Origin of the sequence: Janthinobacterium rivuli (assembly GCF_009208735.1) — a bacterium.
Taxonomy (GTDB): domain Bacteria; phylum Pseudomonadota; class Gammaproteobacteria; order Burkholderiales; family Burkholderiaceae_D; genus Janthinobacterium.
Window position 1 is genome coordinate 1 of the sequence record NZ_WFLJ01000013.1, and the last position, 115,343, is coordinate 115,343.

The following is a 115,343-nucleotide window of genomic DNA, read 5'->3' on the forward strand; positions in this document are numbered from 1 at the left end:
CCCGAGCCAGGGCGTTAACCATAAAGCGTTGAGCATCACCGTGCTCTACCGGATCATCCAGATCAACGGTGGATGAAATAACATCAAAAGGATCACGGTGAGACATGCTGACTTTCTGAGTAAAGCTATATTGGTCAATTGCCGACTGTCCGCTTCTGGCCGATTGCCGTCGTTCATGCGCGGCAGCTTCCGCCCCCAAGCTGCCATTCGGAGAATCGAGGATTATGGCGAGGGTTTGGTCTGCACAGCAGGAGGTTAGAGGGAAGGACCGCTACTGGCAGAAATCGCTTTAAGATCTTCTTCGGCAATTCGCTAGCCGGCATTATAAAAAACACCATAAGCGGAGCGCTTACACAAATGCTGGTTAAAACCGGTGTTTTCAATAGAAATTTGACGTGAGCAATTAAACGTATCAATTTTTCTCTTGTTAATCATATTTTCATTCCAATTGCTATATATCAACAACCCTTCGATTTTGTCTATAGTTAATTCATCTGGATTTTCAATTCCGTTGTCAAATCTAGGAGTGCCGAGCGTTAGATGAAAAACACGACCCGGATAATTTCTTTGCAACTCCTGTAAGCGTGCTATATGGTCTGCGGCACGATGTCTTCGAGAAGAACTTTGTGCATACACTTTACCGATATAATGGGTGCGCCATATTTTCTTATCCAAAGAAACAATCGCATAAAAATATGCAGTAGCATCTGCTTCAATAAGACCTGAAAAAAGAACATCATGAGTTGACGGAATCGTCCACTCAATGTTAGCCTGCACTTCGACTGCTTCAGGCCAAGCGAAGTAAAAATCAATATTTTCTAAACTCATAAATCTCCGAAAATTCGTTCTTAATACATTAACTCACCCCAAGTTCGAGGTCCGCTCTTGGCTGAATCCAGCCAATCGCCTACGAACTATATCGGGTCTAAATCCTTGGGAAATTGGCCGGCGCGCTGCCACTGCTCTTGACCGAGTTCTTCCGTCAAGTCACGCAGATGCCAAGCCCTGTTCAAGTGCGCAAACACATGACCTAGGTCAATGCGAAGATTTACCTCATCGTAGTCAGCCTCGCTACTCATCTTCGATATGAGCATGGTCAAGTGTTCTTGCGCATCTTCAAGCTCGTACATCAGTGTGGCCCATGCTGCCGGAGCGTTATCTTTACTAATCATAGGACAACCTTTAACTACACTTCAATAACGTCGTGACCTTGCACTTATGGGCGATTGCTGTCGTTCCTCAATACTGCTCGCCCTCATCGCCCAACACTTGGGCATCGAGCTTTACCGCTAATTCCTTCATTTTCTTGATCGCATTCTCACTCGGATTCTTTACCGAAATCTCACCACGATGATAGTAGAAATAGTGCTTGTCGTTCGTCTTTGGATCAATCCATGCCGCCATCAATGGATTGCTGACCTGAATTATTTCACGTGTTTGAGGGTTCGCAGCCGTAGCAGTTGTATCCATTTTCAGCAATCCGTCGGCGGCGACAGCACTCTTCCATTCCACCTCGGAAATTGGCGTTTGCGAGCTCTGCGACCACTCCCCGGCTTTCGTAATGTGTAGATCGTAACCCATAGCTATAGTTGGAAAAACAAAGAAAATGAGAGCCTCATATTGACTAGAGCGTATCTTCATAGTTTTTGTAAGGTGATATTTAAAGGTTCTTGCCGCTTCTCGCCGATAGCGGCACCAGAGCATAGCGGATTGCCAAGCAGAAAAACTCACACATTGTCACGCTGTCGCGAATGACCGCTTGTTGGCCGTAAGCGGCTCTTCATTATGTCCGCTCTTGGCCGGTTGCCGTCGTTGCCAGGTTCCGCCATAAAGCGGCCTCTCGAACCTACTAGCGAGCTATGCAATCATCAGCGTTGCGTTATCAAACGACTCATCGTCCAATGCTAAAATCACGGCATGCATCAGTTCTGAATGCGTAGGCGGCAATTCGTGGCCTTTGTGCGATGTATTCCAGTGTTTGTAAAGCAGCTCCAACTCCACCTTAAAAGCAGTAAGCGTGGTACCCGAAATGCAGAATCCCGCCTCGGAATCAGCTCGTTCCGTAATTGCACTAATCGTTGGCAGTCCGATATCGATGCCGGCGGCTTCCCAATAGAGATTCACGGTGCGAGCGGAACCTAAGTACAGATCGATGGTTGGCTCAATCGCTGTAGACTGTTTAAATATCACCAGATGATAGGCCACTTAGTTCCTTTAAGTTGCTAGTTGGGCGTCCGCTGCTTGCCGGCCGGTTGCCGTCGTTGCGAGGTTCCGCCCCATTGCAGACATTGGCGCAGTGATTGAAATCTACAAATTAACCCAGTCGCCCTTCCTGCTCACTGCATTGCGCAGCGCTTAACAAATTCCTCTCGGTGCTCGAAGTAGCGCAAATTTCTCATTCCAGAAATAGCGCCACACACTTGGCATGTACAGACGCTTATTTCAGTAAATGTGCTTTTATCGCTAATTGCGTCGCATTCTTGGCAAATCCAGACCCATGGGAATTTCTCGGGATGAGGCATCGCACAAAGGGAAATGAACTGTTGCGCAACTTTGCGAATGCAGCCATCGGGGTTCTTAAGGTCCAATGCGTCATTGAATCGAACGTACCCCTGTCCTCTCCTTTCGATCGGCTCAAGGTCACTTGATAGGTCTATCCATATCCAATGAATATATGGTTCGTTATGATCCTCCGCAAGAGCCAGCATTTCGCTCAAGCAGTCCCATGGTTGAGTAACTCCACTTAACATTTTTTCACATAAGCTACTGGAATATGCGCATAGCGCAGCGTACCAGTCGTTCGGCAATTCGAAACCTAACTCTATTACGGAAGAAATAAATAGCCGTTCAACTTGATCCGGGTCGACATAGGCATCCCAACGGCAAGCCGCAAGCTCCCAAATGCTCGGGGCGTCACAACCACATTCGAGTAATTCATTTGCCCAATCCACATAGTCATCGGCTTTTATCCAACGATCATCAACTCTCCTAAAAGCTAATTCCGTGAAATCCACTTACGCTCCTTGCAAGGTTTCGGTCTCCGGGGCTAAGAACTGAACGTCTGCTGCTGGCTGCAGATTCAATCGATCAACGCAACACTTTAACTGAAATATATCGTTGCAGAAAAGAAATGATGCGATAAAGAACGCGAATCGATTGCGCCGCGCACCGTGAACCCCGGGATTAACGTTGCAAGAGGTTTGGCCACGGAAGCGTGCATGGTGAATTTCACCGAAGCTCAAGCATCTTTTACTTGAGCGCGGTAGAAGTGGCTGCAGGGCAGGGGACATAGACAGGCCAGACCCGATCTCGGCGTTGGATCAGACAGCTACTAGATCGCACACTTGGCGTCTGGCAGGGCGCCCAGGTGCTCAATACGATCCATGGTGCTCTCATTTCCCAAGAAATATAGATCCAGTGTAGCCAAGGTGCCCCACGTCATTCACGTGACACTTCAAAAACGGCAATATTTCCAAGTATATTTTTGCACTGGATAACATTTTTTTGTTATAGTTATTGCACTATTTCCGCTTGCTGGAGCCATTATGAAACATCAACAATATGATGTCGACTTGCTGATAGCAGTCGTAACATCAACATTTCCAAACGCCACCCAAAGAGTACTCGCAGAAGTCGTGAATGCCCTGAATGCACTCGCAGCACCCACTGAAAGTGATGCTTGGAAAGAACTAGGTAATCGTTTCTTCGAAAGTGCGAAGGAAGCACGGGAAAACTCTGAGGCGTTCACCTATTGCCTGTTTGGTGGAGTCTGCCTGGGACGCTCTGTTGACTTGGCCCGTGCAAAAAATGTGGCAGCGGGTGGTCAATATTAAGGCCAAGACACCATTATCGATAGGCTGTACCGGTTATGCAGAGGCAAAGTCACAGGTTAAAGGCGGTCCTTAGGTCGCTGACCAGCCCAATAGAAATCCCAATCTGCTACACTGGTTGCACCAACAAATTTGATCAAGGGAGGCCCGCATGAGCGCCAAACTAAATATTGACCAACACGTGTCAGCATCGATCATTCGGCCCCCTGGCACACCTGAAGAGCAGAAGCGTCTGCGCGCTGAAGCGCTACGCGCGGCTGAGGGGATGTGGAGAAACCGCACCGACATTCCACTCGACGGCGTTGAGTACCAGGAGCAAATCCGGAGTGAATAGCGGTGATTCTCTTCGACACAAATATATTTATCGACATGCTCGGCGGGTGTCACCAGGCCTCGATTGAACTCAATTCCTACGACGAACCAGCTATCAGTGCGATTACCTACATGGAACTGCGGGCGGGAGAAATCGCTCGCCCGCAGGACAAATCGCGCCTTGACGCGCTGCTTACTACGTTTACGTTACTCCCAATAGACTGGGAAATAACAAATGTTGCAATCGCCATTAGAGGCAACAGCCTTGTCATTCCGCCCAAGATCAAGCTACCCGACGCCATCATCGGCGCGACGGCAGTCCGCTGGGGCCTAGCTTTGGTAACACGTAACACGATGGACTTTGCCGCGCTTTCGATCCCGCTCCATATGCCGTACAACTATGATTCCAAGACGGGTATTGTATCGAACGTGCGTAAGCCTTATGGCAGCCCGCTAGTACCACCTATTAAGCGCCTCAAGTAGCCCTTTCCTGCTGCAGTTCATCGGTGCCCTCTGTGCCAACTTCGGTTGGGTCTTTTCATCGGTTCCGAGGTCTTGTCGGAAACCGTTGGCAATCTTTTGAATCAAATGATTTGATCACTCACAGCAATGAGGCGAGTAGGCTAAATCAAGACCAGCTCGAAGGGTAGAAACAGATCAGCATCAACACTCCGTCGACGTCCTGCACTTAACTCGAGTAGCGCTAAGGGCTCATACATGCCCGGACAGGCCCTGGCGACGAAGGCCAAACCGCCGACACGGTGCCGCTCCGAGTCAATGTCGGAGTTCCGCGAAACTTCAGCAACAACATCGCAAGGAGTTTAACCATGGAAGAGATCCTGCCGGAGACTGCCGAAGCTCAATTGGCCTTTGTTTGAGCGCGGCAGGAGTCCCTGCAGGGCAGGGGAGATTGAATCGCCATGGGTTCGCTAGACGCTTCAGATGCTCAAAATACTGCTTTTCGCAATTGGGCGGGCTGGGAGGCTCATGATGACCAGCCACCACCATCGCGCAAAGCCTTCTATCTGGCCGAGCGCACAAAGCAGATGACGGGCTAGTTTATCGTAGCCAACTGTGCCGCTATAGCGCGCAAAAGCAGGCGCTCTGCTGCTGCCTCGACTGGATAAACCATACTTCGCCGGCAGTCATATGAAGGTCAGCTTTTGCTAGAGCGCGGGAGGAGTCCGTGCAGGGCAGGGGAGATAGTCCGGCCAGAACCGACCTCGCCGGTGGATTAGACAGCCATAAGATCGCATACCAGGCGCCTGGCAGGACATCCAGACCCCTAACACGCTCCATCGGTTTCTCATCAGCCAAGAACGATGGATCAGGAGAGTCTAAGCGACAGGTGGCGATTCATATCAAGTGAGTGACCAAGCCGCCACTCAACTTCAAATCGTTCCACTCCGCCGGCTCCGTGACTGCTGGCATCGAACTCATGCACATGATCCGCAAGAGCCAGTTCGCAATGGATCGCATAGCGATGACATCGTTCGCCGACCAATTTTATGTGCAGGCCAGGACAGATCCGCCCATTTTGAGGGAAGAAGTGCCATGCCGGGAACACATAGCCCTCTGATCAACACCGCGACAGATCTGCGGTCGCGTCTAGATGGGAGAGAAGCCGAGGCCAAATACCGGAGGTGCTGGTTCGAGCCGCCCCAGTTCTGCCGCCAGTGCCTGCAGCCGCTCGACATAGTGCCCCGTTCTTACTTCTTGTTCGCGCAGGCATAGCCGGGCAATGGGGGCCTTGTGGCATAGGGCTGCCATTTCGTCGAGTGCCTTGTCGCCACCCCGTCCACCCATGGTGCAGAGCAGGCTCACCCGATGGAAGTGCTGCCGCTGCTGCATGATATAGGTGCGCATGGGGGCGCTCATGTGGCCCGCCCAGACTGGCGTACCCAGCACGATGAAAGGGTAGTCGGATGGTCGTCGTTGTACAGTGGCAATCGGTGCCGGAATGCGGCGTGCGGCTTCCCACCCGGCACGCAAGAAGCCGCCGATGTTGCCGTAGGGGCGTAGCGGTTTCAGCGCTTCGAGGTCGGCGCCGCATTCTTTTGCCAGGGCATGGACTGCCTGGTCAGTGACGCCGGTGCGCGAATAGTAGACGATCAGGCAGTTTTTCATGGTTTCCCTTCAACGGACAGGCACTGGCGACATAGTTTGTTGTGCGGGTGCAGTGGGGCCGCGTCAGCTGGCCCCGCCGTCTGCGCGCCCATCCTGAGGTGGTGCCGCGTGCGTCGCGCGACCGGGAAAGCCCACCGTCTGGGCCAGAATGATGCGCTGGGTTTCCCTGAGCCCCAGCGTTTGCGCCAGAGCCGGGCGGTCTACCCAGGCGCGCGCGACTGTCGCCAAGCCTTGGGCGGCGCAGAACAGGTACACGTTTTGGCTGATGTAGCCGGTATCGAGCGCGGCAAAGAATTTTTGCTCCCAGCGCTGTGCCTGATCCATTTTGGCAAGATCGGCAACATAGATCAGGTTGACCGGAGCACTGGCAACGAAGTCTTGCCAGCCGGTTTCAGCACGGACATCACTCTGCGCCAATTGGCGCAGCGCGCCGGCAGCGGGTTCGAACAGAAACAGCCCATCTTGCTGGGCCACGTAGATGTCGATCTCCTGCCAGTTCTTTGCCGACGGCGCCGTGCGTTGTCCCGTCTCCTGCCGGTTCACGCCACACGCTGCCCATAGCAGGTGCGCCAGCATTGGCATCGGCACGGCGCGGGCCGAGAAAATGCGATTGCTGCGCCGCTGCCCTAGCACCTGGAGCAGCGACTGACTCAGTGGCGTCAATGCAGCATGGTCGCTGTCAAGTGGCAGATTGTGCAGCAGCGGATCGCTGGTCAGGAGGGTGGTTTCAGGGTTCATGGCATGCTCTTTCAGGTATGGCTGGCAAGTTGCCGGGCTGGATAGCGCTCGAGCGGCCAGGTGAATCCGTAGTGGGTTCGCTCGCGCGGCCTACCGCAGTGGCAGCCAGCTACCGTTCCGCGGCATTCGACAGTGAAGGACCACTAGCATGCCGGTGGTGCTTTGCCGAAGGCGCGGGGGCGAACCATGCGCTTTACCTTACCTTGGATGTGGCAATGCTGCACGGGTAAACCTTGATCGATATCATGCCAAATTAATACTTTAGAGCCAGGTGGCCGAGCCTGGGAACTTCTGTAAGGCGTGGCCCAGTTCTATCGAACACGTCATCCTAGGGCCGGCACGAGGCTGTTCCGTTGCTTAAGTTCAAGAGCGCAAGAACACGTAGCACGACACCCGGTTTCTTGGTTCCAATCGAACACGACTATTGGAGAGTGGTGCATGCTGTGATGGCTATCAAGTTCGTAATAACTAGGGCCGGCCTTCGTCGAGGTGCAACAGCCTGACCATGCCGCTACTGCACCTGGCGGAAATTCGCAAATTGACGACGTATTTGTGCCAATCGGTACGAATGAGAATTGATCCGCCAAAATTGTCACATTCCATGCCCATGGTAAGAGTTAGTTTGAATAAAAAATTGCCTGTTGGAATCGGAAAATATTAAGATATTGGCATTGCAAGCATGTCCTCGGCACTGAGCCAGAAAGCTGAGGCGCGCGTCACCCGTTCGTCGATCGAATACGATCCGAGTTCACCAAGAGACTTCCTATATGCGCATGAACCTTCCGATTACCGATCACGAGATCGAACTCAGTGATACCAGTACGATCGTTTCGGCGACGGACTTGCAGGGTAATATTACTTACGCGAATCCCTATTTCATCCAGATCAGCGGTTATAGCGCGCAAGAACTGATGGGGGCACCGCAAAATATTCTTCGGCATCCGGATATGCCTGCAGAGGCGTTTGCCGATTTTTGGCAAACGATTCGTTCCGGTCGTTCCTGGAGTGGCATGGTGAAAAATCGTTGCAAGAATGGCGACTATTACTGGGTGCTGGCGAATGTCACGCCAGTGATCGAAAGTGGCAGTACCGTCGGCTACATGTCCGTGCGTACCAAACCGAACCGGGCGCAAGTTGCGCAGGCGATCACGTTGTACGCTCGCATGAAGGCAGGCAAAGCGCACGGCATTGCGCTGAGTCAGGGCGCTGTCGTACGGACTGGCTGGCTGGCAACCCTGCGCCGTTTGAGCAACATGCCATTAGGCAGACGCATTGCCTGGAATTTCAGTTTCCTGATGGTCGCGCTGTTGTTGCAATTGTGCTGGAGTACAGATGTTTTGCCGGCAGATGCCGGCAAATGGCGAACAGGAATGTTGATCGTCTTGATCGGCACCATGGGATTCTTCTGGCATGCGTTGCATGCAGCGGTGTTGCAGCCCTTGCAGCAGGCAAGGGCTGCTTGCGATGTCATGGCCGGTGGCGATTTGACCCAGCAGGACGATACGGACCGTACCGACGAAATGGGGCAATTGCTGCGTTCCCTGCGTCAGTTGCGCGTGAATTTGCATTCCATCGTGGGCGATGTGCGGGATAATTTCTTGCAGATCAGTACTGTGACGCGTGAAATTGCGTCCGGCAATATGGACTTGTCGCAGCGCACTGACGCGCAAGCCCTGGCACTGCAGAAAACAGCGTCGAGCATGGGGCAGTTGGCCGTGACTGTGCAGCAAAATAGCGGCAATGCGGACCAGGCCAGTGACATGGCTGGAATAACCCGTGGACTGGCAGGCAAGGTCGGAGAAAATGTTGAGCAAGTGGTGCGCATGATGTCCGACATCAACGCCTCGTCGAGAAAGATTGGCGACATCACTGGCATGATTGAAGCGATCGCATTCCAGACCAATATCCTGGCCCTGAATGCCGCAGTGGAGGCCGCCCGCGCAGGTGAACAAGGTCGTGGATTTGCCGTCGTCGCCGGTGAGGTGCGCAGCCTCGCACAGCGATGCTCCTCGGCCGCCAATGAAATCAAGCAATTGATTGCGGAGTCTTTGCGGCAAGTGGACGCAGGCACCGAACTGGCCGGGCATGCAGGTAGCAGCAGCCAAGAAATGCTCGAGGCGGTGGAAAAGGTGTATGGCCTGATGAGCCAGATCGCCCTGGCATCGAGCGAGCAAAGCCATGGTATTGGCACCGTGCAGCAGGCGATTACGCAGATGGACGAAGTGACACAGCGGAACGCGGCATTGGTCGAACAGTCCGCCAGTGCCTCGGCCGCCTTGCAGGATCAGGCCATCAAACTGGAGCAGGCCATGGCCCTGTTCAAGTTGGGACGGCGCTGACAGGCATCGCTTTGCCAGAAAGCGCGTACAGACACCGACAGGCAGCGACTGTCGCTTGCCGCAGTTAATATGCAGTCAATACCTAGGCATTTATCGGTTCAGCGCGTAGGTTGCCACGATTGTGGGACTGGCGATGATGTCGACGGTGCCACATTCGTTTCTTGCGTGACTTGCCAGCCGGTATTGCACCTTGACAGTAGGGGGCCTGGCCAATGCGACAGCGACGACGTCATGAGCGTGGCCGCTGCCGACGTGGCACATGGCGGAGATGGCTAGGGGGATCGAAGCTTTGAATTCGATGGCCATTGCCCGCTTACCGTTACATGCGCTGATGCGGTCCGGCGTGGCCTGTCGCGCTGATGCGCCATTCTTACATCGCGCGATCTGATCCTTTTGATCCACCAGCCGTAATCGCGCAGCTTGTTGGCGGCCTCAACCTGCAGGACGGAGGAACCGTCGTTGTCTTCGGCAACCTCCACTGGCGGAAGGATGTGCTGAGACCGGCAATAGGCCTGTACGGCCTCCAAGGGTTCGCCGTCTGAATCGCCATGGGTTCGCTAGACGCTCTTCAGAAGCTCAAAATATTGCTTTTCTCAATTGGGCGGGCTGGGAGTTAGGTGATGACCAGTCCGCCACCAGAGCGTGGCCGAGCGCACGAAGCAGATGACGGGCTAGTTTATCGTAGCCAACTGTGCCGCTATCGCGCGCAAAAGCAGGCGCACTGCTGCTGCCTCGATCGGATAAACCATCCTTCGCAGCCCGTCATGGCAAGGGAAGGCCAGCTTTTGCTTCAACGCGGCATGACTCTCTGCAGGGCAGGGGGGATAGACAGGCCAGACCCGATCTCGTTGATGGATCAGGCAGTGACGATTTCGCGCACCAGGTGGCTGGCGGGACCCCATGCCTCGGATACGATCCATCGGCTCTTCATCTTTCAAGAACCACGGATCATGGATAGTCTAAGCTACTGGTGGCGATCCAATTTTTTGCTTATCGTTTGACCATTATCAAGGATGTCATTACCCTGATGTAATTATCTAATCTTGCATGAGTATCGTGGGCCTATAAGATCGTATGTATAGGGTAGCAGTACCTAATCTATCCCGCCACACGGAAAGGACGCAGTATGAAGCATTCATTTGGTGGCCCCTGGACCCAGATTAAGCTCGACATGCTGCGCAGGTATTTAGGTGCTTTCAACACTGCATTACAGAATAAACCTTCGCCAACGAACCGATTCCGCCGAATTTACATTGACGCGTTTGCAGGCTCCGGCGAATGCGAAGTCAAAACCAGCGATATGGCCGTTGAAACCATCGCAGGCTCCGCAAAGCTCGCCATCGAGACGGCGCCAGCGTTCGATGAAATACATCTGATTGATCATAATGAAGCGCACGTCGTTGAATTGAATGCACTGATAAAGGGATGCCCAGGTGGCCAGGTGCATCAGCAAGACGCCAATGCCGCACTTCAGCAGCTCATGTGCGAGATTGACTGGAAAAGCAGCCGTGGTGTCCTGTTTCTCGATCCTTACGGCATGACAGTACCCTGGCGCACGCTCGAGCTGGCCGCATCCACCAAGGCGCTTGACGTCTGGTACTTATTCCCACTAAGTGCAATCTATCGCCAGGCAGCCCATGACTTCAACAAGATCGACAAAGGAAAGCTGACAGCGCTGGATTCGGTATTAGGCACAACCGTATGGCGGGAGCACTTTTATCAATCAGATGGCCAAGCAGGCCTGATCGACCACAACGAGGCGATGCGGCGTGTCGTTGATTCTGAGCAGATTGCTGCGTTCGTACAAGCGCGACTGGCAGAAGTATTCAAAGGATGGGTCAGTCAGCCACTCGTCCTGCGCGGCAGCAAAAACGCGCCGCTATTCGCTCTATTTTGCTGCATTTCCAATCCTTCGCCGAATGCGATAGATTTGTCGCGTCGGATGGCACAACACATCCTGGGAAAATTCGACACGCAGCCGAAAACACACAAGCAAACGTGCAGCAAGCCCAGCGCGGACCAGGGAAACCTATTCGAATAGCGATCAGAATAGCTTCCGCTGCGGCGCTGGAACAATCCGGTCACCAGGTTTGATTTGGCGTGCCGCCCGGCGCCGCTCGCCGGCGGGGCCCACCACCTGCACTTCGCCGTAAGCGACAAGCTGGCCGATCGCATCCTGATAAATTTCACCAGTTGCAGGCGACTCGTTGCATGTCGACACATACAGCGACTCATATGTCAGCCCTTCGTCGTGGGCATAGACAATCTTGGGAATCTGGTCCATCAGTGCGCTAATGCTCTTTTCGCGCGCCGGCGTATCGAATTCGAACCCCAGCAACTGCTGGCCGGAATGCCGGTGATCGAAGCGCGGATCGTAACCCAGCATGTTGAACATATTGAGGCCCGCACCGGCATAGTGAATGAAGTAATTCTGGTTCTGCCAGTGGACTTGAGTCATCACATCGCGCGCCTTATGGTGCTGCGATAAATGGATCAGCCAGTAGTCACCATGCCCGTTTTTGTTACGAATAAAGAATGGCGTGAAATGTTTGGCACCGCATCGCTGAACCAGCGACTGATACAGCGACGATTGAATGAACAAGCGCCAGTCACGATCAGAGGACTTGATATCCTTGATGCTTTTGCCTGACAACAGTGTAGGAATACCGAGCTTGCGCAGTCCACTGGCGAGATTATTCTCGTTTGCATAGTTAAGCAGGGAGTCAACCCCGAAGGTGAGGATCACTTCCGCGCCAGGCAACGAATTCAGAATGAGCCGGATGACCTCAGTAGGGACTGCGTTGTAGCCAAATTGGTCTAATGCAAAAATGGATCGACCGTTGCGCGGGCTTTTCTTGGCGATGAAGTCGATGATCGCCTGCGCCTCGGTGAGAAATGAAGAGTGTTTAACGAAGATGTCCTTGTCCAGCCGTGATCTGTGGCCATCCTCCTGCAGTACCTTCATCAAGTGCTGGTAAGCGTCTTTCTTGGCCTCAATGAAGAAGTAAGACAAGTCGAACTTTACCGGATGGGTACGATCGCGATTGACAAGAAATTCCGCCTCTCGCGCGGCATCTAGAAAAATCAGCGGGGAACCACGCACTACCTCACGTGTATCCTCGTGATAATAAAGCCCGCCACCGGCAAAGCCATCCACCAGCGTGAGCTTGAACTCATCGCGGCGGCCGCCAATCAGAACTTTGAAATATTCTGCCAGGTACGCCTGCAAAATACGGTGCTTGGCGACGCTATGCTGAGCGATGGCCTCCGGGCCATTCTTCCACGTGTACTGACTGAGCATGCAGACCTTTATAAAGTCGTAGGCATTTCGTCGTATGTGCGTCCGTTGATAAGACGTCCGTTCGTTTTTTTTGCGCGACGTTTTCCGTCGGCCCCCCAGCCACCCCACTGTTTGAAGAAGAACGCGGACGATTGCTCTTCGCACTGTACCTGAATAGCCTCCACCCATTCCTGGCGCATAGGTCGCGCCTTAGGACCAGATTCTCCCCCGACAATCACCCAATGGATATCCGTTAAATCAATATCGCCCAGATCTTCCAGCAAGGGCTCTACCGATAAGAAGCGCACTGCGGCAGGTACCTTGCGCAAGTGGTCGATCCTGGGGATACCATACTTCTTGTCTTCTACCGACACGCCTATCCAAGCATTGGCAGGCGCCATGCGGGTGCCGAAGTACTCCGCTAGGCGTTCCGCGCGTTTGGTCAATATCTGAAAGGTATGCCAATGTGCTTTCGTGATGACATCGAAAACTGAGTCGATGTATTCAAAAGGTACATTCTCATGAAATAAGTCAGACATCGAATTGACGAAGTAGATGGTCGGCTTCTTGCGCCCCAACGGATCCTCCAGGCGGTTGGACAGCAGGGTCAACTCGAAACCGTTCTCGTATCCGGGAGTGCGCATTGCCTTCAAACGCTCGGCCATCTTCTCTGCGTAGCAGTTTTTGCAGCCAGGCGAAATCTTCGTGCAACCGACCGTAGGGTTCCACGTCATCTCAGTCCATTCGATCTTCGTGCCAGTCGTCATAGGTCCTCCGTTTTTTCGCGAGCTGTCGATTCCAATGTAACGACCTAGGCGATCACCTTGCCTTGCGCAATATCTTGGCGTTGGAGAATATTTTTCAACGCCACAATGCGTACGCTCGGAGATCCATTCCTGCAAACACTTATAACTATTATCTCGCATCCTCCCACGCCCCACCTGTTGTGCCCGCTATTCCGAAGTCGAGTTTCTTTTTTGCCACAGTTGTGCCGGTATCGATGATTGCAGTGAAGTCGTTTCACAGCTCCACGTGTCCTTCATCGATGCGTAATCAGAGTACAAGTGAAAATTCGATGTCAAATCAAGCGAGTAAATCGGCAGCTTACCCTACGGTCCTAGCTGCTTGAAATTCGCTAAGCCATGGATAGTGTCATACAGGAATCCACCGAAGCTCAGGCAGCTCTTGGATGAGCGCGGCATGAGTCTCTGCAGGGCAGGGGCGATAGACCCAGCCCCGATCTCGTCGTTGGATCAGGCGGCTACGAGATCGCACACCAGGTGCTTGGCAACACCCCAGCCCCTAACACGAACATCGGCTCTTTTTCTTTCGACAACCATGGATCAGGAGAGTCTAAGCTACTGGTGGCGATTCACCCGCAGGCATCTAAGGCAGCGAGCCGCATTTTGCACCACTGCTGGCGACACCGATGACCCGCTGGTGTTTATCGAGTAAGAAGATGACCCGGCAGCCCCATAATTCGTTTCCATAGTTGAGTTGCAGGTTCTCGCCCTGATATTGATAGCTTGTGGGTGTTCCGTAGCGCGCGGCGATGACAAAGCTATCTTGGCCGAGCAGTGGTAAGACCATAGGGGATTCATGTGGCGCTATCGCGCAACCAGGCAACAGGCATAGCAATGCGTATGCTTTTCTATACCCCATCTCGACTCTCCTGATAGTACTCTTTTACTGGAATGTAGCCGAGTGCGGCGCATCTGGTTTACGCTATCGCATAGATTTTGACTTGCTTAGAACAAAGGACTTCATCTCTGGCAGCATGCTATCCCAATGACCTTTTGCAAAAGCCGTCATTGTGCGCGCATCATCACCTCCCTTTAAAAATCCAGTCAAGGAGATGCCAAGCAGCGGAAAAACGATTGATCCAAATCCTGTTTTAGCTGTCGAATCAAGCTTGCAAAGTTCGGCAATAACCTGTTGAGCGCTCTGTTCAAAGAAGTAAATCGCTCCGAGGCAAACATTAGTCGCACGATGCCCAAAACCAACTTCACAGAGCTGGTCTGTATCACTTCGCACTTGCGCCAAGAGGTCAAAACGCGTGCAGTACAGCTCCACAATGGCGTCGTCAGCGAGGACAGTTTGATCAATCACTCCCAAAACTGCGGTAACTTCGTGCTGCCCCATGCCAAAGGTGAGCGGGCCAACGCTTCTGTATATGTCGATATCGAAATTCATTGTTCCCCCTATGGCAGCAGCTTATTTTTTTCCAGACACTTAAAATATTCCAACATTTCTAGCATCGCCTCATTGTACTTTCTCGGGTTCTTGTTATTCCGCGCAATCCGTCGGACATCTTGGACTTCCTTCAACATTGCTTCTCGCCATTTTCTACTTTGTAGAAGCCGCTCGATGTCAGCCCTATACTTGGCGCCTCGAACCCCCTTGTTCCCATTGCTTGACGTATTTGCATGATCAAGCGGGTCCATTTGTATGGCCGGCCCGTCTTTGTGCTTTAATGGACTGACCACGTCAGGCAGCATGTGGTGAGAATACTTGCCGTCATTGCTTGGCTTGCTATGGGCGCCGCTACGATAGGGGCCGGTTCCATGAACCTGGCACAGATGATCACATGGTCTTTTTTCTGCTCCTGAGGGGCGTATTTTTCTCGTCTTGCCCGCTCGGTTTTCCTGAATCGGCCGCCTTGTCTGCCTCTTTAGCCAACTTGCCAGACTCGGCTGTCTTTCTGACCAATGATTGTCGTGTAATCGCTCTAGCATTAGGTGAGGTCAAAATTTGTCTAGTGAACTGGTGGGAGTCCACTCTTTGCCACGTAATCGCTCAAGCATTAGCTCTCGTCAACACACTTCCAACAGCCAGGAGAAATCAATTTAACCCGCAGTATCCTATTGAGGACATTGCTGTACAGCACATGTAACGTGTAATCTGGGAAATGCCACACGGCGTACCCCGTCAGTGAAGAATCTGCGTGCTGCGCTGGAGAGTCTTTTATCTTCAGGAACAAAATTTCAGGGCTGTCGCCGAACAACAGCTGCATCGGCAAGGTGCCTGGCCACTCAACCGCATCGCTGTCTCGATTGCTGTGGAAAGTGATCGAGCGGCACACCGAAGTAGGTTGACTAACACTTATCCCTATCGTGATCCCTACCTTTTCCGCGAGGTCAATTATCCCTTCGTCGACAGCAGACTTCCACTGAGCGGCACCAATATAGCGCGACCACACTGTCCGAAATACTGGCGAATCCACGGGTTCGCCAAGTGACGCAACAACAGAATCGAGCGAAGGTGTGTCTGACGCTGCCGGCAACTGCAGCGGACGCGCAGGCAAGTACCAGGCGATGCGATCAATCTTGTCCTCGGTCTCGCTATACATGACGTTCAATGTCAGCGCATCGATGTCCCATGTATCGTTCAAATAAGAACGTCGCTTTGCATCGAATTTCTGCAGTTTCTTGCGTACTTGGGGTCGGCTATCGGTGAATGTCACGGCGTAAGGTAGCGTCCCTTCAAATCCGGCAATATCGTCGTGTGCCGAGTAGAAATACGCTTGGACCAATAGTGGTTCACCGTGTCCCCAAGTACTTTTTGCGGCGCCCGCATGGTAATTTGAGTCAACAAATCCGAGCTCGAGGCCGTGGCGCCGCACGAGTACCCAGTCGTAAAACGCAGAGTCTTCTGTCCCATCTGTGACCGGCCGGCGTAAGGTATTTAACTGATCGAATAGCGCACGCACCTGAGGAGCATGCACTTCTTGACCAAACAGACCAGCAATCAATGTGGCGTCCATTGTCATAACTTCCATTTCCGATTAATCGATCATCATGGTGTCAAGCGATCCACGATTGGGTACCCATTTTCCTTCAGGCGCCGGAGATTGTTAGGATACTGTCCCTTTGAGGGTCGCCTTTCTGGCCGCCTGGACACCCACAATCGCGATGTGCCCGGAATCATCCGTTTGCACAGAGACGAAATATTGCGGCCGATCAAACCGCATCAGCGTTCCGTCCAAGCCCACGATGTCCGGCTCGCCAAGGCATGATATCAGTTCTGTTTTATCAAAACTAAAGGAAAGGTTCAAGGGAAGATCGCCTTCATACGCCCCATGCTGATCCGTTTTCATGGCATGGAAGAAGATATTGGTCAAGACAAGTGCACCGTCTGGATAGGATCTGAATTGAACATCTAGGGCACGTTCATCTGTAAAGGTAAGTTCAATTCCCATCTCAGGTAAAGCAATTGACGTTTTGAGTTCATCTCGGGGAATTCGAGGGTGTTGTTTTAAACCCCAACATTCCAAGGCTGCGGCCAACGGGCCCTCTCCATAGTATTGACCCAAAAGAGAAATATGATCGATGCGGTCCATGTCGTCCTCATTTAACAGTGTTCAAGATTTTTCTTAAGGCATCATCAAAATCTTGATTGGTCATTTTCAAAATGTGCTTGGCAGCTTTTTTGTACGCCTTCTTACAGCCGCCATCAGCGTCATACTCATCAATTTCTTTCAGCATGGCATCGACATCGCGTTGCGCAGCAGCGGCCAGATCGTCAGCGTCTAGTGGTGCTAATTTTATATTTTTTGTTCCATAGGTGGGGCTGATATCGATATGCGCCTGGCGCGGCACGGCAATCGAATTGCCCCATTCTTCAATTGCTTTTTGTTGCGCTACAGTCAATTCTGCGCCATTTTTTAGCTTCTCCGCGCGTTGCTTCAAGGCCGCTTTGGAGGGAATGTGGTCGCGGTGGAATTTGCCTCCTCCCGTTTTGGTTTTTAAATCCGCATACGAACCCTGCTCGCCACACTTGAGCTTTTTTCGACCTTTTACCGTCGTATTTTTCTTCGCTTTGCCTGGCGTGGCTTTGCCTGCCGCGCGCCGTGAATTTACTGCAGACTCGGTTTTTTTCAGCGGCGCGCTCTTTTGTAGCCGGCTGGCGGCCTTGGCCATCTCCCTGGTTTCATGCACGCCCTTGGTGACCTTTGCCACAGTACCTGCATTTTGCGCAAGGCCAACTGCGCGTTTGGCAACCTTGCCGGCTGTGGTGACCACCTTGCCACCCGGGACCATACTGGCCACCGATAAACCAGCTTCGACATAATTGCCTTCTGCTGCATAGATCGCGGCATCGGCGGCACCGGTAACGATCGACAGTCCGGGAATAAAGCTCGCGACACCCAGGATGCCATGCACCCAAGGGCTGGCCTGTTGCCAAGCCGACTCCTCTTCCGGCGTTTCCGGACCCGTCGGTGGATTGGCTCCGATTGCATCGACGCCAAAAGACGTCGCTGAAGCGGCTGCCTTTTCGATAAACTGGCCCTTGGTCGTCATTTTGGTGCCTTCCCACCATCGCTGACCGATTTGCAACGGTCCAGAGACAAGAATTGCGTCGCCAGCTGTACCTCTGACATGGACATGAGGCAGCGCATACAATCAGCTCGCCAGGTTCATTTCGCATTCGTCGCCATGCCGCACGACGAACTTTTTCTCCACGCGCACCGACTGCGAACTGCTTGTAGCGCGTACTTTGCCCTTGTTGACGCCCGACTTCATGCCGCCACCCGTGCCCGCTTCATTGCCGGTGACGGTGGTCACGACACTGTCGTTGAGCAGGAACACCGGGTTGCCATTGAAACGGACGTTCCTGGCCACCTCCACGCTGTTGCCCAGATCACCGACGATAGGGTAGGGAACTGGGACCATGCTTGATCCCATCGGAGTTTTACACACGTCAGGCACCAGGCTGACGACCATGAAGATGCTATTTTTGCGTGCACCTGTAGGCATGATGGTTTCCTCAGTGAACTGGGATTGATATATTTGTCGCGCCAGTCGATGCAGCGCGCATGGACACGACATCGCGGTTTGAAATCATGCGGGCTTCCAATACCCGTACTGCGGGCGTAGACGCCACCGTCGCGCGCCAGATACAGACAACCTGCACGGCAAACTCAGATGAGGAGGGCGCCGACTCTGCCTCAATCGTCAAGGTATCGAGATCGGCCGCCAGTTCGCCAAGCTGGCCATCGGCAAAACGCACCAGCACGAACGGCAAATGGCCCGGCAACCTAAAAGTGAGATGCGTATTGCCATTGGCATCGTGTATCGCGCCCGGCGTTTTTGGTGGGCACATGTTGAACAAGGTGACCGTTTCGTCGCCTGCCAAGTGGGGATGTACCTGCTGGTCCTCGGGTGCACCGTTCCAATAGCGAAAATCGAAATCTGCCGGCAGATACGGATGGCGCTCATCGAGCCATTGCTGTTCATAGGTGCCAGCGAAAGCCAATCGTGGCTGCCAGGCGCGACCCACCACACCAAAACCGGCCGGCCGGCAGCGATGCACAGGTTCGTGGGCGTGAACCTGGTCTTGCGGGTAAGTCAGCTGCGGCGCGCTAATGCGTTTGCAGCGCACAGTCTTGAGGTACCAGGGTTCGATCCAGCCGATGCCAACCGGATTGCCGACGTGCACACTATGCGCGATGACGGTGTGAGCCTCTGACGCACCAGAGTCCTTCGCAGGCAGGCGATGCTGCTTCGGTACCCGCCTCGCATGAGCACTGTCGGCGGCCACCTTGTTTTCACCGCCGTAACTGACCTCATAACGCAGCGGTAGGGCCATGATTGGCCGCGCACGCGATAGATCCCACGCGTGCAGCGAGAAAGCGGTCAAAGTTCGCAGCAGGCGGGGCCGGTACCGCCAGAGACGCGGTCCGCTGACCAGCAGGATTTTAGACAGGACTACAGCTTCTGACTGCGCCTGCTGCTGCGCGACCTTGCATTGTTTAGCCCATGCGGAAAGTTGAGCAGCAGACGGCGGCGTAAACTGATTCATGCCATGCGGCCGCGGCGGCAGATTCGGGACGATGGAGGCGCGTTTAATTTCGATCCCGGTCAGGAACTGTTCCAATGCATGGCCTCCTGGTACATGGGCATGCGCATTGACGAGCACATCAGTGAAGGGCTTGTACGGCGCGAAGTCTGACTCCTGGCGCACGCTCGAAAGATTGGGCTCGCCGTAATACAGGTCGCTGGCAAGCAGCGGCGTTTGCTCTTCTGCGAACGCCAGCGTTCCGTCCGGCTGTACATTGAAGGTGATACGCATCACCACCGTATGGAACCGGATATCGCGCTGATCGAGCGCTTCGAAGGAAATGGCCGGGAAAGGGGTCAGGTTGCGAAATTCCATGACGGACCTGTTTTAGTTGACATCCACGTCATGACCAAGGATCTGGAGTGGCCCGCTCGCCTCGATACTGATCTGGGAGCCATTCAGGAAGATCGAACCATCCGATTTCATGAGCAGTGTCGCCTTGCCGACGGTAATACCGAGTTCATCGCCTGCGCTGATGTAAATCTTTTTACCTACGCGGGTGGTTTGATTCACGCCGATGACTGTGTGCATGCCCAGACCGATGTTCAGGCTGTAGCCGAGCCCAACGTTTTCCAGACGCGCCATGCCCACGTTCTGCATGTAAGCCATGTCGATGGTTTCGGTCTTGGTCTTGTTGACCCGGACAGACCAGTTCTTCTGGATGTGGTCCTTTTCGTTCTTGAACACAGTCTTGCTGCGATTGCCACCAATACTGACCGTCTCATGCTGATCGACCCGCTCCGTCCTGTTGTTATGTACGGTGATGTCTTCATCGTGGCCCACCGTTTCCGTGCGGTCGCGCTTGACGTGGACGGTTTCATCGCGGTCGACGGTTTTGCGGCGGTCGTTGCCGACCCAGTGCGACTCGTCATGCTCGACTTCGATGCGCTGGTCCTTTTCCGCATGCAGCCACAGTTCTTCCGCGTCCTTGCGGTCCTCGAAACGCAGGGCATTGGCGTGCACGGCGGAACCTTTTTTTGAGGACCGGCTCAGCATGCCGCTCTGCGTCTTGTTGGCCGGCAGCTCCCACGGCGGCATGTTGCGCGCGTTGTAGACGCAGCCGATGATGAGGGGCATGGCGACGTTCCCATCGAGAAATTGCACGGCCACTTCCATGCCCACCCTGGGCAGGCTGATGTGGCCGAAATTCGGGCCGGCCCAGGTCGATATCACCCGTATCCACGGCGAACTCTTGTCGTCGAAGGTGCCCAGGCGGTCCCAGTGGAATTGCACTTTTACCCGTCCGTAACCGTCCGTGTGGATTTCCTCGCCAGGCGGGCCGACGACGGTGGCCGTCTGCACGCCATAGATCTTCGGCTCGCGGCTGTAGAAATTGCGGCCGGGGCGCCAGGGGATGGCGCGCTCGATGCAGGTAAACGTGTTGCTGTAGTGGGAAGTGGCGTGGTTGCCTTGCTGGTAGTTATTGCTGGCTCGGTGGCGCACTGAGAGGATCAGGTACTCGGTAGCAGGCTTGCGTGGGATGGTCAAAGCTGTGTCGAAATGACCGCTCAGGGTGAACCAGCGTCCTGGTTGCGCCGTGCGGTCGTTGCCCTGCGCCTCGAACAGCTGGCTCTGGGCATCGCGCTCCTCCATGCGGCGCTGCGCCAGCAGCTCTCCATCGTCGAGGTTTTTAAAACCATAACTGCCCGTGTTTTCATACACTTCCAGAGACGGCACGGCGCCTTGCCGGTTCAACGAGTCGCGGCTGGCGCGGGCGCTGCGCGGATTCTTGAAGTTGAAACTGGCCACCGTCATCTGGCTTGGCGCCATGCGCCGCACCGCGCTCCATTGATGCACGCCATCGTCCTCCAGGGAACCGGCTTGGTGCTGGAAGGGCATGGCGTTCGATTCTCCATCGATGGGCTTGCCGGTAGTGCTGTCGTCGTCCAGCCACAAGGTGTGGCCGTCAAGGCGGTGTTCGTAGCGGTAGTGCCAGCCCAGCTGTTCCCAATGCCGGTGCAGCAGGTTGTGGTCGCTCTCGTTGTGCTGGCACGTGTAGGTGATGGCGGGGTCCAGGCCGCTGGCGGCCAGCTTGTAGTCGCGCATCAGGTAGTCATCGAAGACCTTGTCCGTCAGCGCTGCCACCGTCAAGCCGTGGAAGGCGACATTGTTTTGCCGCAAGTGCAGGTGCGACAGCCACGGTTCCAGCACCATTTCATAAAATGCGAAACCGCCGTCCGTGCGAAGGAAACGGAACTCGAACACGTAACCATTGAAGTAGCGCAAGGTACCGTCTTCACGCACCAGTTCGATGGTCACCATCTTGCCCATCACGTTGTCGAGCGCGATGCTGGCATTATCGGACAGCACTTCCACCACATAGGAAAAGTCGCGCGAAAGGCTTTCGCTGGCGTCGAGGCTGTTGGCTAGCAAGGTGCTGGCGGGTGCATCTCCCTCCGGGAAGCGCAGGCGCAACAGGCGTTCACTTTGCATGCCATCGGCCAGGGCCTCCAGTGCGATGGTGTCGCCGTCAAAGAAGTTCATTGCTGTCCCGTTGCCTTTGCATTGAATTAGCAACGACTTTAACGGGCACAGCAAGAAAGGTATTGCGAAGTCGCAATACCTTTTAATGGATGATTACTGTTAGACCAAGGTTTGACATACATCATCGTGAGGTCATTAGGTCAAGCCTGACGGTCGCGATTCATCAAGCGGGTCCGGGCAAACGTCTTTTTTGTTGCAGTGCCGCCAAGTGCCATGCCGCGCCAATCGTGACGGCAACGCCATTGCCACAGTACGAAATCCCAGATATCAAAGAGCGCTCTCAGCAAAAAGATGGACCAGGCTGTCGTAGCCAAAGGTGCCGCTATAGAGCGTAGAAGCAGCCGGTCTGCGCGGTTTCCTGGGCCGCATCAACGTCGGACACAGTCCATTATGGACGGGGAAGACCAAGAGACGCCACAATCAGCAACCCCGTCACCATCTAAACAGTAGGCTGTTCCGAGTCATCTTAGAAAAACAGCATCGCGAGCGGTTCACGACCCTGTAAACCATGTAGACGTTGAAGACATCATCGTTATCAACCTCCAAAACGTGAACCTGCAACACAAGCTCACTGCGGCTGCATCAGTCGGATATGACATTTTCGCCATCGTTTATGGCCGAATAAGGCTAATCCGTACCGGTGGAAAAAAGAAGCCCGCTGGAACTTTCTACAAGGATAGAAGTCTAATAAAATCTACTAAAATATAAACATGTATAACGTGAGGAGCTTATACTCTACTAGAATTTCCTATCAATGAAGGTTGCATGGACCCCGTAAGAAACCCTTTCGCACCCGGCGCAGGTATGTTCGTCTGACGTCGAAAGCGGATCAACCATACTTCGTTCTTAAAGCTGGCAACGGCGAGATCATTGGCAACAGCCAAATGTATGCATCTTCTGCGGGGCGAAGCAATCGCATTGCCTTCTGCAAAACCAATGGCCCGACATCTAAAATAGTTGACGAAGCCTGATCGTAGCGAGTTAATGTTGGAAGTGGGCCGGATGCTTCTCTAATGAAAATTCCTGCTCTTCGTGTCAAGCTGTCCAAGCAGATGCGAGCAATCGACGAGCCGCTTGGCAATCAGGTTGCGCACACCGCTCTTCGATTGCCAGATTCCGTACACCCCCAGGAGTGAGGCATTCATCAGTTCCGCGCGTTGCTTTTCCACCAGCGTGGGCCAGACAATAATATTGATGGTGCCAAATTCGTCTTCCAGGGTGAGGAAGATCACCCCCTTGGCCGTTTCCGGTCGCTGTCTTACCGTGACGATGCCGCAGCCCCTGGCCAGCTGGCCATCGCTGAAGGTGTTCAGGATATCCGACGGCACAAAGCGCATTTTATTGAGGCGCTCGCGCAGGAGAGCGAGTGGATGACGGCCCAGCGTCAGGCCGACATGACGGTAGTCCGCCAAGATGTCATCGGCTTCCGTCGGTGGCGCCAGCTCCAGCACGGGTTCGGCAATGGTCGTCGCGCGCATCAAATCCCGCTCCGGCACGCTCGCCGCGGCATCCCACATGGCCATGCGCCGGTTGCCTGTCAGCGTTACCAGGGCATTGGCCGATGCCAGCGCCTTCATATCCCCCGCATCGAGTTGCGCGCGCATGGCAACATCGCGTGTATTCTTAAATGGTGCTGCAGCGCGGGCTTCCTCAATCCGCCAGGCCGCCTCTTTCACCATCCCGTTGATATTATTTAAACCAAGGCGTACCGCCAGTTTGCCGTCCGCCATTGGCTCCAGGGATGCTTCCCATCCGCTCGTACAGACATCGACGGGTCTTACCTTGACGTCATGCCGGCGCGCATCTTGCACCAGCGAGGAGCGGCTGTAAAAACCCATGGGCTGGCTGTTGAGCAGGGCGGCCAGGAACTCGGCAGGATGATGGCACTTGAGCCAGCTGCTGGCATAGGCCAGCAGGGCAAAGCTATGCGCATGGGATTCCGGAAAACCATATTCGGCAAAGCCGCGTATCTGGCCAACAATCGACGTGGCAAACTCGGTGCTGTAGCCGCGCTCGGCCATGCCGCTCATGAGCTGGTCTTCGAACTGTTCCAGGCCCCCCTTTCTTTTCCATGCAGCCATGGCGCGGCGCAGGCGGTCGGCTTCACCGGCCGTAAAACCGGCTGCTGTCATGGCGATCGACATGACCTGCTCCTGAAAGATGGGCACCCCGAGCGTGCGCCGCAGCACGGCTTCGATCTCGGGACTCGGATATGTCACTGCTTCCAGGCCCTGGCGCCGGCGCAGGTACGGATTGATCATGCCGCCCTGGATGGGCCCTGGCCGGATGATCGCCACCTCGATGACGAGGTCATAGAACTCGCGCGGCTGCATGCGCGGCAGCATCGACATCTGCGCCCGCGATTCGATCTGAAACACGCCGACGGTGTCCGCTTGAGAGATCATCTGGTAGGTGGCGGCATCCTCATGGGGAATATCGCCCAGTTCAAAACGCTCTCCACGCTGCTCCGAGATCAACGTCAGGGTGCGGGCGATGCACGACAGCATGCCGAGCGCCAAGATGTCGATTTTTAGGAGGCCCAGTTCATCGATGTCATCCTTGTCCCATTGAATCACGGTACGCTCCGGCATGGCCGCGTTTTCAATCGGCACCAGGCGGGAGAGGGGGCCGCGCGAAATGACGAAACCGCCCGGATGTTGGGAAAGATGACGCGGAAAACGCATCAGGCGCTCGGCAATCGCCGCCCATTTCTCGGCGATGGGGGAGTGCGGATCGAGTCCACAGGTAATAAGGCGCTGCTGCAGGTCGGCCCGCCCACCCCAGCTATGCGAGGCCTTGGCCACCTTGTCGACCACGGATAAATCCACGCCCAGCGCGCGCCCCACATCGCGCAAGACACTGCGCGGACGGTAGGAAATGATGACAGCGGTCAGGGCGGCCCGCATGCGGCCATACTTGCGATAGATGTATTGAATCACCTCCTCGCGGCGCTGGTGCTCGAAGTCGACATCGATGTCGGGCGGCTCATCGCGCTCGCGCGAGATAAAGCGCTCGAAGAGCAGGGTGCCGCGCGAGGGATCGACTTCGGTGATGCCGAGGCAGTAGCACACAGCCGAATTCGCGGCCGATCCGCGCCCCTGGCAGAGGATTTTTTGCGAGCGGGCGAAGCGCACGATGTCGAATACCGTCAAAAAATAAGGTTCATATTGCATGTCGCCGATCAGTTCCAGCTCATATTCCAGCTGGGCCTGCACGTTGTCCGGAATGGCGTGCGGGTAGCGCCAGTGTGCCCCGATATACGCCTGCTCGCGCAGGTAGCTGGCCGGGGTCTGTCCCTCTGGCACAATCTCGCCTGGATATTCATAGCGCAGCTCATCGAGCGAAAAAGTGCAGCGCTGGGCCACCCGAAGGGTTTCATCCAGGGCTTCGCGCGGATACAGATTGCCCAGCCGTAGACGCGAGCGCAGATGCGCTTCGGCATTCGACGCCAGCTGATAGCCGCACTGCGCCACCGGCGTATTCAGACGAATCGCGGTCATGGTGTCCTGGATGATTTTCATCGAGCGCAGATGCATGACGACGTCGCCGGTGGCCACCACCGGCAGGCTGAATTCGGCGCCGATGGCTTCGACCATCGCGCGGTGCCGGTCATCTTGGGCACGGTGGTGCAACGTCAAAGCGACGCGCGCGCGGCCCGGTGCGCTGCGCACCAGCCATTCGGCTTGCCGCTCGATCTCTTCATAGGGGGCGTTATATTTGGGGCACAGGATGAGCTGGCAGCCCGGCAGCCCTTTTAAGTGGGCGAGATGGGCGGTGGGGTTGGCGATGTCGCGCGGCCACACCAGGTAACTTCCCTTGTCGGCGCGCGTGCGCGCAGCGGTAATGAGTTCGCTCAGGTTGCCGTAGCCGTCGCGATCCATGGCCAGGACCAGCACAGTGAAGGGCGGGGTGCCGTCCTCCGGTGTCACCCTCATCTGGCTGCCAATGATGAGATGAATGTTCCACTCCCGCGCGGCCACATGCGCCTTGACCACGCCGGCCAGGGAACATTCGTCGGCCATGGCGACGGCCTGGTAGCCCAGCTGCGCCGCGCGCGCCACCAATTGATCGGGCGGAGAGGCGCCGTGCAGAAAGGAGTAATGACTCATGCACTGCAGCTCGGCATAGTCCGGCAGGGTGGAAACTGGCGGCTGGTCCATGATCAGCCGAACATCCCGTGCAGATACCAGCGGCCGTCAACGACGCGCTCCAGGTAGATCCAGTAGCAGGTCGCATCGCTTCCTTGCGCGATGTAATAGTCGCGGGCCGCGATTTGATCGTTCCACCAGCCGGCCTCAATGCGTTCCGGCCCCTTGAGCATTTTTAGGGGGGAACCATAGAAGGGACGTTCGCCGCGCAGCAGCAGCGGGATGGGTTTAGGTAGCAGCCAGAACGGGCGCTCAAAAGCCTCGTCCTCGGAGCTGGCCGCCTTGTGTTTTCCGGTGGCGGCAGCCCAGGCATTGCTTTCCTCCGGCCGATGGTCGTGATGCTCGACAGGGCAGAGGACGTTGTCGCTGCCAAGACGGGCACTGAGTAATTCCAGCAGACGTTTGTAGTCGGCTGGGTTGCCGCCTGGTTCTGGAAACAGATCTTGCGTCGGTGGCGCCATCGCGGTCAGCAGGCGCGCTTCCAGGCGCAGGGCGATGACCGGGGCAACCAGTTCCGTGCGCGCCAGGCGCTCCTTCAGTAGCCGAATCAGATGTTCATCGCGCCAGGTCGGCTCTGCCAATCCGATCTCGATCGGCGTGGGCGGGATCGCAGTCTTGCCGCGCTCGTGCTCCAGCAGCAGAACAAAAACACTCACGGCCTGCTGACGCGCGACCAGCCATCCGACAAATTGCTGTAGCAGGCCAGTGGCGCCGTCCAGCAGGGCATCGGCGTGTTCGATCCGGTCAAATGTTTCGATGCGCGCCGAAAACACCTCGGGAATAGCGATCCATTCAAACAGTTCAGGAGCAAGCCCATAGGCACGGTCGAGCTCATCGAGCACTTGCTTGTTCATCCTGCGTTGAATGCCAGGGCGGGGCAGGCGCCGTAGCGCCGCCAGATGATCTGCCCCAATGTCTGTTAGCCATTCGAGGTGGTTCGCCGTGCTGGGCAGATAGGCGCAGGGCATGCGGTCGAGCTGGCGCTCCAGAGAGCGCATGTGCACCGTGCGCCGCAAAATGATCTGGCGTTTTGCCGGCTGCCAGCGCGACAGCAGCCAGGCCCCCATGGCCGTCGGCGCCGTGCCGAGCTGCGAGGTCACCCCAAGGGCTTGCAGGGCAGCGCGAATGCGCCGGCTGATGGCGGCTCGCCCGTTAAATAGGCGCAAGCTGGCGGTCACATCCAGCAGCAGGCTGAAGTCGCCGGCATGCGCCACTTCCGGGGTGAACTGGAGGAGGGCGAGCGCGACGGCATTGCTCATGATCAGTTCGCGCTCAAGGCTGCGCTCTAGGATGACGGTATCCGGCGAGACAGCCGCCACGCCGCCAAGGCGCATACCGATACGTATCCCTTCGGCATAGGCATGCTGCGAGACCGCAATGATGCGGCCCTTCTCGACCACCGCATAGGGCCCCGGTTCACACCAGCGCGGCCTGAGGCATTCGAGAGGCAACAGTGGGAGGTGTACGCTGAACCAGAACCGCATTTTGATCGTCCAAAAATCGTTGACGTGCCGGCATGTCAGCCAGCGGAATAAAGAGTGGCGCCTCATGATGTGGGCCACGCCGTTTAATGATGTGAGTGGAAATGCCACCTGCGGCGGGGCGCAAAGCCAGGCGCAATGGCGCCGGTGAGGCATCGGCCGCTGCGCTCATCGGCCGGACCAGCCAGAAGAACGTTTCGGTTGTCTGCGCCGCCAGATTGAGGCGCCGCAATGCTTCGTCGCGGATATTCGTCTGCCACAACAATACCGCACCGCAACTGCCATTGCGCAGGATCTGCTCGGTGGACCAGAGAGCATCGGCGGTGCTGGGCGCACGTATCCAGAGCAGGTTTGGGCAGCTCAGGTCCATGAATTTGCAGGCGGCGGAGTTGGGCAAGTACGGCGGCTGCACCAGGGCGATCCGGCGATGTTGCGACAGTTGTGCCAGCATTGGCCGCAATAAGTGCATTTCCCCGATACCTGCTTGCTGAACTAGCAACTCCGTGAAGGTCGATAGTGGCCAACCGTTGCCAGGAAGCTCACGATCCAAGATGCTATGACCGGTAGTAACCGTGCTGGTTGTTCCTCGGCTCAATTCACTTGCGCGCCAGACGTCACGCAGCATGGGGCTGTTAGCCAATGCGGTAGAGCTGGTGCGTTGAAGGGAAGGTGAAAGCATGGCGTCTGGCTAGAGGTTGTTGATCGTTCTCAAAACTACTGTACATAAACACAGTATATGCTGAGGGCGTCAAAAACTGCAAGGTCCATGAATTTCTTGAATTGTTAAAACTAACAGTTGCGATGGCACGAAGGAGCCTAGATGGCCCGCCGATGTCCAAGCAGCTTTTTCTTGAGCGCGCGAGGTTCTCTGTAGGGCAGGGGTGGTCAGCCCCGATTTTGTCGTTGGATCAAACAGCTACGAGATCGCATATCAGGTGCTTCGCAGGACACCCAGGCCGCTTTGACGATCCATCAAGTTCTCATTGGCCAAGAACCAGGGACCTAGCAGCCGGTGGCTATTTGCGTGGTGATTCAGAGTACCGGTACTCGCTAGATCCGATATTCAGTCATCTTGCGTTAGAAGCACTAGCAGTCAATAACGCATCAACAACTTTATCCTTCGATGTGAAGCCTAGGCCGACAAGCCCTTGACGATCGCGTCCAAAAATCTTCGTATCATCTTCTCCCTTGCCGAACCACCGCCACCTCATTTCTTGGCGCAAAGGCTGGGAGAGCTTGCTGACGATAACGCGGGACTGTTCACGCCATACCTCTCCCACAATCTTGTCGTCGATTTCGACTTGCTGATGTGCGAACCGTGTGCTTCCCTTTACGGGCTTGAATCTGATGATAGACATTCCAATTTCCTTGGGACGGATGTTCTGCACAGTAGACGCGCTCGATCCATGTCATTCTCAACGATGGTATGGAACTGATCTGGCGGAAGTTCATCGATCATGGCTGCATCCCACATCGCGCCGATTTACTATTTCAAAAACTTCTCGTCGAACGCTTTTTGCCTTTGTTTCTCCACATGCTTGTCGTATCTGTCCATCGCCAACAATCCTGCGATACTCGCGAGCAGGATGACGACGACGATCATGATCATGATCATGATCATTTTACGCATTTGGCACCTCGATACAGTCCACTATGTTTGTTGGCTGGCCAGCCCGGCATCCCGAAGTTTCTGAAAAAAGATGTGCCCATCCTCTTCCTCGGTAAAGATCTCCTCACCGTCGAGCATGTACGCCTTGAGCAACTCCGCGATGCCAGCCTCTTCATTTTTCAAGGCCAGTTCCGCCTGCCCGAGGCGATAATGCACAAACGGGTTCTCTTGGCCGTCAGGACCATTCAGCGCATCGAACAATACTTCGCGCGCCGCAGAAAAATCAGCAAGATGGTATAGCGCATCTCCAATCGAGGCTTTCAGCCAGGTGTACGCTTCCCATTCAGCCTGCGGTGCAGGGAGCAGTTCAAGGGCCTGCGTCCATCTCTCCGCTGCTTGGGTGAATTCGCCTTGATCGGCCAAGTCATTGCCCATTTCTGATAGCAAATCGATCTGCTTGCTTACATTGGAAGGTAAGTCCATGCATTTTTCCGTTTGCTGCGTGTTCTCTATAAAACGCCAGATATTTGGGATCTTCATCTAAAAAATATATACCTTGGACATCGTAAACGAGCATTGGAAGTGTTCAAACGCCCGGTCCGGGTCACCGAGTTCACAATACGCGATCCCTTGGAGAAAGTCAGGACCTGGATCAAGGTCAGATACCGGTAAATTTTTGAGTTCATTGATCCATCGCAGTGCGATTGAACGCTTGTCAGAAAGAATGGTTAGTAATATTGCATCACGCACAAGCGATACGTTGTCATGACATGCCGCACGTGGAAGAGGGATCAATTGCCATGCTGTCGTGCCTTACATTTTAAAGGGGGCCATTCCTGGAAAAACGCTGTCCCAATAACCTTCTACAAAAGCCGTCATGGTTCTTGCGTTGTCATCGCCAGTCTGAAATCCTGTCAAAGAGATGCCAAGCACTGGAAAAGCGATAGAGCCGGAGCCAGCCTTGGCCGTCGAATCCCGCGCCAAGAGGTTCTGAATAACCTGAACAGGGGGATGTTCGAAGAAATGGATTCCATCGAGCATCACATTGGATGCGCGGTGCCCGAATCCGACCTCACAAAGCTGATCAGTGTCTCGTCGGATATGTGCCAGGAGAGAATAGGGCGGACAGTGTATTTTTACAATGTCTGGATCGGAATTATTTGTTCGCTCAACATGCCCTAGTACTTGAATGACCTGCTGTTGGTTCATCCCAAAAAAATCGGCCCCACATTTCTGTAAATTTCAATATTGAATTCCATGCTTCCCTCTATGGTAGGAGACGGTTTTTTTCCAGACATTTGAAATATTCCAGCATTTCAAGCAACGCCTCATTGTACTTTCGGGCCGTCGCGATACGGAAAGTGTAGGGGCAGCTGCCGCTCACCTTGCATATCGTTGGCAATGAGAGCCGCCAGAGCGATGGGCTCGCCGTCAAAGAAGTTCATGATTCTTCCGTCGCCTTTGTATTGCCAGATATTTTAGCGGCAATCATTGTAAATGTTATTGCGAAGTATCAATTTTTATATGGAAGACGTTTTATATGGCGTATTGAATATTTTTTGTCATCATGGTGCGATACCTTTTAAAATATTTCAGGGAAATTCATTGGGGTGTTGTTCAGGAAATTAAGTCTTCGCTGAATAGGTGGGGTATTGTGACATCGCAATTGAATTCATTGATGCTAATATTTTTTGAGAATTTTGGAACTCTTCTGAAGTGCCTATGTCTAAAAGGGATTCATGAAAATTAGAGAAATTTAGATTGTTAAGAGAGTTGCATTTATACCGGCGAGATTTTTTTTAAACTATGTATTTATTGAGTGAAACTTATAGGAGGTCACGATGAAGACGTTTGTATCCGTCCTGGTTTTTTTGTTTATTGTTTTTGTCGGGACTGCAGCGTGGGTGTGGCATGCAGTCACTTTTCCATATTTCGGGAGGCATTGGTTCCTTACTTTCCTCATGTGGGTATTTACGATGTGGGGGTTCGCGTATCCAGCTTGGCTAGTAATGTGTGACAACATAAAAAAGCGATGAGTATCGTATGCACAGTAATATGATTAGGTTTAGGAGGGTGTTAAAATGTAATTTTCAAAAAATTTGTCTATTGTTATTTTGTGGCGTAACGAAGTTTTATGTTGGTTGTTGCTATTTCAAGTTTTCGCATTCCTGTATGTATTCGCAATGATGACAGTGGGATGCTGATTCCGAAAAACAAGCGGATGAAGCGTCGGATAATATTCTTAAGCGCCGGAGATAGAGCGCTTTGATTTGATCAATTCCTAACAAGAAAACCTTGATCGCTTTGCGGCCTGATTTGTCGGGGCGCTCCACAACGACAAATCCATAATTGTTCACCTTGGCTCCGTTTGCCAATTCCAGAATCATCTTTTGGACTGAGAGTTCGATCACGTCGGACATGAAAACACGCTCCACACGTCGAATTTTGTATTCCATCAATGTGAGTCTTCCTTTGTGGCGATAGACTCGATCAACACGCGCGATCAGTTTAATGGGGGAGTCAAGCGTAAAGGTTTGTTCTGCGTAAGCCAGGCTGGCGTATCGTAGTTCCTCCGGGAACCAGCACGGTCGCGTTCGAGACATCGCATGTCTTCTTACTCCCCGTACCAGACAGAGCAGCAGAAGTACCCCACCTATATGCAAAAGCGCCGATAGAAAAGTCGACATGCTCATCTTTTTTCGGTGGTACGAGATACAAGGTGAAGACGCCGACGACGCCTCGTCTCCACTTTTTTCCGTCGCGACCGGTACAGTCGATCGCATAATTTTACAAACCTTGCTCGGACAGATTGCGCTACTTGGCAGTTCGTCTTATGCATCCCCGCTAGCCATCTTGGTAGCATCCTGTATAACCATTTTGGGCGTTTGGTCGTTCGTTGCGATGATGCGTTGGCTTGGATGGACGACTGTTCTCGCAAACTTGTGGCCCCTAACGGCACGGCATTCACCTCCAACGTTTCGATGAAGAATTTCACGTGCTGCAGCTCTCCATAGGCTCGTGCCTGTTCGCGCGTGGGCGAACAGCGTGGGCCAAACCTGTCGGCCAGAACGATCTTGCGTTCGCAGTACCCCATTTCGGCCAGTTGGCTAGCACTGAGTCGAGGTAGCTCTTCGTTTTCCATGTTCGACTCCTATTCGCTTCTTGACGGGCCAAAAAGCTCCATCGATGCCAAGGCGACGACGGCATCCTGCCCCGGCGTGTTTGGTCCAGTACTTGGCTTGGTAATCCACTGCGCCTCCATGACTGATGTGGTTTGTCCGCATTGCTGTACTACCAGTCCGGCATAGGCCAGTGTGCGTAGGCGATTCACGCGGCGTGGCCCTTTTGGGAACTTGACGAGATCGTCATACAGGGGAGGGTTGTCCGCGCGTTCCAGTTCTACGCTTAAGCGGATGGTAAGAGGTGTGCCCATGGTTTAAGGCGCCATGTTTAGCCGGTCGGTCCCATCTGTCCGAGCTGATGAAGTATCGGCCTGCTTGGCTAGCTCCGTGCCGGCATACTGAAAACCTTTAACGTTGGCAAAGATCGGATCCTTCAGTTCCTGCAGCTCGTGATGCGGGAATGCGGTTTTCAATGCTTTGCGATAGAAGAAGGCGCCACCGCCGACCAGAATAATATTTTTGATGTCGGCAGCGTCGCCCACGTAGTGCAGCATTTCGGCGACAGCCTGCTCCGGGATCTTCTGCGCGAGTGGCAGGTGTTGAGCAATGTCGTATTCTTTTTGAAAGATGACCGGCTTTTTTCCCGTTCGCAGCGCCAAATCGATCGCGTCGTATTCGCGGTAGTGAGAGCCGGTGGCTCGGCTGATGCCTTCGATGATCGTGTGGAGCACATCAAACATGCCACGCGGTACCGAATGGCTGCGCTTGTCAATTTGCTGCATGCCTTGCGTCACAAGCCAGTCAAACGTCCGCCGACCCGGATCGATGATCAGATTGCGTTCCTTGCGCATCTGAGCAAGGCGCCCATGGGTCAGCCCGCAGTACATCAGGGCCCCGGATGGCTGCGCAATTGCTTTGACGCGCGCGATCGTGATTTTTCTGCCTTCCGCCAGGATGTGTTCACCGGTCACGCGGCGCTCCAACGCCGCCACCTGTTTCTTGAGCTTATACGTGGCCACCGGGAGACCAAGTACCAGTAGATCGATCCGGTCGAGACGCATGTAATGCAGTGCACCCAGTAACAAAGCCAGATATTCAGGCGTTGCACTGTAGCTGTCATGCTGCAATACATTGGCATTGAAGATGTCGGAGGCCAGGTGAGCATCCGGCCCGACCTCATAGTTCAGATCGTCGACCGGAACGCAGACGGTCCGACGTTTCATTCCCCAGGCCTCCTGCTCATAGACCGTTTCACATGGGTGGGCCTGCGACGGGAACATCGCGCAGCGCACATCACCATCGCTGACCCCTGCAATGAATTTGGTATTTCCCCGGCCAATGTCCACGGCTCGCACGATGGGTTCCACTTCGTCCTCCTGATTGCTGCAAGTGATCAACAGTAATAGTGGGGTGGTACATATTCCATGGGAAAAGCCCTGCTTTTTTAGCAGAATTTGTAGCAAGTACGATTCCAGACGTGCTGGGGACCGACTGGAGTCGCGCTGTGGCGCGGCTATAGTGGTACATGCTGGCAGGAGATCGCATCGCATCTGCGCTGGAATTGCGCCGCACCGCGGACGTATTTTGATTGCGCATCTGTGTACCTGGCTCAGTCCGTTCCCATGTTCAAAACCATTTACAATCAGAGGAATGGCCGCGCGGCGTTCTTCATAGGGAGAAATCCTCGCCAGATGCGATTACCAAATAAATTCGACCTCAATCACAAATTTTCAGTGCCGAAAATCGGCTTGACATTCGAAAAAACTGATCATATTCTGTGACGACTGTCTGGACCCACTTCCAGGAACATCGCGTTCCGAATGTGGCGCTGGCAAGCGTGGTATGCCGTTGCAGTCGTAACCTGTCTATCGAAGCGAAGTTAATCGGCCGCGCCCTGCGGTCGAATTGAGTGGTATGTCAGTGAAGAAGTATGTCGGGCTGCCCCTGCGGGGGTAACTGCTCGCGCGTGATTTCTCGTCAAGAGACGCTTGTCAAATCGGAGAGGGCCTTGCGGCGCTCCGTCGCTAATTTACGATCCTGGTAGTGTCGATGTATCGCCTGCGGCCGCGAACCGCAGGAGAGTGATTTATCACCTATTCAATCTTCCTGCTGTACGAAGAGCCTATCGCGGTGCCTTGTTGTGACGTTGCCGAAGAAGCTTCGATCAACCTGGTTAGTGCGCAATCACGAAGCGGCCTGGTGGTAGGGCTGAGGGGATGACCGTGAGGGAAGAGGGGGCAAGGTCCTGGTTCAATTGAGAGTGGCCGGGGCACCTAAATGTCTTTGTGGCGCAAGCGCCGCACTGCTCGCGCAAGACGCGGGGACTAACACAGAAGGAGAAATTCGCTGGTTATTCGCATGAGCATTTTTAAGACACCGCGCCTTCGGGCAAATAGAGAATCCGCCATCGACGCTGAGATAGGGGCAGCGCGTTGGAATAGATAGAACATATCTCCCTCGTCGGCGCAGCAGGCCAGGCGCCGATGCCAGTTGAAGGCCACACCGGGGGCATGCGCGCCAGACAGTGCAGCATGCCAATTCGACAATCCTTGAGTATCAGGAGGGAGAAGTCATGTCTCATAACACGCAATGGAGGGAGCAGCTTGACGCGTTGCTGGACGCATTTAATGAACGGCATGCCAGCGTAGGAAAAGGGGTTTCGCATAGCACCAGGGAGGCGCGCAGCCAGGGCTTGTACCGGATATTCGCGTTACTGCGCAAATTGGGATTCAAGCCAGTACCTGAAAACCTGGCGGAGCGGCATGTGCGCGCGTTGATGGCGTATTGGACGGCGCAGCCGTTACCGGCGGATGTGTTGCTTGATATACCGATGACGATACCGCGCCGTGCATATCCCTGCAGCGCAGCTTACATTCAACAGCAAATGAGCTTTATCCGAGTCTTCGCCAGCTGGATTGGCAAGCCGGGACTGGTGCGCAGCGCGGTCAGCTATGTGAGCGAGCCGCGTCTGGTGCGCCGATCATATGGTGCGCTCATCGACAAGGGGTGGGAAAGCCACGGTCTTGCTGTCGATGAGGTCATCGCAGCCGTCGATGCGGTTGACAGCCACGTGGGAGGGCAGCTGGCGATGATGATTGCCTTTGGCCTGCGCCGCAAGGAGGCTGTGATGTTCTGCCCGCGCGCCGCCGAGATACCGGCGTATGCCTTGCCGGTGCAGCATCCTCGATCCGATCATTACATCAGTTTCTTGCGCATCAAGCGCGGGACGAAGGGCGGCCGGCTGCGCTATGCGGCAGTGCGCACGCCTCAGCAGCGGCAAGCACTGGCGCGGGCGCATTGTCTCGCCCGGCAGGACTGGGGGCATATCGGACATCCTGGGCTGTCCTTGAAACAGTCGCTGGACCTGTTTTCGAATGTGGTGCGTTCAGTCGGACTGACCAAGAATGACCTAGGTGTTACGCCACATGGGTTGCGGCACCAGTTCGCCGGTGATCTGTACTTTGATATCACGCAGGTGCAGCCGCCGGTACGGGGCGGTGAGCTGTTAATCGATCGTGAGGTCATGGCGGATGCCTATCGGCAGGTGGCCGAACAGCTGGGCCATCATCGAAGGCAGATCAGCAATGCATATCTGGGTTCGCCGGCGGGCCGGCGCAGTGACGAAGTGAAATTAATGGGAGCGGCATCATGAAACGGGGACATTGGCAGCGTTGGTCGTCGGGAGATTCGCGTACGCGGTGGGTCAAGCGCGCAGTGGCCGGCGATGATGGCGGTGAGAGCGTCAAGTATAGAAAACCTGGCGCCGTCCGCGCTCCGCGTCCACCGCGCGAGCGCTATGAAACCGTTCTGGCCCGTTCGCGCGGCGTGAGCGGCGTGCTGGTTCGATGTGCTTCGCAGTTGTTCAATGCGATGCGCATGCGCCGGCTGCCTGACCATCGCAGGCGTATTGGTCAATCGCGCGCGGTGTTGCGGGCTGTGCGGCAGTTCCGGGGGGACGGATATGCGGCGCGGTGCCTGGCCTATCTGCGTAACGTGGATCCGCTGGTGTTCGAAGAGGTCGTTCTCTCGGCCCTGGAAGACGCCGGGCTATTTGTGCTGCGCAACCCGAGGTACTCTGGGGATGGTGGGATTGACGGCAAGGTGTGGCTGCCTGGGTATGGCTGGTGCGCGGTGCAGTCGAAGCGCTACGGCGGCCATGTGAATCACCACCACGTGGCGGCCTTCGGTGAGGCCATTTGTCATCATGGTTTTGGGGCGGGGCTGTTCCTGCATACCGGACGCAGCGGCGCGGCCGTGTATCCCCACCTGACCACAAGCAAAGTGGTGCTGGTCAGCGGAGCTAGCCTCGTACAACTGGTGCTGGGAAGGTCCGCAGGGGAGGTCGTATGGAACTGAATGCGAAGAGCCGGCAGTTGCTGCGAGCATGCCGGACGGCCGGATCAACCTATACGGTCATCGAGAAAAGCGGGCGCAAGGGCATCGAAATGGCCGATGCCCGCTCCGCTGCGCAAGTTTATTTTGATGCACCAATGGAGGGGCGGCCGTTTGTTATATGCAACTTTAGTCACACATCGTGCGTGATTGCTGACACGCGGCGCGTCTCGCGATGTGGTCGTCTGGAAAAGCATGTGATCGTTTCGTGTGACGATGGGGGAGAATTCATGCGCTGTTTTAATCAATTGGTTCATGAGCGTTACCAGAGACTGGGAGCGACACATGACGATCTATTTCCGCAAGGACATTGAATTTACAGTACCGGTCGATGGTGCCAGCAGCGATACGCACATGAATGTTGAACGGTTAATTTTTTATGTTCTTTTATGAAAAAGGCGACCATGAAATAACCCATACCAAGCTAAAATTGGCCAGCTAGGTTGATTTCATGCTCAATGATACGCAGGTTGAATTTGTGTGTAAGGGGAGGGCTTAGCCTGGTGCACTCGATTTTCATGAATACGGTCGGCCAAAGCAAGGACACGATGAGGCAGGGATTAGTGATCGTCGGCCGCAATGGCATCTAAGTTGCACCCTGGCAATCTGCGCATTCCGCTCAAAAAGGCAGGCGCCTTTGTCGTTCGTCTTCCTGCCCCACTGCTAGAAGAAAAACCCTTGAAGTATCGATTTTTTCTTTCGGCTTGATGACACCGGTACCGTTGCGTCAATCCAGGTCGTCGTCCAGCAGAAAAAAATCTCGTGCGGATTTGCCGACATATTGCGACATGGCGTAGCCAGCCGAGCTGGCCAGGACGACACCTACCCCGAACGGAATGGCCTTGAGCGTGGCCGATTTGGTGAAGGTGATGCCGACCTTGCTAAACAGTTGCTTGATGAAGACCAACGCGGTACCTTTCAGATACTGGTCGACCATTTTGACGCCAGCCCGCGACGCAATCTTTGTCCCACCTGCCACACCTGCTTTCTCAAGACTTCCGCACAAGGCGATGATGAACGACATGTGCTTGGCATCTTCGTTGGCCAGGTTGTCCTTCAGCGCCATCGCAAGGCACATCGTCATATCAATCTGAAACTTCATGCTCAAGGAAACGTCTGCGAGTCCGCCACCCACCATGCTGATCGCTGTGCCGACACCTGGTATGACACCAGCAAGTGAGGTAGCCCCGCCCGATGTCGCTGCCAGTTTCGCGTAACGCTTGATGATTTTGTTAGCGACCAGCTTTTTGATCTTGTCGTCGCTGGCGTCAGCATGTTTGGCCCGCGCCTGGATTTCGTACTGGCACACGATTGCGCGTGCATCCTCGGGCGTGATGGCAATCGTCTCGACGACTTTCATGATGGTCGAACCCGCCGCTTTGCTGTCTTTTTCTGCCTTGCCTTGTGCCATACATTGTTCCGTTTCTATCGTGATTATTGGGCCATCGTTACCACCGCGCCACCTGACGCAGCGGCTGGTCGACTATGGCGCTGGTTTCAGGGAAAGGTGGATATCCAGGGCATGCAGGAACAGCCGTTCCGATGTCAGGTGTGGCGTGAGCAGGCGGTCCCGGAGCCAGTCGTATTGCATCATGTGGTCACGGAAGCGATCGCCACTGATGACATAAGAGTGAGGATCGAGGTCAACGGTTGCCAGGATGCTTTCGTCGGCCTTTTCGCCCGGCGCTGCAATGTGGACATCATCTGTCCATGGTGCAAAACGCCGGCGCAGTTCTGCCGGTGTCTTGCGCAACAAATTGGGCGCACCATGGTCGAAGTACACAATCACTTTTTTGTCCTTGGCGACCAGTTCCGGCACCAAAGCGTCGAGGGCCGATAGTCCGAGCAGGCTCCTCTCGCCGTTCGACTTGTTTGCATACAGAAGATTGCTGCCATCGATGACCAGCGTTTGCACGTTCATGCTGTGCCGGCGCGCCACCAGTTCGAGGCGCTCCTTTACCTTCGCCATCGTCGCGCGCACGCCCTTCAATTTTCTCTCACGCATCGCGGCAGCAGCACGCGGCTTTGCGTTGCCAAGCATCCGGTCGCATTGCTCGTGAATGACACGGCGTGCCCTGCCATCGCTTTCCCTGCTCAGGGCCTCGTCAAATGCGTTGGCCTGACCGATCTGATGAATCAGACTAGTTTCTTCCTGATCGAGCTGATACAACTGCGCCAGCATCGGCGCCAGATCCGCTGCCACCTTCTGCTCCTTGACTGTCAAATCCGCGATCACGCTCATCAAATGCGCCTGCTCTGCCGGAATCAGCGCGAGCTTGGCCTGCGCCTGCAATGGATCGAAGGACCGGTAGCGCACCAGTTCCCGCTCTTGCTCCCGTATTTTCTGGACAGTGCTTTCCTGCACTAATGCGAGACGGTCTGCGGTTGCCACGAGCTGACCCCGCTGGTTCACCGCCTCATCATGCATGCGCACCGCGACTTTTCGCTCAGTTGACAACAGGTGCCAGATCGACGGAATGGCTTGCTTGAGCTGCGTGATGTTGAGGTCGTGTTCGCTCAGCGTCGTACGCGATGCCTGCAGCGAGATGCCGACACCAGTCAGTACTCGTTTGTCGCACTGCAGGCTAGCGTGTAACGCGTCGGGGGAGGCGGCCTCGTACCAGGCAAGCGTAGAATGCGCGTAATCGTATTCGGTCGTATTGCGTGCGAATTGCGCGCTGGCTGCCGCCAGGGGCATCGTGAATGGGTTGTAATTAGAATGTTCCATGATGTTTTTGATTCAGTTGACCGCTGATCAGCGGCTGGCTCCTACGTTGATATTGCCTTGCACGTCGCTGGCTGCACGCTGCGCCTTGCGGCGAACATAAAGGCCATACACTTGGCCGGAGATGACAACGATGGCGCCTGCCGCAAAGGCGATCGCATGCGCTGCCAGGTGATCGAGTGGTGAATTGAGTTGGTTCGACATGTCTGTTCCAGGTCAGGTGAATGAAAGGGGAGCGTTAGTTGACGGCGCCGGTAGGCTGACCGCATGCGCTACAGAATTTCGCGTTTGATGCCAGCGTCGCACCGCAGCGGTTACACGCGTGGCCCAGTGCCAGTGGTTTGTTGCGCATGTATGCCAGTTGGATCACGCATGGCACCGTCACACGGTATGCGGGACTGGCCAGATCATAGACCGTCCACATGCCGGCAATAGCCCACCCGAGCGGCCCGAGTACGGCGGCCACGCCTCGTCCGGTCGCGCCGGATGCGCTAAAGATCAGGCCCCGGCCAAGCAGGGCCTTGACGGAAGCATCGGCAACCATGGCGCCCAGCTGATAGCGCAGAGCAGCGGAGGCGAGAATCGCGGCGGTCATTCCGGCCAGGCCGGCAGCGCCCATCGGCATCCCGGATTGACCAAAGTCTTTCAGTACGTCTTCGCGCTCCGCAGCCGACATTTTTTCCATCGACTGCACCAGCAAGCGGGTGAGGATGGCGGTTTCGATCCGGCCGCAATCATCCGTCTTGCGGAATTCCGCCTTGAGGTGTTCCGCGACATCGCACAGCACCTCCTTGTAGCTCACGCCCGCTCCGCCGCGGAACAGATTCATGAGGGAATTGCCGCCAAATCGCTGCAGTTCCTCAGCGATGTATGCGCGGGACGCCTGCGGAAAGTCGTTTTTGGTACGGGCTTGGTGCAGGACGTTGCAGACCTCGCTCGACAGGGAAATGCGGCCCGTGCCCTTGTCTGTAATGTAGTCGGCCAGAATGCCCAGGTCGTCGTTGGCGGCGTCGGACAATAACTGGTTCAGGTCGGGATCGGTAATTAGTGGCATGGCAACTCCTCGGTCAAGTAATATTGTTCAGGTAACGGGATTTGTCGTTGTTTGCATACGCTGCGGCCAGAAGCGTCAGGGGCTTTAGCATGTCGGCATCCGACCCGGCGGCTTGCACCAGGGCCGCGGTGACGAGCGTGGCGCGGCGAAACGCCTCGTTTTGTCGTTCAAGCCGGGCCACTTCGGGGCTGTCGTCTGCATCGGCAAACTTGGGAACTGGCAGCGGATAGACATCGGCGTCGCGCAGGATCTGCAGCGCGGCCTGCGGACCACGCAGCCCATTGCCAAAGTCTCGTTTCGCGGCGGCATGATGCATGTCCCCCGTCGCCATGTCGGAAAACGTGCTCAGCAACGTGCGCCATTCACGTGGGCCCATCAACAGAAAAGCCACAGGAATGTGCAGTTCATTTGCCAGACGGCACAGCGTACGTAGGTCGGGGTTGGCATCGCCATCGGCGCATGCCTTCAGAAGATCGTTCAGCGTGCTGCGGGCGATGCCAGTAGCGCGCTGCACGGCGACCTGCTTGAGGCGTGTGGGATTGCCATCCTCGTTCTCCGGGCCGGCGACCTTAAGTGCGTTGATGAGATTTGTTAGCAATACCTGACTGACATTGCGCTCGGGTAGATAAGTCGTTTGCATATTGCTCTTTTCCAATAAGATGAACGCAGCTTATCGATTGAGAAACACCTATTCAAGATGTTTTGTAGCGTAGTCACTACGATATTGGAAGAACTGTAGTTCCTGCGCTACATTTTTAGGTGGTCGTGGGTATTCATGTATCGCTATGCAGAGAGTCGAAAAAAAGATGTGGATCGAGGTGCCGAAACACCGGAACTGGCAGCATTCCTAGTGCAAAAATACGGTTATGGTTCTGCTGATAGAGCAAGCCTCGCGGCCAATCTTCTTGAGTGCCCAAAACCGGACCTGATGAGGGATTTGGACCAGGTAGCTACGAGCATTGACCCCGATTGGCGGACTAATCAACAACGTCGCTTTGATGCAAGGCCCGCTGCACTTGATTTTTCTGGCAAATGAGTCGGTGTGTATCAGTCAGCTAAAATTCGGCGAACTTGTCGCTTCCGCTTGCTTGAAGATTTCACTGTTTTGTACAAAATGAGAATGCTTTCTGTGAGAATCGCTCTCACATTGCTCCTGCATCATCCATCGCGGATGTCTTGCAGGATCTTGCCACTCGCGTGGTGAGCGTTGCGGTCGTTACCCGTCATTCATCGGTCGAGTAGGACTTCGACACGTTGCTTCGGCAACCGATCTTCGCCTGGCCACTTACCAGGCTGATTTGCGCAAGCAGAGGATCGTTTGCGTCATGGAAGTACCGTCTTTTAGATACTTCTCAGGTTAGGCCCCTGTTCTCAGGAATGGTGGGCCTTTTTCGCTTGCCTATCGGCTTTTGACGATAGCCAGGCATATCTACTCGTGTATGGGGCATCGCGGTCCCATACGGGACCATGGTGCCTTCTTTTTTTGGAGAGCTATCATGTCCCAACGACAATTTTTACAGGATCAGCAATACCCGCTTTGCGTATTGCTCGGCGGTACCGGATTGCATGAGGTGGACGGGGAGGTAGATGTCCGGTGTGCATTACTGCTCCCGCGCTCAGGTAGTCCCATGCTGCCGCACGCTTCAAATGACGCGCTGCAGTTCTATCGGTCTCATCTTGGCAGTGGGCTTCAGTACCAGAGGTCGAGCATAGGCGCGGTGTTTGCTCGTGTTGTCCGTCTCACGACTGAGTTCTGGTTGCGGCGATCTTGGCTGACGCGGCTGATTGCCCAGTTTCATTCATCGTATGGACCTAGGGCTTGCTAAGGAGCTCAACATGGTAACCAGGGTATTTGGAAAGGGCGTCGAACCTGGTGGGATGGACCTCGACGATGAGCGCTTTGAGGCGGAGTGTCCGGCATGTTCGCATGAACGCGCCAGGTACCACAGCTGGGAAAGTGCCGAATCTGGCGCGATCAATCAACACTGGAGCATTGATTGCCCCGCATGCGGTTATTCGTTACCAGATGAGTGGGAGTGCTAAACAGATTGTCTCGCTTGCTTTTTATTGGGGCGAGGCGTGTGTCGATGAGGGAGCACCAGCATCCAATGGGATGCCGGCGTTCCCTTTTGTTTTTGGTGGAGGACATCATGCAAAACGATGGAGAGATGAGGGCCGGAAAGCGTCGGCGCTCCTTGGTCGAAGTTGAAGAAGAACGGGTTTGGGCGAGTCTATATCGGCGCGCGGCAGATCCGATAATTGCCGCGGAGTTGGTGGCACATCTGGAGAAGAGCGGTGAATTGCGATTACAGCATAGTGGCCTGTATCTGCGCTGCAGACATGTACTTCGAAGTGAAAAAGCGCGTCAGGTACGCCTGCGCAAGATTGGCGCTGGTATCCGTTGGACTGCTCATGTGGTGATCGGCGTTCCCCTCGGCATGGTGGGAAGGCTATTCAGAATGATGGGAGCGATCGTGATGGTCTGTTTGCCGGAGCGCGAGGACAGGGCTGCCGCTCAGGTACGCAGGCTGACATCTGCGGACGCTAGTCAGGTGGATGTCGGCAAAGGGTTATCGCCGGCAGAGATTGCTCGTCCATTGCATGACCAGGCTGCGACTAAACCTGGGCAACAGGCGGGTATCGATGCGTCTCAGCGGCCGACAAGGCGCACTGGCGGCAGGGCGCGTTGATTGGCGATCGAGTTAGGCGTGGCGGCGTCGACGTCGCGCCTCAAACAAGTCTATCGGTGAAGCATGACGCTGGCCGATGTGCGGCACGATGCCACCGTCTCGTCGATGAGCCTATGCAGTAACCGCGTCTCGTCAGCCCGACCCTGTAGATGCTGTTTGCATTGTTCGATGTAGGCGTCGAGATCGGCGAGCCTTTTGATACCCACTGGTTCGAAGCCGGTGACGTAGCGCAGGCGCTCGACGTCTCTCGACGTCAGTCGGATATGTACGCCAAGTTGCAACATGTTTTTGCCAATGGTGGCCCTCATCAGATCCGTCATCCAGCACAGATCGTTTTCCGTATATGCATCCGTTGCTCAGGATAGGCATCCATCGAGCAGATTTCAAGTCGCCAGCATGGATAAGGCTGGCATGGTCCAGGGTCGTGCAGTGTGCAGGCATCCATTGCCCAGGATTATTCAATTCCCTCAAGTATGGAGGACATCATGAAACATCAATATTCACACTGGAAGAGGAGTGGGGCAACACGCGCCAACGCAGCTGGAGAGGTCGATCCGCTCATTGAGCAGTTAGAGGCGTTGTCTCCGGGTACACGCGTTGTGACCCGGGACGGCGCGCAGTTTATTCGAACAAACAGGACGTGCATTTGCTTTTGCGACCTGACGACCGGACACCTGTGCTCAGCAAAGGATCTTTGCTATGCACATGGAGGTTCGATGGACGGTGACGTGGGGCATTTGCACTAAGGAGCATTGTCATGAACGAAGTGATCAATATAACGATTGGTTTGATTTATTACGAGTATTGCCGCGCGCTGGACATCCGTGACGATGAACGGCGGCGGCACGAGCTGATGAGCGTGATGTTATATCGCGCTGAGGAGATGGGGTATGACGACTATAAGCGCGGCATTGAGCAAGTACCGCGCTTGTTTAATAGGGAGGTCGGCTTGCGGGATGCCTGGCTGATGGGTTTTGCGCACGCAGCGATACGCGACAGTGTTGAACAGTTGATGGAATTGCGCAGGAAGCGTCAGCAGGACCCTGCCGAAACGGTTGAACACCATGGAGGCGATGATGGACGGTGCTGATGAGGTACACGGCCTGGCCGTAGTTCAGCAATATATCGAAGCAACTGAAAAGTGGCGACCCGGTAGCGGCGAGCTTGTGCACCTGGAAGCATTTCGGGCAGCTCTGCACTTAGGCTACGAAGACTACTTCGACGGAAGGGAGGAAATGCCGCTGGTGTTTCTATTCAATGAGTCGCTGCAGGAACTGTGGCTGGAAGGTAATCGTCTCGCCAAGACGGCAGCCGAAATGCGCTTGTGTCGTGCTCACGGTGCCTGGAGATGTTCATGTGCTCAAAGGGTTGATGGGGTTTGTTGGAGAAATGGGCGACGTCAATGCATCGTGAGCGAAAGGCAAAGCAGGGCGGCCAGCCTTGTTGCGCTTGGTGAAGGCCGTGCTTAATGCCTGTCTGGAAACAGTTAGCGCCTCTACCAGAGGCGCTTTTTTTTGCGAGTGGGGTGATCGCGTCGCAATTGAGCATTTCAGTCACTGAGCGCTGGCCCGGCGCAGGTGAACCTGGCACAGGGACTTACTCCCACCCTGTGGTTCACTTCACATGAGGTTGAGCGTAGCGTCAGCCAAATCACATAATTCCGGCGTATGGGAAATAAAAAACTCTTGTTGATAGCCACCCAGTTGCATGACCTGACGCTTCATCGCCAGGAACATGCGTTTGTGCTCGGCATCAAAAGCTCCGTCGGCCTCGTCCGAGAAAAGCGTCTCGCTGCGTCGGTTACTTGACTGGGCCAGGTACAAGGCCATGGCCCGCGTGAGGCATTCGTTGATCCAGACGCGTTCACCCCCGCTCATTTTGGATACGCTCTTGGCGAAGCCGGTATGGGCGTCGTGGACGATGATGTCAAACCCTTCCTTGGATTGCCCTTTATTCGAGTCGAGCAGCGTGCGAATGGATACCGTAAAGCGTGGCCCATAGCACGCCATCAATAAATCGTTGGTGAGCATCGACAGGGCGGGGCCCGCGTCGTCAATGGCCAATGCGATCACGCCGTCATTGCCCAGGCATGTGGCGAACAAAGACCAGGTTGCAGTTTGTTCTTCAATATGAGCAATGCGGGCATCCAGGGCGGTTAGCGTTTGACGTTGACCCAGTAGCTGGCGTTGAAGCTCAGTCAGGCGGTGCTGGCGCCCGATCGCTTCGTGCAGTTGTGCTTCGCACGCCGCGAGCTTGTCCGTGCAGTGAGCGATTTCCTGATGAGCATGCGCGAGACGAGTCGGATCGAACGGCACAGGAAGCGCGGAGAGTTGCTGTTCAATACGCTCGCGTTCCACGCGCGCATCCTGTGTGGCCCGGGCGCGCTCACCTGCAATGGCTGCCAGTTCCCTGTCGATGCGTACTTTTTCCTGCTTTTCGGTATCCGTTTCATGGTCGGCCGCCTGTGCGAACAGGGGAATGCGGCGGGCGATATCGTCGATGCTGGCGCGTGCCTGCTCGATCTCGCCGGTGCGTGCGGCAAGCTGCTGATTGACTGAGCATTTAGCCCGAGTTCTATCCAGGCGGTGTAGCGCGCGCGCCAAGCGCTCTGCCGTGTTCGGCAGTGTTGCGATTTGCGCGTCCAGTTGCGATAGCAGCTCGGTTTGTTGGTGCCGCGTTTGTTCCAGGCGCCGCAGGGACAGTTCGTACTGCGGAATGATGGGGCGGGCTGCGCGGGCGTGTTCAAGAAGCTGGCATTGTCCTTGTAGTTCGGTTCCCGCGCACGGAACGAGTGAGGTGAGCGAGAGGCGCTGGTGCAATGCTCTGGTTTGACATACCGTTTCACCGATTTCCCTGTTGATCGCATCGATCTTTTGCATGGCGAGCGCACGCTGGGAGGCTGCTTCGGTATGCCGATCATGCAACTGACGGCAGGCTGCGGCATGATTGCTGCGGCATTCCAGGAGGCGGGTCAGGATCGACAGTCGCCGAGTTGCCTGGGCCACGCGCCAGTGATCGGCGGTTAGCAACAGCAGCCTCGCGTGCCTGCTGGTTAGCGCCTGATATTCCTGTGCATGCGCCTGCCGCCGTTGCAGGATCCGTTGTGCCAATGCCTGGCCTACCTCAATGAGGTCGTGTTCGCGCTCGTCCATCCGCTGATTGACCGTCCGCACGCGATCGCGTAGCTGCTGGAGCGTTTGTTGGAGCTGCTGGCGCTGGTTCAGGTAGGTTGCGTCAACGGCTTGTTCGGCTTTGATGTTCGCCAGGGTATTTTTTTGGGCATCCAGCGCTTCCAGGGCTGTCTTCCTGCAGCGCTGTAGCGCCTCCAGCGCGTCGTCCGGCGTGGTGAATTGCCGTGAAAGCGCGTGATTGTCATCGATCTGTCGCTGTAGCAGCCGCCGTTCCTGCTGTAAGCCAGAAAGCCCGTAGCGCAGCAGCTTGGCCGTCTCCGCAGCCTGTAGACCCTTGGTACGCACGCGCTCCAGTCCGAGCAGGTCACTCAATAGTATTTTGATTTCCGCATTGCGGTAGTGAGCCAGTTGGCGCCTGTTCTGCGCCGAAAATGCCGTGGTAAAGAAAGTGGCGGCCGGACCGACGATGTCCTCGACGCAGCGTTGATACGACTCCATTCGACCATCGGAAAGGGTACCGTCTGGCAGTTGCACGGGCTGCCAAGTGCCAGCGCAGAGCTGATGAAGGTAGGCCTCGCTCCTGCGCTTGCCGTTGAGGCGAATGATGATCTGGGTGCGGTATCTTTGTTTCCCCATTTCCCACACGAGTTCCTTGCGGTTGACCGGCAAATATACCTCGTCATAGTAGGAAAAGCTGCCAAGGCCGTCAGCCCCTGCCTTGGACGGCATGGTTGCATAGGGAGTCATGTTGTCTAAAACGGTCGTTTTGCCTCGTCCATTAGGGCCGACGATGGCCACCAGCTGGGCGCCGGCTGTCATACGCTCGAAGTCGAGCGTCAATGTTTCTTTGTTCATCCCGTCGCGAATGCCGATGAAGCCCGTCAAGGTGAGGGAAAGAGGGCGCATGGTGATCTCTCCTGTTCAGAGTGTTTTCTGATGTTTAGTATGAAGCGGAGCATGCGCACCTCAAGGCTGCACAGGCCCGTTTCGCGAAGCATTGCCTCCGCCTGTCTAAGCTTCGCCCGCGACCGTTTCTCCTGACAGGGCGGCCATGGCGATGTCGGCGGGTGAGTGGGTGGCTAACTGGGCCAGACAGGTCAATAGGGGCGCCGCTGGCGTGTCTACCTGGCGTGCCCAGGTATCGATTTGCTCTTCGAGTTGAAGGCAGCGTGCCATTCCCTCCGCTCTTGCACGGACAATGGGAATCACACGGCCTTCGAGCTTGATGCCTGCCGCGCCACGAAACAATGCCGTGATCGCTTCGCGGTCGATGGCGGTGCGTTCCTCTTCAAGGCACTGCCAGCGGATACGCACCCAGGCACCTTCGATGGAGTGGCTAGCGACGTATTGGTGCAGTGCATCCATATCCGGCGGCCCGGCAAACGCCAGTTCCAGCGTGCGGCGCGCCGGCGTCGCGACGAGTTCGCAGCAAGCGCCCTCTGCTGTGATCTCCCACATCAAAAAGCCCTTACTACCTTGTTCACCGTAATGCAACCGTCCAATGGAACCAGGGTAGGCGATCATCTGCCCATGCTGCTCCCACGCCTGATGCAGGTGAATATGCCCCAACATGACGGCATTGGCTCGTGCCTGAAACAGCGCGCCTGCGGTAAATTCATGGTCCATTCCCGCCATCGGCACCCCATGTTCTGTCATGCAGCCGATCACGGTACCGTGGGAGAGCGCGATGGTGGGTATGCCCCGCTGGCGCGCCAGCAGATTGCCCGGCGCGTAACCGGCCAGTAGGTCCGCAAGATAGTGGCCCATCGCCTGTCCCGCTTGTTCCGCGCCGGCACCGGCGGCCAAATTCGCCTTATTCATGGTCGGAACGCACGAGCAGAGCAGGGCGCACTCCACATTGCACCATTCTTTGGTATCGAAACGGGCGTGTGTCGAAGCCGTCCATTCACGCCGGCTATTGAGGATGACCTGCTGCAGACGGTTGGCCACATGAATGGGATACCGTCCGCCGAGCAGTGAAAACAGATCCAGCGTACCGGGTGGCTCGTGTGAGAAGGTCCCTTGTAACATCAGCACTGGGCAATGGTCGGCCAGGCGCCGGATCTGGCGCGCAAGCGCCATCAACGCCGGCGAATGGGCATCGAGGGCATGATCGGTGGTATCGCCCGTAATGACGGCGACCTCGGCCTGTCTTGCGATCGCCTGGTCCACGGCATAGGTGAAGCACGTATCGACCTCGGGCAAGGTCGATACTGCATAGTGCAGATCGGAAAAATGAGCGATGCGCATGATTATTTGTCCTTGGCTGGCGCTGTTGGAGTGCGTGGCCTGGATAAAGGCGTGTCGGACGCGCGCAGGCGGGCGTTGACCTTGTCACAAAAGCCCTCCGGATCATTTTGATAGCGTTCCAGTTCCGCCAGCACGCGTTGGCGGCCATTTACATTGCGCCGCCAGCCGGCGCCCCACTGGCGATCAGCAAAGAGGCCGAAGCGCTCCCGATCTACGCCATAGGCTGCGGCGAGGTCGAACAGGGTGTTGATCGCTTCATCTTCGGTAGATGGGGCGTCCTGCGCAGGTAACGCAGACTGCATGGATTCGGGGGCCGGCTTCTGCTCTATAGATGCTCGGGTCTCCGCAGGCTGTTCCGATGTTGCGACATATCCATCATCGGGACTGCCACAGGCTACGGGCGCGTCTTGCTGTTCATTGCGACCCTGCAAAATATTGGCAGCCTGATCCGCCAGGTGTAAAGCGCTTTCATCGTCGTGCTGGATCAAGAGCGAGGAGACATCGATCGGTGCTTCCAGTTCGATGATCCAGTGTGCGCTGCGCACGGATTGCCCGGTTTTGGGATCGATATGCGAGACGTCGCGCAGCTTTTTGCTGAAATAAAAGGGCGTGCGGTGTTGATCCAGGAAGCCGGCAAGACGGCCACCGCGCATGAACGAGATGGTTTCAAAGCGTTCGATGGCGCGGCTCATGGCATAAAAACTGTTCGTGTGCAGCACGAAAGCATCGATCGAGGGAATGCCAGGAATATAAAAAATGAACTTTCCGGTCAGGTTGCATTGCCGGTTCTGAAATTCCGGGCAGTTTTCAGGATCGCAGACGCCATTGTTTTCTGGCCGCAGTTGGAGTGGCCGCCCACCGAAGGTACGTACAACGCGCTGGCTGCGCTCATCAAAGCGGACCGGGGCGTACATTTTGCAGTAACGCGTATGGCCATCCGACGCATATTCGCTCCAGTAGCGCTTGTCGTTGCGTGCCCAGGCGGCCAGTTCGTGTGGCATGACCAGTTGCCAGGTATCGGCAGGAAAGATGACTGGAAAACGATACAGCCGGATGACGCCGTCACCCCGATCCTCGCCAAAGGCCGCCAAAATCTGCGCTGCCAGGGCCGGATTGGGAAAGTCATTCGGACGTACGGTGAACCAGGCCACATTTTTGGGAACAAGCGGTGCCTTGATGTCTGGAAAAGCTTCGGCAATTTTTTGTCCGATCTCTTCAAATGAACAGTTTGAGGCGAGCCCTTGCTCGTAGATCGCCTTGGCTTGCGGATTGCTCGCGGCCGCCTTGGTCAGCACTTTGATGCCCGCCCGAATCGTGCCGCCGGTGGGAATGCGGGCTGGCCGTTCGCCAAGGACCGTTGGCGGAGCGCCTTGCGCAAGCGAGCGATTGACGATTTCCTTGTCCATGATGGTCTCCTTTACGTGAAAATGAGCGATGAACCATCCTCTCATTGGTCTGTAGTGAGTCAACCCGGCTATCGTGTCCCGACTTTTTCCCGTGGCGCGAACGCACGGAGTTGGTCCAGGCAACGGCAAGACTGAATGCGTTCAGGGGCGGGAAGGTAAGGACTACATACGCGGATGTGGTGGTTTCTGGGTACTCTTCGACAACAGGCGGCGCACCGTACCGGCTCGCGTTCCAAGATAAAACGCGATCTCCTCGGCTGTGCAGCCGTCGGCGAGCAGGCGATGCGCGACGGAGCGCCGCGCGCCCAGCACACCAAGGCCAGGCAGATTGGCGTAGCGGAAGATACGTTGCAGGACATCATGTAAACCCTTTTCGGAGGAGGCTTTCGCGCATGGCGAGGTGAACGACTCACCGGTCCGGCTGAGAAATAGGCTACTGTCGCCCTGCAGTCCTCGATATGCGCTCGGATCGCTGACACCGTATCCAGCGGCCACGCGCCACGCCAAATACGCGTCAAGCCAGTACAACGCTGTTGCGTCGCAAAGCAGAAGCGGGCGTGCTATGCCATTCGACGCGGCATGCGCTGGCAGCCATGGTGGCGAGCGGTACCGGCCCGGCGCATCGATGTAGTCGGCAACGGTCATCCTGGCGATCTCATTCGGGCGTGCGCCGGTATGGATAAGCATGAGGAGAAGGGCGATATCGCGCTGTTTGCAGCGACTATGCCGTGCCGTGTGCAGCACTAGTTGCTCAATCTGCGTATGGGCAATGATCGGCGGTGAGGTTGTGGCCGCAGGTTTCGCCAGCGGCACGAAATGTTCCAATGCCTCCAGATAATCTTTCCCATGCGCGCGGATGACCTGAGCAGTGGGAGCACTGTCTTCGTCGATGCCGATCACACCTACGACGGATTGTAGATCTCGCGCTAAATCAGCAACCGATTTGGACACCGTCGACTTCGTGACACGAAACCGCGCTGCGATCTGGTCATAGGTCTGTCCTTGGAGCATGGCCAGAAGCCAGGTCGATGCGAAAGAAGGGGGTCGTGGTTCCATATTTCGGCTTTCGTGGCAACGGTGATTTCCGCTATTGTTGTCGGGCCAGTTGCATGGCTCCAGCCGAAATTGCCCCCTATCGCTAGGTATTTCGATGGCACAATGAGAAATAAGGGGGCTAAAGCACGTGCGAATTGTCTTAGAATGGCGTTGACTTGGCATGCGTGCTCAAGTCACATACAGGTGTCATCGAAAATTTGTACTACTTTCAAGGAGTTCGTATGGATATCTCATCATTGTCACTGGTCGAGTTAAAAAAGTTGGAAGCGCAAGCAATTCAAGAAATCAAGGCCCGACAAAAAGACGAGCTGGAAAGAGCCCGTGCGGAAATGCAGGCGATTGCACAGCGGGTCGGCGTGCCGCTGACCCAGTTGATCGCAGGCGTACCAAAAAATGCAGCGAAGGGAGAGAAAAAAGTTGTGGCTGCTTTGTATCGCAACCCTGACAACCAAGAACAGCAGTGGAGCGGTCGCGGCCGTCAACCTTTGTGGGTCAAGTCGTGGATGGATAAGCACCAGTCGCTCGACGGAATCCGTATCTAATTAAGAAATTTCCAGAGTAAAACCACGCAATTGTTGTGGTAATGACCTCGTCTTGACTATTTCATAGTTATGGGACCGTTGACGCGTTAGATGGGGGCGAAAATCTTCCCCCTATTCTCTTGATGTGATTCTTTGCTAAGTATTCATATATCGACATATACTACCTTGTCTCGAGGGCATCAGCTGTTCATTGATCCGAAGAGCATAGAGAAATCAAATGCTTAGCCGGCTCATTGACCATCGAGTGGAATAAGTTTCGATTATAAAATGTCATGTTCTTACTGATTAGGTAAGCCAAAGCCCTGTTTTTACAGGGCTTTTTTTATGGCCTCGATGCTGGGGTGCCCATTGCCTGCTTTGACGCCACGAGGTCGCGCATCTATTTACTAGTGGTAATTGGATAGTTGAAAGACAGTTACCAAGGAGGTAAAGTTCTCAATAAATAAATTAAGTTGCCCTATAGAAATAATTAATTTATAATTTCCTTACGTAAATAATTACTTAAGGCAACATATGCACCTGCGCTTGACGCCATGGTGCGGTGTATTTTTGTTTAGCGGCACCCTGTGTGCCGCCGTGTCCGCGCAGACCCGTCCTGAAATTGCACCGCCCCTTCCCAATCCGCCTGGCGCCAGCCAGCGCGACGATGCCAGCCAAGAACTTATCCGCCAGCAAGAACGTGAGCGCCTCCTGCGCCAGCAGCAGGAACGCACTCCCGACGTGCGCCTGCTCGATGCGCCCGCGGCCGCGTCCGCCAACCGCCTGCCTGCGGGCGAATCGCCATGCTTTACGATTGACCAGCTGGTGTTGCGAGGCGAGGGCGCCGCGCAATTCCAGTGGGCGCTGGCTGCCGCCGGGCGCGACGACCTGGGTGCGCCGGACTCTGCGCTGGGACGCTGCCTGGGCACGCAGGCCATCAATGTGGTGATGGGCCGCATGCAGAACGCCATCATCGCGCGCGGCTATGTCACCACGCGCGTGCTGGCCGAACCGCAGGACTTGAGCAAGGGGACGCTGGCCTTGACCTTGATACCGGGGCGCATCCGCCAGATCGGCTTTGCGCCCGGCACGAATCCCCGCGCCACGTGGTGGAATGCCGTGCCGGCGCGCCCTGGCGACTTGCTCAATGTGCGCGATACGGAACAGGCGCTGGAAAACTTCAAGCGCGTGCCGACGGCCGAAGCCGATATCCAGATCATGCCGGCCGAGGGCGGCAATGCGAAGCCGGGCGAGAGCGACCTGCAGATCCAGTGGAAGCAGGGCTTGCCATTCCGCCTGGCGCTGGGCCTCGACGATGGCGGTTCGCGCTCGACGGGCAAGCTGCAGGGCAGCGTGACCCTGTCGTATGACCATTGGCTGACCCTGAACGACCTGTTTTACCTGAGCCTGAACCAGAACGTCGACGGTGACCGCGACGGCCCGCGCGGCACGGCCGGCATGGTGGCCCACTATTCGATTCCCTACGCCTACTGGCTGCTGGCCTTCACGGTCAGCGACAGCCATTACCACCAGTCCGTGGCCGGCATCAGCCAGGACTACAACTACAGCGGCGCCAGCCAGAATCGCGAAGTCAAGTTGTCGCGCCTGGTGTACCGCGACGCCTCGCGCAAGACGACGGTGTCGCTACGGGGCTGGCAACGTTCCGCGCAAAACTTCATCGACGACACGGAAGTGGAAGTGCAGCGCCGCCGCATGGCCGGCTGGGAAATCGGTATCGGCCACCGCGAATTCATGGGCCAGGCGACCCTGGACGTGAACCTGCAATACCGGCGCGGCACGGGCGCGATGGAGGCGCTGGCCGCGCCCGAGGAAGCGTTTGGCGAGGGTACCTCGCGCATGCGCTTGCTGCTGGCCGACGCGGCCGTGTCGGCGCCGTTCACGCTGGCTGGCCAGCCGCTGCACTACACGGGCAGCTGGCGCACGCAGCACAACCGTACGCCGCTGGTGCCGCAAGACCGCTTCGCCATCGGCGGGCGCTACACGGTGCGCGGCTATGACGGCGAAAGCAGCCTGTCGGCCGAACGGGGCTGGCTGCTGCGCAACGAGGTCGGCGTGCCGCTGGGCAGCAGCGGCCAGCAAGCGTATGCGGGACTCGATCATGGCGAGGTATCCGGGCCGTCCGCGGAATGGCTGATCGCGCGCCGCCTGACGGGCGGCTTCGTCGGCTTGCGGGGGCAATGGCTGGGCGTGCAGTACGACGCCTTTGTCGGCTGGCCCGTGCATAAACCTGAACTCTTCCGCACGGCCAGTCATACGGCAGGTTTCAGCCTGAACGCCAGTTATTGATATTTAGCAATGTAGTTACGTAGTTTTAAAGAATTAAGTCACTAAACGCAGCCATCCGCCAGACGTTTTCCTTTCCCTGTATTTGGCCGCTATTAGGACTTTCATGAACAAGAACCTGTACCGCATCATCTTCAACAAACGCCGTGGCCAATTGATGGTCGTCGCCGAAAATGCTTCGTCGCAAGGCAAGGCTGCCAAGGGGGAGGGAGGCCTGGACAGTGGTGTCTTTGGCGGTGATGGCGGTGGCGGGGTCAATGCCAAATTGCGGCCCCTGGCCTTGGCGATATTTGGCGCGCTGGGCATGGTGAGTTTTGTCGCTGGCCCGGCCATGGGACAGATCGTGGCGGATCCGAACGCGCCGGGCCGCCAGCGTCCGACCGTGGTGCAAAGCGCGAACGGCGTGACGCAGGTCAACATCCAGACGCCGAGCGCAGCGGGCGTGTCGCGCAATACCTACAGCCAGTTCGACGTGACGGCGAATGGTGCCATCCTGAACAATAGCCGCGGCAATGTGCAGACGCAGACGGGCGGCTGGGTGCAAGGCAATCCATGGCTGGCCGGCGGCAGCGCGCGCGTGATATTGAACGAAGTCAACTCGGCCAACCCGAGCCAGCTGCGCGGTTATGTCGAGGTGGCCGGGCAGCGGGCCGAGGTCGTCATCGCCAACCCGGCCGGCGTGGCCATCGACGGCGGCGGTTTCATCAATGCCAGCCGGGTCACGCTGACGACGGGCACGCCTATCCTCAACGGCGGCAGCCTGGACGGTTACATGGTGCAGCGCGGCGTGGTCAGCATCAACGGACGGGGACTGGACACGTCGCTGAGCGACTACACGGCCATCCTGGCGCGCGCCGCACAGATCAACGGCGGCATCTGGGCGCAGGAATTGAAAGTGGTGACGGGGACGAACCAGATCGATGCGGCGCATGGCGTAGCGGGCGGTATTGCTGGCGTGGGGCCGGCACCGGCCTACGCGCTGGACGTGGCACAGCTGGGCGGCATGTACGCGGGCAAGATCACCCTGATCGGCACGGAAGCGGGCCTGGGCGTGCGCAATGCGGGTGTCTTAGCGGCCACGGCGGGTAATCTGGTGCTGCAATCGAATGGCTGGCTGAGCAACAGCGGCAATATCCAGTCCGCCGGCAGCGGCAGCCAGACGAGCATTGCCGTCACGGGCGACGTGGCCAACAGCGGCACCGTGTATGCGGGCGGCGACAGCCAGGTGCAGGCGCAGGGCAACATTGCCAACAGCGGCGTGATCGCGGCCCAGGGCAATGCCAAGGTGCATGCCACGGGGGCGGCGGCGCGCATCGATGCCACTGCCGGCTCGGTGCTGGCGGCTGGCTTGAATCTGGACAATACCTTGGCCGCCAGCGGCAAGCTGAGCGTTTCTGCTGGGGACATCATTGCCGTGCACGGCACGGCCGTGGCTGGCGGCGACAGCAGCCTGGCGGCGCGCCAGCTGGACCTTGCTGGCGCGCAAGTTTCGGGTGGGAATGTCAGTCTGGGTGCCAGCGCGGGCGACCTCGATGCCAGCCGCGCGCAGGTCACTGCCCGTGACCGCCTGCAACTGGACGCGGCGCACACCGTGCGCAGCGATGCGGCGCAGTTGACTGGCCAGCAGCTGGGCGTGAACGCGCACGACTTGTCGAACGTGGGCGGCCAGATCATGCAACTGGGCAACGGTGATCTGGCCATCCGCTTGCCGGGTGCACTGGACAATACGCGCGGCGTCATCGCCACGAATAGCCAGGCCCTGCGTCTGCATGCTGCCAGCCTGAGCAATCAGGATGGGCAAATCCAGCATGCGGGTACGGGCGCGCTGGAGATCGGCGCAGCGCAAGTCAACTTGCAGCGCGGCAGCATCCTCAGCAATGGCGCCATGGCGCTCACGGGCGAGCACATCGACCACCGCGCTGCGCGCACGGTGGCGGGGCAGCTCAGCATCGACGCCGCTACCCTGGATAACCGGGGGGGCAGCCTGGCGCAGAGCGGCCAGGGCGCGACCGGCGTGCACGTGCGCGGCGGATTGGACAACCGCGGTGGCGCGCTGGAAAGCAATGGCGCTTTGAGCGTGCAGGCGGGGAATGTACAAAATCAGAAGGGCCGTATCGTCTCGGGCACGGATGTGGCGCTGTCGACAGGCGCGCTGGACAATACCGAGGCGACCCTGGCGGCGGGTCGCACATTGCGCCTCGACAGCGGCGACGTCGACAATACGCGCGGCCAGATCCAGGCAGTGGCGGGCGATGCGGCCTTGACGGTGGCAAAGCTGAACAATACGGCCGGCAGCGTGTTTGCCGGTGGCAACCTTGCCACCCGGGCCAGTGAAGTGCTCAATAGCGGCAACCTGTATGCGGCCGGCAGCCAGGCGCTGCAGGTGAGCGGCGCCGTCAGCAACAGCGGCGTCATTGCCGCGCAAGGCGATAACCGCATCGACGCCAACCGCATCGACAGCACGGCCGGCAGCTTGCTGGGCGCCGGCATCCGCGCCGACGGCAGCCTGGCCGGCAGCGGCCAGTTGCAACTGACGGCCACGCAAGCGATCGCGGCCCACGGCCAGAACCTGGCCGCCGGCAAGACCAGCATGCACGCAGCGGCCATCGACCTGAGCGGCAGCCAGACGGGCGGCGCGGCCATCGAGTTGCATGCTGGTACTGGCAATATCGTCACCGATAACGCACTGGTGACGACCACGGGCCTGCTGTCCGTGGCGGCGGCCGGCAGCGGCCAGGCCCTGTCGAACGTGCGCGGCACCCTGAGCGCGGGCCAGTTGGATATCACAACGGGATCGCTCGACAACCGCGGCGGCACCTTGATCCAGACGGGCACTGGCGACACGGTATTAACAGGCAGCACCCTGGACAACACGGGCGGACGCATCGCCGTCAACAGCGCCAAGCTGGCGCTGACTGCGGAAACTGTGACTAACCGCGACGGCAGCATCGAACACGCGGGCACGGGCAGCCTGAGCATCGACGCGGTGCGTTTCGATGACGAGCGCGGCAAGGTGACGGGCAATGGCCTGGTTGATATCCAGGCGGAAACGATCGATCACCGTCATGCCGTCACGTCCGGGCAGCAGGTAACAGTGCAGGCCGACAATCTGGACAACCGCGACGGCACCCTGCAGCAGACGGGACCAGGACAGATGCGCGTGGACGTGGCGCAGACCCTGGACAATACGCGTGGCAACATCGCCGGCAATGGCGGCGTGCAAGTGCAAGCTAGTGTGCTGGACAACAGCAAGGGCCGTATCACGTCCGCTGCCTCGGCAGATATCACCAGCAAGGGCGCGCTGACCAATACGGACGGCGTGATTGCTGCGACTGCCGACTTGCATGTGGCAGGTGTAAATATTGACAACACGCATGGCGTATTGCAGGCGGACAATTTACGTCTGGACGCGGCGACCTTGCTGAACCAGCAAGGCACGGTCAGCGCCGGTTCGGACCTGACGGCGCGCCTCAGCGCAGACTTGAGCAACACCGGTCTGCTGTACGCGGGCCGCAACCAGCAACTGACGGTGGGCGGTGTGCTGAACAACAGCGGTTCCATCGCCTCCGTTGGTAGCACCACTATATCTGCTGCAAAGGTCACCAGCAGCGGCTTGCTCGGCGCCGGCGTGAAAGCGGACGGCAGCTTGGGCGTGGCGGGCGATCTCAGCATCAACGCCGATGGCCTCTTGCAAGCAAGCGGCCAGAACCTGGCGGCGGGCAGCGCCGTGCTGGCGGGCGACAATGTGGACTTGTCGGGCAGCCAGACGGGGGCAAGCAACATCGCCATCACCGCGCGCAGCGGCGACGTATTGACGAACAAGGCCGTGATTTCCGCCAGCAATCTGCTGGCTATTACCGCCAATGCGGCCAATGGCCAAGCCCTGGTGAACAGCCAGGGCCAGCTGGTAGGTGGGCAGTTGCAGCTGAACGTGGCGAATGTGAACAACGCCAGCGGCGAGATCGTGCAGACGGGCACTGGCGACACCGTCATCACCACCGGCAAGCTGGACAGCACGGCCGGACGCATCGCCGTGAACAGCGCCAACCTGGCTTTGAACGCGACGGTCTTGACGAACATCAATGGCAAACTGGAACACGCGGGTGCGGGCGTTCTGGCCATTAACGCAGGTCAGTTCAACAACCAGTACGGCAAGATCACGGGCAATGGCAAGCTTGACATCACTGCCGCCGCCATCGACCACCGCAATGCGACGACGGTGGCCAATCAGCTGACCGTCAACGCCGGCAGCCTGGACAACCGCGCCGGCAGCCTGGCGCAAACGGGTACAGGTTTGATGAGCCTCAATGCCGCCGGCTCGCTGGACAACACGGGCGGCAAGATCGAGGGCAATGGCGATGCGCTGGTGAAGGCAAACACTTTGCTGAACAACACTGGCCGCATCGTGACGGCGCAGGATGCCACGTTGAATGTAGATCGTCTGGACAATACGGAAGGGATCGTGGCCGCCGGGCGCAACCTGGCATTGAGCGGTGCTGACATCGACAATACCAAGGGCCAGTTGCAAGCCGTGGCCGGTAACGCTACCTTGACCGTGGCGAACTTGAATAATGCGGCAGGCAACGTGTTTGCCGGCGGCAATCTGACCACCACGCTCGACACTTTGAGCAACACGGGCAGCCTGTATGCGGCCGGAAATCAATCCCTGACCTCAACAGGCGCCATCGTCAACACGGGCGTCATCGCGGCGCAGGGCAACACCAGTCTGACAGCCAATCTCCTCGACAGCAGTGCAAGCAGTCTGATCGGCGCCGGTATCCAGGCCGATGGCAAGCTGGGCACGTCTGGCGACCTGGCGATCAGCACCGCGCAAGCGCTGAATGCACACGGCCAAGTGCTGGCGGCAGGCAATGCCAATCTGACAGGTGCCACGCTCGACATCAGTGGCAGCCAGGCCAGCGCGGCCAACATCGGCCTGACGGCAACCCAGGGCGAGGTCAGCACGAACAAGGCCGTGGTGACGACGCCGGGCACGTTGAACGTGACGACCAGCGCCACGTTGCACAACACGGACGGTACTTTGCAGGCGGCCCAGCTCGACCTGCATGTGGCAAACCTGGACAACGCCAAAGGTACGTTGCTGCAAACGGGTACGGGTAACGCCGTCATCCAGACCGGCAATCTGGACAACACGGCTGGCCGCATCGCCGTCAACAGCGACAAGCTGGCCCTCGATGCGACTACGCTGACGAACCGCGATGGCAAGATCGAGCATGCGGGAACCGGCATCCTGTCTGTGCAGGCAGGTGTGCTGGACAACAGCAAGGGCCGTATCACATCCGCCGCGGCGGCCGGCATCGTCAGCAAAGGTGTACTGAACAATACCGATGGCGTGATGGCAGCGATTGCCGACTTGCAGGTGGGCGGTATTGCACTGGATAACACCCGAGGTATATTGCAAGCGGACAATTTACGTCTGGATGCCGCTACCTTGCTGAACCAGCAAGGCACGCTCAGCGCCGGCACGGACTTGACGGCGAAAGTGAGCGGTGACCTGAACAACGCTGGCCTGCTGTACGCGGGCCGCAACCAGCAATGGACGGTGGGCGGCGTGCTGAATAACACGGGGTCGATCGCCTCCGTCAACAACACCCATATTACCGCTGGCAAAGTGACCAGCAGCGGCTTGCTGGGTGCTGGCATCAAGGCGGACGGTAGCTTGGGCACGGCAGGCGATCTGACCATCCATGCCGATGGCGTGTTGCAAGCGAGCGGGCAGAACCTGGCGGCGGGCAGCGCTCAGTTGAAAGGTGGATCGGTCGATTTGTCGGGTAGCCAGACTGGCGCGGTGAATATCGCCATCATGGTAAATATTGGCGATGTAGTGACGAACAAGGCGGTGATTTCCGCCAGCAACGTGCTGGCCATCACGGCCAACGCGCATAACGCGCAGTCACTGGTAAATACGCAGGGCCAGCTGGTGGCCGGCCAGTTGCAACTGAACGTGGCCAACCTGAACAACGCCAGCGGCGACATCGTGCAAACGGGCACCGGCGATACAACCATTACCACAGGAAAACTCGACAACACGGCGGGTCGTATCGCCGTCAACAGCGCGAACCTGGCTTTGAACGCCACGGTATTGACGAACATCAATGGCAAGCTGGAGCACGCAGGCGCCGGCATCCTGGCCATCAACGCGGGCCAGTTCAACAATCAGTTCAGCAAGATTACGGGTAATGGCAAGCTCGACATCACGGCGACTAGCTTGGATCACCGCAATGCCACGACCATCGCGAACCAGCTGACGGTCAATGCGGGCACGCTGGACAACCGCAGCGGCAGCCTGGCGCAAACGGGTACAGGTTTGATGAACGTCAATGCGACTGGTTTGTTGGACAATACGGGCGGCAAGATCGAAGGCAATGGCGATGCGCTGGTAAAGGCCACTACCTTGCTGAACAACAAGGGCCGCATCGTGGCGGCGCAGGATGCCGCGTTGAACGTCGGTAGCCTGGACAATACGGATGGTACGGTGGCTGCCGGCCGCAACCTGGCATTGAGCGGTGCTGACATCGACAATACCAAGGGCCAGTTACAGGCCGTGGCGGGCGATGCGACCTTGAATGTTGCGACCTTGAATAATACGACAGGCAGCGTGTTCGCTGGCGGTAACCTCAGCGCTACGCTCGATACCTTGAATAACAGCGGAAGCCTGTATGCGGCTGGTAACCAGACCTTGACCGCCAGCGGCACCATCATTAACACGGGCGTGATCGCGGCACAAGGCAACACCAGCCTCACGGCAAAGATCCTCGACAGCAGCGCAAGCAGCCTCATCGGCGCCGGCATGCAGGCCGATGGCAAGCTGGGTACGGCTGGTGACTTGACCATCAACACCGCGCAAACGCTGGCTGCACACGGCCAGAATCTGGCGGCGGGCAAGGCGACCCTGACAGGCGCCAGCATCGACATCGGCGGCAGCCAGACCAGCGCGACGAACATCGGCCTGACGGCCACTCAGGGCGATGTTGCCACGAACAAGGCCGTGGTGATGACGCCAGGCACATTGAACATCACGAGCAATGCCGCCCTGCACAACACGGAAGGCACCTTGCAGGCGGGTCAATTCGACTTGCATGTGGGCAATCTGGACAACGCCAAGGGCACTCTCTTGCAAACGGGCACGGGCGATACCGTCATCCAGACGGGCAATCTTGACAACACGGCTGGCCGCATCGCCGTCAACAGCACGAACTTGAATATCGATGCCGCCAAGGTCACGAACCAGGATGGCAAGATCGAGCATGCGGGCACGGGGACGCTGAATGTGCAGGCGGGTGTGCTGGACAACAACAAGGGCCGCATCACGTCGGCGGCAGCAGCTTCTGTCATCAGCAAAGGTGTGCTGAACAATACGGATGGCGTGATCGCCGCCACCACCAATCTGCAGGTTGGCGGCACTGCACTGGACAACACGCGCGGCGTCTTGCAGGCGGACAATTTACATCTTGAGGTGGCGGCCTTGCTGAACCAGCAGGGGACAGTGAGCGCTGGCATGGACCTGACGGCGAAAGTGAGTGGTGATTTGAATAACGCTGGCCTGCTGTATGCGGGCCGCAACCAGCAACTGACGGTGGGTGGTTTGCTGAACAATAGCGGGTCGATTGCCTCCGTGAATAACACGACGATTACCGCTGGCAAAGTGACCAGCAGCGGCTTGCTGGGCGCCGGTGTGAAAGCGGATGGGAGCCTGGGTACGGCAGGCGATCTGACCATCCATGCCGATGGCGTGTTGCAAGCGAGCGGGCAGAACCTGGCAGCGGGCAGCGCTCAGTTGAAAGGTGCATCGGTCGATTTGTCGGGTAGCCAGACTGGCGCAACGAATATCGCCATCACGGCAAATACTGGCGATGTCGTGACGAACAAGGCGGTGATTTCCGCCAGCAACGTGCTGGCCATCACGGCCAACGCGCATAACGCGCAGTCACTGGTAAATACGCAGGGCCAGCTGGTGGCCGGCCAGTTGCAACTGAACGTGGTCAACCTGAACAACGCCAGCGGGGAGATCGTGCAGACGGGCACGGGCGACACCGTCATCACCACCGGCAAGCTGGACAATACGGCAGGCCGCATCGCCGTCAACAGCGCGAACCTGGCCTTGAACGCCTCCGTCTTGACCAATATCAATGGCAAGCTGGAACACGCGGGCGCGGGCATCCTGGCTATCAACGCGGGCCAGTTCAACAACCAGTTCGGCAAGATTACGGGCAACGGTAAAGTGGACCTCACCGCTGCGACCTTGGACCACCGCAATGCCACCACCGTGGCCAATCAGCTGACGGTGAACGCGGGCAGCCTGGACAACCGTGCCGGCAGCCTGGCGCAAGCGGGTACAGGTTTGATGAATGTCAATGCGACTGGTTTGCTGGACAACACGGGCGGCAATATCGAAGGCAATGGCGATGCTCTGGTGAAAGCAGGTACGTTGTTGAACAACAAGGGCCGCATCGTGGCGGCACAGGATGCCAAGTTGAACATCGGTAGCCTGGATAACACGGAAGGCACGGTGGCGGCGGGGCGCAATCTGGCATTGACCGGTGGCGATATCGACAATACCAAGGGTCAGTTGCAGGCCGTGGCGGGCGATGCGACCTTGAAGGTTGGCAAGCTGAACAACAACGCGGGCAGCGTGTTTGCCGGCGGCAACCTGAACGCTACGCTCGACACCTTGAACAACAGCGGCAGCCTGTATGCGGCCGGCAATCAAACCTTGACCGCCAGCGGCGCCATCGTGAACACGGGCGTGATCGCGGCGCAAGGCAACAACAGCCTCACGGCGAAAAGCCTCGATAGCAGCGCAAGTAGCCTGATCGGCGCCGGTATGCAGGCCGATGGCAAGCTGGGCACGGCTGGCGACTTGACGATCAGCACAACACAAACGCTGGCCGCGCACGGCCAGAACCTGGCGGCGGGCAATGCCAATCTGACAGGTGCCAGCATCGACATCGGCGGCAGCCAGACCAGCGCGACGAACATCGGCCTGACGGCAACAACGGGCGATGTCAGCACGAACAAGGCGGTGGTGTCGACACCAGGCGCGCTCAACATCACGACGAGCGCCAACCTGCACAACGCGGAAGGCACATTGCAGGCGGGCCAGCTCGACTTGCATGTGGGCAACTTGGACAACACCAAGGGTAGCGTCATCCAGACGGGCACGGGCGATACCGTTATTCAGACGGGCAATCTCGACAACAGCGCGGGGCGCATCGCCGTCAATAGCGCCAATCTGGCCCTGGGCGCGGCCACCTTGACGAATGCGGGCGGTAAGATCGAGCATGCGGGTGCTGGCACCCTGGCCATCACGGCAGCAAACTTGCAGGGGGCCGGCGGCAGTATCATCGGCAATGGCGCCGTCGATCTGAAGGCAGGCTTGTTCGACCACGCCAACGCCACCACCACGGGACGGTCCCTGAACGTGCAGGCCGAGAGCCTGAGCAACCGGGGCGGCCATCTGCTGCAGACGGGCGCGGGCGGCATGACGGTGGCCGTCACCGGCCAACTGGACAATTCAAATGGCGAAATCGTTGGCAACGGCACCTTGTCGGTGCAGACCGGCAGCCTGGACAACAGCAAGGGCAAGATCACCTCGGCCACGTCCGCCGACATCGCCAGCACTGGCGCGCTCGTCAATACCGATGGCGTGATCGCGGCGGCAACCGATTTGCACTTGGGCGGCGCCATCGACAATACGCGCGGCTTGCTGCAGGCGGGGACCGGCGCCTTGCGCCTGGATGCGGCCAGCCTGCGCAATGCGCAGGGCACGCTCAGCGCGGCCACGGATATCACCGCCAAAGTCGTCGGTGATGTGCTGAACGCTGGCGTGTTGTATGCGGGGCGCAACCAGACTCTGGATATCGGCGGCTTGCTCAGCAATACAGGCTCGCTGGCAGCCCTCGGCAATACGACGATCACGGCGGGCAGTCTGAGCGGTAATGGATTGCTGGCGGCAGGCATGCGCGCCGATGGCAGCTTTGCCGCGGCCGGTGACCTGACCGTGACGGCCCGTGGCGCCTTGCAGGCTGGTGGCCAGAACATGGCGGCCGGCCAGCTGCAGCTGACGGGCGCATCGATCGACGCGGGCGGCAGCCAGATCAGCGCGGCGAATATCGGCTTGACGGCCTTGACGGGCAATGTGACGAGCAGCAAGGCGGTCGTGTCGACGAATGGTTTGCTGGCTATCACGGCGAATGCGGCCAATGGGCAGGCATTGATCAACCAGGGCGGAAGTCTGAGTGCGGGGCAACTGTCCCTGCGCATGGCCAACCTGGACAACGCCAAAGGCATCTTGATACAGACGGGTGCTGGCGACACGGTCATCGAAACAGGCAAGCTGGACAATACGGGCGGGCGCATCGCCGTCAACAGCGCCAACCTGCGCCTGCAGGCGGGCGACTTGACGAATATCGACGGCAAGATCGAGCATGCCGGCAAGGGCGTGCTGGACATCCGCGCCACGAATCTGTACGGCCAGCGGGGCCAGCTGACGGGCAATGGCGCGCTGCAGGTGGCGGCAGCTTACATCGATCACCGCAATGCCAGCTTGCTGGCGCAGCAGGTGGGCGTGTCTGCCGGCAGCCTGGACAATCGCGAGGGGCAGATCACGCAGCTGGGCACGAGCGCGGCGACAGTGCTGGCCAGTACGCGCCTGGACAATAGCGGCGGCAAGATCGAGGCGAATGGCAATGTGCGCGTGGAAACGGGCGAGTTGCTCAATGAGCATGGCCGTATTGCTTCTGCACAAGATGTCAATGTGGCAGCAACGGGCAAGCTGGACAATACTAGCGGCGTGATCATTGCCGGGCGCGACCTGACGCTGGCTGGCGGCAAGGTAGACAATACCCTGGGCCAGTTGCAGGCGGCAGGCGGCAATGCGCAATTGACGATGGACGAGCTGCTCAATGCGCAAGGCAGCCTCGTTGCCAGCGGCAATCTGACGACGACGGCGGGCAGCGTGCGCAACAGCGGCAGCCTGTTTGCCGGCACAGAACAAACGCTCACCGTGACGGGCGCGCTGGAAAATGCCGGCGTGATCCTGGCCCAGGGCAACAACACGATCAGTGCCAACAGCGTCAACAGCGGCGCGGCCAGCCTGATCGGCGCGGGTGTGAAAGCCGATGGCAGCCTGCAGACGAGCGGCAATCTGCAAATCACGGCGCAGCAGGCATTGGGAGCGCATGGGCAAGTGTTGGCGGCAGGCAATGCCGTCCTGCGCGGCGGCAGCGTCGACCTCGGCGGCAGCCGCAGCAGCGCTGGCAATATCAGCCTGACGGCGACAAGCGGTGATGTCAGCACCAGTGGCGCCGTGGTCACTACGCCCGGCGCCTTGACGATTACATCTGGACAGGCAAGCTGGAACAACCAGCGCGGCGACATCAGCGCCGGCCAACTTGCCGTCACAGCCGGCAACCTGAACAACCAGCAAGGCAGCATCGTACAGACGGGTGCCGGCAATACGGCCATCGACTTGACATCGCCAGCAGGCGTGCTGGACAACACGGGCGGGCGCATCGCCGTCAACAGCGCCAACCTGGGCCTGAAAGCGGGTACGCTGACGAATACGGATGGCAAGATCGAACATGCGGGCAGCGGCACCTTGAGTCTGCAGGCCGCGCAGTTGAACGACCAGCGCGGACAGATCACGGGCAATGGCGCGCTGGTCGTCACGGCCGGCGCCATCGACCACCGCAACGCCAGCACCATCGCGCAGCAAGTGAGCGTGACGGGCACGATCCTGGACAATGCGGGCGGCAACCTGACGCAGCTGGGCAAGGGCGATACCAGCATTCAATTGACGACCAGCCTGGACAACCGCGGCGGCACGATTGCCAGCAACGGCAACACGACGATTGTTGCACCGACCCTCAACAATCAGGGCGGCAAGCTGCAGGCGGCCGGCACGGCCAACCTGACGCTGACGGCAAACAACGTGCTCGACAACCGCCATGGCGGCGTCATCGCCGGCGGCGGCAATGTCGTGCTGGGTGCCGGAAATCTGCTAAACCAGGGCGGCAGCGCCACGGCGGGCGGGCAGCTGACGGCAAATGTGGTGCAGGCATTGAACAATGCGGGCGGCTTGCTGGCCGCCACGGGCAATATGACCGTGAACGCGGCCAGCGTCGACAACAGCGCCGGGGGTAAGTTGGCCTCGGTACAAGGCCTGTTGGCGGTCACGTCCACGGGCGCCACCGTCAACAATGGCGGCACTCTGCAAGCGGGCGGCGATATCATCCTGCGCAATGGCGGTCTGTGGAACGGGCAGGGCACCATTGCGGGCGCGAATGTCACGCTCGACACGCACGGCCAGGTTTTCAACAATACGCAGGGCACGCTGGCGGGCGCAGGCACCGTCAACTTGCAGACGGGCATCCTGGACAACGATGGCGGCTTGCTGCAGTCGGGCGGCGCCATGACCATCGACACGCACGGTAATGCCTTGCTCAACACCAATGCGGGCGCGTACGCGGTGCGCCATCCGGGCAGCGCGGGCGGCATCAGCAGCGGCGCAGGATTGACCCTGCAAACGGGCAGCTGGAACAATGCGGGCGGCTATCTGGGCGCGGCCGGCAACATCACGGGCAGCGTGGGCCAGCTGGATAACCGTGGCGGCCAGCTCGTCGGCAAGTCGGCGCTGGACCTGGCCCTGAGCGGCTTGCAAAACCAGGGCGGGCAAATCCAGGTGCTGGGCAATATTGGCTTGAACGCGGGTGGCGGCAGTATCAACAACCAGCAAGGCTTGATCCGCTCCGGCGCGGCCGTCACGGTGACGGGCGGCACCATTGACAATGCCAGCACCCTGGGCGCGAACCAGGGCATCGAAGGCATCCATGTGACCCTGAACAGTGTCAATGTCAGCAATGTGCAGGGCGCGGTGCGCGCCGATGGCAACCTGGCGATCAACAGTGCAGGCATTATCAACAACACACTGGGCATGCTCAGCGCCGGCAGCACGCTGGCGCTGCAGGACACCGGCCCTGGCCGGGGACTGGCCGTGACCAACTCGGGCGGCACCATCATCGGCGGCCAGCGCACCGACATCCGCGCGGGCAGCTTGAGCGGCGATGGCAAGGTGTTATCGCAGAAGGATATGGCGCTGGACCTGGCCGGCAACTTTACGCTGAACGCAGGCGCCGAGATCATGGCCAACGGTAATGCGGATATCACCATCGGCGGACAGCTGGCCAATGCCGGGAAAATCCAGGCGCTCAGCATGCTGACCCTGGGCGCTGCGAATTTCGATAACACAGTCACGGGCGACATCAACGCGGGCACAACGCGCGTCAACGTCGGCGGCGTACTGAACAATCGCGGCGTGATCGATGGCATCAGCACACAACTGAACGTCGGCACGCTGAACAACGTCGGCACGGGCCGCATCTATGGCGACCATCTGAGCATAGCCGGCGGCACCGTCAACAATGACGTGGGAGGCGGCGTGGCGGCCACCATCGCCGCACGCGAGCGGCTCGATATCGGCGTGACGACACTCAACAACCGCGAACACGGCCTGATCTTCAGCGGTGGCGACATGGCCATCGGCGGCTACCTGGACGGCAACCGTATCGCCACAGGCTGGGCGGGAGCGGTGACGAATGCCAGCGCGACGATCGAGGCGTTGGGGAGCTTGAACCTGGGCGCGAGTCAGGTGAATGTGCTCAATAACCATCTGGTTTTTGAGGAAGGGCGGATGACGACGGAGAATATATCTGAGTATCAACCAGATGGGAGCGATATCACGTATGCAGAGGGTACTCCAGGCGTGATTCTGGATCGTATTGGTTACAACGATCCCAGCGACCTTTCTATATCGTTGGTGACACCTGGTGATATCTATCATCAAAATTTTATCAAGCGTGAAGTAATTCGTACAACCTATGAGAGCGTTGTCGTTAGTTCCGATCCAGGGAGAATTATTGCAAGCAATAATTTAAAAATTAGCTCAGGTTCGATTGTAAATGACAATAGTCATATTATTGCCGGTGGGACATTGGATATAGATCGGGCGATTCTTAATAATAAGACAACCAAGGGGGAGAAAGTTGTACATGAAAAAGGAAAAATAACCCGCTACCGTGTGAATAATAACCCTGGTTTGCTTCAGACGGGGATAAGCATCCGGCCCGTTGACATGACCAGGACTATTCCAGCCAGTTCTGTCAGTACGTCGCGCAATGAAGGAAATGCCAATACCGGCGGCCAGGGCACAAAACCAGGCAGTGCCGTCAAAAACGGCGTTGGTGGTGCGGCGGAACGCATAGGCGGTGCGGAAACGCAGGTGCGCACTTCGGCTTTTTCTACGGAGGCAACAGAAATCCGGAAAGCCGATGTCAGCGGTCAAGAAACTAATCGTGTCGATGGCGGCAGTGTTGTCCAAAAGACTGACCGTGCTGGCAATCCCGTCACCGATGCGGCTGTTGGCGTCACGCCAGGCAGCAAGCTTGATGGCGCGACAGGCATCGCTGCAGATACAGGGACATCACTGAACCACGTGTCGACAGGCGCGGCAGGTAGCGTTGCCGCACAGGGCGCCGCCACGGTGTCGGGCGCTCACGGTGCGACGGGCAGCACGCGTACGGGCGATGCGGCCCGTACTGTTGCCGTTGACACGGTTTCCGGCGCGCACGTTGATGCGGCCAGCGGCGCTGGCCAGCATGGCGCAGGCGTTGATGCGGCCTTGCTGTCTCGCTCGTCTGTGGGGGCGGTCACGGCCGTGTCGGGCGGCAAGGGGCCGGGCGGCGCGGCCCATGGTGGCGTCCTTGGCCAAGCTGGAGAGCTTGGGGCGGTGAATGCTGCCCAGTTGAGTGGCATTGCCGGCAGCCACGCCAGCTCGCATACAGGCCTTGGTCCCGTAGCCGGGGCCGGCATTGCGGCAGATCAAGTGCAGGGCAAGGGCGGACCAGGCGGTATTGCCGATGCCGCCAAGCTTGGCCGGGCCGGCGAAATTGCAACGCTGGCGTCGACTGCGCTGGCGGGTGTCAACGGCGCGCAAGCAAGCGCCGGAACCGGATTAAACCCGCTGAAAGACGTGGCTATTGCAGCCTCGACAGGCAGCGCGGCATACGCAGGTGCTGTCGGTGGAATAGGGCAGGTGCGCATGAATGGCATTACCCAGGTGAAACTGGGCAATCCATCCACGCGCGCACAAGTGGTGCGGACCACGGGTTCATCGCTGCAGATTCCGAACGCCAGCCTGTATAAAGTGAGCTCTGCGCCATCATCCCGCTATCTGGTGGAAACGGATCCGCGCTTTGCCAGTTATCGGGAGTGGACGGGTTCCGATTATCTGCTCAAGCAGGTGAAAAACGATCCCTCCGTGACGCAAAAGCGCCTGGGCGACGGTTTCTACGAGCAACGCCTGGTGCGCGAGCAAGTCGCAGAGCTGACGGGGCAGCGTTTCGTCGGCGATTACACCAGTGACGAACAGCAGTACAAGGCACTGATGGATCAAGGTGTCGCGTTTGCCAAGCAATGGGACCTTCGTCCCGGTATTGCGCTGACAGCGGAGCAAATGGCGGGGCTGACCAGCGATATCGTCTGGCTGGTGGAACAGGACGTCGTGCTGGCCGACGGCAGCACGCAAAAAGTGCTGGCGCCGCAAGTGTATGTGCGCGTGCGTGAGGGCGATATCGATGGCCAGGGCGGATTGTTGGCCGGCAAGGAGGTCAATCTGAATCTAGAAGGCGATTTGACCAATAGCGGCACGATTGCCGGACGCACGATCGTCAAGCTGAATGCGGAAAATATCGACAACCTGGGCGGGCGCATCACTGGCGATGCCATTTCCGCCCATGCCAGGAGGGACCTGAATAACATCAGCGGCACCATTTCCGCCAATAGCGAGCTGCAAGTCAGTGCGGGCCGGGATATCAACGTGAAGACCTCCACACTGACGTCCAGCAGCGAGAGCGGGAGAAACAGCTTTAGTAGCACCAATCTGGACCGTCTAGCCGGATTGTATGTCACTGGCAATGGCACAGCTGACAGTGGCAACTTACTGGTTTCCGCTGGGCGCGACGTCAACGTCACAGGTGCATCCATAGTCAATACTGCTGCTGGCGGCGGTGTGGGTATCGCGGCTGGCCGTGATATCGCCATCACGACGGTGAGTAGCGGCAACGACCAACGACTGTACGACTATAAGGATAGGAATGCGAGCGGTTCGTCTGTCAAGGAAACCGGTAGCACTCTTTCATCGTCAGGTGATATTCGCCTGAGTGCTGGTGACAATATCCAGCTGAAAGCGGCAAATGTCCAGGCAGCGGAAACGTTGCAGTTGTCTGCGGAACGCAATATCGACATTTCTACGGCACGGGATACAGAAACGCGTCAAAGCTGGTATGGCAGTAGCTCGACCAGGACTACCAGCCAAGGCAGCGAGCTGGGTGGCAAGCAGGTTGTCATGCTGGCCGGCAATGATATTAATAATGCTGGCGGTCAGGTGATAGCAAGCGACAAGTTGATCGCCAGTGCCGGGCGCGACATCAATATCGTCACGACCACTGTCAGTAATGCCAGCAAGAAAGGGGTGGGCAACAGCGAAACCAGTACCGTCGTCGACAAGGTGGCGGGCCTGTATGTGACTGGCACGGGCGAAGGCAATACGCTGATCGCCCAGGCGGGGCGTGATCTGACGCTGACCGGCGGCGTCATCGCCAATGCCGGCGTGAATGGCCAGACTAGCCTGGTCGCAGGCAATAACCTGACCCTCAATACCGTCACCGTCGCGTCGACGCACGATGAAGTGCGCAACGCGGACAATTACCGCAAAGAAAGCAAGACGGGCGAAGTGGGGAGCCAGATCATCGGCGCCGGCAATGTCAATTTGCAGGCAGGAAATGATTTGCTGGCGCGCGCGGCCGATGTGCAGGCGGGCGGGGCGCTAGCATTGGTGGCGGGCAATGACATCAGCCTGCTCAATGGCGTGGCCACCGACAGCCTGGATGTGGCAAGCAAGGTCAAGAAGAGCGGTACTTTCTCCAGCAAAACGACGACCACGCACGATCTCGTGCAGACCAGCACGGCGCTGGGGACTTCATTGACGGGCAATACCGTCGATATCGTTGCCGGGCATGACCTGAAGGTGGCGGGTTCATCGGTACTTGCGCACGAGGCTGCCAATTTAATGGCAAAAAACGATATCAGTATCGAATCCGTCGGACTGGACGGCAAGGAGATTCACTCCAAGCAAGTCAAGAAGAGCGGTACCTTTGGCCTGAGCAAGTCGCTGACCAGCCAGGCCGACGATGGGCGCACCGTTACCCAGGCTGGCAGCGCCGTCAGTGGCGGCAGTGTGACGATGGTGGGCGGACGCGACGTCGCCATCAAGGGCAGCACGGTGGTGGCCGATGGCAATATTGACTTGACCGCCTTGCGCAACCTGAGCATCGTCAGTGCCGAGAATGACAAGGACACGACGTCGAGCAGCTACAGCAAGAAGTCCGGCTTTATCGGCAGCTTCACCCAGCCAGCTTTCGGCACGGTAAAAACCACCAGCGATGGCAAGAACACGGGCGTGGCGCAAGTGGGCAGCCAGATTGCCAGCCTGGGCGGCAATGTGTCGCTGCGCGCGGGCGAGACGTATACGCAGACGGCCAGCGAAGTACTAGCCACCGGCGCGGGTGCGAATGGCGGCTTGCCTGGCGATATCAGCATCGTGGGCAAGAATGTGCTGATCAAGGAGGCGTACAACAGCAATGCCAGCGAGCAGCACACGACCTTCAGCAAGGTGGCCCTTGGCGGCACGGTTAATGTGCCGATTGTCGATGCCGTAAAAAGCATCGGCAGCCTGGCAAAAGCAGCCGAACAAACGAAGGACTCGCGCATGCAGGCACTGGCGGCCGTGACTCTGGCATCGAAGGCCACGGATCTGGCTGGCATGGCTTCGAAGGGATTGACCAACACTGCTGGCATCAAGATCAGCGTCAGCCTGGGCAGCAGCAAGAGCGAAAGCGACATGCACCAGAGCAGCAGCACGGTGGTCGGCAGCGCGGTCAATGCTGCGGGCAACGTCAGCATCGTTGCGACCGGGGCAGGGGCGGACAGCGACTTGACGGTAGCTGGCAGCAAGATTGCTGCAGGCGGCAATCTTACCTTGTTCGCCGACGACAAGATCAACCTGCTTGCAGCACAAAATACGGCGACGCAAACGAGCAAGAACAGCAGCAGCGGTTCCAGCATCGGCGTCGGCTATACCTTCGGCGGCGCGCAGAATGGCTTCAGCCTCGATATTGCGGCCAACCAGGCGCGCGGCAAGGCCGATGGCACGGACAATTACTACACCAACACCTATGTGACAGCAGGCAAGACCGCGACCGTCATCAGTGGTGGCGACACGACCTTGCAAGGCGCGATCCTGGCGGCGGACGCGGTCAAGGGCGCCATCGGTGGCAACCTGAACATTATCAGTCTGCAGGATACGAGTACCTACGCCAGCAAGAGCAGCAGCGCGGGCTTCAACATGAGCTTGTGCATTCCCCCTGCCTGCTATGGCGCCAGCAGCATCGGCGGAAGCGTCTCGAAGAGCAAGGCCAAAGGTGACTTTGCCAGCGTCACGGAACAAAGCGGCATCAAGGCGGGCGACGGCGGCTTCCAGATCAACGTCGCCGGCAATACCGATTTGCAGGCCGGCGTGATTGCCAGCAGCGGCAAGGCCATCACAGATGGCAAGAACTCGCTGATCACGGGCACCTTGACGACGAGTGAGCTGCAAAACAAGGACCAGCATTCGGCGAGCGGGTTCAGTTTGAGCGGATCAGTCAGTGGAAAGTTAGGTGACCAGACTACGGCAAGCACTGCAAAAGATAAGGCTGCAGTGGGTGCGAAATCGGCGCCAGGGGGGACTGGAGGTATTGGTAACGTATCCGGTAGCCAGAGCAGTACGACAAACTCGGGCATCAGCGGCGGTACTATCCTGATCACGGATGCAGCTAAGCAGCAAGCACTGTCAGGCAAGACAGCGACGGAAATGCTGGTCGAACTCAACCGCGATGTGCGCAGCGATCAGGACCAAAGCGGGGCGCTGACGAAAAGTTGGGACGGTCGCGCACTTGATTCTGAAGTGCAATCGCAGATCAAGATTACTCAGGCATTCAATGACATATCCCCCAAATTGATTGCAAATTTTGCAGCATCGAAGTCTGAAAATCTGAGAGCAATGGCAGATGTGGAACGAGATCCAGAAAAACAATTGGAATTGATCAATTCCGCAAAACAATGGGAGGAGGGCGGCATCTATCGCACCGCATTACATAGTGTGAATGGCTTGCTTACAGGTGGCGTTGCAGGTGCATTGGGCGCCGGAGCTGTTGCCAATGCCGCAACTACGCTATCCGATTTGCAAAAAAATACCCAGCAAGCATTGGAGCAGCAGGGCCTATCTCCTGACGCTGCGAAGATGATTTCGCAAGGGATTGCTGAAGTCACAGCCAGCAGCATTGGTGCGTTAGTCGGCGGAGGAAGTGGGGCTAGCACGGCAATAGCAGCGGATACAAACAATCGTCAATTGCATGAAGATGCTTTGGCCAAAGAAAAGACTTTTGCTCGTAATTTGGCTGAAAAAGCCAACTTGCAGGGTCTAAGAAACTCTCAAGGTCAAGCGTACACCGCCTCTGATTTTGAAAATGCGTTACGGAGCGCCAATAATAAAAATCTGGGAGAAACCTGGCAAAGTAGCATGATAGTGGGGATTGATAAAAACACAAAAAGCACAGATTTGTACGACACAACTGGAATGGTTTTAACTGGAGATGGTAATGGCAACCATAAGATGGTGCAGACTGGATTGAGTTTGCCATCGAGAAATGTTATGGATTTCATTAAAAATAACGATGGTGGAAACTACAGCTGGGATAATTCTGCCCCTCCCCCCGTTACTTCACCGAAATTCGAGAACTTCTCGGTTCCTCCTGGCTGGAGTTATGGAGGGGCAGCGTCCTCTGGCATGGATACATTAAAAATGGGGATACCACTGCCAGACTATCTATCGCTTAGCGGATCAACCAAATATCTCAATTTTGGCGTATCCATTTCCATTAATTTACATAATGGGACAATTTATGCGGGCGGCTTTGTTCCTGATGCGGCTTCGAATGGAGCCACAGCGACTTTCGGGTATTTGCCGAGCAGCTATGAGTATAATAGAAGCCGTGAAGATAAAGCAAAAAGCACCGATAGCTTGATGACTGGAGCATCAGCAGGATTAAGTGGCTGTGCTTACGGAGCATGTCTTGGCATTAATCATGCAATAGGTGGGGAAACGGCGAAAGAAGTAGGCATCGGATTCGGCGGCATATCAAAAGTACCGGCCCCATCAATTAATGTCAATGTAGGAGCATCAGGCCCTATAAACCAATAATCGGCAGCTCCAGAATTCATCCATCTGGAAATTTTATACATATGAGCATTAAAATTAAAGAAAAAATACACTTAACATTTTTTGCCATTATATTTATTGTTTTTGTTTTTTCATTTATTAAAAATAGAACTGATATAAGCGGCCATGAAAAAATGATATTCATGGAAAATGACGTCAATGAAATATTAGAAAATGGAGGCAATATTGTTAGCAGAAAACCAAGAGCGCAGAGAGATTCCGCAACGTATTTTTTAACATTCAAAGATGAGGGGTGGAGTTCAGCCTTACTGCAAAAGAACATTAATACGCTTCTTTTGTTAGGATGGGAAAAACGTCGAAATAATATTTTTTGCAAAAAAGGAGTCAAATTGGAGATCAAAGAGGGACAGAGCATGCATCAAGGACAGGGGACGAATACTATAGATCTATTTTATAGTGCAAAGACCATAAAGGAATGTCAGTGAATATTAAAACTCGTCGTGACGTTACAGTAAAAAGAGAGAGATACGCACCTATCACTTGAAATTTATGACAATGACATACAGCAATGGATCATGAGTGGTTTGATCGGTTACGCAGCAAACTTCGTCCGTCAAGGAGGGGGGGAGAACGCGAACGGCCCAGCGGTCCTGTTGGTCTGTCGAGTGCTGCGCCCTGTGCTACTCGATGTACTGACGGATAGCGGTGAGAGGCCCACCGCCGCAGTTACCGGCAAGTAGGAAGGCGATCATAGTACGCCAAAAAAAAAAGCGTCCTGCGGATGCTCGGATAGTTCTTCTTCCGAATCATGCGGCTGAAAACGCCAGTCAGGCTGTTGACCTTATTGGAAACGGGACCAAAGAGCCGGGGGGCAAGTCCGCCATTAGTACGCGATCTCAGCTTTGGCCGTCGCGATCTGCAGCAAGTTGCGCTTTATCAAATACCGATACGGCCCGACTGACTATCCTGCTTGACACGTGAAAAGCGGCGGCGATGTGGGACATGGTAAAAGCGGTTGACAGATAAGCGCGTGCCATGGCCTCATCTCTGTCGCTATGGCGCGCCCGAAACTGCTCTAATGGCAGCGTGACAGCGCGGCGCTGCGACCTTGGCGTATCTCTGGGCGTCTCGATGCGCTGTGATTACTAATGTGCTGAAATGAAGGCGTCATCGCCTAGAAGAATCGGGTGACAGGTGCGAGGCGCCTTGATGCGCAGATCAGAGCACAGGGCTTCACGCCGCTTCCACCAAAAGTGGTCGTTCCTACACGTACACCAAGACCATGATAAGAGAATTCGATGACTGAGAAAGTATTTGCAATAGGACTATATAGTTACACGACTCCAGCTCCAGGTGCTGATGGCTTGAAGGCGTTCTACGATTTAGTTACGTCAATTTTCCATCGTATCGGGATTGCACCAACATATTTTGCGGCCGAAGGTTTAGGTTACAAGGGCGATTTAACCAAAATTGGCGGAAGAGTATACACAAAGGCGCTGAAATCTGGTTTCTCTGATATTCATGTGATGTCATTGGTTGCAAATCCAGAAGGCAGCGCAGAGCCTGGTTATGACAGTTTTGCTTCGGCCTCTTTAAGTTATGTTGAAGAGATTGGTGAGACGTTGTTTTGTTTGGCAATTGAAGAGCGCTTCTTGGAGTTTGGCGGGGATATTTTTGAAAGCATTTTAATGTCGTGCATTGGTCTGAGGCACTGGGATTTTGGGTATGCTCTTTCTCAATTTATTGAACAGAAACCCGAATTCCATGTCCTGGGTCTGGACGGTGGAAAGCTGACTGCTGAGGATCGAAAGCGTTTAAATAAATGGTATGCGTCACTGCCTGAAGTACGCCTCCAAAAAATTCGAGATGTCTATCCAGTAAACGTCCTAAATGATACGCAATTAAATGCACAGGTTTCAGTTTCTCAGACCCTAGAAGATATTATTCGTGCAGATTCATTCTCTTCTTTGCGGCGGGTTGGCGATGGTCAGCTTTGGTTGTGGGAAGTCCAGCTAGGTGGTTTAGATGATCTTCGAAATATGCTTGCAACCGGCAACGTATTGATCACCTAACGCAGGGCCGGGGTCAGGTCCGCCTTTCGTACACGTTCTCAGCCTTGGCTTTCTCGATCAGCAGCAAGTTGCGCTTTATTCGCTTTATTAAATGCCGATACGGCCCGACTGACTGTCTTGATCGAGACGTGAAAAGCGGCGGCAATCTGGGACATGGTAAAAGCGGTTGAGAGATAGGCGCGTGCCATTGCCTCGTCTCTGTTGCTATAAAGGGCTTTATATTGTGCTAGTGATAGCGCGACAGCGCGGCGTTGCTGCCTTGGCGTATCTCTGAATGCTGCGGAACGCTGCGATTGCTGATGTGCCGAAACGAAGGTGTCGTCGCCCAGAAGAGTCTGATGACAGGTGTGAGTGAGCGGACTTTCCTCGCCCATCCCGCCCGCGACAAACCGGCAGTACGCTGGGATGGCCTCTTCGCGCGTAGCGCCAAACTGGCTCAGAGCCAGTCACGCGCCAACCAGCACGGAGCTGGCGCGTCGTCCAAAAAATAGCGATGGCTGCTCCAGTGCCACTCATCGGGTGACACGACCATGTGCGCCCGGACTGGATTCAAGACGATGTAGCGGGCCAATTCCAACAGGTAGTTTTCTTTCTGGACCAAGATAGCTTTATAGCGACCTTGCAATACGTGTCCTACAAGCTTGTGGTGCAGATTGAAATGCTGGGTATATAAGCCGTTCAGTTGGCGCATGCCCTGCAACAGATTCGCCTCGACCGTTTCAACGAGCAGATGATAATGATTGGTCATCTGGCAAAAGCTATGCACGACAAAATGGTGCCGCTCACATACCAACACAAGTACTTCTTGCCAGGCAAGGCGATCGGTATCGTCCCGGTAAATGGCGCCGCGCCGGTCGCTGTGCGAAGTAACGTGATAGAGGGCGCCGGCGAACTCAAGTCGTAGTGGTCGCGTCATGCGGTAGATGGTACCTGAGCTATATACATCGGCACTGAGATTGCGCAGAGGTTTGAATGTCGGAATGGCTGAGGCCGTGTCGGAATGGCGGACTTGACCCGTCTCTCGTGACCCCGTCTCTCGGAAAACGTCCTCCGTATAATCCAGTAAAACATTGATAATATGAAAATTTCTCTCAGTTTTGCAGCAAAAAACCCTCAATTTTTAAAAAAAATACGCCGCATTAGAGCGGACTTTGAAGGTTTTTTTGATGATTTCTCATTGGTGGATTTAACTAACCCAATTCATGAGTCAATATTAATTGGGGTGACTGATTCAAGAGAGGATGATTTTTTTGAAATAATTAAAAATAGAGATGGATACTTTCAAACTCTTGCAGGCTTGGGCGGCTTTAATGATGATGAAGCATTGAGGATGAAATTATTCCTCATAGTATCTAAATCAATATTGGCGTGCCCATTTTCAAATCCTGACAGGGAAAAATTTTCTATTCTTTTGAAAAAATGGGAGGGTGAAATAATGAAAAGTTGAGTTTTTCCGATGATCTAAGTGTCAAGACCCGCCTGGTTATAAACACGTTTAACAAATAATTCCGGTTTTTTTGCCTGCCATTTCTTCATTGCCTGAATCGGCGTTTCGTTGTTGGGGGGGCGGGGTCAGTGGGGGCGGGGTCAGATCCGGCATTCGTACACGATCTCAGCCTTGGCCGTCTCGATCTGCAGCAAGTTGCGCTTTATGAAATGCCGATACGGCCCGGCTGACTGTCCTGCTTGAGACGTGAAAAGCGGTGGCGATGTGGGACATGGTAAAAGCGGTAGGCAGATAAGCGCGTCCCATTGTTCGTCTCTGTCGCTATAGCGGACCTGATATTGCGTCAATGACAGGGTGACAGCGTGGCGCTGAGGATCGGCGTATCCTTAAGTTTATCGGAGCGCTTCGATTGCAGCTGTGCTGAAATGAAGGCGTTCTCGCCCAGAAGAATCGGATGACAGGTGTGAGCAAGCGGACTGGTGTCTTTCATCTCGGTCGCGACAAACAGGCAGTAGCGGATTTTGCAGGTGAGGGTATTTTTGAGGGTATCGGTACCTGAATGGTTTGGAAAACACTGAAAAATCAAGCGCTTAGCCAGCTCGTTGACAATTGAATGGGAGTGAGGAGCTCGCTTTAAGCGATTGATTTTAAAGTGAAAAATATATGGCCGTTGATAATTCAAAAAATTATCAATGGCCATTTTTTTGATGCGCGTCCAGTTGGACCATCGCGCCAAGGAAATGCGTGCATTGACGGCTGCATCACTCCATCTAGCGCGACTTTTCGGCACGGTAGTGATCCGGCTCTTTCTCGCTCTTGCTTGCGGACTCGGCGCAATCCACGGATTTTTTTTGGATGGCTTCGAGGCCTTGACGCGCGAGGTCCAGCAGCGCTATTTCTACGGTGCTGCCATTTTGCATGGCCAGGCGCTTCACGGCGAAGGCAAGCGCGGGGGGAAGCTCCAGGAATTTCAGTATCATCGCCGCTCCGGCCGGCACTGGCGGGTCGATTTGCGCGCCTCTTGCGATGGGCAACGTTCCGTGCACAAGCCAGGCGGTGCTGACGCCGAGGGCCGCGGCAATTCTATCTGCCGCTTCCGGCCGTGGTTTGGCCTTTCCTGATTCGTAGCGATACAGTTGCGTCGGGTTGATGCCCGCCAGTTCGGCAAGCAGCACTTGTGAGATACAAAGATTGTCGCGGCAATTCTTGATCCGCTCAGAAACATGGGTGTCGCCAGACATACATTTTACCTTTCAATGTACAACGTTCTTGAATCAGCGGCGCATGACGCGCCTGCCGTCGCAATGATGAACGCCACGAGCGCGCTTTGCCAGCGACAGCCTGGTCACCAGTATGGATTTTACTGCCCTGGCGCTGCATCGCGGCATCCCCTTGTTTTGCATTCCTTCCGCTCAGCCTGGATCGATGGCAGCGGCCAGGCTGGCGATGATGGCTCAGGGCCTGAGGCTGGGTACCAGGACGGCGGCGCCGTCAAAGCGCCCGGCGCGCAAGTCCGCCAGCGCAGCATTGGCCTGAAACAGTGGATAGGCCAATGGCGAGGTCTTCAGGTTGAAACGCTCCGCCAGCGCCATGAACGCCATGCCGTCGGCGCGGGTCAGGTTGGCGACCGAGCGCACGCCGCGCTCTCCCCACAGCAGGGAATAGGGCATGGCGGGCAAATCGCTCATGTGGATGCCGGCGCAGACGACCGTGGCCCCTTTGGCGCAGGCGGCCAGCGCCAGTGGCACCAAAGCGCCATCCGGCGCGAACAGGATGGCCGCATCCAGCGCGACCGGGGCCGGCCCTGTCGATGCGCCCGCCCACGTGGCCCCCAGGGAACGGGCGAAATCCTGCGTGCGGGTGTCGCCATCGCGCGTAAAAGCATAGACTTCGCGCCCTTGCGCTATCGCCAGTTGCGCCACGATGTGTCCGGCAGCACCGAAGCCGTAGATGCCGAGCCGGCGCGCCGTACCCGTCATGGCATAGGCACGGTAGCCTATGAGTCCTGCGCACAGCAACGGCGCCGCGTGCACGTCGTCATGGCTATTGGGCAGCGGCAGGCAGTAGCGGGCGTCGGCCAACGCGTACTCGGCATAGCCTCCATCGCGGTCGTAGCCGGTAAAGCGGGCGGCATCGCACAGATTTTCGCGGCCGGAGCAACAATATACGCAGGCGCCACAACTGCCTGCCAGCCACGGCACGCCGACGCGCGCGCCGATCCGCAGATTGCTTACTTGGGCGCCGATGGCAACGACCGCGCCGACAATTTCGTGTCCTGGCACGACTGGCATGCGGTGCGCGGGCAGTTCTCCATCGAGCTGGTGCAGATCCGTGCGGCAAACGCCGCAAGCGAGCACGCGCAGGAGCACATCCTGCCCCATTGGTGCCGGTACCGGGCGCTCCAGTGCTTGCAACTGTGCGCCAGGTCCGCCGTGTTCCAGCACCATGGCCCGCATGGCAACTCCTTCCATTCGATCTCGTGCATGGTGGGCCTATTTCAGCGTGGCCGACGCTTCGCTCAGTGCTTGCTGCAAGGGGAGGGCGTGCGGATCGTCAATGTTTCCCGCAGCAAAATCCTTGGGCGACAAGGCGCGTCCGTAAAAGGCATCGGTCAGATGCTGGTTGAAGCGGATGTCGCTCAGTCCCACAGCCACGACATCGCCGAACAGGCCTTTTGTCCCACTCCAGGCCACGACGTCGCCGATGCCAACCGTGCCTTGCGCCATTTTCGACCAATTCACCACGGTCAGCCCCGCTGCGGCATTGAGGGAAAAGTTATTTTTCTTCATGACTGCGTTGACGGCCTTATCATTGTTCAAGAGCATCACGATGGGGCCGCCTTCGGCGCCGGCCTGCAAACCCAGCGTCAAGCCGCCCAGGTTGTAGAAGGCGGGTCCGCTCCAGTTGCCGTCGGAGCGCCTGACGAGCAGCAGTGCACCTCCCCCTTGAACACCCACCCCCAGGGCAGCGCGGCCGTACGAGGGAACAATCAGCATGCCCTTGGCTTGTTGCAGCAAGGGCTGCATGCGCGCATCGGCCTGCAGTTGGTGCACCACAGGAATGGCGGCTTCAACGCGCTTGCTGGCGCTGGCCATCGCCTTGCTGGCGAGATCGGGCGCGCTGCTCTGGCGGCCATTGCTTTGCGCCACAGCAACCCCCGACGCCAGCAGCATGAACAAGCCGGCAGTGGTTGCTTGGCGACATAGGTTCGCGATAGACATGGCAGTTCCTTCCGTAAGGGGTGCAGGTTTTTGCTCGCGATGTGAGCGTATCTCATGCTAGCGCCGCTTGCCTGCCATTGACCATGATCTACATCACTGTTCTGGATCGCGCCATGCCGCGCGCCTGTTTTGCCAGGCATGCCATCCTGACAGTGGCAGTGCCTCTTGACGCACTGGCAGTCCTGCGACAGTATGGCTGCACAACAAGGAGCCAGCATGCCAACGCCACCGCTCACCCGCATCGAGCCATCCTCCAGCGCGCCCATGGTGCAAACCTTGATCTCGTTTCTCGAACACGAGGTCCAGCCGATGATCGTGCTCGACCCCGATTACACGATTCTGGCCGCGAACGTCGCCTACCAGCGGCAATTTGGCAGCATCGGCCAGCCGGTGACTGGTCACAAGTGCTACCGCATCTCGCATCACTACGATGCCCCTTGTGACCAGGCCGGTGAACATTGCCCCATGAAGAAGGCGCGGGAATTGCGTGGACCCGACCGCGTGCTGCACATCCACCATACGCCGCGGGGCCCCGAGCACGTCGCCGTCGAACTGCGTCCGATCTTCGATGCCGGCGGCACCATTACCGCGTATGTCGAGCGGCTGGAAGTGGTGCGCAGCGCTTCGGCCAAGCCGAGCGAGGAAGGGCTCGTCGGGCGTTCCGCCCCATTTACCCGGGTGCTGGAGGCGTTGCAGCGGGTGGCGCCCTCGATGCTGCCGGTGCTGCTGCTGGGCGAGTCCGGCACGGGCAAGGAACTGTTTGCGCGTGCCGTACATGAAAACAGCGCGCGTGCCACAGGACCGTTCGTCGTCGTCGATTGCTCCGGACTGACCGAAACGCTGTTTGAAAGCGAATTGTTCGGACATGAAAAGGGCGCTTTCACGGGCGCGACCTCGCGCAAGCCGGGGCTGGTCGATACGGCGCAAGGGGGTACCTTGTTTCTCGACGAAATAGGCGACGTGCCCCTTTCCATGCAAGTCAAGCTGCTGCGCCTGATCGAGTCGGGTACTTACCGGCGTGTGGGCAGTGTCGAGACCCAGCATGCCAATTTCCGCCTGGTCGCCGCGACCCACAAATCGCTGGAACACATGATGGCGCGGGGCGAATTCCGGCAGGACTTGTATTACCGCATCAGTGCCTTCCCCATCGCTTTGCCGCCGCTGCGCGACCGGCCCGACGACATCGGCTTGCTGGTGCAGTCATTTCTGCGCCGCGCCGGCGCGGGCAAGCGTACGCTGACGATAGACGCCGAAGCCATGGCGCAGCTGCGGCGGCGCCCATGGCCGGGCAATATCCGCGAACTGCGCAATGTGCTGGAAAGGGCCAGCCTGTTCGCCGATGATGGCGTGATCCGCGTCGAGCAGCTGCTGGCGGCGCCGGTGGCGCAGGGCGCCGCGCCAGACATGCCGCCGCGCGGCGCCAGCATCCCGCTGGCCGAGCTGCACGCCACCTTCGGCGGCACGCGCAAGGAACTCGCGGCGCACCTTGGCCTCAGCGAGCGCACCTTGTACCGCCGCCTGAAAGCGCTGGGTATCGCCTAGCACCTGGCCGGACGGTCGTGGCCTGGTGCCACTGCCATGTCTGTCAGCATGGCAGTGCCGCCGGTCGAATGGCAGCGTGCTGCTGCCTGTCGCGTCGTCCCAAGTCCCTGTTTTCTCTCCAATCCTCACTTTGTATAACGCTGGCATGAAATATGCACGGATAGAGCTTGACGCGTACCGGGAACGAGGGCGTGCGTCTCCTGTCGTCATCGCGACGATTAACCATTAAGGAGCAAGACCATGAACGCGAACGTCGGCAATATCGATCGTGCCATCCGGATACTGCTGGGGCTGGCTGGGGGTGATTCCCCTGGCGACAGGCATTTTCCGCTTCTGTTCCGCGTATCTGCCGTTTGGCATCCGTACCTGTGCGGTGAAAAAATGAAACAGGCAAGGGAGGCGCACACATGAGCATGCAATCTGGCGGCTATCGCGCACTGACGCAGTCGGTATCGCAACAACTGGCGACCCTGCGCGCCGATATTCCCGACGTGATGAAAGGCTTTGGCGATCTGGCGCGCGCGGCAACGCGCGACGGTGCGCTGGACAGGAAAACCAAGGAGTTTATCGCGCTGGCCCTGGGCATCGCGGCCCATTGCGATGCCTGCATAGGATTTCATGTGCAGGCCCTCGTCAAGCTGGGCGCCACCCGGGCCGAATTCGAAGAGACCTTGGGCATGGCCATCTACATGGGCGGCGGGCCGTCGGCGATGTATTGCGCCAATGCGCTGGCGGCATTCGAGGAATTCTCGGCTCCGGCATGAGCCGCATGCCGTCAAACGGCGATGTGTCAAATTAATCTGGCAGGGATTGATCTATGTCATACCGGACCAGTGACGTGACTGCCCGCAGTCACGTACATTGGATGGACGTCCTCGCGCTTGCCGCTGCGAGCCGACCGAAGCTGGCGCAAAATCGTTCGGATTGCCTTGATGGGAGTCGTCTTCATGCAACGAATCGCACTCGTTACCGGTGGTACCCGAGGCCTGGGCAAGGCCATCTCCCTCGCCTTGCAGGCGGGTGGCCACAGGGTCGCCGCCATCTACCACAGCAATGCGGATGCCGCCGGCGCATTTTCCGAGACGACATCGATTCCCGTATTCCGCTGGGATGTCAGCGATTTCGACGCCTGTCGCGATGGTATCGCCACGGTGGAACAGCAACTGGGGCCCATCGATATCCTGATCAACAATGCCGGCATCACCAGCGATGCCTTATTGCACCGCATGGACCCGGATCAGTGGTGGCAGGTCATCAATACCAATCTCGGCTCGATGTTCAATATGTGCCGCCATGTCATGGAGGGCATGCGGGCGCGCGAGTTCGGCCGTATCGTCAATATCAGCTCCGTCAATGGCGAGAAGGGCCAGCTTGGCCAGGCCAACTACGCCGCCGCCAAGGCCGGTATTCTCGGCTTTACGCGGGCGCTGGCGCTGGAGGGGGCGCGCAAGCAGATCACGGTCAACGCGGTCGCTCCCGGCTATTGCGATACCGAGATGGTGGCCGAGGTCGCCCCCGAGGTCCTGCAAAAAATCATCGCCGGCATCCCCGTTGGCCGGCTCGGCACGCCTGAGGATATCGCGCGCCTGGTGGCGTTCCTGGCCGACGACGCCAGCGGCTTCATCACGGGGGCAACCTTTGATGTCAATGGCGGGCAATATATGGGCTAGCATTGCTTGCCGCCGAGCAAGTGCGTGGCCGCGGTACGCCGGGAGTGATACACATGATCTCGTTGACGGTCAATGGGCGGGCTGTCGATGTCGAGGAAGGTTCCACCTACCTTGATGCCGCGAGGCAAGCTGGCGTGCATATCCCCACGCTTTGCTACTATCCGCGCTTGCCGACCCATGCCGTGTGCCGCATGTGCCTCGTGCATGTGGCCGGCCAGCCCCACATGCAGCCGGCCTGCATCACGCTGGCAAAAGCCGGGGACGTGGTCGAGACGGCATCGAGCGACCTGCAAGCATTTCGCGCGATGGATGCGCAATGGCTGCTGGCGCGCCATCCGAACGACTGCCTGCGCTGCGAAGTCAACGGCTCTTGCCGCTTGCAAAGCCTGATCAGCGAAAATCAATGGGAAGAGCGCTGGGAAAAGCTGCCGCGCGGCTCGGTGGCGCATCCCGAACACCGCTTGACGGATCATACCTCGCCGAGCATCTGGCGCGACCTGTCCAAATGCATCGAATGCGGCCTGTGCGTGGAAGCGTGCGGCGCATCGGGACAGCAGCAATACGTGATCGGCTTCGCCGAACGCGGCTCGGGACGCTTGCCGGTGACTGTCTTTGACCATACCCTGGCCAACACCCAGTGCATTTCTTGCGGTCAATGTACGCTGGTTTGTCCTGTCGGCGCGCTGGTCGAGACGCCGCACTGGCACGCGGTGCTGCATACGCTGGATGAGCACAGGCGTGTGTCCGTGGTGCAAGTGGCGCCGGCCACGCGCGTTGCCATCGGCGAAGAATTCGGCATGCAGGCCGGCACGGTCAGTACGGGAAAAATGATCAATGCCTTGCGGCAACTCGGTTTTGACTACGTGTTCGACACCAATTTCGGCGCCGACCTGACGATCATGGAAGAAGCGGGCGAGTTGCTGGCGCGCATAGGAGGGCAGGCAGGAAACGCGCAGCCCTTGCCCTTGTTCACTTCCTGCTGCCCGGGATGGGTGAACTGGGTGGAAATCAACCGGCCTGACCTGCTGCCGCATCTGAGCACGACCAAGTCGCCGCAGCAGATGCATGGCGCGCTGACGAAGCGCAGCGCCTTCGCGCGTTCGCTCGGCCCTGCCTTTGCCGAGGGCAGGGCGGAACCCTACGTGGTCAGCGTCATGCCGTGCACGGCCAAGAAGGACGAGGCGGTCCGGCCCGGCTTGTCCGGCGACGTCGACCACGTCCTGACCACGCGGGAGCTGGCCCGGATGATCAAGTCGCGCGGCATCGCCTTCCATGCGCTGGCGGACGATGGCGCGTTCGACGATCCCCTGGGGGAAAGCACGGGCGCCGCACAGATCTTCGCCGCGTCGGGCGGCGTGATGGAGGCCATGTTGCGCACCGCCGTCCACTTGCTTGGCAGGCAGGACGCGCTGGCGCTGGAGTGGCAGCCATTGCGCGGCATCGGCCAGGGGATCAAGACGGCGCAGATCGCCGGTTTGGGCACGGTCGCCATTTGCAATGGCATCGCCGCGGCACAGCATATGCTGGAGACGGACGCATGGCGCGATCAATTCGTCGCCATCGAGGTCATGGCCTGCGTCGGCGGCTGCCTGGGCGGCGGTGGCGAGCCCAAATCGATGGATCCCCTGGTGCTGGACAAGCGCATGCGGGCGATCTACGAACTCGACAAGCAGGCGGTGCGGCACAGTGCGCATGAAAACCGGGCCGTGCAAACCTGGTACGCCACGGAAATGCAGGAAGCCAATGCGGTCCAGGCGCGCGTGCTGCTGCACACAAGCTATGCGGCGCGCAATTCCAGGCGCCTGCTGCTGATGCAATTTCTCGATTGCGTGGACCGGCGCGACGGTGCGGGGGCGGCGACCTTGCTGCATCCCGATGCATCGTGGTCGACGGCGTCGCCGTTCGGCGACGTGCACGGCGCCACAGCGATCCAGGCGCTGATCGATACCCGGTTGCCAGCACGCGAGTATGGGCCGGCGTTCGCGCGGCACAGGATGGTATCGGCTGCCGACATGGACGACCTTGCCGTCATCACGCCGACGGGGGAATTGTGCCGCTTCAGCGTGGCGCTCGACAGCAGCCGGTCGCCGATGCTGATCAGCAGGCTGGTGCGCACGATACTGCCAGGATAGCGTGTGTCGCTAGCGCGAATGCAATCCATCGGCGCTGTAGGTGTTGCGCGGGTTCCAGAGCATCCAGCCATTGCTGCCGGCCGATTCGGCAGCATCGATCTGTGCCCTGATCTCCGCCGTGCCGAACACGCGTTTGTCAAAGGCATAGTCGCGGAAGGCTTGCAGCCACGGGCGGAACCGCAAGGGGGAAATGCGGGTGCGCGCGATGGCATGGCGCAAGGTCAGGTAGACGATCTCGCCTGGATGCGCGACGGGGTTGGGATAGCCGGGAATGCCGAACTGATAACCGGACGGGTACAGCATCGGTGCGAGGTAGTCGACGACGCCGGCCAGGCTCGTCAATTCCTGGCCTATATTGGTGTCGTTCTTGTTCCATGCGACATAGCCGAAGATGTCGGCCGACAGAAAGACATTGTAGCGCACCAGGCGCTTGCGGGCCGCGTCGAGGAAGCCCGTAATGGCTTCGACCCGCGCCGCTTCCGTGCTTGGCATGGCAAATTGCAGCTTGTCGGCATCCGGGAAGCGGACATAATCAAATTGCACTTCATCAAACCCCATGTCGGCCGCTTCTTCCGCCAGATCGATAAGATAGGTCCAGGCGCCCTGGCAGAAAGGATCGAGCCACGACAGCTGCTCCCTGTCGTGAAATGGCTGGCCCCGCGCATCCTTGACGCGCCATTCCGGATGGGCAGCGGCCGACAGTGCGTCCTTGAACGCCACGATGCGGGCGATCAGATAGATGCCTTTTGCCTTCAGCTGCGTCACCATGGCGCGCATGTCGTGCACGGTGGTAACGCTGCGCGCGCCGCAACGGCTTGCCTCCAGCACACGCGTCGGATAGGGAACCAGGCCGCGATCGCTCTTCAGGTCGATGACCAGGGCATTGAGCTCGGTTGTGTCGAGCAGCGCCAGGGCCGCTTCGCGCAAGCGCTTGTCGCCGATGCCATAGGCGGACAGATAGAGGGCCTTAGGTCGCAGGGCGTGCAGGCCGATTGCCTGCGCCGTCGCGCTGGCCGGCACGACGGGGATGCTCGCGCGCGCATAGCCGATGGCCCTGGCCAGCAGGCGCGGCGACGACACGGGAAGAGCGTAGTGCCCGTTCGCATCGCTGGTGGCTTGCGCATGTCCGGACGAGACGATGGCGCCCGCGATCGGCTGGCCCGTCGCCGCATCTATGACCCGGCCTTCCAGCGCCAGCGCGAGGGCGGGCCATGCAAGGCAGCATATCCACGCAAGGCGGCGCCTCATCGAGTACATGCAGGTCCCCTGGCGATGCGCGCCAGCAATGCTGGCACTCCCACCGCATCGACCACCATGTGACGCGGCAGTGCGTACGGCGGGTCCTTGCCCGAGGCATTGCGATTGCCCAGCGCAAACGCCGCCGTGTAGCCACTATCTTGCGCCGCACGGCGCAGCGCCTCGTCGGAAATGCCATATGGCCAGGCAAGCAATGTCACGTCGATACCGAGGCGTTCTTGCAGCACGGTGCGGGGGCGTGTCAGCTGGAATTGGACGAAGCGGGCATAGGCGTCGGTTGTCAGGCGCCTGCGTTCCACGCGGAAATCAGGATGCCAGTAGGTGTGCGCACCGATCGATACCAGTTTGCTCGCCGTCATGCTGCGTAATTGCGCCCAGGTCAAGGCATAGGGCGCGTTGCCGATGGCGGACGGATAAATGAACAAGGTGACCGGCACGTTCAGGCGCATGATGGCCGGGAACAGCGCGGAGAACACGGAGCGGTGGCCGTCGTCGACAGTGATGGCGACCAGCTTGCCCGCCAGCCCATGGCCCGGGGAGAGTGACGCCAGCAGGTCGGCCACGGGCACGATGCGGTAGCCATGCGCGCGCAATTGCGTCATCTGTTGGACGAACACTGCCGTGGTCGTGGTCATGCTGTCAGCGGCCGTGTCGCCGAACCGGTGATAGACGAGAATGCTGCAGCTGTCAGTCGCGGTGGCCATGCCGGAAGCCAGCAGCGATGCGGCGAAAAAGTTGGCAAGCACGACATTTCCTGCAGAGTAAGACGACAGTCCAGTCTAGCCATTCGCGGCGCCTGGCTCACTGACGTCAATCATGGTCTTGCGGAGCGAATCGTGGTAGGGGGACGTATGCTTGCGGCACTGATGTCACGGCTGGCGGCGAGGTGCCGGACACCGGCCCGGACATTTTTTCACGGCATTACTCGGCAGGGGCACTGTTCCCGGGTAGCACAATGATCCACGCGCCGTTTGATGTGCATCATTCATTTCTCAGTGCCGGATCAATATCATGGCTGCATGCATCCATCCGGGTGCCAGCAACGAGGGAGGGAACACCATCATGGCTAACCATCTGACCCGATTTGACCCATTTTCCGAGATTGCGCGCTTTGAACCGCTCAATGGCATCGAGGACTGGTTCCGCGACTTCCAGCTACGGCCTGCGCTGCGCGACTGGAACGTGGAGCCGCGCATCAAGATCGACGTATCGGAAACGGACGCGGCGTACACCGTCAAGGCGGAGATTCCCGGCGTGAAAAAAGAGGACATCAAGGTCGAGGTCGAGGGCGGTGTCGTCTCGATTGCGGCCGAACTGAAACACGAGAGCGAAGTGAAGGTCGGCAAGCTGCTGCGTACGGAGCGCACCTACGGCGAACAGCGCCGCAGTTTTACGCTGGCACATGATATCGACGATGCTAAGGTGGTCGCCAGTTATGCGGAAGGCGTACTCACCCTGAATTTGCCGAAAAAGAGCGGCAAGGCGAGCAAACACATTGCCATCAGCTAGTGTCGCGGTATGGCTGGTGCCGGGCTGTCCTGGCCTGCATGCCAGCGCGCACGCCTGTTGCCAAGGTGCCTGCGGCTAGCTGTCGGGCGTCGCGCGCGACGCCGGGCCTCACCTTTGCCGCGTAGCACCTACATACCGAGTGAGAAGGGCGAGTCCATGTCTGCTACCGTGCGTTCTGCCGACTACCCACGCGGTTTTCTTCTCCGGCATTTCCCCCTGGTCAGCCTGGCGACGGCATGTGTCGTGCTGGTATGCCTGTCTATCCTGACGATCCAGTTGCTGACGATATGGCGCGCGCGCGAAGTGCGGCTGCACGAAGCGCGCGACGCGGCTGCGAATGTCAGTCAGGCTGTCGCGCAGCATGCCTACGATACGCTCAGGGAGGTCGACACCCTGTTGCTTGGACTGGTCGAGCGCAGCGACCTGCCGGGAGCGTCAGGCTTCGACCAGTCCCGTATGCAAGCGTTGTTGAGAAATCATGTCGCGGAGCTTCCCCAATTGCATGCCATCATTATCTTTGCCGCAGATGGCAGGCCATTGGTCAATTCCGGCACGACGATGCCGGTCAATCTCGACAACCGGGACATGGAATCTCTTCATTACCATCGTCTGCATAATGATCTGCAGCTTTATCTGGGGATGGGCGCGGGGCGGCAGGTCAACAGCGAATGGATCCTGGCGGTGTCACGCAGAATCAACCTTCCCGACGGGAGTTTTGGCGGCGTGGTGCTGGCCACTATCGGCCTCAATTATTTTAGAAAATTCTATGAGGACTTTTCCATAGGCGAGCAAGGAACGATTCTGGTGACGCGTGATGATGCCGGGCTCGTATTGCAAATTCCCTATGATGGCCGGGTGCATGACGTTACGGAGTTGCCATTCAAACTGTTCCCTGCATCCTCGTCGATGGCAAAGATCAGGGATACGCACGCCAGTCAGGGCTTGGACGGGAGATCAAGGATCATCAGCTATCACAAAATTGCCGAATATCCGCTGGTGGCCTTGACTGCCTTGTCGCAGGATGAGGTCCTGAGTGGCTGGCGCAATGATGCCTGCCTGCAAATTGCCGCGTTGAGCGCCTTGATCTTGCTCATCGGATTTTTTGGCTGCCGCTTGCTCAATCAGCTGACCTCACGCTTGATCGTCGAGGAGGAATTCAAGGAGTCGAGCGATGAATTAAGAGTATCCAACCAGCGCTTGACGCACCTCGCCTTGCAGGATGGCTTGACGGGGCTGGCAAATCGACGCAGTTTTGATGAAGCATTGATTGTGGAGTTCAGTCGGGCCCAGCGTGCAGGGAATTCCCTGGGCCTGATGATGATTGATGTTGATTTTTTCAAGCAATATAACGACATTTATGGTCACGTGGCTGGCGATGAATGCTTGAAGAAAATTGCCGGCGTGGTCGCCTCGGGCATGCGCAGGGCGGGCGATATGGCGGCACGCTATGGTGGTGAGGAAATGGTTCTGCTCTTGCCAGGATCGGATGTCGACGGCGCCGTATCGCTCGCGGAAACCATTCGTCATGGCATAGAGAGTGTCGGCATTGCCCATATTGGCAGTCCCCTGTGCAAGGTGACGGTCAGTATCGGCGTGGCGGTGTTCCCCTTGATTACCATGGAAACGATGTCCATCACCTTGCTCAATGCCGCCGACCATGCCCTGTACAAGGCCAAGGCATCGGGGCGCAATAACGTATGTACCTGCGATTCGCGCGAAAAGAAGTTCTCCCGCACAAATGCCGTTGAAATCAATGAGAACTGGTGCCAGGAGTATGTGGGGCAGGCAGACCTATCCAGTTAAGAGAGAGGACGGCGGCCCCCCCAGGCTGATCCGTACGGCACATGTGCGCCCGCCTGTCCGTCAGGGTAAAAAATTCTCAGGATTAATATTGTATTTTTTATATTTTTGTTGTTGTCATGCTCAGTTATTCACCGCATTGATGTAGATCATCCATCCCCCGTGACTGTACCTATTTGAAACGATACAGTACAAATCAGCGCGCACCACCTTCACCCTTCGCCAGCAATGGCGCGGGTCGACCCAAAGCAGAGCCCAGTTCACCGGGCGACGGCACACCGACAGGAAGCTCCCCATGCAGGCAGATATCTGGATAGTTCGGAACGGTAGCGATTATGTCTTGTTGCATGGCCATTTGCGCCTGCACTCCACCTTGAACGGCACCGGCGCCGCCTTTGTCGAGGTGGCGCACGAAGGCATTGTCAAGATAACACGCGTGTCGGGCAGTCTTCAGGTCGATTCCGGCCATGCGCTGTCACCACTTTGTGTTCAACGTGCAACAGTCTAAGCGTTGGGCGAAAATTTGCCGAACCTCTGGTGACGGGCGTTGCCCGGTGAGCACAGCGCTGGGAGATTACGTCGATCCACACTACCTTTTCTGGCTGCCTGTTGTACAAAAAACGGCATTTTTTTGTCGCGACTATTACTGAGCTCGCTATTGCGCTAATATAAATTATGATTATTGATTAGTACACACCATCCACGAACCTTGCCAAGATGTGATGCCGCAGGGGGGTAACTTGCTAAAGATGGGTATGCTCAACCAATTATGTGCGCGAAGCGAAAAAAGTATTTTGCCGTTCCTTTTCAGACCGAGCAATATTGGAACTTATTGCGTCAGCATGCGGAGCTGCGGCTCAAGCTGAAACTGGGGGCGTCAAAGCGTCTTTCGCACGAGCGCCATCCCGCGTCGCTGCAGGCGGCGCAGCGCGAGGTGAGCGTGCGCGAGATCGAGCTGGAAATGCAGAACGATGAGCTGCGCGCCACCCAGGCTGCCTTGAAGACTACTGGCGAATTGTATAATCGCCTGTATGATCAGGCGCCGGTCGGCTATATCAGCATGGATGCCCGCGGCATCATCATCCAGTCGAATCTCACCGCATCGGACTTGTTGGGCACGCCGCCAGAGATGCTGATCGGCCTGCCGTTCACGCGTTTCATTCTTCCTGATGACCAGGATATTTTTCACTTTCTGCGCCAGCGCCTGCTGGACCGCGATGCATCGTGTTCGGCCGTGCTGCGCATGAAAAAGGGCGTGGGCGACGTATTTTCAGCCATGGTGGAAGCCAAACTGAGCCAGGAGCATTTTGGGCCAGGCGTCGTCTTGTTGGTACTCAATGATATTACCGAGCGCACCATGGCGGCGGCGCAACTGCATGCCAGCGAGGAGCGATTTCGCGGGGCATTTGAAAACTCCTCTCTGGGCATGATCATGGCGGACATGCAAGGCCGCTGGGTCACCGTGAACCGGGCATTGTGCGAGATGTTGGGCTATACGGGGCCGGAAGTGCTGGCGATGGGATACCTGAAACTCACCCATCCCGACGACGTTGCCAACAGCGTGGAGTTCGGGCGGCGCCTGTGCAACGGTGAGATCAGCAGTTATCGCATCGAAAAACGCTACCTGCACAAGGATGGTCATGCGATCTGGGCCATACTCAGTGCGACAGTGGTGTGCGGTACGTCCGGGCTCAATCGGCAATATGTGGGCATGGTGGAAGATATCAGCGTGCGCAAGCTGGCATTGGAGACGCTGGAACTATCGCATCAGAAGCTGCGCCAGTTCATTGCCCATCAGGAGCGCGTGAAGGAGGGCGAGCGTATCCGGATTGCCCGGGAAATGCACGACGAACTCGGTAGTGTCTTAACTGGGGTCAAAGCCCACCTTTCCGTTGCCCTGATACATGACCAGCGCAATGGCGGCACTCTGCAGCCGCGGCTCGAGGACGCCTGCACCTTGCTCGATACCGCTACCGCGGCCCTACGCAGGGTGATCACCGAACTGCGCCCCAGCGTGCTTGACCAGCTTGGTGTCTGGGCGGCGCTGGAGTGGCACGCGGAAGAGGTCTGCACCAGGGCGGGGCTCGCTTGCCGCACCCACATTTCTCCGGAGACTGCACGACTGGAGATCGACCCCGAGCGCAGTACCGCCTTGTTTCGTATCTTGCAGGAAGCGCTCACCAATGTCGTCCGCCATGCCGGGGCAACGCGGGTCGACGTGCGCGTCAGTCATGCCTACTCGTCGATCAGGATGGAAGTGGAAGACAATGGCAAGGGCATGCATTGCGAGAGCCTGGCGACCGCCAACTCCTGGGGGGTGGCCGGCATGCGCGAGCGGGCCCAGCATTTTGGCGGCGATATCCGTTTCATGGCCGTCGAGCATGGAACCTTGCTGGTCGTGCAGTTACCGATACGGGGGCGCGCATGACATGCGGGAAAATCAGGGTGCTGCTGGTGGACGACCATGTCGTTGCCCGCAACGGCATACGTTTAATGCTGGGCACGGACGACGGCATCGAAGTCGTGGCCGAAGCCGAGACGGCGCGCGCGGCATTGTATCTGCTGCAGGCGCAGGCGTTTGACGTTGCCATTGTCGACATCGGCTTGCCCGATCAGAATGGCTTGCAATTGCTAAAGAAGTTACGCCGGGAGTGGCCACGCGTTGCCGTGCTGATGCTGTCCATGTATGCCGAGACGGTGTACGCCGTGCGGGCCCTGCAATACGGCGCCGCGGGCTACCTGACGAAGAACTGCAATGCGTCCGTACTGCTGGGTGCTGTCCACAAGGCTGCCTGCGGAGGGAAATACATCAGCTCGGCGGTGACGGAAGACATTGCGGACATGATCAGTGGCAGCAGGACGGCCTGGCACGAGAAACTGTCGGACCGCGAGCTGGAAGTCCTGCGGCTGCTTGCTGCCGGCGAAGACCTGGCAGATATCGCCCAAATCTTGCATTTGAGCATTAATACGGTGGGCACTTACCGGGCGCGCCTGCTGGAAAAGACGCGCGCCAAGAATAATGTGCAGCTGACGCGGTTCGCCATCGAACATGGCGTCGGTCCGCCGATACTTGGCAGCTAGCTGGTCGATAGCCACCGATGCAACGCCGCTGTTTGCGCCGCTGCACGGATGTATCGCTGTTCAGGCATGGCTTGCCGTCCTCGAGATGGAGGACAGTAGCGCCTTGGTCCGTTCCGCGAGTGGATCGACGCTTGCCACTATTTCCATGCTCTCCCCGTTGGCCAGCGCCTCGATGGCGCCATGATCGAGGATATGCAGATCTTTGCCGTCCGTGCTGATCCAGCCCTGGCGGCGGAACTTCGACATCAGCCGACTGACGCTTTCCATCGTCAAGCCTATATAGTTGCCGATGTCTTCACGCGACATCAGTACCGTGAAGTCATGGCGCGAATATCCACGGGCCGCGAAACGGCTCGACAGATCAAGCAGGAAGGTGGCAAAGCGCTGCTCGGCCGAGCTGCCCAGGAAGCGCATGACGCGCTGGTCCCGATTGATTTCCTCGCTCAATAGGCGGTGGAAATGTTGTTGTAGCGCTGGAATGTTGGCGCATAGCATCTGCAGCTGGGCAAAGGGGACTTCACAGACCTCGCTATCCTCGAATGCCATCGCATTGCTGTCATGAATGCCGGTACTGATGGCGTTCATGCCCAGAATTTCGCCGGCCATGTGAAAGCCCATGACGTGCTGTTTGCCATGTGCGCTATCGCGGAACGTCTTGAACTGGCCGACGTGAATAATGTACAGGCAACTAAAAGGATCGCCTACCCTGAGCAGCAACTCATTGCGTTCCACCCAGTGCCGTTTGCCAATGATTCTATCGATCTGAGCGACGCTACGCTCGTCCAGGCCGTATGGCAGGCAGCGCAGCCGAGAACTGCATTTCGCGCAGGTATTGCCGCTAATGAAATTTTTCGCTGGCAGCGATTGACGGGTCGAGAGTTGGATGTTCATGGGTGCCTCTTATTGTTGTACATGGTTTGCATTAAATTTTTATGTTTCTGACCATATGTATTACTACACGTTTAATAGTATGTGCGCGGCGAGGCAAGGTGCATATAAGATTAACCGCTGGTCTTGCGTAGCAAATTCCACAAGCTTTTGGGTAGGGGATCCCCTACATCCATTCTTTGCCAGTACGCAGCGGCTTTGTCTGCCGCGCAGCCACGGCTGCTGCAGCCAAGCGTTGACGCCGCCAGCCGTTCGGCGCAGAATCAAATGCATGAAAAGCATCACATCACGCCAGGCAAGGCATGCTCGGGACCTTCATCATGGAAGCGGGAATCATACGGGTGCTATTGGTTGACGACCATGCCATCGCGCGCAATGGCGTGTCGCTGATGCTTGGCACGGCAGCGGACATTTGCGTTGGCGCCCAGGCGACGTCCTATGACGACGCGATCGAACGTATTACGTCCGAGGAATTCGATGTGGCCCTCATCGACATTGCGCTGCCGGGGAAAAGCGGCTTGCAACTGTTGCTAACCCTGCGCCTGGCCCGGCCGCGCATGGGGCTGATGATACTGAGTCATTATTCGGAAGAAATCTATGGCTTGCGCGCACTCAGCCTGGGGGCGTCTGGCTACCTGACCAAGGATGTGTCAGCCGACGTGCTTGTGCAGGCCGTGCGCAAGGTGGCATTGGGAGGGAAATATGTCAGCCCGGCGATGACGGACCGACTGGCAATGGTGGTTGCACAGGGCCCCGTGGGTGCGCACGAGAGCCTGTCCGAGCGCGAACTGCAAGTGTTCCAGCGCATCGCCGCTGGCCAGTCGCTGGTGCAGATCGGCGCCGCGTTGCAGTTGTGCCCGAATACCGTCACCAGCTATCGTGCGCGCATCCTGAAAAAGATGAAAATGGCATGTAACGCCGAGTTGACCCGCTATGCGCTGGAACTTGGCATGCTGTAGGCGGGCGTGACGCGCGCAGGGGACCTGACGTTCAGCAGCGACTGAACGTTGTACTGCTTGCTGGGGGACGATGATGAAACTGACCTTTTTGGGTGCGACGGGGACGGTGACCGGTTCGAAATACCTGGTCACCAGCGGCAATGAGCGGATTCTGGTCGATTGCGGCCTGTTCCAGGGGTATAAGCAGTTGCGCTTGCGCAACTGGGCGGGCTTGCCGCTGGCACCGGCCGAGATCGGTGCCGTCGTGCTCACGCATGCCCACCTGGATCATAGCGGTTACCTGCCGCTGCTGGTGCGTGACGGCTTTCGTGGCAAGATCTATGCGAGTGCCGCGACATGCGACCTGTGCCGCATCATCTTGCCCGATAGTGGCCGCCTGCTGGAGGAGGAGGCCGAGTACGCGAATCGGCACGGCTTCAGCAAACATCACCCCGCCTTGCCCCTGTACACCGAGGCCGATGCCGTCCTGGCGCTCGAACACCTTTCTCCCGTGGCGTTTGGCCAGCCCTTCACCATCGCTTCCTCCTTGCGCGTGGAACTGCAGCGTGCCGGGCATATCCTTGGCGCGGCCAGCGTGCTGCTGCAGGGGGAGGGCATCCGGGTGGTCTTTTCCGGTGATCTCGGGCGTCCGAACGATGTGCTCATGGCGCCACCCGAGTCCTTGCCGCAGGCCGACTATCTGGTCGTGGAATCGACCTATGGCGACCGGCGCCATGACGCCTGCGACGCCATGGAACTGCTGGGCACGACCATCAGCGAGACTGCCGCGCGTGGCGGCGTGACGATCATTCCCGCCTTTGCCGTGGGACGCGCGCAGACCATACTGTATGACGTGCATCTGCTCAAGCAGCGTGGCGTCATCCCGGCGCTGCCCGTTTACCTGAATAGTCCCATGGCGGTGGATGCCACCATGCTGTATCGCCGTTATCCGCACGACCACCGCCTGACGCCAACCCAGTGCGAGGCCATGTCGCATGCGGCCACGATCGTCAACAGTGCGCAGGAGTCGATCGAGCTGAACCAGCGGCGCATGCCGATGGTGATCATCGCCGCCAGCGGCATGGCGACGGGAGGGCGCGTGCTGCACCATCTGAAGGCATTCGCGCCGGACCGCCGCAACAGCATCCTGTTTGCCGGTTTTCAGGCTGGCGGCACGCGCGGCGCCACGCTGGTCGCTGGCGCTGACGCCGTCAAGATCCATGGCGAGTATGTGCCGGTACGCGCCACCGTGCGACAGATCAGCAACCTGTCCGCGCATGCCGATGGCGATGAGTTGATCGCCTGGATGGCGCCATTGCGGCAGGCGCCGCGCCACACTTTCATCACGCATGGCGAACCGGATGCCGCCGAAGCGCTGCGGCGGCGCATCGGCGAGCAACTGGGCTGGGAATGCAGTGTTCCCGCGTATGGCGATGAAGTGACGCTGACATGATACGCCGCGCGCCGTCCCTGCAGCACCAGGCGGTCGCCGCATCGGTGTTGCGCTTGCGGCGCCTCGGCATCGATACTTACCAGGAAGCCATCGCCTATATCCGCAGCGACAGCCCCGTCTGCAAGGCGGAAGGCTTCGAAGCGCGTTCGCGGCTGGTGCTGTGGTGCGGCGAGCGCAGGATCGTCGCGACCCTGAATGTCGTGCACTTTCCATTGATCGACATGGATGAAATCGGCCTGTCGGAGGCCGCCTGGGCGGCGCTCGGGCAGGCCGACGGGCAGCTGGTGCAGGTTGGCCACGCGCCAGCGGTGGAATCGTTTTCGGCCGTGCGCGGCAAGATCTACGGCCGTCCCTTCGGCAACGAGGCAATCACGGCGATCATCAGCGACATCGCCGCCGGCGCGTATTCGGACATTGAACTGGCGACGCTGATCACGGCGTGCTCGGGCAGCCGGCTTGACCTGGCCGAAACGGCGGCATTGACGATGGCCATGGTCAATGCCGGGCAGCGCCTGCAGTGGGATGCTCCTGTCGTGGCGGACAAGCATTGCATCGGCGGCTTGCCGGGCAACCGCACCACGCTGCTGGTGGTGCCGATCGTCGCCGCCTGTGGCTTGCTGATACCCAAGACGTCCTCGCGCGCCATCACGTCGCCGGCCGGAACGGCGGATACGATGGAAACCCTGGCGCCCGTGGAATTGACGGCGCAGCAGATGCACCGCGTGGTGGAGCAGGAGGGCGGCTGCATCGCCTGGGGCGGGGCGGTATCGCTGAGCCCGGTGGATGACTTGCTGATCCGCGTGGAGCGCCCGCTGGGGCTCGACAGCGACGGTTTGCTGGTCGCGTCCATCCTGTCGAAGAAGGCGTCGGCGGGCGCTACGCATGTGCTGATCGACATGCCGGTGGGGCGCACCGCCAAGGTTCGCTCGCCCGAGGCTGCGGCAATCCTGGCCGCGCGCCTGGCGGAGGTCGCTCGCAGCCTGGGCATGGCGTTGCGCGTGCAGATGAGCGACGGCGTGCAGCCCGTTGGCCGCGGCATCGGTCCGGCGCTCGAAGCGCTCGACGTGCTGGCCGTGCTGCAGAATCACCGCGATGCGCCGGACGACTTGCGCCAGCGGGCCCTGGCGCTGGCCGCAGGCTTGCTGGAGTTGGCTGGCAAGGCGTCCCAGGGCGCCGGCATGGCCATGGCGGCCGCGGCCCTGGACAGCGGCGCTGCATGGCGCAAATTTCAGGCCATCTGCGCCGCCCAGGGCGGGATGCGCGCGCCGCCGCGCGCAGCCTTTACGCAACCATTGTGCGCGCTGCACGCCGGCACGGTCATGGCCATCGACAACCGTCTGCTCGCCCGCGCCGCCAAGCTGGCTGGCGCGCCCAAGACGCCGGCGGCAGGCATGGTGTTTCATGCGCCGCTGGGCACCGTGGTGGCGGTGGGGCAACCGCTGTTCACCTTGCATGCCGGTTCCCCCGGTGAGCTCGCTTATGCGCTTGCCTATGCACAGGCGCAGGATAATCTCGTCACGATAGGCGACGCAGGATAAGCCCCGGCCTGGCCGGCGCTGGAGCGGGCTTGCGCGCGTGCTCAGGCCGCGCGAAAGACCAGTACCGGCACGGGGCTGTGCACGAGGACCTTGTGTGTTTCGCTGCCCAGCAGCACGCCTTTCAAGCCGAATTTGCTATGCGTGCCCATGGCGATCAGGTCGCAGCCGTTTGCCTGGGCGGCATCGAGTATTTTTTCATGGGGGGAATCGGAGCGCGTCAGGAAGGTGCCGCATTCGACGCCCGCTTCGCGTGCCTGGGTGCTGACGAAGTCGAGTATTTTCTTGCCGTTTTGCATGCTTTCTTCCAGATACGTTGCGCGGGTCGCCTCCAGCATATCGGTATTCTGCGTGATGACGTGAAAATCCGGCACTACGTGCAGGGCGGTAATGCGCGCGCCGCACGAGCGCGCCAGGGCGATGGCCGACAGCAGCGCAGGCCGCGAGGCGGGAGAACCGTCCGTTGGAACCAGTATGTGCTTGAACATGGTGCTCTCCTCGAACTTGTTGTGGAGTGTCCAGTGTGCCGTTGATACTGCAGAGAAACCATGATCCAGATCATTCTGGCGGTAGCAAATGTATGCCAGGCATGGTCGTGCCCGCGCCTCCTTTCGAGGAAGGAGGCTGCCCTGCGGCAATCTGAAGCAGGCCAGGGCCGTCGAGCAGGCGCAGCTGACGATATCTGACGGAAATGATGCCGAGCTTCTGCAGCCGCGAGAGCATGCGCGTGACCGTGGCGTGCGTCAGGTCCAGATAGTCGGCAATTTCCTTGCGCGACAAGGCAAGGTGCAACTCAGGCACCTGATGAGCCTGGTCGATGTCATTCCAGTCCTGGTGCGACAGGAATTGCGCGAATTTCTGTTCCGCATAGTCGCACCGGACCAGCAGGGCCAGCGCCTGCTGTTGCGCCAGTTGCTTGCTCAGCCGGCATTCCAGCACGCGTGCAAGGTCAGGAAAATGCCGAGCCGCTTCGATGAGTTGCGGATAGGAAAACTCGCACACCGTGCTATCGCAGAGCGCCGTCGTTGAGTCGGTGTAGTGGTCGAGGTCAAGGCTGTCGAGCCCCAGCAGGTCGCCTTTCCTGGCGAACCTGGTAATACACGGTCTTCCATGCGGGTCTGCCTGAAAGGACTTGAACTGGCCACTGCGAATGGCATACCAGCGCCCGTGCACTGATTCGTTGATTCCTTGTAAGGTATCCCCCCGCGCCAGATGATGCTGCTGCAGCACAAGGCCGCTGACCCTGGCGCAATCCGCGTCGCTCATGCCCGTCGGCAAGCAAACGCCGCGACTGCCGCATTCGCCGCATGGAAGCGGGGATGCCGCTTCGCTGCCGTAACTGGAGGTGTCATACATGATTAGCTCTTCGACATGTGACTGGTGGCCAGGGGATGCTGGCCGGCATGCGGTGATGCGGGCGGCGCGACAGTCGCGATGGTTTCCATTGCGCTTGCATCGCGTAGCGTGATGTCGCGGTTTTCCAGCACAATGAGGCCGTCCTGCTTGAATTGGTGCATGACCCTGCTGACGCTTTCCGGCGACAGGTGCAGGTAATTGCCGATGTCGCAGCGCGACATGGGCAGGCGATAGCGTGGCGGCGTGCCTTCCAGCCTGCTGTGCCGTTTGGCCTGGTCGAGCAGAAAGGCTGCCAGCCGCTGCTCGGCCGTGGTGTGATGCAGCTGGGCTGTGCTGGCGCGCATTTTCCGTATGCTTTGCGCAAGCAGGCGGTGCAATAAGGTCAGTTGCTGGCGCAATATGGCGTGGCTGATCGCATACACTTCACTGTCTTCCAGCGCCACGGCGGTACAGGTATGCCTGACAAGGCCGATGCTGTCGAGTGCCAGGAAGTCTCCGCGTGCAGGGAAACTGGTGATTTTTCTCGCGCCCGTCTCATCCGTACAATAGTGCTTGAAACTGCCGGCGTGGATGAAAAATACATAGTCAGCGACGGGATCGCCGGAACGATACAGGCTGGTATTGCGCTGGATCCACTGGCGCTGCCCGCCGGCGGCGTGATCGAGCAGCAGGCGCGCATGGGGCTCCCCGGAAGCGGCTGGTGTCATGTCGTCATGCATCACGTCCTCGCAGACCATGGCGCGCGAACCAGCCGCCCATGCATCAGGATAGTCAGGGAAAGCATCGCCTCAGGCTCCCGCCGCTAGGGGGCCGGCGCACTGGCGGTGGCAAGCGCTTGCTGCAGCCCCTGGGCCTGGTCGTTGCTGACGCGATCCGCCAGCACGTCGCCAGCGGACAGCGTGCGGTGGTAGTAGGCGTTGGTCAATTGCTCGTCGTAGCGGATATCGTCCACGCTGACGGCAGCCACATCGGCAAAAATGCCTTTCGCGCTCGACCAGGCGATCACGTCGCCCTTGCCAACGGTGCCGCGTGCCACTTTTTGCCAATTGCGGACAGTCAATCCGGCATCCGCACTGACGGAAAAGCTATTGCGCTGCAGGAATTGCTGCATTGCCTTGTCGTTGAGCAGCACGAAGACGAATGGTCCCGCTTCCACGCCGGCCTGCAGGCCGATGCCCAAGGTACCCAGTTTGAAGAAGGCCGGAGCGCTCCAGCTGCCGTTGTCGCGTTTGCGCAGCAGCACGCCGGTGCCCCCGCTGGCGCCGACGGCCAGCGCCGCACGGCGGTAGGAGGGCAGAATGAAGACCCCCTTCGACCAGCGCAGCGCTTCCGTCATGAGCGGATCCTTCTCCAGAACGGCGACAGCCGTGCGCGCGCTGTCGATATGCTGATTTGCCATCGCCTGCAACTGTACCCTTGCCATCTCCTGATCGTGCGCAAGTCCAACCTTCGGCTGCGATTGGGCAATCATCGGCGCGCAAGCGAGCAGTGCGCCGCACAGCAGGCTGCCAAGCGGTTTCACGTGGGCAATCATGACGATACTCCTGGTTAAATGGGGCAACTGCCTTTCACACTACAGGCAGGCAGCCTCCGCCTGCCATGATCTGTATCAATACCTTGCCTGAATAGTGTTACGCAACCGGTGTGCCATCCGCGACGGTAATCGGCGACAGGCAGCGTCTGTCTGCCGATTACCGTCGCTCTTGATATCGATCATTTTTCAAGCAGACAGGCGCAAGCTGGCCCCTTATAGTGAGTTTGGGTACACGGCTGCCGTTGCCCGGCTTTAATTTGCGGCAGCGACTTTTTCAGGAGGCAAAGAGATGGCACACCACATGACGCATTTTGATCCGCTCAGCGACATCGCAAGGTTCGATCCCTTGCGCAGCATGGATGATTTCTTCAAGGATATGGGTTTCAAGGATGCGCTGAAGGATTTTTCCCGACCGTCGCCAATCCGGCTCGACGTTACGGAAAGCGAGCTAGCCTACCTGATCAAGGCTGAATTGCCAGGCTTTAAGGTGGAGGATATCTCGGTGGAGATCGATGGCAACCGCGTTTCGATCTCGGCCGAATCGAGGCAGGAACGCGAAGAGGGAAATGGTCAGAAGGTCGTGCGCCGCGAGCGCCATGTGGGACAGTATTTCCGCAGTTTCTCGCTGGGACAGGACATCGATGCCGACAAGGCCGAAGCCAAGTACCGTGACGGCGTACTGGATCTGGAGCTGCCCAAGCTGGTTGGTGGCAGCGCGAAGCGCCTGCAGATCAGTTAAGGAAACAATGGCCAGCCGATTTTCACGCAATGGAGGGGACGTGAAGAAAAATGCATTCACAAGCGAGCCTTTGCCGTTGATGGGGCCGGCTACGTTCGAACTCGACGCCGATATCAGTGCCTTGGGCATGGCCCTCATTGAGGTGTTGAAATTGCGCCAGTCGCAGCGCGACTTCAGCGAGCGCGAGCTGTCCTGGTACCGGCTGTCGCGCCTGCTGTGGGCCGCCGATGGCTGCAACCGTCCGGGTACCGGTTACCGGACGGCTCCTTCCGTCTGCAACGCGCAGGAAATTGACATCTATGTCGCCATGTCCAGCGGCCTGTATCGCTATGATCCGCTTGCACCGTCATTGCGGCAACTGAGCGCCGTCGATGTCCGGCCCGTGACGGGCAAGCAGGATTTCGTGGCGAAGGTGCCCGTCAACCTGCTGTACGTTGCCAATTTGTCGCGCATGCCGCCCGAGGAGCAAGCCAGGCAGTTGCTGTTTGCCGCCCTCGATGCCGGTCACATCAGCCAAAACGTTTACCTGTTCTGCGCCGCCGAGGGCCTGGCGGTGGTATCGCGTGGCTGGTTCGACCAGGGGGAGCTCGCCACAGCCATGGGCCTGGCGGATGGACACCACGTGGTGCTGGCGCAGTCGGTCGGTTATCCGCAGGGCGTGGCCGCGCCAGCGCGCTATTCCTGAATGGCAGGAATACCTGGGCCAGGCTGGCCAGGCGCGGCCCCTGGTCCCCGGTGGCGAAAGCATGGCCGTTTCCTAGGCTGCGATCTTCTGCCACCGTTTGTAGCCATCGTAGAGCGATGAACTGCTGCCTTCCACCATGCTGCGCTGCATGTCCAGCAGGATGGCGAACAGATTGGCGCGGTATTCATCGCCCAGCGTGCATTGCGCCTTCAAACTGGCCGGATCGAACTCGTACAGATGGGCGACGCCTTTCTGTTGTACGCGCTGCAGCAGCATGTCCATGTTGGCCTGTGACAAGTCCCGCAGGTAATGCAGGGTCAGGCGCGCGGCGTCGGCGCCATTGTCGAACGTGTGCTGGGCCATCGCATTGTAGTGATCGAGCAAGCTGCTGCTGCCCGTGGCGAGCAGGTTGGCAAATTTGAGGTTGACTTCGGGCATGTTGGCTCTCCAGCGTTGGCGTGTCGCGGCACGCAGGGTCTGCTGCAGGAAACGCAGTGATGACGTCAGTGTAGCGGCCGGTTTTCACAACGGAAGGTGGGGAATTGATGCTTGTCAAGCGCAACATTAATCTAGCCAGGGCCATGTCCGGCGTGGCGCGAGGAGATCGGCAATGAACTGGCCGCGCGACGATCCTGCGGCATCACGGTCACTCCGTCGAGCGATGCCAGAGGGACCCGTTGCGCCTGGAATGCCTGCGATTTTGTATGGTTATGTCCTCGCAAAATAGGGGAAATGCCGGAATCTTCGCTTGGCTGAGTTGTCTGACTCTGCATACCCACCGCACAGGGAACAGATCATGCAGCCAGCCGAATGGATCAGCTTTATCGCGCAGTTTGCGCAGTTGAACCGGCGCCAGCGGCAGGCGGGCCTGGCCCTGCTGCGTGGCAACACGCCACACGACGCGACCGTCGCGCTGCTGGAGGGCGTGGCGCAGCCGCGCTTGGCCTGCCCAGCCTGCCACTCGCCCCACCTGCATCGGCATGGCCATGCGCACGGCTTGCAGCGCTACCGCTGCGTGGCTTGCGGGCGCACCTTCAATGCCTTGACGGGCACGCCGCTGGCTCGCCTGCGCCATAAGTCGCTGTGGCTCGATTATGCCGATTGCCTGCTTGCATCGGATTCCGTGCGCAAGGCGGCGCGACAACTGGGCGTGCACCGCAACACCACGTTTCGCTGGCGCCACCGGTTTTTATCGTTGGCAAAAACGGACCGGCCGCATGGCCTGCATGGCATCGCCGAGGCCGACGAGTTATATGTGCTGGAATCGGAAAAGGGATCGAGGCAGATGACGCGTCCGGCCCGCCGCCGGGGTGGCCATGCCCACCAACGCGGCATTTCCAATGAACAGGTCTGCATCCTGGTGGCGCGCGACCGCACGGGCCAGACCCTCGATTTCGTCACCGGCAAAGGGCAACTGACGAAGGCGCAACTGCACCGCTGTTTGTTGCCTGTCATCGACAAGGATATCCTGCTGGTCACGGATGGCCATGCCGCCTACCGGGCGTTTGCGCGGGAAGCGGGCCTCAGCCACGAGGCCGTCAACTTGCGCGCCGACATCCGCGTGCGCGGTGCCGCGCATGTGCAGAACGTCAATGCGTATCACAGCCGCCTGCGCGAATGGTTAAGGCCGTTTCACGGCGTGGCTACGCGCTACCTGCCAAATTACCTGGGATGGCGCTGGATACTCGACGCCAGACGTATCCGTTCACCCGAAACGTTATTGAAGGCAACGCTGGGAGCGTTCCCACATCTGACGGTGACATAGCCTTTTGTATCGCTTGTATTGATATGCCTCAAATTGCCCGGCAGACAACGTTGTCGCTATGCGCTACTGTGGTCAGGTGGCAGCGCGCCCATGCTGCTCTGATTACAACGAGGTGCGACAGCCATGACACGGCGTAATCGCGAACTGCAGGCACGGATTGAGCAGCTGGAGCAAGAGCTTGGGCGCGGTGGGCGGCAGCCGGAGACGGTATCGCCAGAGGCATTGACGGGCTGCCGTTTGCTGGAGGCCAGGGCGGCGGCGCAGCAGGGGAACCGTCCGCAAACGGGGCTGCTTGCCTACCTGCGGCATGCCCAATGGCGCCATATCCTGTCCGTGCCATTCATTTACCTCGTTGCCGTTCCCCTTGGTCTGCTGGATCTGTCCATCAGCCTCTACCAGCTGGTCTGTTTTCCTCTGTACCGCATCGCTCGCGTTCGGCGGAAGGATTTTTTCCTGTATGACCGCGGCAGCCTCGCTTACTTGAATGTGCTGGAGAAATTCCATTGCCAGTACTGTGCCTATGCCACCGGATTGCTCGCCTATGCCCGCGAAGTGGTAGGGCGCACCGAGCAATACTGGTGCCCGATCAAGCACGCCGGGCCCGCCGATGCCACGCCGCCAGTGCATGCCCATGTCTGTCGGTTTATTGCCTTTGGCGATGCCGACGCGTATCGCCGGCAGTTGGAACCGCTGCGCAAGGAGCTGGTAGAGGACAACAAAGTCAATAATGGGTGACGCCGGCAACCATGGACAGCCGGCATGCGGGGCGGGGATGCCGCCCCCGTCCTTGGGCGCGGACGTTTCAGCTGGCAACCTGCAACTCGTTCGTGACGGCCGTGATGCCTGGTGCCATCCAGACCGCGCGCTCGACCTCGTCGCGTTCCGTCCAGGAACGCACCTTGCCGCTTAACGTCACTGCATCGCCATCGGTCTCGATCTTGATGCCGCTGGCCTCGATCAGGGCGCTGCGCTTCAGGGCCGCCTGGATGCGCGCCTTGATATCGGCCGGGATGGCCTTGTGGCTGATCTCGATGGCGCTCTCGATGCCGCGTATGCCATGGACATGGCGCAGTGCCAGCTGGGCGTGCTCGCGCTGGTAGTTCCAGTCGACGGTACCTTCCAGCCTGACATGGCCATGCTCGACGATGACCTTGATCGTTTTCGACGACACGGGCAGTTGCAGCGCGATGGCGGCAATGGCATCGTGGGCAATTTCCGCGTCCAGCCGCGAGTGGGGGCGCACCTCGATGTCGTTGGCCACGCCCAGCACGCCGGTCAGGCATTGCGCGTCGCGCTCGGCGTGCAGCTTGTGGCTGTAGGCATGCACAAAGCCCGAAAGCGTGACGACACGGTCGTTGACCGAGACGCCGATGTGGCTGGGATTAATGCGTGCATCCCACAGCAATTCCTGTTCGACTTGCGTCTTGATGTCGTTGTCGGTGACCATGAACCTGCTCCTTGTAGGATAAGAAAGCGCTTGCGGCCTGCGCCAGGGCGTCAGCGGCGCGCAAGCGGCCGGCCGACGATGCGCCTCAATGCCCCAGCAATAGCGGCAGGCGTGACTGGCTCAGCAGGCTGTGCGTTGTCCCGCCGAGCACCCATTCATGGAAGCGGCTGCGGCCGAATGCCCCTGCCACGATCAGGTCCGCGCCGCTGTCCTGGGCCAGGCGGCACAGTGCCGTACCGCATTCTTCGGTCGTTTCGCTGCGGCTCACTTCCGCGCGCACGCCATGGCGCACCAGGTAGGTGGCCAGGTCGGCTCCCGGCTCCTGTCCGTGCTGCCCATAATGCTGGCGTGCATTGAGCACGATGATCTGCACGCGCTGCGCCCGCACCAGCAGCGGCAGCGCGCCAGCCACCGCGCGGCTGGCCTCGGCCGTGGCGTTCCAGCCGATGACGATGGAGCGCCCTGGTATGGTCACTGCGCCGTCGCCATCGGGTATGACGAGCAAGGGACGGGCGCTGTGCAGCGCGAGATACGCGGGCAGGCGGGTCGACCAGATGAGCGACCGGTCGCTCAGGTCGCTCTGGCCGGTGACGACCAGATCGCAGTACAGCGACTGGAGGATCAGCGCATCGGCCGCGCTGCTATCCTGAAAGCGGGTTTCATACGAGGCCACGCCAAGCTGGCGGCAACGCTCATCGAAGCGGACCAGCTGTTCGCGCGCCGCGTCGCGCAAGGGTTCGTAGTCGATTGGCGGGGGCGGCGCCAGCGTGACCGCCCCGTAGACCAGGTAGTCGAGTTGCGGCCCGCCGCTGGCCACCGTTCCTATCAGATGGGAGCCGGCTTCACTGGCGAGCGCCGCTGCCACTTGCAGGCGCCGTTCGAAACCGGAAAACTGGTCGGCATACATCAAAATGGTCTTGTACATGGTGGGCTCCATAAAAGATTCACCATACCCGTTTCAGCCTTGCTTGTAAGGAGCGCCGACTGATCTAGGTCAAGCCAGCCCTCAATTCCTGGCTCAGTGAACTGGCACCCGGCAAGCATTGATCCAGATCATATTTTCTGGCGGCGTGGCCATGCTAGGATCGCTGCCGGACAGGCGATGCACAGCAAGAAAATGCGGTGCGCGCGCGGCGCCAAGGCTGTGGAGGAAAGCATGTTGAACGATCCTGAAATAAGGCAGAACGTGGAGCATGAGCTCAGCTGTATTGCCGGGATAGGGCCACCTGCCATCATGGTGTCCGTGCATCATGGCGTCGTCACCTTGTCGGGGCGCGTGCATGATTTCGCCGGCAAGATACTGGCCGGGCGGTGCGCCATGGGAGTGGCCGGGGTAGCTGGCGTGCTCAACAAGATCGACGTGGCGCTCGTGGGGCAGGCGCGCTCGGATGCCGACCTTGCCAACGCGGCGGTAGCGGCCGTCAAGGCGCAATTGCCCAGCTCCGCCGACGCCGTCACGGTGGTGGCGCACGACGGCGTGCTGCGGCTGGACGGGACGCTACGTTGGAACTATCAGCGCAAGCGGGCCGAGGAAGCGGTATATGCCTTGCGCGGGTTGCGCGGCGTCGAAAACAGCATTGTGCTGGCGCCCGCAGGCCCTGCCGCTGAACTACGTTGGAAAAAGCGGCTGCCTTCCCACGTGAATGGCATCATCCGTACTGTCCGGCAGAATGCGGCCGCGCAGCCTGCCCACGTGCGTGCCGCTGGTCACGCGGCAGGGCGGAAGGGCGCGTTGCCGCCGCTTGTCCAGGGGGCGATGCCTGCGCAGCAAAGTGAGCATCAGTGGCCTGACACCACGCAAAGCATCGAGAAGCACGAGGTCTCGCGGCAGACCAGACTATTGCACCGCCTGGCACATCGCCTTGACAGCGAGGATGCGCGGGTGCGGCTTATCGTTACCGATATTTCACGCATCATGCTGGTGGGCGACCTGGCCTACAAGTTCAAGAAGGCCTTGCATCGCGACGTGCTCGATTACAGTACCTTGTCGGCACGGCGGCATGCGTGCGAGGAAGAATTGCGCTTGAATCGGCGCCTGGCGCCGGAGTTGTACCTGGGCCTGGCAAGCATCACAGGCACGCGGGCATGTCCCTCCATCGACGGCGAGGGTCCGGTACTCGAGTATGCCGTGCGCATGCGTCGCTTCGACCAGTCCGCCCTGTGGCAGGCGCGCCTGAATGCCGGCCAGCTTGGCGTGGATGAAGTCAGCGCCCTGGCGCTGTTGCTGGCGGATTTTCATGCCGGCGCTGCGCGGGCGACAGCCCAGTCGCCCTGGGGCAATGGCGCATTGATCGTTGCCCGCACCCACGAGGATGTGGCCGGCATAGCCGCCGTGCTCGACGACACGCGCCAGCGTGCCATGCTCGACGAGATTGCGGCCTGGCTGACACGTCAGGAGCAAGCGCTGGCGCCGATATTTACCCGGCGCAAGGTTGATGGCTGGGTGCGCGAATGCCATGGTGATTTGCATTGCGGCAACATCCTGACAGTGGAGGGACAGGTGCGCGTGTTTGACGGCATTGAGTTTAACACCGCATTGCGCTGGATCGACGTGGCGCAGGACCTGGCGTTCGCCTGGATGGACTTGCAATGCCAGGGCCGCCGCGGCCTGGCCGCTCGCTTGCTGAACGATTATCTCGAGCGTTGCGGCGACTACGGCAGCCTGGCGCTGCTGCCGTATTACCGGGTGCAGCGGGCATTGGTGCGCTGCAAGGTGTTCCTGTTGCGCTCCCAGGCGGGCAGCCGCGGTCGCTCCGCGGCATTGCTGCAGGCGCAGCGCTATCTGGCCTTCGCGCATGCGTGCATCACACCCGCCGCGCCGGCGCTGCTGATTACCGTCGGACTGGCCGGCAGCGGCAAGTCATGGCTGTGCAATGCGCTGGTCGAACCGCTGGAGGTGGTGCGCTTGCGCTCGGATGTCGAGCGCAAGCGGCTGTTTGCCAGCGCTGTCGCCACCGTCGCCTCCGCCTCGCCAGCGCAGGGGATGTATGACCAGGCCGCCAATGCCGCGACGTACCGGCGCCTGGCACGGCTCGCGCAGCAGGGGCTGGCGGCCGGTTTCGTGATGGTGGTCGACGCGACTTTTCTGGAACGCCGACGGCGCCTGGCCTTTCGCGCGTTGGCGCGCCGCAGCCGGGTGCCGTTCCTGCTGCTGCACGTCGATGCGCCACTGTCGGTGCTGGCATCGCGCCTGGCTGCGCGGGCGCGTGCCGGTACCGACCCCTCCGATGCGGACATGGCCGTTCTCGCCGGCCAGATGGAGCGCTGCGCCGAGCAAGGATTGCGTCCGGGCGAGGCGGATGACGTCATCGAGATCGTCAATGACGCCAGTTTCGGCGTGGAGGCACTGGCTTTGCTGGTGGTGCACGTGCGACAGGCCTTGCTGCGCGCCAAGCCGGGATCTCCACCGACCGCGCGCCGCTGACGGGCCGCGCGCTCGATGTTCTACGAACATATCGAATACGTGCTTGCGTTTGACCGCAGGGAAAAATTAGGCATTTAATGGTTTGTTCAGTGTTTTCTTGTGGTTCTGTATTAACGGTTTTGCATTACTAGCTATATTAGGGGTGATACCCGTAGTAATCCTATGTGTTGGTCATTAATGCAATAATCTCGTGCACTGCGCCATTCAGCCCGTCCGCGATCGGTCAAAGGCGGGCCATGAGCCTAAGCCTAGGTAATCGCTAGCGAAATTTTCTTTCATCATTCATCCGCAGCAGGAGGCCGCATGATCCTATTAACGAGAGAGCCCATGGCAAAGCATACTGTAGCCACGCTGCTGCTGGGCATCGCGGTGAGTCTGAATAGCCATGCCTGTCGCATGCCTCCTGCTGAGCAGATGGTCACGCCGGACCAGCAGATTGCGCTAGCGACCGATGTTTCCGTTGCCCGGGTTATTCGTGCGACCCCATCCACACTTCTAGCACTTAGTGGACGCCCACCAGTCGAATACGAATTCGAAGTCGAGCAACGTCTGTTGGGCTTTCCTCAATCGCGCTTCATTCTCGTTGGCGCGCAAGGCGAAACGCGGCCCGGACCTTCATCGAGCGACCATAGTGACGGAAAATTCTGGGAGCGCGGTGGCGGGCGCCTTTACAACGATCCCGATTGCGTCTTGCGGCCTGACTTTATCGTCGGCGAACATTACCTGATTTTTCGAGGAAAGCCTGCCACTTGGCGCAGCTTCGAACATATCGAGACGGTTCTCGGCCGACCCAATCCTAACGATCGATGGCTGTCGTTCGTGAAGGAAAAGATTCAAGTTCGGTAATATCGGATTTCTGTTTTTTGCGCCTGTTGATCCCTCTGCGGGCCAAATCGTTGAAACGTCAGGTCGTCTTCAGCGGGCAGGATCAGAGTGTGATCAGAGTATATGGCTAAAAACCTAGGCGCTACGTTATTCGAACAGATGCAAGACCGGCTGCGCGAACAATGGCGGGTACGCATGGGCGCGCAAGTACGCCACCCAGCGCCATGCGCTCGTGCGTCTCGATGTGATTGCACAACAACGCTTTACCCGCGCCCCGCCTCACGCACATAAGCGATGGCAAACGATTCGTATGGCTGCAGGCTGAGGTGGTCGGTCCAGCTGTCACGCTGGGCATAGTTGCTGATCAAGCCTTGCCCGGCAATGCCGTGCAGCGTTGCCGGCAGGTCCAGTTCGACGTGTTCGCCAGAGAAATTGTTGACGACAACCAGCTGTTGGCTACCCAGGCTGCGCCGGTAGGCGAATACCTGCGGGTGCCGCTCCAGCAACGGCAGGTATTGTCCGTAGACCATGACGTCCCAGTGCTTGCGCAGTGCGATCAGTTTCTGGTAGTGGAAGAAGACCGAATCGGCCTGTTCCAGCGCGGCCGCGACGTTGATCTCGCGGTAGTTTGGATTCAGCTTGAGCCATGGCGTGCCAGTACTGAAGCCGGCGTTGTGTGTGCTGTTCCACTGCATCGGGGTGCGTGCATTGTCCCGCCCGTTGGCGTGGATACCAGCCATCATCGTCTCCGGTGACACACCGGCGGCCGTGCGTTCGTGGTAGAGGTTGAGCGATTCGATGTCGCGATAGTCGTCGATGGATTCGAAACGGACATTGGTCATGCCTATTTCCTCGCCTTGATAGACGTAGGGGGTGCCCTTGAGAAAATGTAGCGCGGTGGCCAGCATCTTGGCCGACTCGACCCGGTAACGGCCGGGGTCGCCATATTTGGATACGGCGCGCGGCAGGTCGTGGTTGTTCCAGAACAGCGAATTCCAGCCGGCATCGGCCAGCTCGGTCTGCCACTTGCCGATGATCTGCTTGAATGCGATCAGATCGAACGGCCGCGGCTTCCACTTTCCCTCCTTGGCATCGTGGGTCATGGTGATGTGTTCAAACTGGAAGACCATCGACAGCTCCTGGCGCGCCGGGTCGGAATACAGCTTGGCGGTCTCCGGGGTGGCGCTCCACGTCTCGCCCACCGACAATACATCGCGTGCGGCCAAGGTCGCTTGGTGCATGTGCTGCAGCAGCGGGTGCAGTCGTGCGCCGTTGGCGATGATCTGCTGGTCGACCTGTTTGCCGATGAGATCGATCACATCCATGCGGAAGCCGCCGATGCCCTTGTCCAGCCACCAGTTCATCATGCGATGCACCTCTTCCTGCACCTGGGGATTTTCCCAGTTCAGGTCCGGCTGTCGTTTCGAGAACAGATGGAAGTAATATTCACCGCTGGCGGCATCGTATTCCCATGCACTCCCGCCAAAAAATGAACGTTGCTGGTCGGGCGGGGAGCCATCGGCGCCTGCATTGCGCCAGATGTAGTAGTCACGGTAGGGGCTATCCCTGGATTTCTTTGCCTCGACGAACCAGGCATGCTCGTCAGAGGTGTGGTTGACCACAAGATCCATCAGAATACGGATGTCGCGCTTGGCCGCCTCTGCGATCAACTGCTCCATCTCGGCCAATGTGCCGAATTCAGCGGCGATATCCTGATAGTCGGAAATGTCATAGCCGTTGTCGTCCATCGGCGACCGGTACACTGGCGACAGCCAGATCAGGTTGATTCCCAGCTGTTGCAGGTAGTCCAGTCTGCCGATGATGCCGGCCAGATCACCGACCCCATCGTGATTGCTGTCTTGAAAACTACGTGGGTAGATCTGATACACGACGGCGTTATGCCACCATTTCTTATCCAACATGATGATCTTTCTCGCTTATTGATTGGCGGCACTGTCTTGCAACGTGGCAAGGGGTCGCCAGGGGTAGGGCAGATTCGATCTCGGCGTTGGATCAGGCAGCCATGAGATCGCATACCAACAGTTTTGCAGCACACTCAGGCCCCAATCCGATCCATCAGTTTTTCAACTTTCAAGAAGCATGGATCAGGAGAGTCTTAGCTATTGGTGGCAATTTTTTCAGTACCACCGCTACCCTACAGTATTTCCATAGGGTTGGTGCAGCACATCGACCTGTGCGTGCGCAAGCACCTGGCAGACGGCTCGCCAGTGCGGATACTGAACGGCTGGTACCCGCCATTTCCGGGCTTCTACCTGTATGTGCCGTCGTGCGCACAGATGCCAGCCAAGTTACGTGCGCTGATGGATTTCCTGACTGAGCAACGGGAACAACTGGCGCGTGAGTCACGCGACGCCATTCAAACGGGGAAACGAAAGGGCAAGACGTCAGCCTTGAAAGGATTTTCGCTGTGTAGTACAGACAGTGTCTGATTCCGGCTAGCTTGCCCGCCAACGCTCCGGCTCCCAATGCGCGGCCGCCGAATGCGGAGTAAGCTGACTGCCGCGTCCAGGGCGCCCTGGTCTTGGCGCAGGAACGCGCTTTCAATCGACGTCATCCTGGTTTGCATCCTGGGGTATGCTGCCTAAACGTTGAGCTACCAGCATATCAAGGAATGCACGAGGAGCGCGGCGAATCGGTCGGCCATTTATCAATCAACCGGTACTGCAAGGCCTGATCTGGGTATTGCCACTTTTTACATTCCATAACATGATAATAAAATCCTTATTTAAACGTGATGCTGTGAACCCATCCATTGCATTCCGTCCTACCGTCAAAAAAATCGCAATGGTCGCCCGGTTCTTGCAGAAAACCGAGGCGCTTGGAAAGAACTGGTTTTTGTCGCAGGATACTAAAGAGAAGTCGTTTCTGTATCCGGTTTTCGACGCTTCGGGAGAGCTCACCACAGCGGCCGAAGCCTTACTTGAGACGGAGTTCAAGGGCGAGAAATTCCGATTTCTCAGCGCCTGGAATGGCGAACTAGGAGAGGGTGAGGGCGCGACTATGGCGCTTGGGTTTAGCGACAGTGACTGGCCCGCTTGGTCGTTTAAGATCAGCTACAAAGGCGTCGGGGCGAAACGGCTTGGCATACATGGAGTGAAAGAGCTACTGTCCATTATCGCGGGTTCCCTGCGGCCGGGATTGATTACGGTTGCACGTAACGATTATTTTGAAAAACAAGTTTTCAAGGATCGTCCAGGTGTTGGCTGGATGTTGTACCTGCCGCGTGTACTGACGACCCAGCAAGTGCCAGAAGCCCGCGCCTTGGTACCCGTCATGGCGACGGGCGAGCAAGGTAAAGACAGGCAGATCGGCACCATCATCGTCAGTGTCACCGACGAGCCTTTCAATGATGAGAATCCTGAGCACGTCAAGATCGCCAATGCCATTGAAATTCGTCTGGTCGATCAGGACTTGCTGCCTCGCTATGTCGATATTTGATGAAGGATAATTCACTTCGATGGTACGAAAATATCCTGCCATGCAGGGGATAATCACTGTGTTCTCTTGCGTCCGCATCGTCAATCGCTCCAAACATCAAAGATGATGGGACCCGACAGTTGCTATAAAGTATTTAAACCGTCACTTAGCAACCCCATTGACGATCGAAAGGGAATAATCACTCATTCGGCAGCGTCAGCTATGCCGTCTGCCCCAAGCTGGCCAGGCGGTCCAGGGTTTCTTGCGCATTCATGGATTTGGCCAGCGAGGCGGCGGTCATGCCGCGGCTGTCCACGGCATCGATGCGGGCGCCGTGTCGCAGCAGCAGGTCGAGGATGGCCAGGCGGTTGAACATGGCGGCCATCATCAAGGGGGTCTTGCCATCGGGACTGTTGCCTTCCACGTTGGCGCCGTGCCGGAGCAGCAGTTCGGCGATGTCCAGGTAACCCTTGTAGGCCACGCCGGCCAGCGGCGTCTGGCCCTGGTCGTTCGGGACGTTGGCGTCGGCGCCCGCTGCGAGCAGCAGGCGGGACGTTTCAAGGTGGCCATGGTAGCTGGCCAGCATGATCAGGCTGTCGCCTTTTTCGTTGCGAAAGTTCACTGGCACGCCCTGAGCCACCATGGCGCCCAGTTGCTGCGTATCGCCTTCGCGCACCAGGGCGAACAGGCCCTGGATGAATTCCAGCGTTTCCGCATCCATCGTCGCCGGGATTTTTCGTGCATCGGTGTTCATCGTTTTCTTTCCGCGAAGGTGGGTTATGCCTGCAGTGTAAATGGATGTTGAAGCATTGGCCCGGAAGTTTCAATTGTACGATCCGGCTCCGCATTTGAGGTAAGTGCGGCAAGTGCTCTGCTTGTAAATTTCCATTATTAAACTATATTGGAAAATGATGTGATTTTTATATTGTGTCAGTTATTCCAATTCGGAAATTTAATACTTCCAGAAATTCCAAAGGAGGGACGGGCCATGAGTGCGATGTTAGAAAAGAAATCCTTGGATCAGCCGGACGAAGTCCGCCCATTCAAGGACGGAGCCGGCCGGATGGCTGTCTTTACGCTTGGCGAACAGACCATGGGGCGCGGCGAATTTGAGCCTGGCTGGCGCTGGAGTCTGCACGTAAAACCGATTGCAGGAACCGATTCGTGCCAGGCAGCTCATACCGGCATGGTCCTTGAAGGACGGATGGTGGTAAGGATGAATGATGGCGCCGAAATGGAATATGGCCCGGGTGACGTCTTCTATATGCCACCAGGGCACGACGCCTGGGTGGTTGGAAACCAGCGTTGTGTACTGTTCGATGTAACAGGCGTCGCAAAGTATGCCAAACCGCAATAAGCGGTGCCAGTGCATGTGCGAGACAGTCGCTTA

At 58.0% G+C, this 115,343-nt stretch carries 95 protein-coding genes (1 of these 95 running past the window's edge); 40 read left to right on the forward strand and 55 right to left on the reverse strand.

Features of this window, described 5'->3' with window-relative positions:
• Positions 1–312 precede the first annotated feature (312 nt).
• From GCN78_RS18030 to GCN78_RS18050, 5 genes are all read right to left on the reverse strand, one after another.
• Positions 313–828, reverse strand: coding sequence for a hypothetical protein (locus tag GCN78_RS18030; protein WP_152252916.1), 516 nt, complete (start codon positions 826–828; stop codon positions 313–315).
• An 86-nt stretch (positions 829–914) separates the two neighbouring features.
• Positions 915–1,172, reverse strand: a complete 258-nt coding sequence (locus GCN78_RS18035; RefSeq protein ID WP_152252917.1) for a hypothetical protein — start codon at positions 1,170–1,172, stop codon at positions 915–917.
• A gap of 67 nt (positions 1,173–1,239) precedes the next feature.
• Positions 1,240–1,731 carry a hypothetical protein gene (locus GCN78_RS18040; protein WP_152252918.1) on the reverse strand — a complete coding sequence of 164 codons (492 nt, stop codon included), beginning with the start codon at positions 1,729–1,731 and terminating at the stop codon, positions 1,240–1,242.
• Between the two features lie 126 nt (positions 1,732–1,857).
• Positions 1,858–2,205, reverse strand: coding sequence for a hypothetical protein (locus GCN78_RS18045; protein WP_152252919.1), 348 nt, complete (start codon positions 2,203–2,205; stop codon positions 1,858–1,860).
• A 131-nt stretch (positions 2,206–2,336) separates the two neighbouring features.
• Positions 2,337–3,014 (reverse strand): hypothetical protein, encoded by a 678-nt coding sequence (locus tag GCN78_RS18050; protein WP_152252920.1) that lies wholly within the window; start codon positions 3,012–3,014, stop codon positions 2,337–2,339.
• Positions 3,015–3,545: 531 nt separating this feature from the next.
• Between GCN78_RS18050 and GCN78_RS18055 the strand changes: the two genes are divergently transcribed.
• Together GCN78_RS18055 and GCN78_RS18065 are read left to right on the forward strand one after the other, a co-directional pair.
• Positions 3,546–3,833, forward strand: a complete 288-nt coding sequence (locus tag GCN78_RS18055; protein WP_152252921.1) for a hypothetical protein — start codon at positions 3,546–3,548, stop codon at positions 3,831–3,833.
• Between the two features lie 333 nt (positions 3,834–4,166).
• Positions 4,167–4,625, forward strand: coding sequence for a PIN domain-containing protein (locus GCN78_RS18065; RefSeq protein ID WP_226939699.1), 459 nt, complete (start codon positions 4,167–4,169; stop codon positions 4,623–4,625).
• A 1,125-nt stretch (positions 4,626–5,750) separates the two neighbouring features.
• Here the strand turns inward: GCN78_RS18065 and GCN78_RS18070 are convergent.
• Positions 5,751–6,269 (reverse strand): flavodoxin family protein, encoded by a 519-nt coding sequence (locus tag GCN78_RS18070; RefSeq protein WP_152252924.1) that lies wholly within the window; start codon positions 6,267–6,269, stop codon positions 5,751–5,753.
• A 63-nt stretch (positions 6,270–6,332) separates the two neighbouring features.
• On the reverse strand, positions 6,333–7,007 hold the full coding sequence (locus GCN78_RS18075) for a SagB/ThcOx family dehydrogenase (protein WP_152252925.1): 675 nt from the start codon (positions 7,005–7,007) through the stop codon (positions 6,333–6,335).
• 767 nt (positions 7,008–7,774) lie between these two features.
• Here GCN78_RS18075 and GCN78_RS18080 point away from each other — a divergent pair.
• Both GCN78_RS18080 and tcmP read left to right on the forward strand, forming a co-directional pair.
• Positions 7,775–9,346 carry a methyl-accepting chemotaxis protein gene (locus GCN78_RS18080; protein ID WP_152252926.1) on the forward strand — a complete coding sequence of 524 codons (1,572 nt, stop codon included), beginning with the start codon at positions 7,775–7,777 and terminating at the stop codon, positions 9,344–9,346.
• Between the two features lie 1,126 nt (positions 9,347–10,472).
• A complete protein-coding gene (tcmP, locus tag GCN78_RS18085; RefSeq protein ID WP_152252927.1) occupies positions 10,473–11,387 on the forward strand; it encodes a three-Cys-motif partner protein TcmP in 915 nt (304 codons plus the stop codon).
• A gap of 3 nt (positions 11,388–11,390) precedes the next feature.
• Here tcmP and GCN78_RS18090 read toward each other — a convergent pair whose 3' ends face one another.
• From GCN78_RS18090 to GCN78_RS18135, 10 genes are all read right to left on the reverse strand, one after another.
• Positions 11,391–12,647, reverse strand: coding sequence for a three-Cys-motif partner protein TcmP (locus GCN78_RS18090; RefSeq protein ID WP_152252928.1), 1,257 nt, complete (start codon positions 12,645–12,647; stop codon positions 11,391–11,393).
• A gap of 8 nt (positions 12,648–12,655) precedes the next feature.
• Entirely contained in the window at positions 12,656–13,393 is a 738-nt protein-coding gene (locus GCN78_RS18095; RefSeq protein ID WP_152252929.1) for a DUF5131 family protein, read from the reverse strand.
• A 619-nt stretch (positions 13,394–14,012) separates the two neighbouring features.
• Complete coding sequence (locus GCN78_RS18100; protein WP_152252930.1) at positions 14,013–14,216, reverse strand: hypothetical protein; 204 nt, start codon at positions 14,214–14,216, stop codon at positions 14,013–14,015.
• Positions 14,217–14,351: 135 nt separating this feature from the next.
• Entirely contained in the window at positions 14,352–14,819 is a 468-nt protein-coding gene (locus GCN78_RS18105; protein ID WP_152252931.1) for a hypothetical protein, read from the reverse strand.
• A 610-nt stretch (positions 14,820–15,429) separates the two neighbouring features.
• A complete protein-coding gene (locus tag GCN78_RS18110) occupies positions 15,430–16,395 on the reverse strand; it encodes a hypothetical protein (RefSeq protein WP_226939700.1) in 966 nt (321 codons plus the stop codon).
• A gap of 84 nt (positions 16,396–16,479) precedes the next feature.
• Positions 16,480–16,965, reverse strand: a complete 486-nt coding sequence (locus GCN78_RS18115; protein WP_152252933.1) for a hypothetical protein — start codon at positions 16,963–16,965, stop codon at positions 16,480–16,482.
• 7 nt (positions 16,966–16,972) lie between these two features.
• A complete protein-coding gene (locus GCN78_RS29385; RefSeq protein WP_193316775.1) occupies positions 16,973–17,926 on the reverse strand; it encodes a hypothetical protein in 954 nt (317 codons plus the stop codon).
• A gap of 102 nt (positions 17,927–18,028) precedes the next feature.
• Positions 18,029–18,454 carry a DUF4150 domain-containing protein gene (locus GCN78_RS18125; RefSeq protein ID WP_319633139.1) on the reverse strand — a complete coding sequence of 142 codons (426 nt, stop codon included), beginning with the start codon at positions 18,452–18,454 and terminating at the stop codon, positions 18,029–18,031.
• On the reverse strand, positions 18,393–19,781 hold the full coding sequence (locus GCN78_RS18130) for a DUF2169 family type VI secretion system accessory protein (protein ID WP_152252935.1): 1,389 nt from the start codon (positions 19,779–19,781) through the stop codon (positions 18,393–18,395). The genes GCN78_RS18125 and GCN78_RS18130 overlap by 62 nt, the downstream gene beginning before the upstream one ends.
• A 12-nt stretch (positions 19,782–19,793) precedes the next feature.
• The gene (locus GCN78_RS18135) at positions 19,794–21,950 is read right to left on the reverse strand and encodes a type VI secretion system Vgr family protein (RefSeq protein ID WP_152252936.1); all 2,157 of its coding nucleotides are present in this window, start codon (positions 21,948–21,950) and stop codon (positions 19,794–19,796) included.
• Between the two features lie 761 nt (positions 21,951–22,711).
• On the opposite strand from GCN78_RS18135, the gene GCN78_RS18140 reads away from it, so the two are divergent.
• Positions 22,712–22,921, forward strand: coding sequence for a YegP family protein (locus GCN78_RS18140; RefSeq protein WP_152252937.1), 210 nt, complete (start codon positions 22,712–22,714; stop codon positions 22,919–22,921).
• Positions 22,922–22,960: 39 nt separating this feature from the next.
• On the opposite strand, the gene GCN78_RS18145 is transcribed toward GCN78_RS18140, so the two are convergent.
• From GCN78_RS18145 to GCN78_RS18185, 9 genes are all read right to left on the reverse strand, one after another.
• On the reverse strand, positions 22,961–26,110 hold the full coding sequence (locus tag GCN78_RS18145; protein WP_152252938.1) for an error-prone DNA polymerase: 3,150 nt from the start codon (positions 26,108–26,110) through the stop codon (positions 22,961–22,963).
• A gap of 2 nt (positions 26,111–26,112) precedes the next feature.
• Positions 26,113–27,498, reverse strand: a complete 1,386-nt coding sequence (locus GCN78_RS18150) for a Y-family DNA polymerase (RefSeq protein WP_319633140.1) — start codon at positions 27,496–27,498, stop codon at positions 26,113–26,115.
• A gap of 16 nt (positions 27,499–27,514) precedes the next feature.
• On the reverse strand, positions 27,515–28,204 hold the full coding sequence (gene imuA, locus GCN78_RS18155) for a translesion DNA synthesis-associated protein ImuA (RefSeq protein ID WP_226939701.1): 690 nt from the start codon (positions 28,202–28,204) through the stop codon (positions 27,515–27,517).
• A gap of 442 nt (positions 28,205–28,646) precedes the next feature.
• Positions 28,647–28,937 (reverse strand): hypothetical protein, encoded by a 291-nt coding sequence (locus GCN78_RS18160; protein ID WP_152252941.1) that lies wholly within the window; start codon positions 28,935–28,937, stop codon positions 28,647–28,649.
• A gap of 128 nt (positions 28,938–29,065) precedes the next feature.
• Positions 29,066–29,188 (reverse strand): hypothetical protein, encoded by a 123-nt coding sequence (locus tag GCN78_RS29905; RefSeq protein WP_264372691.1) that lies wholly within the window; start codon positions 29,186–29,188, stop codon positions 29,066–29,068.
• 42 nt (positions 29,189–29,230) lie between these two features.
• A complete protein-coding gene (locus GCN78_RS18165) occupies positions 29,231–29,671 on the reverse strand; it encodes a tetratricopeptide repeat protein (RefSeq protein ID WP_152252942.1) in 441 nt (146 codons plus the stop codon).
• A 330-nt stretch (positions 29,672–30,001) separates the two neighbouring features.
• Positions 30,002–30,397, reverse strand: coding sequence for a hypothetical protein (locus GCN78_RS18170; protein WP_152252943.1), 396 nt, complete (start codon positions 30,395–30,397; stop codon positions 30,002–30,004).
• Between the two features lie 938 nt (positions 30,398–31,335).
• Positions 31,336–31,881, reverse strand: a complete 546-nt coding sequence (locus GCN78_RS18175; protein WP_226939702.1) for a PD-(D/E)XK nuclease family protein — start codon at positions 31,879–31,881, stop codon at positions 31,336–31,338.
• 743 nt (positions 31,882–32,624) lie between these two features.
• The gene (locus GCN78_RS18185) at positions 32,625–33,773 is read right to left on the reverse strand and encodes a PRTRC system protein D (protein WP_226939703.1); all 1,149 of its coding nucleotides are present in this window, start codon (positions 33,771–33,773) and stop codon (positions 32,625–32,627) included.
• Positions 33,774–34,882: 1,109 nt separating this feature from the next.
• On the opposite strand from GCN78_RS18185, the gene GCN78_RS18190 reads away from it, so the two are divergent.
• The 3 genes from GCN78_RS18190 to GCN78_RS18200 are packed head-to-tail and all read left to right on the forward strand — an operon-like array spanning position 34,883 to position 37,016.
• Positions 34,883–35,962, forward strand: coding sequence for an integrase domain-containing protein (locus tag GCN78_RS18190; protein ID WP_152252946.1), 1,080 nt, complete (start codon positions 34,883–34,885; stop codon positions 35,960–35,962).
• Positions 35,959–36,666, forward strand: coding sequence for a restriction endonuclease (locus GCN78_RS18195; RefSeq protein ID WP_152252947.1), 708 nt, complete (start codon positions 35,959–35,961; stop codon positions 36,664–36,666). The genes GCN78_RS18190 and GCN78_RS18195 overlap by 4 nt, the downstream gene beginning before the upstream one ends.
• On the forward strand, positions 36,657–37,016 hold the full coding sequence (locus GCN78_RS18200) for a hypothetical protein (protein ID WP_152252948.1): 360 nt from the start codon (positions 36,657–36,659) through the stop codon (positions 37,014–37,016). Before GCN78_RS18195 ends, GCN78_RS18200 begins: the two co-directional genes overlap by 10 nt.
• Positions 37,017–37,429: 413 nt before the next feature.
• Here the strand turns inward: GCN78_RS18200 and GCN78_RS18205 are convergent, their stop codons facing one another.
• From GCN78_RS18205 to GCN78_RS18220, 5 genes are all read right to left on the reverse strand, one after another.
• Positions 37,430–38,113, reverse strand: a complete 684-nt coding sequence (locus tag GCN78_RS18205) for a hypothetical protein (protein WP_152252949.1) — start codon at positions 38,111–38,113, stop codon at positions 37,430–37,432.
• A 72-nt stretch (positions 38,114–38,185) separates the two neighbouring features.
• A complete protein-coding gene (locus GCN78_RS18210) occupies positions 38,186–39,430 on the reverse strand; it encodes a PIN domain-containing protein (protein WP_152252950.1) in 1,245 nt (414 codons plus the stop codon).
• 27 nt (positions 39,431–39,457) lie between these two features.
• Positions 39,458–39,631 carry a hypothetical protein gene (locus tag GCN78_RS29390; protein ID WP_193316777.1) on the reverse strand — a complete coding sequence of 58 codons (174 nt, stop codon included), beginning with the start codon at positions 39,629–39,631 and terminating at the stop codon, positions 39,458–39,460.
• Positions 39,632–39,665: 34 nt separating this feature from the next.
• Entirely contained in the window at positions 39,666–40,481 is an 816-nt protein-coding gene (locus GCN78_RS18215; RefSeq protein WP_152252951.1) for a ubiquinol-cytochrome C chaperone family protein, read from the reverse strand.
• A gap of 13 nt (positions 40,482–40,494) precedes the next feature.
• On the reverse strand, positions 40,495–41,121 hold the full coding sequence (locus GCN78_RS18220; protein ID WP_152252952.1) for a helix-turn-helix domain-containing protein: 627 nt from the start codon (positions 41,119–41,121) through the stop codon (positions 40,495–40,497).
• A 135-nt stretch (positions 41,122–41,256) separates the two neighbouring features.
• Between GCN78_RS18220 and GCN78_RS18225 the strand changes: the two genes are divergently transcribed.
• Both GCN78_RS18225 and GCN78_RS18230 read left to right on the forward strand, forming a co-directional pair.
• Complete coding sequence (locus GCN78_RS18225; RefSeq protein ID WP_152252953.1) at positions 41,257–41,517, forward strand: hypothetical protein; 261 nt, start codon at positions 41,257–41,259, stop codon at positions 41,515–41,517.
• Positions 41,518–42,631: 1,114 nt separating this feature from the next.
• Positions 42,632–43,171, forward strand: coding sequence for a hypothetical protein (locus GCN78_RS18230; RefSeq protein ID WP_152252954.1), 540 nt, complete (start codon positions 42,632–42,634; stop codon positions 43,169–43,171).
• 50 nt (positions 43,172–43,221) lie between these two features.
• On the opposite strand, the gene GCN78_RS18235 is transcribed toward GCN78_RS18230, so the two are convergent.
• On the reverse strand, positions 43,222–43,491 hold the full coding sequence (locus GCN78_RS18235; RefSeq protein WP_226939704.1) for a hypothetical protein: 270 nt from the start codon (positions 43,489–43,491) through the stop codon (positions 43,222–43,224).
• Positions 43,492–43,928: 437 nt separating this feature from the next.
• On the opposite strand from GCN78_RS18235, the gene GCN78_RS18240 reads away from it, so the two are divergent.
• Together GCN78_RS18240 and GCN78_RS18245 are read left to right on the forward strand one after the other, a co-directional pair.
• Positions 43,929–44,261: a hypothetical protein gene (locus tag GCN78_RS18240; RefSeq protein WP_152252955.1), complete on the forward strand. Its 333-nt coding sequence runs from the start codon at positions 43,929–43,931 to the stop codon at positions 44,259–44,261.
• Positions 44,236–44,640, forward strand: coding sequence for a hypothetical protein (locus GCN78_RS18245; RefSeq protein ID WP_152252956.1), 405 nt, complete (start codon positions 44,236–44,238; stop codon positions 44,638–44,640). The genes GCN78_RS18240 and GCN78_RS18245 overlap by 26 nt, the downstream gene beginning before the upstream one ends.
• A gap of 150 nt (positions 44,641–44,790) precedes the next feature.
• Here GCN78_RS18245 and GCN78_RS18250 read toward each other — a convergent pair whose 3' ends face one another.
• From GCN78_RS18250 to GCN78_RS18265, 4 genes are all read right to left on the reverse strand, one after another.
• Positions 44,791–47,208, reverse strand: coding sequence for a sbcc family protein (locus GCN78_RS18250; RefSeq protein ID WP_152252957.1), 2,418 nt, complete (start codon positions 47,206–47,208; stop codon positions 44,791–44,793).
• Between the two features lie 105 nt (positions 47,209–47,313).
• On the reverse strand, positions 47,314–48,552 hold the full coding sequence (locus GCN78_RS18255; protein WP_152252958.1) for a metallophosphoesterase family protein: 1,239 nt from the start codon (positions 48,550–48,552) through the stop codon (positions 47,314–47,316).
• A 2-nt stretch (positions 48,553–48,554) separates the two neighbouring features.
• Positions 48,555–49,958, reverse strand: a complete 1,404-nt coding sequence (locus GCN78_RS18260; RefSeq protein ID WP_152252959.1) for a recombination directionality factor — start codon at positions 49,956–49,958, stop codon at positions 48,555–48,557.
• 162 nt (positions 49,959–50,120) lie between these two features.
• Positions 50,121–51,014 (reverse strand): site-specific integrase, encoded by an 894-nt coding sequence (locus GCN78_RS18265; RefSeq protein ID WP_152252960.1) that lies wholly within the window; start codon positions 51,012–51,014, stop codon positions 50,121–50,123.
• Positions 51,015–51,235: 221 nt separating this feature from the next.
• Between GCN78_RS18265 and GCN78_RS18270 the strand changes: the two genes are divergently transcribed.
• The 5 genes from GCN78_RS18270 to GCN78_RS18295 all read left to right on the forward strand — a co-directional run bounded on the left by GCN78_RS18270 (position 51,236) and on the right by GCN78_RS18295 (position 76,267).
• Complete coding sequence (locus GCN78_RS18270) at positions 51,236–51,556, forward strand: H-NS histone family protein (RefSeq protein ID WP_152252961.1); 321 nt, start codon at positions 51,236–51,238, stop codon at positions 51,554–51,556.
• Between the two features lie 513 nt (positions 51,557–52,069).
• Entirely contained in the window at positions 52,070–53,842 is a 1,773-nt protein-coding gene (locus GCN78_RS18275; protein ID WP_152252962.1) for a ShlB/FhaC/HecB family hemolysin secretion/activation protein, read from the forward strand.
• A 103-nt stretch (positions 53,843–53,945) separates the two neighbouring features.
• Positions 53,946–74,216 carry a hemagglutinin repeat-containing protein gene (locus GCN78_RS18280; RefSeq protein WP_152252963.1) on the forward strand — a complete coding sequence of 6,757 codons (20,271 nt, stop codon included), beginning with the start codon at positions 53,946–53,948 and terminating at the stop codon, positions 74,214–74,216.
• A gap of 41 nt (positions 74,217–74,257) precedes the next feature.
• Positions 74,258–74,680, forward strand: coding sequence for a hypothetical protein (locus GCN78_RS18285; RefSeq protein WP_152252964.1), 423 nt, complete (start codon positions 74,258–74,260; stop codon positions 74,678–74,680).
• Positions 74,681–75,493: 813 nt separating this feature from the next.
• On the forward strand, positions 75,494–76,267 hold the full coding sequence (locus tag GCN78_RS18295; RefSeq protein WP_152252965.1) for a hypothetical protein: 774 nt from the start codon (positions 75,494–75,496) through the stop codon (positions 76,265–76,267).
• 38 nt (positions 76,268–76,305) lie between these two features.
• On the opposite strand, the gene GCN78_RS29735 is transcribed toward GCN78_RS18295, so the two are convergent.
• Positions 76,306–76,641 carry a hypothetical protein gene (locus GCN78_RS29735; protein WP_226939705.1) on the reverse strand — a complete coding sequence of 112 codons (336 nt, stop codon included), beginning with the start codon at positions 76,639–76,641 and terminating at the stop codon, positions 76,306–76,308.
• Positions 76,642–76,703: 62 nt separating this feature from the next.
• The gene (locus tag GCN78_RS29740) at positions 76,704–77,183 is read right to left on the reverse strand and encodes a transposase (RefSeq protein ID WP_226939706.1); all 480 of its coding nucleotides are present in this window, start codon (positions 77,181–77,183) and stop codon (positions 76,704–76,706) included.
• 162 nt (positions 77,184–77,345) lie between these two features.
• Here GCN78_RS29740 and GCN78_RS18305 point away from each other — a divergent pair, with 162 nt between their 5' ends.
• On the forward strand, positions 77,346–77,714 hold the full coding sequence (locus GCN78_RS18305) for a hypothetical protein (RefSeq protein WP_152252966.1): 369 nt from the start codon (positions 77,346–77,348) through the stop codon (positions 77,712–77,714).
• Positions 77,715–78,057: 343 nt separating this feature from the next.
• Here GCN78_RS18305 and GCN78_RS18310 read toward each other — a convergent pair whose 3' ends face one another.
• The 4 genes from GCN78_RS18310 to GCN78_RS18325 all read right to left on the reverse strand — a co-directional run bounded on the left by GCN78_RS18310 (position 78,058) and on the right by GCN78_RS18325 (position 80,935).
• Entirely contained in the window at positions 78,058–78,504 is a 447-nt protein-coding gene (locus GCN78_RS18310; RefSeq protein WP_152252967.1) for a hypothetical protein, read from the reverse strand.
• Positions 78,485–78,955, reverse strand: a complete 471-nt coding sequence (locus GCN78_RS18315) for a helix-turn-helix domain-containing protein (RefSeq protein WP_152252968.1) — start codon at positions 78,953–78,955, stop codon at positions 78,485–78,487. The genes GCN78_RS18310 and GCN78_RS18315 overlap by 20 nt, the downstream gene beginning before the upstream one ends.
• A gap of 213 nt (positions 78,956–79,168) precedes the next feature.
• Positions 79,169–80,170, reverse strand: coding sequence for a zinc-dependent alcohol dehydrogenase family protein (locus tag GCN78_RS18320; protein WP_152253054.1), 1,002 nt, complete (start codon positions 80,168–80,170; stop codon positions 79,169–79,171).
• Between the two features lie 36 nt (positions 80,171–80,206).
• A complete protein-coding gene (locus GCN78_RS18325; RefSeq protein WP_152252969.1) occupies positions 80,207–80,935 on the reverse strand; it encodes a lipid-binding SYLF domain-containing protein in 729 nt (242 codons plus the stop codon).
• A gap of 216 nt (positions 80,936–81,151) precedes the next feature.
• Between GCN78_RS18325 and GCN78_RS18330 the strand changes: the two genes are divergently transcribed.
• The 5 genes from GCN78_RS18330 (at position 81,152) to GCN78_RS18350 (ending at position 86,279) form a co-directional block, all read left to right on the forward strand.
• Positions 81,152–82,477 (forward strand): sigma-54 interaction domain-containing protein, encoded by a 1,326-nt coding sequence (locus tag GCN78_RS18330; RefSeq protein ID WP_152252970.1) that lies wholly within the window; start codon positions 81,152–81,154, stop codon positions 82,475–82,477.
• 240 nt (positions 82,478–82,717) lie between these two features.
• The gene (locus GCN78_RS30090; RefSeq protein ID WP_461419040.1) at positions 82,718–82,888 is read left to right on the forward strand and encodes a YgaP family membrane protein; all 171 of its coding nucleotides are present in this window, start codon (positions 82,718–82,720) and stop codon (positions 82,886–82,888) included.
• Entirely contained in the window at positions 82,885–83,241 is a 357-nt protein-coding gene (locus GCN78_RS18340) for a carboxymuconolactone decarboxylase family protein (RefSeq protein ID WP_152252971.1), read from the forward strand. The genes GCN78_RS30090 and GCN78_RS18340 overlap by 4 nt, the downstream gene beginning before the upstream one ends.
• A 183-nt stretch (positions 83,242–83,424) precedes the next feature.
• Complete coding sequence (phbB, locus tag GCN78_RS18345; RefSeq protein ID WP_152252972.1) at positions 83,425–84,147, forward strand: acetoacetyl-CoA reductase; 723 nt, start codon at positions 83,425–83,427, stop codon at positions 84,145–84,147.
• A 53-nt stretch (positions 84,148–84,200) separates the two neighbouring features.
• Positions 84,201–86,279: a [FeFe] hydrogenase, group A gene (locus GCN78_RS18350; RefSeq protein ID WP_152252973.1), complete on the forward strand. Its 2,079-nt coding sequence runs from the start codon at positions 84,201–84,203 to the stop codon at positions 86,277–86,279.
• 9 nt (positions 86,280–86,288) lie between these two features.
• On the opposite strand, the gene GCN78_RS18355 is transcribed toward GCN78_RS18350, so the two are convergent.
• Together GCN78_RS18355 and GCN78_RS18360 are read right to left on the reverse strand one after the other, a co-directional pair.
• Positions 86,289–87,536, reverse strand: coding sequence for a putative glycoside hydrolase (locus GCN78_RS18355; protein ID WP_152252974.1), 1,248 nt, complete (start codon positions 87,534–87,536; stop codon positions 86,289–86,291).
• Entirely contained in the window at positions 87,524–88,282 is a 759-nt protein-coding gene (locus GCN78_RS18360; protein WP_152252975.1) for a polysaccharide deacetylase family protein, read from the reverse strand. Before GCN78_RS18360 ends, GCN78_RS18355 begins: the two co-directional genes overlap by 13 nt.
• A 316-nt stretch (positions 88,283–88,598) precedes the next feature.
• Between GCN78_RS18360 and GCN78_RS18365 the strand changes: the two genes are divergently transcribed.
• From GCN78_RS18365 to GCN78_RS18385, 5 genes are all read left to right on the forward strand, one after another.
• Entirely contained in the window at positions 88,599–89,045 is a 447-nt protein-coding gene (locus tag GCN78_RS18365; protein ID WP_152252976.1) for an Hsp20/alpha crystallin family protein, read from the forward strand.
• 156 nt (positions 89,046–89,201) lie between these two features.
• The gene (locus GCN78_RS18370) at positions 89,202–90,848 is read left to right on the forward strand and encodes a sensor domain-containing diguanylate cyclase (protein ID WP_193316778.1); all 1,647 of its coding nucleotides are present in this window, start codon (positions 89,202–89,204) and stop codon (positions 90,846–90,848) included.
• A gap of 292 nt (positions 90,849–91,140) precedes the next feature.
• Entirely contained in the window at positions 91,141–91,353 is a 213-nt protein-coding gene (locus tag GCN78_RS18375; RefSeq protein WP_152252978.1) for a hypothetical protein, read from the forward strand.
• 261 nt (positions 91,354–91,614) lie between these two features.
• Positions 91,615–93,273, forward strand: coding sequence for a PAS domain-containing sensor histidine kinase (locus GCN78_RS18380; RefSeq protein WP_152252979.1), 1,659 nt, complete (start codon positions 91,615–91,617; stop codon positions 93,271–93,273).
• A complete protein-coding gene (locus GCN78_RS18385) occupies positions 93,270–93,926 on the forward strand; it encodes a response regulator (protein ID WP_152252980.1) in 657 nt (218 codons plus the stop codon). Before GCN78_RS18380 ends, GCN78_RS18385 begins: the two co-directional genes overlap by 4 nt.
• Before the next feature lie 60 nt (positions 93,927–93,986).
• Here the strand turns inward: GCN78_RS18385 and GCN78_RS18390 are convergent, their stop codons facing one another.
• Positions 93,987–94,817: a helix-turn-helix domain-containing protein gene (locus GCN78_RS18390; RefSeq protein WP_152252981.1), complete on the reverse strand. Its 831-nt coding sequence runs from the start codon at positions 94,815–94,817 to the stop codon at positions 93,987–93,989.
• Positions 94,818–95,116: 299 nt separating this feature from the next.
• On the opposite strand from GCN78_RS18390, the gene GCN78_RS18395 reads away from it, so the two are divergent.
• From GCN78_RS18395 to GCN78_RS18405, 3 genes are all read left to right on the forward strand, one after another.
• The gene (locus tag GCN78_RS18395; RefSeq protein WP_226939707.1) at positions 95,117–95,773 is read left to right on the forward strand and encodes a response regulator; all 657 of its coding nucleotides are present in this window, start codon (positions 95,117–95,119) and stop codon (positions 95,771–95,773) included.
• Between the two features lie 73 nt (positions 95,774–95,846).
• A complete protein-coding gene (locus tag GCN78_RS18400) occupies positions 95,847–97,205 on the forward strand; it encodes an MBL fold metallo-hydrolase RNA specificity domain-containing protein (protein WP_152253056.1) in 1,359 nt (452 codons plus the stop codon).
• Complete coding sequence (locus GCN78_RS18405) at positions 97,202–98,743, forward strand: thymidine phosphorylase family protein (protein ID WP_152252982.1); 1,542 nt, start codon at positions 97,202–97,204, stop codon at positions 98,741–98,743. The genes GCN78_RS18400 and GCN78_RS18405 overlap by 4 nt, the downstream gene beginning before the upstream one ends.
• 41 nt (positions 98,744–98,784) lie before the next feature.
• Here the strand turns inward: GCN78_RS18405 and GCN78_RS18410 are convergent, their stop codons facing one another.
• From GCN78_RS18410 to GCN78_RS18425, 4 genes are all read right to left on the reverse strand, one after another.
• Positions 98,785–99,228, reverse strand: coding sequence for a universal stress protein (locus tag GCN78_RS18410; RefSeq protein ID WP_152252983.1), 444 nt, complete (start codon positions 99,226–99,228; stop codon positions 98,785–98,787).
• 70 nt (positions 99,229–99,298) lie between these two features.
• Complete coding sequence (locus GCN78_RS18415; RefSeq protein WP_152252984.1) at positions 99,299–100,096, reverse strand: Crp/Fnr family transcriptional regulator; 798 nt, start codon at positions 100,094–100,096, stop codon at positions 99,299–99,301.
• Between the two features lie 2 nt (positions 100,097–100,098).
• Positions 100,099–100,803: a Crp/Fnr family transcriptional regulator gene (locus GCN78_RS18420; RefSeq protein WP_193316779.1), complete on the reverse strand. Its 705-nt coding sequence runs from the start codon at positions 100,801–100,803 to the stop codon at positions 100,099–100,101.
• Positions 100,804–100,898: 95 nt separating this feature from the next.
• Positions 100,899–101,630: a lipid-binding SYLF domain-containing protein gene (locus tag GCN78_RS18425; RefSeq protein ID WP_152252986.1), complete on the reverse strand. Its 732-nt coding sequence runs from the start codon at positions 101,628–101,630 to the stop codon at positions 100,899–100,901.
• 289 nt (positions 101,631–101,919) lie between these two features.
• Between GCN78_RS18425 and GCN78_RS18430 the strand changes: the two genes are divergently transcribed.
• Positions 101,920–102,369: an Hsp20/alpha crystallin family protein gene (locus GCN78_RS18430; RefSeq protein ID WP_152252987.1), complete on the forward strand. Its 450-nt coding sequence runs from the start codon at positions 101,920–101,922 to the stop codon at positions 102,367–102,369.
• A 40-nt stretch (positions 102,370–102,409) separates the two neighbouring features.
• Positions 102,410–103,054 carry a SagB/ThcOx family dehydrogenase gene (locus tag GCN78_RS18435; RefSeq protein WP_226939708.1) on the forward strand — a complete coding sequence of 215 codons (645 nt, stop codon included), beginning with the start codon at positions 102,410–102,412 and terminating at the stop codon, positions 103,052–103,054.
• 72 nt (positions 103,055–103,126) lie between these two features.
• Here the strand turns inward: GCN78_RS18435 and GCN78_RS18440 are convergent, their stop codons facing one another.
• Positions 103,127–103,492: a hypothetical protein gene (locus GCN78_RS18440; RefSeq protein WP_152252988.1), complete on the reverse strand. Its 366-nt coding sequence runs from the start codon at positions 103,490–103,492 to the stop codon at positions 103,127–103,129.
• A gap of 358 nt (positions 103,493–103,850) precedes the next feature.
• Between GCN78_RS18440 and GCN78_RS18445 the strand changes: the two genes are divergently transcribed.
• Together GCN78_RS18445 and GCN78_RS18450 are read left to right on the forward strand one after the other, a co-directional pair.
• Positions 103,851–104,819, forward strand: a complete 969-nt coding sequence (locus GCN78_RS18445; RefSeq protein ID WP_152252989.1) for an IS1595 family transposase — start codon at positions 103,851–103,853, stop codon at positions 104,817–104,819.
• Positions 104,820–104,942: 123 nt separating this feature from the next.
• Positions 104,943–105,554: a hypothetical protein gene (locus GCN78_RS18450; protein WP_152252990.1), complete on the forward strand. Its 612-nt coding sequence runs from the start codon at positions 104,943–104,945 to the stop codon at positions 105,552–105,554.
• Positions 105,555–105,621: 67 nt separating this feature from the next.
• Here GCN78_RS18450 and GCN78_RS18455 read toward each other — a convergent pair whose 3' ends face one another.
• The gene (locus GCN78_RS18455; RefSeq protein WP_152252991.1) at positions 105,622–106,266 is read right to left on the reverse strand and encodes a BON domain-containing protein; all 645 of its coding nucleotides are present in this window, start codon (positions 106,264–106,266) and stop codon (positions 105,622–105,624) included.
• A gap of 85 nt (positions 106,267–106,351) precedes the next feature.
• Complete coding sequence (locus GCN78_RS18460; RefSeq protein ID WP_193316780.1) at positions 106,352–107,191, reverse strand: universal stress protein; 840 nt, start codon at positions 107,189–107,191, stop codon at positions 106,352–106,354.
• Between the two features lie 231 nt (positions 107,192–107,422).
• Between GCN78_RS18460 and GCN78_RS18465 the strand changes: the two genes are divergently transcribed.
• Together GCN78_RS18465 and GCN78_RS18470 are read left to right on the forward strand one after the other, a co-directional pair.
• Positions 107,423–109,690: an AAA family ATPase gene (locus GCN78_RS18465; protein ID WP_193316781.1), complete on the forward strand. Its 2,268-nt coding sequence runs from the start codon at positions 107,423–107,425 to the stop codon at positions 109,688–109,690.
• 327 nt (positions 109,691–110,017) lie between these two features.
• A complete protein-coding gene (locus tag GCN78_RS18470; protein ID WP_152252994.1) occupies positions 110,018–110,536 on the forward strand; it encodes a hypothetical protein in 519 nt (172 codons plus the stop codon).
• A 242-nt stretch (positions 110,537–110,778) separates the two neighbouring features.
• On the opposite strand, the gene GCN78_RS18475 is transcribed toward GCN78_RS18470, so the two are convergent.
• Positions 110,779–112,437, reverse strand: a complete 1,659-nt coding sequence (locus tag GCN78_RS18475; RefSeq protein ID WP_193316782.1) for a glycoside hydrolase family 13 protein — start codon at positions 112,435–112,437, stop codon at positions 110,779–110,781.
• Between the two features lie 255 nt (positions 112,438–112,692).
• Here GCN78_RS18475 and GCN78_RS18480 point away from each other — a divergent pair, with 255 nt between their 5' ends.
• Together GCN78_RS18480 and GCN78_RS18485 are read left to right on the forward strand one after the other, a co-directional pair.
• Positions 112,693–112,965 (forward strand): type 2 periplasmic-binding domain-containing protein, encoded by a 273-nt coding sequence (locus GCN78_RS18480; protein ID WP_226939709.1) that lies wholly within the window; start codon positions 112,693–112,695, stop codon positions 112,963–112,965.
• A gap of 310 nt (positions 112,966–113,275) precedes the next feature.
• A complete protein-coding gene (locus GCN78_RS18485; protein WP_193316783.1) occupies positions 113,276–113,974 on the forward strand; it encodes an immunity 52 family protein in 699 nt (232 codons plus the stop codon).
• Between the two features lie 199 nt (positions 113,975–114,173).
• On the opposite strand, the gene GCN78_RS18490 is transcribed toward GCN78_RS18485, so the two are convergent.
• A complete protein-coding gene (locus GCN78_RS18490; RefSeq protein WP_152252997.1) occupies positions 114,174–114,707 on the reverse strand; it encodes an ankyrin repeat domain-containing protein in 534 nt (177 codons plus the stop codon).
• Between the two features lie 234 nt (positions 114,708–114,941).
• On the opposite strand from GCN78_RS18490, the gene GCN78_RS18495 reads away from it, so the two are divergent.
• Positions 114,942–115,310, forward strand: coding sequence for a cupin domain-containing protein (locus GCN78_RS18495; RefSeq protein ID WP_152252998.1), 369 nt, complete (start codon positions 114,942–114,944; stop codon positions 115,308–115,310).
• A gap of 30 nt (positions 115,311–115,340) precedes the next feature.
• Here GCN78_RS18495 and GCN78_RS18500 read toward each other — a convergent pair whose 3' ends face one another.
• On the reverse strand, positions 115,341–115,343 hold the 3' portion of the coding sequence (locus GCN78_RS18500; protein ID WP_152252999.1) for a YbfB/YjiJ family MFS transporter. The gene runs 1,197 nt beyond the window's last position; only the last 3 of its 1,200 coding nucleotides appear in the window; its start codon lies beyond the right edge, outside the window — the gene reads right to left on this strand; the stop codon is at positions 115,341–115,343.

Coding starts and splice junctions, on each gene's coding strand:
- GCN78_RS18195 (WP_152252947.1), top strand. CDS start 35,959: ATGAAACGGGGACATTGGCAGCGTTGGTCGTCGGGAGATTCGCGTACG.
- GCN78_RS18255 (WP_152252958.1), bottom strand. CDS start 48,552: ATGCGCATCGCTCATTTTTCCGATCTGCACTATGCAGTATCGACCTTG.
- GCN78_RS18215 (WP_152252951.1), bottom strand. CDS start 40,481: ATGCCACTAATTACCGATCCCGACCTGAACCAGTTATTGTCCGACGCC.
- GCN78_RS18105 (WP_152252931.1), bottom strand. CDS start 14,819: ATGAATTTCGATATCGACATATACAGAAGCGTTGGCCCGCTCACCTTT.
- GCN78_RS18230 (WP_152252954.1), top strand. CDS start 42,632: ATGCAAAACGATGGAGAGATGAGGGCCGGAAAGCGTCGGCGCTCCTTG.
- GCN78_RS18235 (WP_226939704.1), bottom strand. CDS start 43,491: ATGACGGATCTGATGAGGGCCACCATTGGCAAAAACATGTTGCAACTT.
- GCN78_RS18365 (WP_152252976.1), top strand. CDS start 88,599: ATGGCTAACCATCTGACCCGATTTGACCCATTTTCCGAGATTGCGCGC.
- GCN78_RS18420 (WP_193316779.1), bottom strand. CDS start 100,803: ATGACACCAGCCGCTTCCGGGGAGCCCCATGCGCGCCTGCTGCTCGAT.
- GCN78_RS18165 (WP_152252942.1), bottom strand. CDS start 29,671: ATGGACTTACCTTCCAATGTAAGCAAGCAGATCGATTTGCTATCAGAA.
- GCN78_RS18240 (WP_152252955.1), top strand. CDS start 43,929: ATGAACGAAGTGATCAATATAACGATTGGTTTGATTTATTACGAGTAT.
- GCN78_RS18145 (WP_152252938.1), bottom strand. CDS start 26,110: ATGGACCAGCCGCCAGTTTCCACCCTGCCGGACTATGCCGAGCTGCAG.
- GCN78_RS18170 (WP_152252943.1), bottom strand. CDS start 30,397: ATGAACCAACAGCAGGTCATTCAAGTACTAGGGCATGTTGAGCGAACA.
- GCN78_RS18220 (WP_152252952.1), bottom strand. CDS start 41,121: ATGCAAACGACTTATCTACCCGAGCGCAATGTCAGTCAGGTATTGCTA.
- phbB (WP_152252972.1), top strand. CDS start 83,425: ATGCAACGAATCGCACTCGTTACCGGTGGTACCCGAGGCCTGGGCAAG.
- GCN78_RS18475 (WP_193316782.1), bottom strand. CDS start 112,437: ATGTTGGATAAGAAATGGTGGCATAACGCCGTCGTGTATCAGATCTAC.
- GCN78_RS18125 (WP_319633139.1), bottom strand. CDS start 18,454: ATGTCGTGTCCATGCGCGCTGCATCGACTGGCGCGACAAATATATCAA.
- GCN78_RS18445 (WP_152252989.1), top strand. CDS start 103,851: ATGCAGCCAGCCGAATGGATCAGCTTTATCGCGCAGTTTGCGCAGTTG.
- GCN78_RS18320 (WP_152253054.1), bottom strand. CDS start 80,170: ATGCGGGCCATGGTGCTGGAACACGGCGGACCTGGCGCACAGTTGCAA.
- GCN78_RS18340 (WP_152252971.1), top strand. CDS start 82,885: ATGAGCATGCAATCTGGCGGCTATCGCGCACTGACGCAGTCGGTATCG.
- GCN78_RS18450 (WP_152252990.1), top strand. CDS start 104,943: ATGACACGGCGTAATCGCGAACTGCAGGCACGGATTGAGCAGCTGGAG.
- GCN78_RS30090 (WP_461419040.1), top strand. CDS start 82,718: ATGAACGCGAACGTCGGCAATATCGATCGTGCCATCCGGATACTGCTG.
- GCN78_RS18205 (WP_152252949.1), bottom strand. CDS start 38,113: ATGGCACAAGGCAAGGCAGAAAAAGACAGCAAAGCGGCGGGTTCGACC.
- GCN78_RS18175 (WP_226939702.1), bottom strand. CDS start 31,881: ATGAGCATGTCGACTTTTCTATCGGCGCTTTTGCATATAGGTGGGGTA.
- GCN78_RS18090 (WP_152252928.1), bottom strand. CDS start 12,647: ATGCTCAGTCAGTACACGTGGAAGAATGGCCCGGAGGCCATCGCTCAG.
- GCN78_RS18275 (WP_152252962.1), top strand. CDS start 52,070: ATGCACCTGCGCTTGACGCCATGGTGCGGTGTATTTTTGTTTAGCGGC.
- GCN78_RS18440 (WP_152252988.1), bottom strand. CDS start 103,492: ATGCCCGAAGTCAACCTCAAATTTGCCAACCTGCTCGCCACGGGCAGC.
- GCN78_RS18190 (WP_152252946.1), top strand. CDS start 34,883: ATGTCTCATAACACGCAATGGAGGGAGCAGCTTGACGCGTTGCTGGAC.
- GCN78_RS18285 (WP_152252964.1), top strand. CDS start 74,258: ATGAGCATTAAAATTAAAGAAAAAATACACTTAACATTTTTTGCCATT.
- GCN78_RS18355 (WP_152252974.1), bottom strand. CDS start 87,536: ATGTACTCGATGAGGCGCCGCCTTGCGTGGATATGCTGCCTTGCATGG.
- GCN78_RS18375 (WP_152252978.1), top strand. CDS start 91,141: ATGCAGGCAGATATCTGGATAGTTCGGAACGGTAGCGATTATGTCTTG.
- imuA (WP_226939701.1), bottom strand. CDS start 28,204: ATGCTGCGTGACGTCTGGCGCGCAAGTGAATTGAGCCGAGGAACAACC.
- GCN78_RS29390 (WP_193316777.1), bottom strand. CDS start 39,631: ATGTCGAACCAACTCAATTCACCACTCGATCACCTGGCAGCGCATGCG.
- GCN78_RS18095 (WP_152252929.1), bottom strand. CDS start 13,393: ATGACGACTGGCACGAAGATCGAATGGACTGAGATGACGTGGAACCCT.
- GCN78_RS18225 (WP_152252953.1), top strand. CDS start 41,257: ATGTATCGCTATGCAGAGAGTCGAAAAAAAGATGTGGATCGAGGTGCC.
- GCN78_RS18495 (WP_152252998.1), top strand. CDS start 114,942: ATGAGTGCGATGTTAGAAAAGAAATCCTTGGATCAGCCGGACGAAGTC.
- GCN78_RS18265 (WP_152252960.1), bottom strand. CDS start 51,014: ATGGAACCACGACCCCCTTCTTTCGCATCGACCTGGCTTCTGGCCATG.
- GCN78_RS18200 (WP_152252948.1), top strand. CDS start 36,657: ATGGAACTGAATGCGAAGAGCCGGCAGTTGCTGCGAGCATGCCGGACG.
- GCN78_RS18130 (WP_152252935.1), bottom strand. CDS start 19,781: ATGGAATTTCGCAACCTGACCCCTTTCCCGGCCATTTCCTTCGAAGCG.
- GCN78_RS18370 (WP_193316778.1), top strand. CDS start 89,202: ATGTCTGCTACCGTGCGTTCTGCCGACTACCCACGCGGTTTTCTTCTC.
- GCN78_RS29905 (WP_264372691.1), bottom strand. CDS start 29,188: ATGATCATGATCGTCGTCGTCATCCTGCTCGCGAGTATCGCAGGATTG.
- GCN78_RS18460 (WP_193316780.1), bottom strand. CDS start 107,191: ATGTACAAGACCATTTTGATGTATGCCGACCAGTTTTCCGGTTTCGAA.
- GCN78_RS18325 (WP_152252969.1), bottom strand. CDS start 80,935: ATGTCTATCGCGAACCTATGTCGCCAAGCAACCACTGCCGGCTTGTTC.
- GCN78_RS18400 (WP_152253056.1), top strand. CDS start 95,847: ATGAAACTGACCTTTTTGGGTGCGACGGGGACGGTGACCGGTTCGAAA.
- GCN78_RS18135 (WP_152252936.1), bottom strand. CDS start 21,950: ATGAACTTCTTTGACGGCGACACCATCGCACTGGAGGCCCTGGCCGAT.
- GCN78_RS18465 (WP_193316781.1), top strand. CDS start 107,423: ATGTTGAACGATCCTGAAATAAGGCAGAACGTGGAGCATGAGCTCAGC.
- GCN78_RS18295 (WP_152252965.1), top strand. CDS start 75,494: ATGACTGAGAAAGTATTTGCAATAGGACTATATAGTTACACGACTCCA.
- GCN78_RS18470 (WP_152252994.1), top strand. CDS start 110,018: ATGGCAAAGCATACTGTAGCCACGCTGCTGCTGGGCATCGCGGTGAGT.
- GCN78_RS18305 (WP_152252966.1), top strand. CDS start 77,346: ATGAAAATTTCTCTCAGTTTTGCAGCAAAAAACCCTCAATTTTTAAAA.
- GCN78_RS18380 (WP_152252979.1), top strand. CDS start 91,615: ATGTGCGCGAAGCGAAAAAAGTATTTTGCCGTTCCTTTTCAGACCGAG.
- GCN78_RS18260 (WP_152252959.1), bottom strand. CDS start 49,958: ATGGACAAGGAAATCGTCAATCGCTCGCTTGCGCAAGGCGCTCCGCCA.
- GCN78_RS18030 (WP_152252916.1), bottom strand. CDS start 828: ATGAGTTTAGAAAATATTGATTTTTACTTCGCTTGGCCTGAAGCAGTC.
- GCN78_RS29385 (WP_193316775.1), bottom strand. CDS start 17,926: ATGACGACCAAGGGCCAGTTTATCGAAAAGGCAGCCGCTTCAGCGACG.
- GCN78_RS18160 (WP_152252941.1), bottom strand. CDS start 28,937: ATGTCTATCATCAGATTCAAGCCCGTAAAGGGAAGCACACGGTTCGCA.
- GCN78_RS29735 (WP_226939705.1), bottom strand. CDS start 76,641: ATGGGCGAGGAAAGTCCGCTCACTCACACCTGTCATCAGACTCTTCTG.
- GCN78_RS18080 (WP_152252926.1), top strand. CDS start 7,775: ATGCGCATGAACCTTCCGATTACCGATCACGAGATCGAACTCAGTGAT.
- GCN78_RS18035 (WP_152252917.1), bottom strand. CDS start 1,172: ATGATTAGTAAAGATAACGCTCCGGCAGCATGGGCCACACTGATGTAC.
- GCN78_RS18390 (WP_152252981.1), bottom strand. CDS start 94,817: ATGAACATCCAACTCTCGACCCGTCAATCGCTGCCAGCGAAAAATTTC.
- GCN78_RS18350 (WP_152252973.1), top strand. CDS start 84,201: ATGATCTCGTTGACGGTCAATGGGCGGGCTGTCGATGTCGAGGAAGGT.
- GCN78_RS18490 (WP_152252997.1), bottom strand. CDS start 114,707: ATGAACACCGATGCACGAAAAATCCCGGCGACGATGGATGCGGAAACG.
- GCN78_RS18315 (WP_152252968.1), bottom strand. CDS start 78,955: ATGTCTGGCGACACCCATGTTTCTGAGCGGATCAAGAATTGCCGCGAC.
- GCN78_RS18245 (WP_152252956.1), top strand. CDS start 44,236: ATGGAGGCGATGATGGACGGTGCTGATGAGGTACACGGCCTGGCCGTA.
- GCN78_RS18425 (WP_152252986.1), bottom strand. CDS start 101,630: ATGATTGCCCACGTGAAACCGCTTGGCAGCCTGCTGTGCGGCGCACTG.
- GCN78_RS18330 (WP_152252970.1), top strand. CDS start 81,152: ATGCCAACGCCACCGCTCACCCGCATCGAGCCATCCTCCAGCGCGCCC.
- GCN78_RS18070 (WP_152252924.1), bottom strand. CDS start 6,269: ATGAAAAACTGCCTGATCGTCTACTATTCGCGCACCGGCGTCACTGAC.
- GCN78_RS18250 (WP_152252957.1), bottom strand. CDS start 47,208: ATGCGCCCTCTTTCCCTCACCTTGACGGGCTTCATCGGCATTCGCGAC.
- GCN78_RS18075 (WP_152252925.1), bottom strand. CDS start 7,007: ATGAACCCTGAAACCACCCTCCTGACCAGCGATCCGCTGCTGCACAAT.
- GCN78_RS18115 (WP_152252933.1), bottom strand. CDS start 16,965: ATGGACCGCATCGATCATATTTCTCTTTTGGGTCAATACTATGGAGAG.
- GCN78_RS29740 (WP_226939706.1), bottom strand. CDS start 77,183: ATGACGCGACCACTACGACTTGAGTTCGCCGGCGCCCTCTATCACGTT.
- GCN78_RS18410 (WP_152252983.1), bottom strand. CDS start 99,228: ATGTTCAAGCACATACTGGTTCCAACGGACGGTTCTCCCGCCTCGCGG.
- tcmP (WP_152252927.1), top strand. CDS start 10,473: ATGAAGCATTCATTTGGTGGCCCCTGGACCCAGATTAAGCTCGACATG.
- GCN78_RS18100 (WP_152252930.1), bottom strand. CDS start 14,216: ATGGTCTTACCACTGCTCGGCCAAGATAGCTTTGTCATCGCCGCGCGC.
- GCN78_RS18110 (WP_226939700.1), bottom strand. CDS start 16,395: ATGACAATGGACGCCACATTGATTGCTGGTCTGTTTGGTCAAGAAGTG.
- GCN78_RS18415 (WP_152252984.1), bottom strand. CDS start 100,096: ATGTATGACACCTCCAGTTACGGCAGCGAAGCGGCATCCCCGCTTCCA.
- GCN78_RS18395 (WP_226939707.1), top strand. CDS start 95,117: ATGCTCGGGACCTTCATCATGGAAGCGGGAATCATACGGGTGCTATTG.
- GCN78_RS18455 (WP_152252991.1), bottom strand. CDS start 106,266: ATGGTCACCGACAACGACATCAAGACGCAAGTCGAACAGGAATTGCTG.
- GCN78_RS18280 (WP_152252963.1), top strand. CDS start 53,946: ATGAACAAGAACCTGTACCGCATCATCTTCAACAAACGCCGTGGCCAA.
- GCN78_RS18430 (WP_152252987.1), top strand. CDS start 101,920: ATGGCACACCACATGACGCATTTTGATCCGCTCAGCGACATCGCAAGG.
- GCN78_RS18385 (WP_152252980.1), top strand. CDS start 93,270: ATGACATGCGGGAAAATCAGGGTGCTGCTGGTGGACGACCATGTCGTT.
- GCN78_RS18055 (WP_152252921.1), top strand. CDS start 3,546: ATGAAACATCAACAATATGATGTCGACTTGCTGATAGCAGTCGTAACA.
- GCN78_RS18210 (WP_152252950.1), bottom strand. CDS start 39,430: ATGGAACATTCTAATTACAACCCATTCACGATGCCCCTGGCGGCAGCC.
- GCN78_RS18270 (WP_152252961.1), top strand. CDS start 51,236: ATGGATATCTCATCATTGTCACTGGTCGAGTTAAAAAAGTTGGAAGCG.
- GCN78_RS18405 (WP_152252982.1), top strand. CDS start 97,202: ATGATACGCCGCGCGCCGTCCCTGCAGCACCAGGCGGTCGCCGCATCG.